Raw genomic sequence first — 111,292 nt, 5'->3', positions numbered from 1 at the left:
GGCCGCGCTTCAGGAGCACCGGCTTGTTCGTGGCCGCCACCTTCCGGAGCAGCGAGAAGTTCTGCATGTTGCGGGCGCCGATCTGGATGAGGTCGGCGTACTCGGCGACGAGCGGGAGCGTCTCCGCGTCCATCACCTCGGTGACCACCTTGAGGCCGGTGGCGTCGCGCGCCTCGGCGAGGAGCTTCAATCCCTCCTCGGCCAGCCCCTGGAACTCGTAGGGGCTCGTCCGCGGCTTCCAGGCCCCGCCGCGCAGGAGGGTCGCGCCGAGCGCCTTCACCGCGCGGGCGGTCTCGAGCACCTGCTCGCGCGACTCGACCGAGCACGGCCCGGCCATCACCACGATCGACGGGCCGCCGAGCCGCACCCCGTCGCCGAGGTCGATGACGGTGTCCTCCGCCTTCACCTCGCGCGAGACCAGCTTCCAGGGCTGCGACACGCGGATGGTGTCGGCGATGCCGGAGAGGCCGTCGGAGAGGGCGGGATCGAGCGGCCCCTTGTTGCCGGTGATGCCGATCGCGACGCGCTCGGCGCCGGGGATGGGGTGCGGGGCGAGGCCGAGGGAGCGGATCTTCTCGGCCACGGCCTCCACCTCGGCCGCGGTCGCGCTGGGCTTCATCACGATGAGCATGGCGGGGCAGTCTACTCCGGGGAGCCCGCCGGGGCACGTCGGCATCCGCGGCGTTATGAGCCCTCCCCATGCTGACCCGACTCGGAGCGCGCCCGGCCGAGGGCGACCTCGTGGACCTCCTGCTCGACTGCCACCAGCGGATCCGGACCTTCACCGAGCTCGCGGCGCGGCTCGCGGCCGCCGAGCGCCCCGCGCCGGACGAGGTGCGCGACGCCGCCGCCCGGGTGCACCGGTACTTCTCCGAGGCGCTGCCGCTGCACGCCCGCGACGAGGAGGAGTCGATCCTGCCCAGGCTCGAGGGGCGGGACGCGGCGGTGGACCGGGCGCTCTCCGAGATGCGGGCCGAGCACGCGGCGCACGAGGAGCCGGTGGGCGCCGTGCTCGCGCTCTGCGCCGCGCTGCGCGACGACCCGTCCCGCCACGCCGAGCTGGCGCCGGCCCTGGCCCGGGCGGCGGCCGGGTTGCGGGGCCACTTCGAGCGGCACCTCGAGGCCGAGGAGCGGGTGATCTTCCCGGCCATCCGGCGGCTCTTCGACGCGCAGGCCGACGCCCGCGCCCGCGACGAGCTGCGGGCCCGGCGGGCCCCCCCGGGCCCCGGGCGCTGACGGGCCCTGCGGAAGCGCTGGCGATCGTCGCCCGGGCCCGGCAGGATCCCTCCGGGAGGCCGACCGCTTGGGCGACATCTCCACCTGGCTCGCCGTGCTCCTGGCGCTCGCGCTGGGTGGGATGCTGGGCCTCGCCGCCGGGCAGGCGCGGCACCGGCGCGCCCGGGCCGGCGACGCCCTCCGCCTGCGGCTCCTCGAGACGCTCGCGCGCGACCTGGCCGGCGCCACCACCCTGGCGGAGGCGGCCCGGGCCGCGTTCGACGCCTGCGCCGCCGGGGTGCGCCCCACCCAGCTCGCCATCCTGCTGCCCGGGGCCGGGGGCCAGCTCGAGGTGGTGAACGCGACCGGGTTCCCGGAGGGGACCGGCCCGAGCGAGCTGCCGCTCAGCCCACAGTCCGCGCCCATGGAGGTGTTCCGCTCCGGCGAGGTCGTCTGGCTCCCCGACCCCGCCGCCTGCGACGCGCGGTTCCCCACCCGCCGCGCCGCCCGGGAGCGGCTCGGGCTCGGCTCCTTCCTGGGGCTGCCGCTCGCGGTCCGCGGCGAGCGGATCGGGGTGCTCACCCTCGGGTTCGGCGCGCCCGAGGCGCTCGGGGAGGCGGATCGCTCCTTCGCCCGGACGGTGGCCGACCGCTGCGCCATCACGCTCGACCGGGTCCGGCTCCTGGAGGGGGAGCAGCGGCTGCGGACCGAGCGCGAGGACCTGGTGCGCGGCATCTCGCACGACCTGCGCACGCCGCTCTCGGCCATCGTGCTCCAGGCGCGGCTGGCGGCGCGCGAGGCGTCGAGCGTCCCGGCGGCGGCGCAGCGGGCCACGGCCATCGAGGCGAGCGCCCGGCGGATGGCCCACGCCATCGAGGACCTGGTGCAGATGGCGCGCTTCGCCGAGGGGCAGATCCCGGTCGAGCCGGAGCGGATCGAGCTGCGCGCCTTCGCGCTCGAGGTGCGCGAGCGGCTCTTCCCCGGGCCGGACCAGGCGCGGATCGCCGTCGCGGCGCCGCCCGGGCTCGCCGCCCGCGCCGACCCGCGCCACCTCGAGCGCATCCTCATGAACCTCGTGAACAACGCGCTCGAGAACTCTCCCGAGGGCTCGCCGGTCGAGGTGGGCGCGGCCCAGGCCGGGCGCGAGGTCCTGCTCTCGGTGCGCGACCGGGGCGCCGGCATCCCGGCGGCGGAGCTGCCCGGCCTCTTCCAGCGCTACGTGCGCGGGCAGGGGGCGCGGCGCAAGCAGGGGCTCGGCCTGGGGCTCTTCATCGCGCGCCTCCTGAGCGAGGCCCAGGGCGGGCGGATCGAGGTGGAGAGCGCCGAGGGCGAGGGGAGCACCTTCCGCGTGGCGCTGCCGGGCGACGGCGTGTAGAAAAGCGCCCCCGTGAACCTGCTCCTGCTCGAGGACGGCGAGCTCGACGACGCCGGCGTGGCCCGGCTGGACGGGCGCCGGGCGCGCCACGCCGGGGAGGTGCTGCGCGCCGCGGCCGGCGACACCCTGGCGGTCGGCGTCGTGGGCGGCCGGATGGGCCGGGCCACCGTGCTCGAGAGCTCGCCCGACCTGCTCGTGCTCCGCGCCGCGCTCGACGCGCCGCCGCCGCCCCCCTCGCCGGTGTCGCTGCTCCTCGCCCTGCCGCGGCCGAAGATCCTGCGCAAGGTGCTCCAGTCGGCGGCCAGCATGGGCGTGAAGCGGATCGCGCTCCTCGGCACCTACCGCGTCGAGAAGAGCTACTTCGCCTCGCCGCTGCTCGCGCCGGCGGCGATCCGGGAGCAGCTCCTGCTCGGCCTCGAGCAGGGGAAGGACACGGCGCTGCCGGAGGTGGCGCTCTTCCGCCACTTCAAGCCCTTCGTCGAGGACGAGCTCGACCGGCGCTTCGGGGGCGCGGCCCGGCTCGTGGCCCACCCCGGCGCGAGCCCCACGCTCGACGGGCTCCCGGCCCCCGCCGCGCGCGAGGTGCTGCTCGCCATCGGCCCGGAGGGCGGCTTCACGCCGTACGAGGCGGAGACGCTTGCCGCGCGCGGCTTCGCCCCCTTCTCGCTCGGCGCCCGGGTGCTCCGGGTGGACGCGGCGGTGCCGTTCGCGGTGGGCCAGGTGGAGCTCTGGGCGCGCGGGGGCCGGACGTGAGCGAGACCGCCGAGGGGCAGGGGCTCACCCGGACGCAGCTCGCGGTGCTCGCGGTCACCGCGGGCGTGAGCGTGGCGAACCTCTACTACCTGCAGCCCCTGCTCGCGCTGGTGGGGCGCGACCTCGGCGCCTCCCTGCGCGAGCTCGGCCTGGTGTCGATGCTGACGCAGCTCGGCTACGCCGCCGGCCTGTTCCTCTTCGTCCCCCTCGGCGACGCGCTCGAGCGGCGGGGGCTCATGCTCTGGCTCCTCGGCGCGGTGACGGTGTCGCTCTGCGCCTGCGCCGCCGCGCCCTCGGTGCCCGTGCTCGCCGGCGCCTCCTTCGCGGTCGGCTGCACCACGGTGGTGCCGCAGATCGCCGTGCCGCTCGCGGCCCACCTGGCGCGCCCGCAGGAGCGCGGGCGGGTGGTGGGCGCCGTCATGGGCGGGCTCCTCGTGGGCATCCTGCTCGCGCGCACCGCGAGCGGCGTCCTCGGGGCGCACCTCGGCTGGCGGGCGGTCTACCTCGCCGCCGCCGCCGTCATGGTGCTCCTCGCGCTCTCGCTCCGCGCGCTCCTCCCGCGCAGCCGGCCGGCCGAGCCGGTCCGCTACGGCGCGCTCCTCGCGTCCCTGCCGCGGCTGGTGCGCGACGAGCCGGTGCTGCGCGAGGCGGCGGCGCTCGGGGCCCTCGGCTTCGCGGCCTTCAGCGCCTTCTGGACCACGCTCGTGTTCCTGCTCGAGGAGCGGTTCGGGCTCGGCAGCCAGGCGGCCGGCCTGTTCGGCCTGGTCGGCGTGGCCGGGGCGCTCGGCGCCACCGTGACCGGCCGCTTCGCCGATCGGCTCCCGCGCCGGCGCATCGCCGGGCTCGGCCTCGTCATCACCCTCGCCGCCTTCGCCGTCTTCGCGGTGCCCGCCTTCGCGCTCGCGGGGCTCGTGGCCGGGGTGCTCCTGCTCGACCTCGGCGTGCAGGTGAACCACGTCGCGAACCTGTCGCGCGTCCACGCCCTCCGGTCGGAGGCGCGCAGCCGGCTCAACATGCTCTACATGGTCACCTACTTCGCCGGCGGCGCCTCCGGGACCGGGCTCGGCGCCTTCGCCTGGGCGCGGTTCGGCTGGACCGGCGTCTGCGCCGCGGGCGCGGCCCTGTGCGCCACCGGGCTCGGCGCGCTCGCCGCGCGGCGCGGCGCGGGCCCTACCTGAGCCAGAGGTCGCCGGCGGCGGCCGGGGCCTTGCCGAGACGGCGCTCCACCTCGGCCACGCCGTCGTCCACCCCGTAGACCTTGCCGTCGAGCTCCAGCGCCGGCGGGGCGGTCACGCCGTGCGCCCGGCCGAGCCGGAGGTCGTCCTCGACCGCGCGCGCCGCCTTGCCGGAGCCGGCGCAGCGCGAGAGCGCGTCGGGATCGGCGCCCACCCGCACCGCCGCGACCCGCGGATCGGCCACGCCGTCCTCCTCCGCCCGGTAGAGCGCGTCCTCGAGCTCCCAGAACCGCTCCTGGCGGCCGGCGCACCAGGCGGCGCGCTCGAGCGGGTCGTCGCTGGCGGCCCGGTGGACCACCCGCAGCGCCTCGGGGTGCTCGCCGAGGAGCCGCCGCAGCCGCCGGTGCGCGGCGCCGCAGTCCTCGCAGGCGTGCCCGTTCCAGAGGGTGACGGTGACCTTCGGGTGGGCGGCGCCGATCCAGGGCGCGCCGTGCTCCTCGCCGACGCGGTGGCCGCCCGGGCCGGTGCGCGCCTCCTGCCAGTAGCGCGGGTAGCGCGTCCAGAGGGCGCCGACCCCGGCCGCGAGCACCACCAGCGCGAGCGCCGCCTCGCGCCGCCGCCGCCACGCCGCCGAGAGATCCTGCCGGAGCGCGCTGCCGGGGCCGCCCAGCCGGCGCGCGGCGACGAGGGCGGTGGCGAAGAGCAGCAGGTTCACCGTCCAGGACGCCATGCAGAGGATGCACCAGGAGTGCAGGACGAGCTTGCTCACCAGCGCCAGCGCCACCGAGCCCCCCACCGCGGCGCCCGAGAGGAGCAGGAGGAGGCCCGAGGGCCAGCCGCGGCGCGCCGAGAGCCCGGTCGCGGCGAGCGCCCCCATGAGCGCGTAGCCCACGAGCCCCCAGACCGACACCGGCAGGCCGAGGAAGATCGACCAGCGGCTCCGCGCCACGCTGTCGCAGTTCACCGCCTCGCTGATGGAGCAGAAGCTGCGGTAGCTCTCGCTGGCGTGGACCCGGGTGTGGATGAGGGTCAGGTCCCCCGCCACCGCCAGCCCGGCGAGGCAGAGCACCGCGAACACGAGGAGGGGGCCGCGGGCGGGGTGGTTCACGTCGGCCGGGGAGACGGGCTCTGCTCGCAAGGGACCTCCGGGGCGCGACGGCGCCGCGGCGCGAAGATAGCAGCCTCGCGGCGGCCGCGGGCCCCTGCGGTGGCCCCGGGCGGACCACTTCGGGCGCTCGGTTCCGTGTAGGCGGAGGGATGACCAAACTCGCGTGAGGTGGCCCGGTCGCTCCCCGACCGCCAGCCAACCCGAACGGGAAGGAATCGGGTTTCCGAGTGGTTTCAACCGCGCTCACCCGGTGAGGGTCGCTCGACCGGGCGAGCACTCGCAGGGCCGGATAGGTGGTAGAGGAGCGACGGATCTAGAATCGCGCTTCGTGGAACTGGAGGAAGGCGTGGCAGCTCCCAGCAACGATAACCGCGCTCCGGGCGCGCCCGCGGCTCCGCAGGGGCTCGCGCAGCGGCTCGTCGGCCTGCTCTCGGCGAAGGTGGCTTCGCACAGCCTGCCGTCGCTCGATCTGCCGAAGTACAAGCGGATCAAGCCCCTCGTCCGGTCGCAGTGGTCGGCCTGGTGGCAGGCGTACCTCGCCGTCGGCGCGGGCGTGAAGCTCGAGGACTACCTCCGGTTCCGGCTCTCGCACTACGTCGGCGAGCTCCCGGTCCCGCAGGACGAGCTCCCCCTGCGCGTGTCCGTGGAGCAGGGGAAGGTGGTGGCGGTCGAGGCCGCCGCACCGCTCCCCGCGATCCAGCCCGCCGGCGCCCTGCCGCCCCCCGCCAGCGCCGACGCCTGGATCGACGCGCTGGTGCAGATCGAGGGTCCGGTCGCGGCCCAGGAGATCCGGACCGCCAAGGAGGACCTCGACCGGATCACCGAGCAGGCCGCCGAGCAGGCGGGCCGGGTGGACGGGCTCCTGCGCGACCTCGACCAGGCCATCGCGAGCGGCGCGGCGGCGGCCCCGCAGGTGGTGGAGGCCACGCCGGAGCAGATGGGTCGCCCGCCCGTCCCGAGCCTCGGCGGCGTGATGGCCATCTACGTCTTCTCCGCCCTCCTGCTCCTCGCCCAGGCCTGGCAGTTCGCGGTGCCCTACCTGTCGGCCATCGGCATCGACACCCTGCACCTCGGCGCCGAGGTGAGGCGGAACCCCATCGGCATCGTGCTCGGCTCGGTCTTCGCGCTCGGCGCGGCCACCAGCCTCTTCGTCTTCGCCCACGTGGCGCTGCGGCGCGGCCTCGACCTGTACCGCGGCGAGGGGGCCACCCGGCACAAGCTCTGGATCGGCTTCTCCATGGGCGGCGCGGCGCTGCTCGCGTCCATCACCGCCTGGCTCCTCGGCTCGCTCCGGCCCACCGCCGAGACCGCGGCCCAGATCTTCCAGGGGAGCGACTCGGTCCGCACCGCCCGCTTCGCCTTCTTCCTGCTCGCCCTCATCGTGCCGCTCGCCGTCGCCTGCCTCATCCAGGTCGCCGAGCGGCTCACCGCGCAGCGCGAGGCCTTGCTCGTCGCGGCGCGGGCGTGGGACGTGGAGCGGTTCCGCACGCTGACCGAGCGCGTCCGCCGCGAGGAGCTCCTCGAGCGGGCCGAGCGGGAGCGGGTGCACCTCGAGCTCGAGCGGCAGGCCGCCCAGGCCCGGCTGCGCACGCTCCACCGGCGCAGCGTGGAGGCCCGGCGCGGCGCGGCCGAGCTCGCCGAGAGCCGGCACGTGGACCTGCGCAACCTCGCCGCGAGCCTCGCGGCCGCCCTCGAGACCGACCGCTACGAGTTCGTGCGCCAGGCCAACGCCCGCGGGATGCCGACGCTCCTCGAGCTCGAGCCCCCGCCCGCCCCGGTGCCCGAGCCGCGCAACCAGCCGCGCCGCGAGGCGCAGGTGTCGTCGCTCGCGAAGGCGTAGCCGGACCCCGGCGAGCCGCGGGGGAGGGGCGGCCAGGACGACCCCGCGGCCTACTTCCTCCCGAGCCCCGCCTTCTCCCGGGCCGCCTGCTCGCGCGGCAGGAGCGCCGCCAGCGCGAAGCGGTGCGCCGGGGCGCCCACGCCCGACTCGGCCGCCATGCGGACCACGGCGCCGACCTGATCGACGAGCTCCGACGGGCGCCCGGCGGCGAGGTCGCGCTGCATGGAGGCCGTCGAGTCGGGCGCCAGCCGGTCGAACCAGGCGATCGTGCGGGCCTCGGCCTCGAGCGAGAGGTGGACCCCGCGCGCCCGCGCCAGCGTCCCGACCTCGTGGACCAGCTGCTCGAGGAGCGCCCGCGTCTCCGGCGTGGTGCGCACCGCGCCGATGGGCGCGGCCGCGAGCGCCCCGCAGGCGCCGAACGGGTCGATGAAGAGGAACTTCTCCCAGGCGGCCGCCTCGACGTCCTCCTGCGGGCGGGCGTCCACGCCGGCGCGGCGCAGCACCTCGCAGAGCGCCTCCACCCGGGCGCTGCGCCCCTTCGGCCACTCGCCGACCTTGACCCAGATCGGCGGCCCGACCATGCGGATGACGCCCGGCGCGTCGATCCAGGAGAAGACGGCGCAGAGCCCGCCCAGCACCGGCCCGGGCCAGAGCCCGCCGAGCAGCGTCAGCGCCGCCTCGACGCCGTTCTGGAGCGGGACCACCACCGTGCCCTCGCGCACGAGGCGCGCGAGCTTCGGCGCGACGTCCGCCACCTGCCAGGCCTTGGTGGCGACCAGCACCGCGTCGGCCGGCGCGAGCGCGTCGAGGGAGTCGGTCGCCTCCACCCGGGCCGTGAAGCTGCCCATGTCCCCCTCGACCCGGAGGCCGTGCTCGCGGATGGCGGCGAGGTGGGCGCCGCGGGCGACCACCGCGACCTCCTCGCCGGCCTGGGAGAGGAGCCCGGCGAGGAGCCCTCCGACGCCGCCGGCCCCGACGATGACGATGCGCATGGGCCCATCGTAACCGGGGCGGGGCGACATGGGGAGCCGGAGCGGCGGAGTCGGGCCGCACGGCGCGCGCCGCCCGCGCTACACTGCGCCCCCCATGACGCTCGCCCCACTCCTCGCGGCCCTCCTCGCCGCCCAGCCCACGCCACGGACCCTGCGCGTGGACTACGTCCACGGCGGCGACGCCGCGACCGAGATGTTCAGCCTCGACCGGCTCGTGCTCGAGCCGCTGCCCTTCCCGGGCAACCCGGCGCGGCCCATCGACGAGACCAACCTCGGCCGCTACCTGTTCGAGGTGCGCGACCGGGCCACCAACCGGCTCCTCTACTCGCGCGGGTTCGCGACCATCTTCGGCGAGTGGGAGACCACCCCCGAGGCGAAGCGGGTGCGCCGCAGCTTCTCCGAGTCGCTGCGCTTCCCCCGCCCGGCCGGGCCGGTGCAGGTGTCGGTGAAGAAGCGCGACGCCGAGAACGCCTTCCGCGAGGTCTGGACCTTCACGGTCGACCCCGCCGACCCGGCCATCGACCCGTCGCCCCCGCCCTCCCCCGGCCCGCTCGTCGAGCTCCAGCGGAGCGGCCCCCCCGAGCAGAAGCTCGACCTGCTCATCCTGGGCGACGGCTACACCGCCAAGGAGCGCGACAAGTTCGTGGCCGACGCGCGGAAGCTCACCGAGGCGCTGTTCCAGAAGTCGCCCTTCAAGGAGCGCCGGAAGGACTTCAACGTGTGGGGGCTCTGCCCGCCGGCGCAGGAGAGCGGCGTCTCGCGCCCCTCGAGCGGGGTGCACCGGCGCAGCCCCCTCGGCGCCGGCTACGACGCCTTCGGCGCCGAGCGCTACGTGCTCACGTTCGAGAACCGGACCTGGCGCGACGTCGCCTCGTACGCGCCCTACGACGCGGTCGAGATTTTGGTGAACGGCCGCACCTACGGCGGCGGCGGCATCTTCAACCTGTACGCCACCGCGGCCGCCGACAGCCTCTGGGCGCCGTACGTCTTCGTGCACGAGCTCGGGCACCACCTCGCCGGCCTCGCCGACGAGTACTTCACCTCCGATCCGGTCTACGGGCCCGCCCCCGAGGAGCGGGTCGAGCCCTGGGAGCGGAACGCCAGCGCCACCGCCGACCCGGCGAAGCTGAAGTGGAGGGCGCTCGTCACCGCCGGCACGCCGCTCCCCACGCCGTGGCAGGAGGAGCGCTTCTCGCGCGAGGCGCGGACGTTCCAGGAGGAGCGCAAGAAGCTGCGCCAGCAGGGCCGGCCCGAGGAGGAGATCGACCGGCTCTTCAGCGCGCAGAAGCGGGCCGAGGAGGAGCTCCTGGGGAAGGACCGCTACGGCCGCGCCGTGGGCGCCTTCGAGGGCGCCAACTACGAGGCCAAGGGCTACTTCCGCCCGCAGGAGGACTGCGTCATGTTCACCCGCGACGACGTGCCGTTCTGCGCCGTCTGCCGGGCCACCCTGGACGAGGTCATCGACCTCTACGCCGGAGCCCCGCGATGATCCGCGACGCCGCCCTCGACGACCTGCCCCGTATCGTCGAGATCTACAACGCCTCCATCCCCGGCCGCCTCGCCACCGCCGACCTCGAGCCGGTGTCGGTGGCGCAGCGCACCCCCTGGTTCCAGGCCCACCACCCCGCGCGGCGGCCGCTCTGGGTCCTCGAGGAGGACGGGCGCATCCTCGGCTGGGTGAGCCTGCAGGACTTCTACGGGCGCTGCGCCTACTCCGGCACCGCCGAGGTGTCGATCTACGTCGCGCCCGAGGCGGCGCGGCGCGGCGTCGCGCGCACCCTGCTCGGCGAGCTCCTGGCCCGCGCGCCGTCGATGGCGGTGAAGAACCTGGTCGCCTTCGTCTTCGGCCACAACGAGCCGAGCCTGGCGCTCTTCCGGCGCCACGGCTTCGAGCGCTGGGGCTTCCTCCCCAGGGTGGCGCTGCTCGACGGCGTCGAGCGGGACCTCGCCATCCTCGGCCTGCGGCTCGGGTAGCGGGCCGCGCCGGGGGGCTACAGGTCGCGGTGGCTCGCGACCTCGTAGACGCGGACGCGCTTCGGCGCGGCGAGCAGCGCGCCCACCGCCCCGTCGTAGGCCCTGAAGTGCGGCGTGCCGAAGTGGGCCTGGAGCACGTCCCAGCTCTCCCACTCCTCCACGAACACCACCTCGTCCTCTGCCTCGAGCGAGCGGTAGGCGGCGTAGCTCAGGCAGCCGGGCTCCGCGCGCGAGGCGGGGACCAGGGGCGCGAGCAGCGCCTCGAAGCGGGCGCGCGCGCCGGGCGCGAGCGTGAGGTGGGCGTGCAGCACGACCATCGGGGGTCCTCCGGGGAGTGGGGGCGGCGCCGCGGCGGCGCTCAGCAGCAGAAGCGCTCGACGGTCTGCATGAGCACGTCGAGGTGCAGCGGCTTCTCGAGCGCGCCGGTGAGGTGGAGGGTCGAGACGCGGAGCTCGAGCGCGTCGGCGGCCGAGATGACCACCGTGGGGACGCCGGCGAGCGCGGGGTCGGCGAGCTGGTTGCGGCGGAACTCCACGCCGTCCATCACCGGCATGAACAGGTCGAGCAGGATGAGGCGCGGCACGCCGGCGCGCAGCCGCTCGAGCGCCTCGGCGCCGTTGCGCGCCGTCGCGACCTCGAAGCCTTCGCAGGAGAGGATCTCCTCGACCGTCTCGCGGATGTCCGCGTCGTCGTCCACGACGAGGACGTCGTAGGAGGCAGGCCGGGTTACGGGCAGGGGATCGTGCCGGGGGGTGGATGCGTGCATCGGGGGCGCATCCAAGCACGAACCCGCGGGATGCGCCACGGCGAGGGAGCGAGCGAGCGCGTCCCTCTTGGGCTAACCAGAACTGTCCTCTCCGCGGGGCAGCTCCACCTCGAAGGACGCTCCCCGTCCCGGCGCGCTCTCGATGCCGACCGACCCCCCGTGCGCCTGGACGATCTGCACCACCATCCAGAGCCCGAGGCCGAAACCGCCGTAATGTCGGGTGGACACCGCCCGCGCGAACCGGTCGAAGACGCGCGACTGGAACTCGGGTGGAATGCCGATCCCCTCGTCCCGCACCGTGAGCAGCGCCCGCGGCCCCGCGCCCTGGACGGAGACGTGCACCGGCTTGCCAGCGCCGTACTTCACCGCGTTGCCGAGCAGGCTCACGACCACCTGCTCGAGCCGCGTCCGGTCGAAGCGACCCATCACGGGCTCCGGCGTGGAGAGCTCGAGCTTGCAGCGGGCGCGCTCGAGGTCGTCCGCGAAGCGCGCCACCACCGACCGGACCAGCTCCCCGAGGTCGAGCCGCTCGCGCGAGAGATCGAGCGTCCCGGTGTTCACCCGGACCACGTCGGAGAAGCCCTCGACGAGCCGCGTGAGCCGCTCCGCCTGCCGCAGCACCGACTCGAGCCGGGGGGCCAGCGCCGGGTCGGAGCCCTTGGCCTCGGCGTGGCGCAAGAGCGACTGGACCTGCAGCTGCAGCGCGGTGATGGGCGTCTTGAGCTCGTGCGAGGCGATGGCGAGGAACTCGTCGCGGGCGCGCACCGCCTCCTGGGCGCGCAGGAGCCCCTCGCGCTCCAGCTCCGCCTTGCGCCGCCCCGACATGTCCCGGGTCACCTTGGCGAAGCCGCGCAGCCCGCCGTCGGGGTCGCGCAGCGCGGTCAGCACCACCAGCGCCCAGAAGCGGGTGCCGTCCTTGCGGACCCGCCAGCCCTCGTCCTCGACCCGGCCGTCCTTGGCGGCCTGCGCGAGCAGCCAGGCCGGCTTGCCGCGCGCCAGGTCCTCCGGCGTGTAGAAGCGCGACAGGTGCGCGCCGATGATCTCGCTCGCCCGCCAGCCCTTGATGCGCTCGGCCCCGGCGTTCCAGGTGAGGACGTGCCCCGACGGGTCGAGCATGAAGATGGCGTAGTCGAGGACGCTCTCGACGAGGAGCCGGAAGAGGTCCCCCGAGAACTTGGGGCCCTCCCGCTCTTTGCCGCGCGCCGGCTCCGCCGACGAGGAGTGGCTCGCCTCCATCCTCGTAGTAGTAAGCCCGCGATCCGCCAGCCGCAGCGGCGCAGATGGTTTACCGCCCCGCGTTCACGTTCTGTCAACGGAAGCCCCCGAGGGGGCGCGCGCCCACGGCGAAGGGCTTCCCCGATGGTGGCAGCTTATACTCGCTCGGTTGGCCGCCGACGGAGCGCCCCTCCCCTCGCATGGACCTCGCCACCGCCTGGATCGTCGCCGCCTCCGCCGCGCTGGTCGCGGTCCTGGGCGCGGCGCACGTCGGCCGACGGCGCTGGCGGCAGGCGCGCGACGCGGCCGCCCTGGCCGAGCGGCGGGCGCGCAACCAGCACCTGCCGCGCTCGCTCCACCCCGTCATCGACCCGAACGTCTGCATCGGCTCCCTCTCCTGCGTGAAGGCCTGCCCGGAGGGCGACATCCTCGGGGTGGTGGACGGCGCGGGGGCGCTCATCCACGGCGACCACTGCATCGGCCACGGCCGCTGCGCCGCCGAGTGCCCGGTGGACGCCATCAAGCTCGTCTTCGGCACGCTGGAGCGCGGCGTGGACCTGCCGGAGGTGGACGCGTTCTTCGAGTCCTCCCGGCCCGGGGTCCACATCGTCGGCGAGCTCGCCGGGATGGGGCTCATCAAGAACGCCGTGCGGCAGGGCGTCCAGGTGGCCGAGCGGCTCGACCAGGTGCTCTCCCGCGAGCCGGCGAACGGCGCGGTGGACGTGGCGGTGGTGGGCGCCGGGCCGGCCGGCCTCGCCACCGCGCTGGCCCTCTCCCAGCGGGGCCGGAGCTGCCGGCTGCTGGAGCAGGGGAGCGTGGGCGGGACCGTGGCCCACTTCCCGCGCCAGAAGCTCGTCATGACCGAGCCGCTGGAGCTGCCGCCGCTCGGACGGTTCGACCGGCGCACGGTGGAGAAGGAGGAGCTCCTCGCCACCTTCCAGCGGGCGGTGCGCGAGGCGCGGCTCGCGGTGGAGGAGGGGGTGAAGGTCACCGGGGTCACCGGGGAGGACGGCGCCTTCCGGGTGGACACCGACCAGGGGCCGGTGGCGGCGCGCAAGGTGGTGCTCGCGGTGGGGCGCCGCGGCAGCCCGCGCAAGCTGGGCGTCCCGGGCGAGGAGCGCGAGAAGGTGGTGTACGCGCTCGACGACCCGGCGCAGTACGAGGGGGCGCGGGTGCTCGTGGTGGGCGGCGGCGACGCCGCGGTCGAGGCCGCGGCCCAGCTCGCCGAGGAGTCCACCGCCGAGGTCACCCTCTCCTACCGCGGGCCGGAGCTCACCCGCTGCCGCGAGAAGAACCGGGCCCGGCTCGCCGCCCTCGCCCAGTCGGGCCGCGTCCGGCTGCTGCTCGAGTCGGAGGTGACGGAGGTGGGCGAGACCCGGGTGGCGCTCACGGTGAAGGGCCACCGGGAGGTGCTCGCCAACGACCACGTCATCGTGAACGTCGGCGGCGAGCTGCCGCTCGACCTCCTCGAGCGATCCGGCGTGGCGCTGCGGCGCTACCACGGCGAGGCGCCCGGCGGGCCGCGCGGGGCGGAGCCGCCTCCCCCGACCGACGAGCGGCGGCGCGAGACGCGGGCCCGCTGGGCGGCCGCGTCGCTCTACGTCCTCGCCGGCGGCGCCATCCTGGCGTGGCTCGCCTGGCACGGCGCCGACTACTACCGGCTGCCCCGGCTGGCGCGGCTCCACTCGCCGCTCCACCCCTCGCTCCGCTCCTCCGGCCCGTTCGGCCACGGGATCGGCATCGTCGCGACCGGGTTCATGCTGTCCAACTTCCTCTACGCCGCGCGCAAGCGCTCGCGCGCGCTCACCGGCTTCGGCTCGATCCGGGCCTGGCTCGACTTCCACGTCTTCGTGGGGTTCATGAGCCCGCTCGTCATCGCCTTCCACGCCGCCTTCCAGTCGAAGAACCTGCTCGCCACCGGCACCGCCTCGGCGCTCGGGGTGGTGGTGCTGACCGGCGTCGTGGGCCGGTTCATCTACGGCCTCGTGCGCCCCGACCTGGGCGAGGCCGCCCGCGCCACCCGCGGGCTGAAGCAGCTCATGCGCGCCTGGCGCGTCTTTCACGCCTCGCTGGCCGGCTTCCTGGTGGTGGCCATCGCGGCCCACATCGCCGTCTCCCTCTACCTCGGCTATGGCCTCCAGTAGGCTCCCGCTCCTCGCCCTCCTCGCCGCGGCGCTCGCCGCGCCCGCGCCGGCCGCCCGCGCCGACGTCTTCTCGCCCGGCCCGCTCTCGCGGGCGCACGAGAAGCTCGAGGGGCTCCAGCAGTGCACCAAGTGCCACGTGGTGAAGGGGCAGCTCTCGGCGGCGCGCTGCCTCGAGTGCCACCAGGAGCTCGCCGGGCGCGTGAAGCAGGGGCGCGGCCTCCACGGCCGGCTCCCGGCGGCGGACCGCGAGGCCTGCAACCGCTGCCACCTCGAGCACCAGGGGCGCGACTTCGCCCTGGTGGACTGGGGCGGCCCGAAGGAGCGGTTCGACCACGCGCGCACCGGGTACCGGCTCGAGGGGAAGCACGCCGCGGCGAGGTGCGACGGGTGCCACGCGCCCGCGCGGATCGCCGACCCCGGCGTGAAGCAGCTCCTCGCCCGCGAGCCCGGACGGCGGACCTTCCTGGGCGCCCCGCAGGCCTGCGCCTCCTGTCACTTCGACGAGCACCGCGGCCAGCTCTCGCAGGACTGCCAGAAGTGCCACGGCCTCCAGGGCTGGAAGCCGGCGTCGCTCTTCGCCCACGACCGGACCGGCTACCCGCTCGAGGGGAAGCACCGGCCGGTCGCCTGCGCGAAGTGCCACAAGGTCGAGCGCGAGCCGGCGCGCGACCCCGGCGCGCTCACGCGGCCGGCGAGCCCGGAGGCGTTCACGCGCTACCGGCCCGTCGCCCACGGCGGGTGCCAGGACTGTCACAAGGACCCGCACCAGGCCCGCTTCGGCCAGGACTGCCAGCGCTGCCACGCGCCGGCCCTCGCCTGGACGGAGGTGCGCGCCACCGCGAAGGAGCGCGCCTTCCACCAGAAGACCCGCTACCCGCTCCAGGGCGCGCACGAGACCGTCGCCTGCCAGGCCTGCCACGGCCCGTTCGCCGGCCAGCCGGCGCGGTTCCGCGGCCTCGCCTTCCAGGCCTGCCGCGACTGCCACCTCGACGCGCACGTGGGGCAGCTCACCGGCGGGAGCCGCGCCGGGGCCTGCGAGCGGTGCCACACCGTGCAGGGCTGGCAGCCGGCCCGCTTCGACCTCGAGGACCACACGACGAGCCGCTACGCGCTCCAGGGCGCCCACCGGACCGTGGCCTGCTCGCTCTGCCACGTCCACGACCCGCGGCTCGCCGACCGGGTGCCGGCGGAGGCGCGCGCCCGGCTCGCGCGCGAGAAGCGGCCGGCGCGGGTGAGCCCGGCCCTCTTCTCCCTCGGCCCGTCGCAGCGCTGCGAGCAGTGCCACGCCGACCCGCACGCCGGCCAGTTCCCGGAGCGGATGGCGCGCGAGAGCTGCGCCGCGTGCCACGAGCAGCAGAGCTTCCTGCCGGCCCGCTTCGACCACCAGAAGGACAGCCGGTTCCCGCTCACCGGCAAGCACGGGAAGGCCGCCTGCGCCTCGTGCCACGCGCCCGGCGCGGCGGGCGCGGTGCGCTACAAGCCGCTCGAGACCGCCTGCGCCGCCTGCCACCGGGACCCGCACGCCGGGCAGCTCGCCGTGAACGGACGGGACGACTGCGCCCGCTGCCACGACACCCGCGACTGGAAGCAGACCTCCTTCCAGCACGCGCCGCCCTTCACCACCTTCCTGCTCCAGGGGAAGCACGCCCGCGCGAAGTGCGAGGCCTGCCACGCGCCCGTCGCGGTGGGCGGGGGCGCGCCGGTGCGCCGCTACCGCGGCCTGCCGCGCACCTGCGAGGGGTGCCACGCCGACTTCCACCAGGGCGCCTTCCGGGGGTTCACGCCGTGACCGCTGCGCTCCTCGCCCTCCTCCTCGCCGCGCCGGCGGCGGCCCTGCCCGACCTCTCGGCGCGGGCCCCGGCGGTCCCGCAGGCGTCGCCCGGCCACGCCACCGGCACCGACTGCGCCGCCTGCCACACCAGCGAGAGCTGGAGCGACGTCGCCTTCGCGCACGAGCGGACCGGCTTCCCGCTCGAGGGCGCCCACCGCCGGGCCACCTGCAAGAGCTGCCACCCGGGCTCCTTCCAGCAGAAGCTCCCGACCGCCTGCGCCGCCTGCCACCGCGACCCGCACGCCGGCCTCGCCAGCCTCCGCTGCCAGGGCTGCCACTCCACCGAGGCGTGGCGGCCCGCCTTCGGGGTCGAGGCGCACCGGCGCACCAACTTCCCGCTCACCGGGCGTCACGCGCTCATCCCCTGCGAGGAGTGCCACGGCGACCGGCGCGACCGCGCCTTCGCCCGCGCCACCGTGGACTGCGCGCAGTGCCACCAGAAGGACCTCTCCCGCGCGGCGCGGACCGGCCTCGACCACCAGGCCGCCGGCTTCACCGGCCGCTGCCTCGACTGCCACGGCCCGTGGCGGTTCCAGGGCGCCTCCTTCCCCGGCCACGACCGCTGCTTCCAGCTCTCGGGCGGCCCGCACGCCGGGGTGCGCTGCCTCGACTGCCACACCACCCTCGCCGGCGCCTTCCAGGGCGGCGCGAGCGGCGCCTGCTCCACCGGCACCGCCCAGTGCACCCGCTGCCACTCCTGCGCGGTGACCTCGGCGCGCCACGCCCAGGTGGCCGGGTTCCAGTGCAAGGATCGCAAGTGCTACGAGTGCCACCAGTTCTCGGGCGCCTCCCAGGCGCTGCGGAGGTCGGCGCGATGACCCGCTCCCCGAGGCCCCTCGCCGCCGCGCTCGCGGCGCTCCTCCTCGCCGCGTGCGGCGGCAACGCCCGCGCGCCCTGGCTCACGAGCGCCACGCCGGCCACGCACACCAAGTTCCCCATCGCGGGCGGCGTCCACGCCTCGCCGGCCGTGGCGAAGTGCGACGACTGCCACGGCCCGTACGACACCTTCCGGCAGTTCACCTGCGTCGGCTGCCACACCCAGGCCCAGACCGATCCCTGGCACACCGGCGTCACGGGCTACGCCTGGTCGAGCCCTTCCTGTTACCAGTGCCACCCCGACGGCACCGCGGCGGGGATCGACCACACCACCAAGTTCCCCATCGGCTCCACCTCCAAGCACGCCACCGTCGGCTGCTCCGACTGCCACGTGAACGCGGCCGACCGGACGCAGGTGACCTGCACCGGGTGCCACGGGGGCAGCCACGACCAGGCCACCGCCGCCGGCCAGCACGCCAGCGTCGCCGCGACCTCGTACGGCTACACCGACGCGCTCTGCCTGCGCTGCCACGCCGACGGCGGGCTCACCCTCGCCGGCCACACCCCGTTCGCGATCGCGCCGGGGACGCGCCACCCGACCGACTGCTTCAGGTGCCACGCGCAGCTGAGGACCGACACCAAGCCCTACGGCGCCGACTTCGGACAGGCAGCGCTCTCCTGCTACGTCGCCGGCTGCCACGACGCGGCCCAGGTGGCGTCGATCCACGTGGGCCGGGTGACCAACTTCCCCACCGGGAGCTCCTCGGCCTGCGCCGGGTGCCACCCGAGCGGCCAGGGAGGAGGGTAGCCCATGAGCACCTCCGCCCTGCTGCTCGCGCTCCTCGCCGCCGCGCCCCCCGGGACGCTGCCGCGCAAGAAGGCGGCCCCGGCCGTCGAGGCGGCGCCGGCGCTCCAGCCGCCCGCGCCCCGCAAGCCCCACCGGCACGCGCCGGGCCGGGGCGAGGTCCGCTACGTCACCGCGCACCGCGCCTACCTCGACGCCGGCGGCCGCGACGGGCTCCAGCCGGGCCAGACCCTGGCGCTCACGCGCAACGGCCGGCCGGCCGGGAGCTGCGAGGTGGAGGCGGTGAGCCCCGACCACGCCACCTGCACGGGCCCCGGGCTCCGCCCCGGCGACGCCTTCGCGCTCGCCGCGCCGCCGCCGCCCTCCGGGACGGCCCCGGCCAGGCTCCCGCCGCCGCTCGCGCCGGCCGAGACGGCCGCGCGCCAGGCGGCGCTCGCGGCGGCGCCCTTCCCCAGGATCGAGTGGAAGGGCACGCCCTCGGCGCCGCGCCCGGCCGGCGGCGCCGGGGTGGCCGAGGTGACCGTCTCGCACGCGCTCTGGAGCTCCACCGGCGCCACCGCCTGGAACCGGGAGCGGCTCGACGCCGCGCTCCGCGGCGCCGACCTCGGCGCCGGGTACCGGCTCTACGCCGACCTCTCCGCCATCCACGAGACCACCCGGCCCGACGACGCCCGCTTCCGCCCCGGCGACCGGACCCAGCTCTACGTCTGGGAGGCCGAGGTGGCGCTGCGCGAGCCGGAGCGCCCCTGGGCGGTGGCGGTGGGCCGGGTGCTGCCGTGGCGCATCCCCGGCGCCACCCTCTTCGACGGCGCCCAGCTCGGCTGGAAGGGGGCGCGCGGCGAGATCGGGATCTTCGGCGGCGGCGTCCCCGACCTCGCCACCACCGAGCCGACCACCAAGCGGAGCACGGCCGGCGTCTACCTGGCGCAGGACGGCCAGCTCGGCCCGGCCTGGACGCGGGGCCAGGCGCGGCTCGCGCTCGTCTCCTCGCCGGAGCTCGGGAGCCGCTTCGAGGGCGAGGCGCTCGCCCAGGCGGTCTTCGGGCGCGACCTCGACCTCGCCGCCTCGGCCCGCGTCGGCGCCGGCGGCAACGTCACCGCCCCGGCGCTCCTCGACCTCGTGCGGCTCGACCTCTCCGCGCGCCCCCTGGAGCGGCTCTCGGTCTCGGCGAGCTACCGCTACGAGGGGCTCGCCACGCCGGACCTCGCCGCCCCCGCCCGCTTCCCCGGGCCGTCGCGGCACGGCGACGCCTCCCTCACCCTCGACCCCTGGGGCTGGGTGAGCCTCACCGCCCAGGGCGGGCTCGCCGACGACCTCACGAGCGGGCTGTCGCGCCAGTGGGTGGGGCCGGAGGTCTCGGTGCCGCGCGCCTTCGGCCGGCGCGGCGGCGTCTCGGCCGGCTACCAGGAGGAGTTCGGGTGGCTGGCGGGGCGGAGCGTGTACCTGCAAGCGGTGACGCGGCCCACCGACGGGCTGCGGCTCCTCGCGCGGACCTCCTACGAGAGCGCGGCCGCGCCGGCCGGCGCGACCGACGGCGACGTGGCGCTCTACCTGAGCGGCTCGGCGGACCTCGCCTCCTGGCTCTCGATCCGGCTCTCGGCCCTGGGGCGCGTCTCCACGCAGGGCGGCCAGTCGGCGCTGCCGGCGGGGCTCGCCGGCACCCTCGGGCTCTCGGCGCGCGACTGACGGGCGCGGGAGGCGGCTCCGGGCAGAAGGCGCCGCGCGGACTGACGGCAATGCCAGTCACTCGCCGAGCTTCCCTCGGTCGAACGGCGCTCGCGCGCCGAGCCCTGAGCTTCTTCGGGCCGTGACGCGAGCGGAGGGGCACGCGCGACCCGACCTCTGGCAGAGAGACACGGCGGAGGTCGCTGGGTGAATGGGATCGCCGCCTACCGCCGGCGCACGCCCCGCAGCCGCGGCGGCTTCCACCCCTGGGCCGACCGCCAGCGCGCCGCCCGGCGCAGGTCCGGCGCGCCCGCCTTGTTCTCCGGCTGGGCGGGGTAGAGGCTGACGCCGCGCAGGGCGACGAGCGCGACGCTCACCGCGAGCATCATGGGCACGAGCAGGTCGTAGCTGCCGGCGAGCTCGGCCACGAGGACCAGGGCGGCGAGCGGCGCGTGGGCCACCCCGCCGTAGAAGGTCCCCATGCCGACGAGGGCGAAGGCGGCCGGGTCGAGGCGCGGATCGCGCACCAGGAGCGCGGCGGCGTGGCCGAAGGCGCTGCCGAGCAGGCCCCCCACCACCAGCGAGGGGGCGAAGTCGCCCGCCGCGGCGCCGCTGCCGATGGTGAGGGCGGAGGCGACCAGCTTGGCGGCGCAGAGGAGCAGGAGCAGCGCGACGAGCTCCCAGCCGCCGGGCAGGCCGCGGTGGCCGGTGAGCGCCGCCTGCGCCACGCCGTAGCCGCCGCCGAACACCCCGAGCCGCGCCGCCTCGGGCCCGTACCGCGCCCCGAGCCGCCACGCCACCATCGCCCCGAGGGTGCCCATGGCGAGGCCGCCCAGCGCCGGGCGGGCCCACTCCGGCCCCGGGAGGCGCGCCGCGGCCCCCTGCGCCAGCCGCAGCGCCCGCACGAAGGCCGAGGCCCCGACGGCGGTGGCGACCGCGAGGAGCGCGTAGAGCGGGAGGTGGGCGGGCACGAACGGGAAGGGCTGCAGCCGCCCGAAGAGCGTCGTCTCGCCGTAGAGCGCGATCACCACCGAGTAGGCGATGACGCTCGAGAGCACCGCCGGGACGAGCGCCTCGGCCTCGAAGTCGTCGCGGTAGAGGAGCTCCACCGCCAGCAGCGCCGCGCCGAGGGGGGTGCGGAAGACCGCGGAGATGCCGGCGGCGATCCCGGCCACGAGGAGGATGCGCCGCTCGCGCCGGGTGGCCGGCAGGGCGCGGCCCACGAGCGCGCCGATGGCGCCGCCGATCTGCATCGTCGGCCCCTCGCGGCCGCCCGAGCCGCCCGAGGCGAGCGTACCGAGCGCCGCGAGCCACTTCACCCAGAGGACCCGCCGGCGCACCCGCCCGCCGTGGTGGTAGGCGTGGATGATGGCGTCGCCGCCGCCGCCGGCCGCCTCGGGGGCGAGCCAGGTGGTGAGGACGCCGCTCAGGAGCCCGCCGGCGGCCGGGAGGAGCGCCAGGACCAGCAGCCGGGGCGGGCCCGCCGCCCCCTCCTTCAGGAACGTCTCGCCGAAGGCCCGCAGCGGGGCGTAGCCGGCGAGGCCGGCCAGGAGCCCGCGCTGGGCCACCTCGAGAGAGGCGAAGAACCCGGCGCCGACGAGCCCCGCCGCGCCGCCGACCAGGGCGGCGTGCAGGAGCGTCCGCCCGAGGATGGGCAGGTCGAGCGGCGGGGCGGCGCGCCGCAGGAAGGAGAAGCCGGCCCGGGCGGCCCGGCGCGGGCCGGGCAATGGTCGGGGGTCGGCCGCTCCGGCCACGGCCGGCCCGGGGTCAGGGCTTTCGTCCGCCGGGGGGCGGGATCTCACCGGCGGCCTCCTCCAGCTCCTCCTCATGGGCGATCTCGCCCTCCTTGAAGAGCTTGGCGCGGAGCTGCCGGTCGAAGGCGGGATCGTGGCGCCGGATCCACTCGAGCACCATGGCCGCGTGCTCCTTCTCCTCGTCCCGGTTGTGCTCGATGACCCGCTTCAGCTCCGGGTCCTTTATCGCATCGACCCGCTGCTGGTACCAGTCCACGGCCTCGAGCTCCTCCATGAGGGAGGTGAGCGCGCGGTGCAGGTCGCGGGTCTCGCTGGAGAGCTCCTCGACGGGCTCGTGGTAACCCTGTGAGTTGGCCATGCGTCCTCCCGGTGGCGCTTGAAGGGATGCGCCCCCGCGGCGCGCGGCGCCAGCCCTGGGCGGGGCCACCAAAGAGAAGAGGGCCCGCGGCGCTGGCCGCGGGCCCTCGAGGACTTCGGCGGGCTCCCGGTCCGGGAGCGCTCGCGGCTAGCCGACCTTGCTGGTCCGCCCCTCGGCGACGCGCTGGGCGTAGCCGCGGAGCTTCTCCTGCAGGTGGCTCTGCTGCTGGAAGAGGTCGTGGATCGTCTCGTGGCCGGGCACGGTCACCGGGCTCTTGAAGAAGAACGAGAGCCACTCCTGCGGCCCCTTCTCGCCGGCGCGCTGCGCCAGGTCGGCGAGGAGGGCGAGGTCGATCGCCAGCGGGGCCGCCAGGATCGAGTCGCGGCACTGGAAGTTGATCTTGATCTGCATGGGGTAGCCGAGCCACCCCACGATGTCGATCGCGTCCCACCCTTCCTTGTTGTCGCCGCGCGGCGGGTAGTAGTGGATCGTGACCTTGTGCTTGATGTTGCTGTAGAGCGCCGGGTGCTTCTCGGGGTCGAGGATGGTCTCGAGGACCGAGAGCTTCGAGACCTCCTTGGTCTTGAAGCTGGCGGCGTCGTCGAGCACCTCGCCGTCGCGGTTGCCGAGGATGTTGGTCGAGAACCAGCCCTGGAGACCGAGCAGGCGCGCGTGGAGCATCGGCGCGATGGTGGTCTTCATGAGCGTCTGGCCGGTCTTGAAGTCCTTGCCGCCGGTCGGGACGCCCTGGATCTCGGCCAGCTCGCGGAGCGCCGGGATGTCGGCCGAGAGGTTCGGGGCGCCGTTCAGGTAGGCGCAGCCGGTCTTGATGGCCGCGTAGGCGTAGATCATCGACGGCGCGATGGTCGGGTCGTCCTTCTCGAGCCCGGCCTCGAAGGCCTCGATGGTCAGGTGCGCGGGTCCGACCTCGGCGTACACCTCGGTCGAGCCGGTCCAGATCATGACGCCGCGGGCGCACTTGTTCTTCTCGAGGAAGCCGCGGATGTCGGCGATGAGCGCCTCCGCCTGCTGCTTCTTCGTGCCCTTCTTGACGTTCGGGCCGTCGAGGCGGCGCACCCAGTCGGTCGAGAAGACCGCCGGCATGGGCTTGATGGCCTCGAGCTGCGGCCGGAGCTCGTTGACGAGGTCCTTGTCGAGGACCTTGGCCCGGAGGGCGGCCTCGTAGACGTTGTCCGGGATCGGGTCCCAGCCGCCGAAGACGATGTCCTCGAACGGCACGATGGGCAGGACGTCGCGGACGGCCGGGCCGTGCCCGCCGTTCTCGTCGAGGAGGTGCCCCAGCTGGGTGAAGCTGCCGATGGGCTGGGCGAGGCCGCGCTTCACGGCCTCCACGCCGGCGATGGCGGTGGTGGCCACGGCGCCGAGACCCGGCATGAGGACGGCGAGCCGTTCTCCCTTGGGCTGCGGACGGATGATCGAGTTCTTTTGCATGTGCACCCTCTGACGGTGGAGCCCTGCCCCTTACCGGCGGGCACCCATCTAGTCCCTCGAGAAAAAAGCGTCAACCGGCACGGCGGCTGGCGGCACGGCGTGGCAAGGGGTCGCTCTTCGTGCTCGAAACCCCGGGCTCTCCAAAATCCGGCGCTGGCCGGGAGGTTTTCACCGGTACGCGGGGAAGCGGCGCAAGTCGTCGCCTTCCTGCCCGCCGGGGGGCCGGCGTGACGGACCTTTTACTCCACCCCGGCCGCCAACGGAAGATGGGCTAGACTCGATGGGGTCCGGAGGGCCTTCGTGACCGAGGTGCTGGCGGCGATCGACGTGGGAACGAACGCCGTGCGGCTCGAGATCGCGCGCTCGCTGCCGGACCACACCCTCGAGACCCTCCACACCGAGCGCGACCCGGTCCGCCCGGGCGAGGGCGTGTTCCTCACCGGCAACATCCCGCGCCCCGTCGCCGACCGGCTCCTCGCCGCGCTGCGTCGCTACGCCGCGCTCTGCCGCCGCCACCGGGCCCGGGTGCGCGCGGTCGCCACCTCGGCGGTCCGCGAGGCCCGCAACGGCCCGGAGATCGTGAAGCGGGCCAAGCGGGAGGCCGGGCTCGACCTCGAGGTGGTCTCCGGCCGCGAGGAGGCCCGGCTCATCTGCCTCGGGGTGCTCCAGGGGGCCGCGCCGCGCGCCCGGAACCTGGTGGTGGACATCGGCGGCGGCTCGACCGAGGTGGCCGCCGCGGTGGGCGAGTCGCCCGACAGCCTCTGGAGCGTGGCGGTGGGCGCGGTCCGGCTCACCGAGATGTTCGCCGCCGCCGACAAGGTGCCGCCCCCCCGGCTCGACCTCATGCGCGCCTACGCGGCCGAGGCCTTCCGGGAGGCGCTCCCCGAGAGCTTCCCCCGCTTCCGGACGGCCCTCGGCAGCTCCGGCACCATCAACGCCCTCGTGGCCTTCGCCGCCGAGCGGGGGGCGAGGCGGGCCTCGCTGCGGGAGGTGGGGCGGGCGGTGGACGCGCTCGCGGCCATGCGGGTGGACCAGCGTCGCAAGCTCTTCGAGCCGCGCCGGGCCGAGATCGTGGTGGCCGGGGCGGTGATCCTCGAGTCGGCGATGCGCCACCTCGGGCTCGCCTCGATCACCTCGGTGGACACCGGGCTGCGCGACGGGATCCTGGTGGACCTGGTGCGCCGCACCCTGCCGCCCAGGGCGAGCCAGGGGCAGGCGGCGCTCGCGGCCGAGGCGGCGCTCGCCATGGGCCGGCGCTTCCAGTTCGACGAGGCCCACGCGCTCAAGGTCCGGGACGTGGCGCTCTCGCTCTTCGACCAGCTCCCGGCGGTGCACGGCCTGCCCGCGGCCGCCCGGCGCATCCTCGAGACCGCCGCCCTGCTGCACGACGTGGGCAACGCCGTGAGCCACCAGCGCCACCACAAGCACACCTGGTACCTCGTCGCCAACGCCGACCTGCCGGGCCTCTCCGACCAGGAGCGGACGCTCGCCGCGCTCACCGCCCGGTACCACCGGCGCTCGGCGCCGGAGCGCCACCGGGCCGACCTCGCCCCGCTCTCCGACGACGAGTTCCAGGCGGTGCGCCGGCTCTCGACCCTGCTCCGGGTGGCCGACGCCCTCGACCGCAGCCACCACCAGCCGCTCCGCTCGCTCTCCGCCCGCGGCCGGACGGGCGCCGTGAAGCTCACGCTCAAGGCGCGCGCGCCGCTCGACCTCGAGCTCTGGGACCTCGACCGAGAGACGGCCCTCTTCCGGCAGGTCTTCCGCCGCAAGCTGGCCGTCGAGGTGGCCGGACGGCGCAGGTAGGAGCGACGCCTACCCCTTCAGCTCGCAGGCCGCGATGAGCGCCTCCGCCTCCGCCGGCCCCCTCCAGCCGAGAGCCGACGGGTTCTTCTGCTCGAAGAAGACCGAGGAGAGGAAGAACTGCTGGATCTCCTCCCGGACCCGCTGCGGCAGGTCGTCCACCGACTCGAGGTCGTCACCGCGACGGTAGCGGAGCGGCAGGAGGATGAGCCGGTCGTTCCGGGTGCGGTGGCCGTTCTTGCCGTCCTGCTCGAGCTGGAGGAGCCCGAGCGGCCGGCTCGGGATGACCACGCCGGGGAAGCTCGGGACGTCCCAGCACAGGAGCGCGTCCACCGGGTCGCCGTCCGGCGCGCGGGTCCCGGGGATGAAGCCCCAGTCGTAGGGGTAGGAGAGGCCGAGCGGGAGCGGGCGCGAGAGCCCCATCACCCCGAGCGACGGGTCGTACTTGAGCTTCACCCCGGAGCCCCGCGGCGACTCGATGACCATGTGGTAGCCCCCTTTCGGGGACTTCGGGGGGAGCAGGTGCAGGTCCATCCGCCATCCATGCGGCGCGCCGTCCGCCCTGTCGAGCGCGGAGGAATGGGCCACTCGGGGCGCGGCGCCCGGGGCGGGACTCCCCGCCGCCCCGGGAACGCCCGGCCGAGGACCCGTAAGCGAGCGATCTTCCTGGTTCCGCCCGGGGGCCGGGGATCGGCACGCGGCTTGTATTCTCTCCAGCCGTCTGCGTGCATCAACGCCCGCGACCCCAAGGAGATTACCCATGAAGAAGATCCTGAGCGCCATCGTCGCCGTCGCCTTCGTTGCCGTCGCCGCCCCGACCTTCGCCGAGGAGGCTGCTGCCGCCGCTCCGGCCGCCGCCCCGGCCGCCGAGGCCCCCAAGGCCGAGGTGAAGGCCGAGAAGAAGGCCAAGAAGGCCAAGAAGGCCAAGAAGGCCGCCAAGAAGGCCGAGAAGGCCGAGGCCGCCCCGGCCCCCGAGGCCGCTCCCGCGAAGTAAGTTCGCGAGAACGCATTTCGAAGGAGGCCGGTTCCGAAAGGAGCCGGCCTTCTTCTTTTTCGGGGTTCCGCGTCCCCGGCGCGGGCCAGCGGTGCAGGGCGCACGGCCTCCTTGTTTGTCGATGGTCCATCGGCGCCGCGGGGCCGCCGGGCGCGCGGCTCACCCCGCCCGCGCGACCAGCCGCACCGCCGGCGCCTTGAGCAGCGCCAGCACCGGCCGCCCCGGGGCGAGCTCGAGCTCCTCCACGCTGCGGCGCGTCACGAGAGCCACGAGCGGGAAGCCGCAGTCGAGCGTCACCCGCGACAGCGGCCCCTCCGGCGCGAGCGCCCGCACCGTGGCCGCGAGCCGGTTGCGCGCCGAGGTGGGCGAGCCGCCCGGCGCCTCCAGCAGCACGTCCTCCGCGCGGAAGCAGGCGAAGCACCGCCTCCCAGGCGCCGGCCCGACGGCCGAGAGCTCGGCCGGACCGACGCGCAGGTGCACGAGCCCCCCCTCCTCGCCGGCCACCTCCGCCGGCAGCACGTTCTCGGTCCCGACCACCGCCGCGACCTCGAGGTCGGCCGGGCGGGCGAACACCTCCGCCACCGGCCCGCACTGCCGGATGCGCCCCTTCGCGAGCACCGCCAGCCGGTCGCCGAGCGCGAGCGCCTCGATCCGGTCGTGGGTGACGAGGAGCGCCGGCAGCCCCACCGCCGCGAGGAGGTCGCGCAGCGTCGCGCGCAGCGCCTCCCGGGTGGGGGCGTCGAGGGCCGAGAGCGGCTCGTCGAGGAGCAGGAGCCGGGGGCGCGAGGCGAGCGCGCGCGCCAGGGACACCCGCTGCCGCTCGCCGCCGGAGAGCTCCGCCGGCCGCCGGTGCGAGAGGAGCGCGAGCCCGAGCCGCTCCAGCGCCTCGCCGGCCGCGCCGGGCGGAGCGCCGCGCGCCCGCGCGCCGTAGCGGACGTTCTCCTCCACCGTGAGGTGGGGGAAGAGCGCCGCGTCCTGGAACACGTAGCCCACCCGGCGGGCCTGCGGCGGCACGTCCACCCCGTGGGCCCGGTCGAACCAGGTCTCCTCGTCGAACCGGATCACCCCCACGTCCGGCGCCTCGAGCCCGGCGACGCAGCGGAGCACGGTGCTCTTGCCGGCGCCGGAGGGGCCGAAGAGGACCGTGACCCCCTCGGGCGCGGCCTCGAGGCTGGCCGCCACCGCCGCGCCGCCCGGGAAGCGGCGCACCAGGTCTAGCGAGAGCGCGCCGGCCATTTCTCGAAGGCCCCGCGCTGCAGCCCGTAGGTCACGGCCAGCACGGCGAAGGAGAGGACGAGCAGGAACAGGGCGGTGCGGCCGGCCGCGGCGTACTCGAGCGCCTCGACGTGGTCGAAGATGGCGATGGAGAGCGTGCGGGTCTCGCCCTGCAGGTTGCCGCCGACCATCAGCACCACCCCGAACTCGCCGAGCGTGTGGGCGAAGGTGAGCACCGCGCCGGCGAGGACGCCGCGCGCCGAGAGCGGCAGGCTGACGCGGAGGAAGGTGGCGAGCGGGGAGGCGCCGAGCGTGTGCGAGGCCTCGACGAGGCGCCGGTCCACGGCCGAGAGCGCCGCGGCGAAGGGCTGCACCGCGAACGGCAGGCTGTAGAGGATCGAGGCGATGAGCAGGCCGTCGAAGGAGAAGGCGAGCCGGTGGCCGGTGAGCCGCTCCCAGGACCGGCCGAGCGGGCTCTGCGGCGCGAAGGCGAGCAGGAGGTAGAAGCCGAGCACGGTGGGCGGGAGCACGAGCGGCAGCGCCACCACGGCCTCGACGAGGAACTTGAGCCGGAAGGTGCTCCGGGCGAGCCAGGCGGCGAGCGGCAGGCCGAGCACGAGCAGCGCCAGCGTGGTGAGCGCCGCGAGCTCGAGGCTGAGCCGGAGGGCGGCGTAGTCCAAGCCGCTACCTCGGGGGCAGGCCGTAGCCGTGGCGGGCCAGGATCGCCTGGCCGTGGCCGCCGCGGACGAAGCGGGCGAAGGCCTGCGCCAGCTCCAGCTCGCGGGCGCCCTTGAGCACCACCCCGGCCTGGTCGATGGGCGGGTGGGCGTCGTCGGGGAGCACGAGCCGCTTGCCGGGGGCGAGAGGGCCGGTGAGCACCATCGAGAGCGGCAGGAGCGCCGCGTCGGCGGCGCCGCTCTCGGCGAACTGCGCCGCCTGCGCGACGCTCTCGCCGTACACCAGCTTCGGCCGGACCGCGTCGAGGAGCTTCGCCGCCCAGAGCGCCTCCTCGGCCGCCTTGCCGTAGGGGGCGAGCTTGGGGTTCGCGACCGCCACCTTGCGCACGGCGGGGGAGGCGAGCACCGCGAGCCCCTCCTTCTCGACGGCGAGCGGCGAGCCGGCGGGGGCCCAGAGCGCCAGCCGCCCGAGCGCGTACGTGAACGGCCCGCCCGCGTCGGCGAGCCCGGCCTCCGCGAGCTTGCGCGGGTGGAGGTCGTCGGCCGAGAGGAACAGGTCGAACGGCGCACCGGCGCGCGCCTGCGCGGCGAGGTTGGCGGAGGCGCCGAAGGTGGTCCGCACCTTCACGCCGGGGCGATCCTCCTCGAAGGCGGCGACGAGATCGGCCATGGGCGCCTTGAGGTTGGCGGCGGCGGCGACGGTCAGCGTCCGGGGGGGCGCGCCGGCGGGCGCGGCGGACGCCGGCCGCGTGAGGAGCGCGGCGAGCGCCAGGGCGAGGAGCGGGCGGGCCATCCCGCGACCATAGCCGCCGCCCCGCCCGCTTTCCAGCGCCGCGGAGCGTTGCCGGGCCGCGCGGGGGTCCCGACATTTCCCCGGGAGGCGGAGGCATGACGACGATCGACGCGGCGGGGATGATGACGGGGCGCAGCGCGGTCCGCGACGCGGCGACGCTGCCGGCGCGGATGGCGCTCGGCGCGAGCATGCTCTACCACGGCACCGGGAAGCTCCGGGCCGAGGGTCGGGCGCAGACCGGCCAGTTCATGGAGAGCGTCGGCATCGCGCCGGGAGAGCGCTGGGCGCTCGCCACCGGCATCGCCGAGACGGCGGCCGGGGCGATGGCGCTGCTCGGGTTCGCGACGCGGCCGGCGGCGCTGGCGGTGCTCGCCACGCAGGCGGTGGCGGTCTGGCGGGTCCACGCCCGGAACGGGTTCGACATCACCAAGGGCGGCTACGAGTACAACCTCGCCCTCATGGCCATCGCCCTCGGGCTGCTCGTGGCCGGGCCGGGGCGGTTCTCGGCGCACGAGGCGGTCGAGGAGCTCTCCTACGGGCGGGGGCGGGCGCGGCGGCTCTTCCGGCGCGCGCAGCCGAGCCTCCTCACCCGCGCGCTCAAGCTCCTGAAGTGAGCGCCGGGCCCGCGGGCCGGCCGGCGCGGTCGAGCGGGCCGGCCAGGGTATTCCGGGCAAGGCTTTGACTCCTTCGGCGGTCTGGTTGAAATACGGGCGCCCCCTGCCCCGTAGGGCGGGGCGGCACCCACATGACCGCCGACCTCCTCCTCGACACCTTCCGCAGCCCGCCCGGCGCGCTCGCCCGCGCCGCCGGGCGGCGCGCCCTCCTGGCCCCGCTCCTCGCCGCCACCGCCGCCGCCCTCCTCGCGACCGCGGTGGCGCTGCCGCGCCTCGACCTCGAGCGGGCCGGCGTCGAGCGGCTCGACAAGGAGCAGCAGCCCGGCCAGCCCGAGCCGACCGACCACCAGCGCGAGGAGGCCGCCGCGCAGGCCCGCAAGGTCGGCGCCCTCTCCGGCTGGGCGGGCGCCGCGCTCGGCCCCTCCTTGCAGGCGCTCGCGGTGGCGGCGGCGCTGCTCGCGGGGCTGCGCACCGCGGGCGGCCGGCCCGCCTTCCGGCCCACCCTCGCGGTGACGGCGCACGCCCTCCTGCCGCTCGCGCTCGAGCGGCTCCTCGCCATCCCGGCCCTGCTCCGGGCCGGGCGGCTCCGGCCCGAGGCGCTCGATACGGTCCTCCCCGCCAACCTCGCCGCCTGGCTGCCGCCGGGCGCGCCGCCGCGCTGGCTCGCGCCGGCCGCGAGCCTCGACCTGTTCGCGCTCTGGGCGGCCGCGCTCCTCGTCCTCGGGCTCGCCCCGGTGGCCGGCGTGTCGCGCCGCCGCGCCGCCGCGGTGGTGGGGGCGCTCTGGGCCGGGTACGTCGTGACGGCGAAGCTCGCCCTCCCCGCGCTCGCCGGAGGTGCGGCGTGAGCGCCGGGGCCCTCTGCCTGCTCGCGGTCCTCGGCGCGGTGGCCTCCCCGGCCGCCGCGGCGCCGGCGGGCGGCGCGCTCACCCTCGACGACGCCCTGGCCCTCGCCGGGCGGCAGAACAAGGACCTCCGGCTCTCGCGGTCGCGCCGCGAGGCGGCCGGGGTGGACGTCACCGCCTCCTGGGCCGGCGTGCTGCCGCGCCTCGACCTCTCCGCGAGCGGGGGGCGCGACTTCGTGGGGGCCCGCCAGTCGGTGCAGGTGGTCCCGACCGGCGTCGGGCCGGACGGCCTGCCCACCTTCCAGCAGCAGGCCATCAACATCCCGGCGACCGACTTCGCCGACTGGTCGCTCGGCCTCAAGCTGTCGCAGCCGATCTTCGACGGGCTCCGCTCCTGGAACGCGATCCGGCGCGCCGAATCGATGGAGCGCGCCTCGGCGGGGCAGCTCGACGAGGCGGCGCTCACCACCGCCTTCGACGTCACCCGCAAGTTCTACGAGGTGGTGAAGGCGGAGCGGAGCCTCGCCGTGCTCGAGGAGACGGTGGCGCGCAGCGAGGAGCTGGTGCGGCGCGCCGACGCCCTCTTCGCGGAGGGGCGCGGGCTCAAGGGCGACGCCTACGCCGCCCGGGTGAACCTCGCGAACGACCGGATCAACGTCGAGTCGCAGCGGGCGCGGGTGGCGCAGGCCCGGAGCGACCTCGCGGTGGCGCTGGGCGGCGAGGGGGTGGACGTCCCGGCGGTGGTGGCCCCGGCCGCCGTGGACGCGCCCGGGCTCGGCGGCGCCGCCGAGCCGCCGCCGGCCGAGGCGCTGCTGGCGCGGGCGCGGGCGGCGCGGCCGCTCCTGCGCAGCCAGCGCGAGCTGGTGGCCGCGAGCGGGCTCGACGTGGCCATCGCGCGCGCCGACTGGTGGCCGGCGCTGAGCCTCCAGGCCGCCTACAACCGCGAGGGGCCGAGCCTCACCGGCTCGGAGGGCGTGCTGGGCGACCCCACCCGCCAGTACACCGCGGTGGCGCAGGTGGCGCTCACCTGGAACCTCTTCGCGGGGCGGCAGACGCAGGCGCAGGTGGCGAAGGCCGGGATCGCCGAGGCCCAGGCCCGCATCGGCGCGGAGCAGGCCGATCAGCAGGTCGCGAGCGAGATCGCCCGCGCCCGCTCGGCGCTGGTGGCGCTCTCCCGCTCGGCCCTGCTCGCCGCCGAGAGCCTCGGCAGCGCCGAGGAGAACGTGAAGCTCGCCCGGGCCCGGCTCGACGCCGGGGCGGCGAGCCAGCTCGAGGTCCGCGACGCGCTCCTCAAGCTGACCCAGGCGAAGCTCACCCTCCTGCAGGCGCGCGTGGACGAGGCGGTGGCGCGCGCCGATCTCAACCGCGCCGTCGGAGGCGTCCTGTGACCGAAGCCGTTCCCGCGAAGCCCGTGTCCATGTCGTGGGGCCAGCGGCTCCTCGCCCTCGCGTTCTGCGCCGCGGTGCTGGCGCTCCTCGCCTTCTCGCTCCGGCCGCGGCCGGTCCCGCCGATCGGCGTGCAGACCGCCGCGGCGCGGCAGGGAGCCATCACCCGCAAGGTGACCGCCGCCGGCAAGCTGCAGGCGGCCACCGAGGTGAAGCTCAGCTCCAACCTCTCCGGCGACCTGCTCGACCTCACGGTGCACGAGGGCGACCGCGTGAAGAAGGGGCAGTACCTCGGGCGCATCGACTCGCGCCGCTACGCCGCCCAGGTGCGCCAGCAGGAGGCGGCCCGCGCCAGCGCCGCCGCCGACCTCGGGCTCGAGGAGGTGCAGGTGCGGAAGCTCGAGGCGGAGCTGGCCCGGGTGCGCCGGCTCGCCGGCTCCGGCAACGCCTCGCAGGCGGAGCTGGAGCGGGCGGAGTCGGACGTCGCCGCCGAGCGGGCGCGGGCCCAGGCGGCGCGGCAGCGCATCGCCCAGGCCGAGGCCGCCCTCGCCGAGGCGCGCCACTTCCTCGACCTCACCACCCTCTACGCCCCCATCGACGGCATCGTCACCTCGCGCCAGAAGCAGGTCGGGGAGCGGGTGCGGGGCTCCGACTTCAGCGAGGACGTGATCGTCATCGTGGCCACCCTCTCCTCCATGGAGGCGAAGGTGGAGGTGGGCGAGCACGAGGTGGTCTACCTCCACGAGGGCGACCAGGCGGAGGTGGAGATCGACGCCTTCCCCGACCGGCGCTGGCCGGCGCAGGTGGTCGAGATCGCGAAGAACGCCACCATCAAGAACGCCGGCACCGAGGCCGAGGTGACCACCTTCCCGGTGCGGCTCGCCCTCACCGCCCCGGTGGCGGGCGCGCTCCCGGGCATGAGCTGCCAGGCCGGCATCTCCACCGAGACCCACGAGAAGGCGGTGGTGGTGCCGATCCAGGCGGTGACGGTCCGGACCGAGAAGCAGCTGCGCGGCCCGGCCGAGCGGCGCGACGAGCGGCCGGTGGCGCCGGCCCCGGGCGCCAGGGCCCGGCGCGAGCCCACGCAGAAGGTGGTGTTCGTGGTGGAGCGCGGGGTGGCGCGCGCGCGCCGGGTCGAGACCGGGCTCGCGAGCGAGAGCGAGATCGAGATCCTCGACGGCGTGAAGCCGGGCGAGACGGTGGTGGAGGGCCCGTACAAGGTCCTCGCGCGCGAGCTCGAGGACGGCAAGCCGGTCAAGGACGCGGTCCCCGGCGAGGGCGGGAAGAAGTCGTGAGCGGCCCGGGAGCCGGCCCCGACGCGCCCCTCCTCTCGCTCGAGGGGCTGCGCCGCCACTATCTCGTCGGCGGCGAGGTGGTGCACGCCCTCGACGGCGTCTCCTTCGAGGTGCGGCGCGGGGAGTGGGTCGCGGTGGTGGGCCAGTCGGGCTCGGGCAAGTCCACCCTCATGAACATCCTCGGCTGCCTCGACACCCCGACCGGCGGGCGCTACCGGATCAACGGGCAGGACGTGGCCGGCCTCTCCGACGACGCCCTCGCCGACCTGCGCAACCGCGAGATCGGCTTCGTCTTCCAGACCTTCCAGCTCCTCCCGCGCGCCACCGCGCTCGCCAACGTGGAGCTGCCGCTCGTCTACCGCGGCGTGCCGCGCCGCGAGCGGCGGGTCCGCGCCGAGGCGGCGCTCACCGCGGTGGGGCTCGCCCAGCGCATGCACCACCGGCCCAACGAGCTCTCCGGCGGGCAGCGGCAGCGGGTCGCGGTGGCCCGCGCCCTGGTGGGCGAGCCGTCGCTGCTCCTCGCCGACGAGCCGACCGGCAACCTCGACTCGGCCACCGGCGAGGAGATCGTCCGGCTCTTCTCCGAGCTGCACGCCCGGGGGCACACCATCGTGCTCGTCACGCACGAGCCCCGGCTCGCCGCGCGCTGCCCGCGCGCGGTGCGGCTCTCGGACGGCCGGGTGGTCGCCGACGGCCCCGGCGAAGAGGTGGCGGCGCTCTCGGTGCCGCGGGCGGTGGGCACGTGAGGGGGAGCCGCGCGCTCGCCGAGGCGTCGGAGGCCCTGCGCATCGCCGCCGGCTCGCTCGTGGCGGCGCGGCTGCGGAGCTTCCTCACCACCCTCGGCATCGTCATCGGCGTGATGACGGTGATCGCCATCGTCGCCATCATCCAGGGGCTCGACCGCAGCTTCGAGGCGCAGGTGGCGACCCTCGGGTCGCACACGCTCTACGTGGACCGCTGGAAGTGGCTCAGCGGCGCCGACGAGTGGTGGACCATGCGCAACCGGCGCCCCATCGGCCGCGCCGAGGTGGAGGCGGTGCAGCGCGAGTGCACGCTCGCCCAGGCCATCGCCCCCACCGCCCGCGCGCGGGCGGCGGTGCGCCGCGGCGACGTCGAGCTCACCGGGGTGGCGGTGAACGGCACCAACACCCGCTACCTCGAGACCGGCGGCGGCACCGTCGGCGCCGGCCGCTTCCTGGTGGAGAGCGACGTGGAGCTCTCGCGCGCGGTGGCGGTCCTCGGCGCCGACGTGTCCGACCGGCTCTTCCCCGGGGCGCGGCCGGCGGAGGTGCTGGGGCAGCGGGTGCTTCTCTCCGGGCGGCCCTTCACGGTGGTGGGGCTCCTGGAGCGGCGGGGGCGCTTCCTCGGCATGGCCATGGACAACAACGTGACCGTGCCGCTCGGCGCCTTCGAGCGGATCTTCGGCACCAAGCGGTCGCTGCAGATCGCGGTCACCGCCGCGCCGGGCGACCTCCCCGCGCTCGAGGACGAGCTCACCGGGATCCTGCGCCGCGCCCGGCGCGTCCCCGCCGGCAAGGCGGACGACTTCGCCATGAACCGGCAGGAGCAGTTCCTCAAGGTCTACGGCCAGCTCACCGGCGCCCTCTACGGCGTCGCGGTCGGCGTGGGGCTCATCACGCTCGTGGTGGGCGGCATCGGGATCATGAACATCATGCTGGTGTCGGTCCACGAGCGGACCCGCGAGATCGGCGTCCGGCGCGCCCTCGGCGCCCGGCGCGGCACCATCCTCTTCCAGTTCCTGCTCGAGGCGGCCTTCGTGGCGGCGCTCGGCGGCGCCGTGGGCACCGCGCTCGGACTCGGGGCGGCGCAGCTCGTGGCGCTGGTGTCGCCGCTGGCGGCGGCCGCGACCCCCTCGGCGGTGCTGCTCGGGCTCGGCTTCTCGACGCTGGTCGGGCTCGCCTTCGGCTCCTGGCCGGCCTGGCGCGCCGCCCACCTCGATCCGGTGGAGGCGCTGCGCTACGAATGACCGGCTTCCTCGACACGCTGGCGCTCGCCCTCGGCACGCTGCGCGCCAACCCGCTCCGCTCGCTCCTCACCCTGCTCGGCATCGTGATCGGCGCCGCCACGGTGGTGGCCATGATGTCGCTCACCGAGGGGCTCCGGCTCAAGGTGACCACCGACCTCGCCCAGCTCGGCGCGGCCTCGTTCCAGGTGCAGAAGTTCCCGGCGGTGAGCTTCGGCGACCACGACCGGGCGAAGTACGCGAAGCGCAAGGACCTCACCCGCGAGCAGGGCGAGGCGATCCGGGCGCTCTGCCCGCACGTGGCCCACGTCTCCATCGAGGAGTACCACCAGGGCACCGCCGAGCGGATCTGGACCGCCGAGCGCGCCACCCGCCCGAACGTGGGGGTGGCCGGGGTGGTGCCCGACTACGAGTACGCCAACGCGGTCACCGTGGCGGAGGGGCGCTTCGTCAGCCAGACCGACATCGCGCTCGGCCGGCGGGTGGCGGTGGTCGGCACCGACGTCTCCGACCTCCTCTTCCCGGGCGAGAGCGCCGTCGGCCGCGAGATCCGGATCCGCGGCGCCTCCTTCGAGGTGGTGGGGGTGTTCGAGCGGATGGGGAGCGTGCTCGGGCTCGAGTCGCGCGACGCCATCGTGACCATCCCCTGGCCGGCGTTCGAGCAGGTGCTCGGGAAGGCGAACAACGACAACATCGCCATCCAGGCCACCTCCAACGAGGACGTGCCGCGCGCCATCGACGAGGTGGTGGGGCAGCTGCGGCGGCTGCGGGGCCTCGCCCCGGACGCCGAGAACGACTTCGAGATCTTCTCCAACGACTCCATCGCCGAGGTGTTCAACAACATCGCCGCCGTGGTCACCGCCGCCACCTTCGGGGTCTGCGCGCTGGCGCTCCTCGTGGGCGGCATCGGGATCATGAACATCATGCTGGTCTCGGTGGCGGAGCGGACGCGCGAGATCGGGGTGCGCATGGCGCTCGGCGCGCGGCGGCGGCGCATCCTGTCGCAGTTCGTGGTGGAGTCGGTGACGCTGTCGCTCCTGGGCGGCCTGCTCGGCGTGCTGCTCGGGGCCGGCATCGCGCTCGGGGCCCGCACCCTCTACCAAGTTCCGGCGAGCGTGCCGGCGTGGGCGGTGCTACTCTCCCTCGTCTCGGCGTCCGGCTGCGGGCTGCTCTTCGGCATCTACCCCGCGGCCCGGGCGAGCCGCCTCGACCCGGTCGAGGCGATGCGCACCGAGTAGGCTCCTGGTCTCGAAGGGTGAGCTAAGCGTGGACAGTGACAAGGTGAAGCGGGAGGTCCGCGGCTGGGTCCTCACCATCCTGGCGGTGCTGGCCTTCCGGACCCTCCTCTACGAGGCGGTCTACATCCCCTCGGGCTCGATGATCCCGACCCTGCAGATCGGCGACTACGTCATCGTCGAGAAGTGGGCCTACGGCGCGCGGCTGCCGTTCACCGAGAGCACCCAGCTCCAGTGGTCGGCGCCGAAGCGCGGCGACGTCGTGGTGCTGCTCGCGCCCCCCGGCAACCCGCGCTCCGACGACCTCATCAAGCGGGTGGTGGCGGTGGGCGGCGACCGGGTGGAGATCCGCGACGGCGCGCTCTGGCTCAACGGCCAGCCGGCGCCGCGGCAGCGCGTCCCCGGCCCCTGCGCCTACTGGAACAAGCCCGAGGGCGGCCCCTGGACGGAGGAGCCGTGCGTGGCCTTCGAGGAGCAGCTCGAGCGGCACCGCTACGGGAGCTACTGCACGCCCTCGGCCTACTGCGGCGACGTGCCCGAGGTGGTGGTGCCGCCCGGCACCGTCTGGCTGGCCGGCGACCACCGCGACCACAGCGCCGACAGCCGCGTCTTCGGGCCGGTGCCCATCGGGCGCATCAAGGGGCGGGCGGTCATGGCGCTGGCGTCGTGGGGCCCCTCGGGCCCGCGGTGGACGCGCCTGTTCCACCGCGTGGATCATTGACACGGGGCTGCGCCCCGCCCCGCCAGGCGAAGCCCGGCGGGGCCTCACCCTGCTCGCCGGGTCCCTTGCGCCTGGGCTGTCGCCTTCGCGACTGCCCAGGCTCGCCCGGCATGGAGGGGCTGCGCCCCTCCCCGGCGGCGCCGGGGCCCCTCCCCTCCGCCCCGCGCGAGGAGAGTGCAGCGCGGCGCGTCTGAGATTGCTCCCGCGGGCCGCTCTTCCCCTCTCCCGCGAAGCGGGGGAGGGACAGGGAGGGGGCAGCGGCACCGCGAAGAAGAAGCGGCGGGCCCCGCGAGGAGCCCGCCGCTCGGTGACGCGGGGAATGGGCGGGCGCGGACCTACTTCGCGCCGCTCACCTTCGGCTCGGCCGGCGTGGCGGCCTGCTGCGGCTGCAGCGGCGCCGGGTGGCCCACGCCGATCTGCAGCGCCGGCTCGGCGACGTAGCCCGACTTGCCGTCGGCGGTCTTGATCCGGCGGTAGCCGTGCACCGCCTTGTCGGCGGCCCAGACCTCGGCGCCGCGCGGCAGGGTGGCGAGGGTCGGCGCGGCGTCGGCCGGGCTCGACTGGACGGCGGCGTCGCGGGCCAGCGTGGCCGGGACGGTGGTGCCCTGGACGGTGAGGGTCTTCTGGCGGAGCTCCGCCTCGCTCCGGAAGAGCGGCTCGTGCGAGCAGGCGGTGACGCTGAGCGCAGCGGCGAAGGCGGCCGCGCGGACGTGGGTGCGATTCACGGGTGCTTCCTCCCTGGGTGCGGGCGCGGCGCGCGGGCGGAAGGTCCGCCCGGGTGCGGCTCGCGACGGCGTTCTACGAATGGCCGCGAGGTATATTTCCTTTTGCGCCCCTGTCAACGGGTCCCGGCGGCGTCACGCCACCGAACCAGCACCTCGAGCACGCGGGCGACCGCCTCGGGGACGGCCGCCTCCACGGCCGCCGTGAGCCCCTCGCCGAGGGTGGTCATGTCGGCCACCTCCACCGTCACCACGTGGAGCGCCCGGGGCACCGGCGCGCCCATGGCCGCCGCGGCCCGCACCGCCGTGGGCAGCCCCAGGCCGTGCGGGGTGGGGCTCGCGGTGGCGGGGAGGTCGGAGAGCGGGAAGTCGCGGACCGTGCCCGGCTCGGCGCGGCCGCTCGCGACCGCGTCCACCAGCACCACCTCCTCGAACCCCTCCATCTCGTCCAGGAGGTGAAGCCCGGAGAGCGCCGTCTCGCGCACCTCCAGCCCCGGCGGCGCGGCGGCCCGGAGCGCCGCGGCGACGCGCCAGCCCACGCCGTCGTCGCGACGGATCCGGTTCCCGAGGCAGAGCGCGAGCACCGTCACGCGCCGTCCGGCCCGGCCCCGCGCGCGAGCCGCCGCACCACCTCGCCGCCCGGCCCGCGGATCGTCACCGCGAGCGCCAGCTCGCCCGGGAGCGCGTGGGAGGCGCAGGCGTTGCACGGGTCGTAGGCGCGGAAGGCCATCTCGAGCGTGTTCAGGATCCGGTCGTCCACCCGGCCGCCGTGGATGAGCTCGGCGGCGGCGCGCCGCACCGAGATCTGGATGGGCGCGGCGTTGTGCTGGGACGCGACGAGCAGCGTCGCGCCGGTGAGCAGGCCGTCCGGGCCGGCGCGGTAGTGGTGGACGAGCGTGCCGCGCGGTGCCTCGACCACGCCCACCCCCTCGAGCTCACCGCCGGGCGGGCAGCGCGCCTCGAGCGGCTCGGGCACGCGCCGCACCTCGGGGCTCTCGAGCAGCGGGTCCGACGCCGCGGCCGCGATCGCCTCGGCCGCCTGGAGCGCCTCGACGAGCCGCGCCCAGTGGAACGCCAGGGTCTGGTGCACCGGCCGGCCGCCGAGCGCCTCGAACAGCCGCTCCCGCTCCGCCCCGGCCCGCGGGGTGGCCATGCGCGGGGCCGCGTTGAGCCGCGCCAGCGGGCCCACCCGGTAGAGGCCGCTCGCGGCGCCCTCCTCGAAGCCGCGCCAGCCCTGGGCGCGCAGGTAGGGGAACTTCACGTAGGTCCAGGGCTCGACGTGCTCGGCGAGGTGGCGCGCGTAGTCCTTCCCCTCGAAGGAGAGGAGCTCGTCGCCGCGCGGATCGACCACCCGGAGCCGCCCGCCGTAGAACGAGAGCCGGCCCTCGCCGTCCACCTGGCCCATCGAGTGGGTCTCGAGCCGGAAGGCGGGGCTCGCGAGGAGCGCCTCGTACCCCGCCGCGCCGCGGACCCGGCGCGCGAAGGCGTCGAGGGTGAAGCCGGCGAAGTCGAGGAGCATGGGAGCGGCGCGGCGGAGCCGCTCCAGCGTCTCCTTCGCGAGCGGCCGGGAGATGCCGCCGGGCAGCGCGAAGACCGGGTGGACCGTGCGGCCGCCGATGGCCTGCATGAGGCCGCGCGCCTCCCGGCGGGCCGCCACCACCCGCTCGCCCACCTCCTTGCCGAGCGCGGCCACCACGCCGAAGAGGCTGCGCATCCCCTGCGGCGCGTCGGCGCCGAGCAGGAGGTCCGGGCCGCCCAGGTAGTAGAAGTGGAGCGCGTGGTCCTCGAGGAGGAACAGGTGGTAGTAGAGCGCGCGGATGGCGTGCGCCGCCGGCGGCGGCTCGGCGCCGTAGAGCGCGTCCAGGGCCCGCGCGCTCGCGAGGTGGTGCGCGGCGGGGCAGACGCCGCAGACGTGCGCGGTGAGCTGCGGCATCTCCTCGGCCGGCCGGCCCACGCAGAAGCGCTCGAACCCGCGCAGCTCCGGGACCTGCAGCCAGGCGTCGCGGACCTCGCCCCGCTCGTCGAGCGCGATCTCGATCCGGCCGTGCCCCTCGAGCCGGGTCACGGGATCGATGGTGATGCGGCGGCTCATTCCTCCGCCTCCCTGCGCCGCGCCCCCTCCCCGTCCCTCCCCCGCTCACGCGGGAGAGGGGGAGACGTCGGGTCTCCGGCGGCGCTCCCTCCCCGCTCGGGCGGGAGAGGGGGAGACGTCGGGTCTTCCGCGGCGCTCCCTCCCCGCTCGGGCGGGGAGAGCTGGGGAGGGGCGGCCAGCGGCGTCCGCGCCGGCAGCGTCGCCGCCGCGAGGCCGTAGCGGTAGAAGGTGCCGGCCGGGTCCGGCACGGTGCGCGCCAGCGCGCGCAGGCCGCGCTCCCCCGGCGCGGCGAGGAGCGTGCCGAGCGCGGCGAGGAAGGCGGCCCCCTGGTCGCGGACGCCGTCGAGCGGGCCGAAGCAGCCGCGGCAGGGGACGTTGGCCCCCACGCAGCCGCAGTCGTCGCCGCAGCCCTGGCGCGTCGCGGGGCCCATGCAGAGCAGCCCCTGGGCGAGGAAGCAGGTGGCGGGGTCGGGCTGGGTGGTGCCGAGCCGGCGCAGCGCCGTGAGCTCGAGCCGCTCCGGCATGGTCTCGCGCCGCGGGCAGCGCTCGCAGAGCGCGAGATCGGGCGCGAGCACCTCGGCGGGCCGCAGCGGCGCCGGGTCGAGGAGGCGGCGCACCGCCGCGAGGACCAGCTCGGGAGAGGGCGGGCAGCCGGGGAGGATGGCGTCCACCTCCACCACCTCGGTGAGCGGGACCACGCGCGCCAGCACCGGCGGGAGCCGCGGCTCGCCCGGGCGCGGGGCGACCGGCTCCGGCGCCGCCGCGCCGAGCGGCGTGCGCGCGGCGGCCTCGATCTCTCCCGGCCCGGTGAGGTTCCCGAGCCCGACCACGCCCCCGAGCTGCGCGCAGGCGCCGACGGCGACGAGCCGGCGCGCCTTGCGCCGCAGCAGGCGCGACCACTCCAGCTGGTCCTCGAGCCGCACCGCGCCGTTCAGGAAGGCGACGTCGATGCTGCCGTCGGGGAGCGCCTCCACGTCCCTGCGCTTGTAGTCGAGCGCGAAGGGCCAGAGCACCACCTCGCACTCGCCGAGGAGCGGCGCGAGGTCGGGGCCGAGGTCCACCACCGCCTCCTCGCAGCCGCCGCAGGAGCTGTTCCACCAGAAGGCGACGCGCGGCCGGCCGGGCGCGCGCGGGGCGGCCTCCGGGACCGCCAGCGGCGCCGCCGCCGGGCCGAGCCGGCCGGCGTACTCGAGCGGCCCGAGCGCGCGCAGCCCCTCGACCATCTCACGCGCCACCAGGGCGAACCGATCCGGCTGGCCGGCCCCGATCCACTCCAGCCGGAACCGCCCCTCGGGCACGCCGAGCTGGCGGAGGGTGGCCGAGAGCAGCTCGAAGCGCGAGGCGGCCGCCAGGTTCGCGCCGCCGTGGTGGCACTCGCCGGGGTGGCAGCCGGCCACCAGCACCCCGTCCGCGCCCTCGCGGAACGCCTGCAGCACCAGCGCCGGCTCGACCCGGCCGGTGCAGACGACCCGGATCGAGAGCAGCTCGTGCGGCACCTCGAGCCGGGCCCGCCCGGCCGCGTCGGCGGCCGCGTAGGCGCAGCCGTCGCACAGGAACGCCACCAGCCGGGGGTCGCGGGGCACGCGCTAGTACCGGATCTGGATGGTGAGCCTGGGCGGCGTCCCCTGCACCGCGAGCACCGTCTTCTTGCGGCGCTCGCAGAACTGCCGGATGTCCCGCTCGAAGGTGTCGCAGTCCCCGGTGATCTCCACGATGGTCCCGGGCGGCGTGTGCACGGTGGCGTTCGACAGCACCAGCACCGGGTGCGGGCAGCGCATCCCGACCGCGTCGAGCCGCACGACCTCTCCGCTCGTCTCCTCGCTCATCGTCTCTCCTCCAGCGGGTTCGTCGCCGAGAGCAGGCCGGAGAGCTCGGCTCCCAGCTGCTCGGCGGTGTGGTGCGGCGCCGAGATGGCGCCGGAAGGGCAGGCCGCGGCGCAGCTGCCGCAGCCGGTGCAGTGGACGGGCTCGACCCGGGCGCGCCCGCCCTCCCCCCGCGACAGCGCGCCCGCGGCGCAGGCCGGCAGGCAGACGCCGCAGGCGGAGCAGCGCGACGGCTCCACCTCGGCGGCGAGCGGGTCGATCTCGAGCCGCTCGCCCGGGGGGAGCTCGGACAGCACCAGGCCGGCCGCCGCGGCCCCCTCGCCGATGGCCTGCGCGATGGTCCGCGGGCCGGCGGCGGCGCCGGCCACGTGGAGCCCGGGGGTGCGGGTGGCGGTGGGGCGGAAGGGCGCGCCGGCGGTGGCGACGAACCCGCGCGGATCGAGCGGCAGCCGGAGCGCGGCCGCGAGCGCCGCGCTCCCCTCGGCCGGCCGGACCGGCGTCCAGACCACGACCAGGTCGGCGCGGCGCGGCCGGTCCTCCCAGGCGAGGCGCACCCAGAGCCCGTCCTGCCCCGGGGCGACGCCGTCGGGCGCGAGCGCGCCGGGCGCGAAGCGGACGCCCTCGCGGGCGAGCGCGCGCGCGGGCTCGGCGGCGCCGGCCGCGAGCTCGCAGCCGCCGGCGACGGTGAGGTGCAGCTCGGGGTGGCGGGCCCGCAGCTGGCCGGCGAGCTCGAGCAGCACGCGCCGGCCGAGGTCGCCGTCGGCCTCCTCGGCCCCCTCCGCGAGCGCCAGGAGCACCGCCTCCGGCACGCGCCCGCCGGGCCCCCGCAGCGCCCCACCGGTCGGGCCGGACGGGTGGAGCAGGCGCTCGAGCTGCCAGGCCGAGATCACCCCCGGCGAGCCCGGCGGCGCCCCGGGGGCGAGCCCGGTCGCGAGCACCACCGCGCCCACCTCGACCACGTCCTCGCGCGGAACGGCGTCGAGCCGGATCGCGCCGCCCGGGCAGGCCTCGGCGCAGGCCCGGCAGTCCTCGCCGGCGCCGCGGAGGCAGCGCGCGGGATCGAGCGACGCCGTGTGCGGCAGGGCGCCCGAGCTTGGGAGCGCGATGGCCTTGCGGCGCGAGAGCCCGCCGTCGCGGGGATCCGGCGCCTCCGCCGGGCAGGCCGCCTCGCAGCAGCCGGAGGCGACGCAGCGGCCGGCGTCCACGAAGGGCGCCTGCGCCGAGAGCCGCGCCTCGAAGCGCCCGAGCCGGCCGTGCAGGGAGGAGAGCTCGCAGCGCGTGCGCACCCGGATGCGCGGGTGGTGCAGCACCTCGTCCACCACCGGGTCGAGGAAGCAGGAGGCGCAGGCGCCGCCGGGGTGGACCCGGTCGAGCTCCCAGGCGAGCCCACCGAGCGAGGCCGACCGCTCCACGAGCGTGACCTCGCGGCCGGCGCGGGCCAGCGTCAGCGCGGCGGAGAGCCCGGCCGGCCCGGCGCCGACCACGAGCACGTCGAGCGAGGCCGCCACCGACCGGAGCGGCAAGGCCCGGTGGCGCTCGACGCGGGCCAGGGCGGCGCCGACGAGGGCGCGGGCGGCGGCGGTGGCCGCCTGGGGGTCGCCCCCGCGCCACTCGCCCTGCTCGCGCAGGTTCGCCATCTGGAGCAGGTGCGGCTGCAGGCCGGCGCGCGCGAGCGCCCGCTCGAAGGTGCGCTGGTGCTCGCGCGGGGAGCAGCCGGCCACGACCACGCGCGCGAGCCCGCCCTCCCGGACGCGCTCGACCAGGAACGCCTGCCCCTCCTCGGAGCAGAGGAAGGCGTGGCGGTGGACCGCGGCGCCCGGCCAGGGCTCGCGCTCGAGCTCACCCACCCGGACCACGGCGCCGAGGTTCGGCCCGCAGCGGCAGAAGAACAGGCCGGTGGTCGGCCCGGGGTGCGCGGATCTGTCGGCGCTCATCGCGACCCGCTTGCTCCTGCAAGAGCGGCACCGCCGGCGCCCGCCGCCCGGCCGCGCGCAAGTGCTCGACGAGACTCGCCATTCCGGCCTGGGTGGGCGAGGGGAGCGGCCAGAGCGAAGGTCTCCACGGGTCCCGACACACCCCGACGGTACACCCACCGCCGGGGTGGGATGCAACCGGGCGGGGCGGAGCCCAGGTCCGGCCGCGCGCGGCGGCCGGGCGGGCTAGTAGCGCCCGTCCTCGGTCTCGATGAGCCGGTAGATCTCGGCCGCGTCCTTCGCCTCCAGGATGGCGGCGCGGAAGCCGGCGTTCTTGAAGAGCCGGCTGATGCGCGCGAGCGCCTTGAGGTGGGCGCCGGCGCTGTTCTCGGGGGCGAAGAGGGTGAAGAAGAGGTGGGTCGGCTTCCCGTCGATGGCGCGGAAGTCCACCCCGGCCCGCGAGCGCCCGAAGCTCGCCACCAGCGCCGGCAGCCCCGGCACCTTGCCGTGGGGGATGGCGACGCCGTCGCCGATGCCGGTCGAGCCGAGCTTCTCGCGCTCGACGAGGATGTCCACGAGCCGCTGCGGCTCGAGCTTCAGGCCGGCGGCGATGGGCTGACAGAGCTCCGCGAGCACCGCGGGACCGGACTGGCCCGCGATCTCGCCGACGACGGCGTCCGGGCGGAGGAATTCGACGATCTTCATGGGCGACCCGAGTGCGAGAGACTTTTGACGATCCGCCGCCGAGAAAGCAAGCGGAACGGGAGGGGCTGCGCGGCCCGCGCGGCGGGCCGCGCGGCGGCCCCGAAACACCACCGCCGCCCCGGGTCTCCCCGGAGCGGCGGCGCGAGCTGCGGCGGCGCTCTGGCTAGCTCGCCTGGGCCTTGATGAGCCCGAGGTTGCCGTCGTCGCGGCGGTAGACGACGTTGATCGTCCGGTCCTTGGCGCTCTGGAACACGAAGAAGTGCGAGTCGAGCAGGTCGAGCTGCATCACCGCCTCGTCGAGGCTCATCGGCTTCGCCTGGAAGCTGACGCTCTTCACGATCCGGTCGCTCGGGTGCTTCTCGGCGTCGAACACCTCGTGGCTGATCGCCACCGGCTCGACCGGCGCGGCCGGGGCCTTGTGGTTCTTCAGCTTCTCCTTGTGCTTCTTGAGCTGCTTCTCGATCTTGTCCGCGGCGGCGTCGATGGAGGCGTACATGTCCTCCGAGCGGGCGCGCCCGCGCAGCAGGTAGGGCCCGGCCTTCAGGGTGATGTCGGCGTGGTGGTCCAGGTTCTCCACGTAGAGCACCACGTGCGCGTCGCTCGCGTGGTCGAGGTACCGCTGGATGTGCTCCACCTTCTCCCGCGCGTGCGCCTTGAGCGCTTCCGTCGACTCGATGTGCCTGAAGGTGACATTGACCTGCATGAACGGCCTCCTGCTCGTTGTGGAGTCGTGAGACGCGACGGCCGCGTCCGGCGACCCCACGCTGAGGTGGAGCGCGCCGCGCCGCGGCCGGTGATCCAGGTGCTGCAGACTGGGCGAAAGGCCCACGAGAAAAGCGTAACAGACCTCCGCCCGGCGATCACGGGCGGATTCGCCCCGGAGGGGGCTAAAAATACTTCTTACGCTTGGAGCTCGGCAGGATGCCCAGCACCTCGCGGTACTTGGCGACGGTGCGGCGGGCGATCTCGATCCCCTGCCCCTTCAGGATCTCCACGATCTTCTGATCCGAGTGGGGGTGCTTCGGGTCCTCGCCGGACACGATCTGGCGGATGTGGTTCTTCACCGCCTCGCTCGCGATCTCGTCGCCGCCGGTCTTGTTGATGGCGGAGTTGAAGAAGAACTTGAGCTCGTAGATGCCCTGCGGCGTGTGGACGTACTTGTTGGTGGTGACGCGCGAGACGGTGGACTCGTGCATCCCGATGTCCTCGGCCACGTCGCGCAGGATGAGCGGCTTCAGGTGGGCGATGCCCTTGTCGAAGAAGTCGCGCTGGAACTTCACGATCGACTCGGTGACCTTGTAGATGGTCCGCTGCCGCTGGTGGATGGAGCGGATGAGCCAGACCGCGCTGCGCAGCTTGTCCTGGATGTACTCCTTCGCCTCGCCGGCCCGCCCGTTCTTCAGGGCGGCGCGGTAGGTGCCGCTGATGCGCAGCTTCGAGAGCCCGTCGTCGTTGAGGACGGTCACGTACTTGTCGCCCATCTTGTAGACGTAGACGTCGGGCGTGATGTACTGCGGCTCCTCGCCGGAGAAGGCGCGCCCCGGCTTCGGCTCGAGGTGGCTGATCACCTTGACCGCCTTCACCACCTCCTCGACCGAGATCTTGAGGTCCTTGGCGATGGCGCCGTAGTTCTTCGACTCGAGGTGCTTCAGGTGGCGCTCGATGATCGCCACGATCTCGGGCGTGTCGGCGTTGAGCGCGCCCACCTGGATGAGCAGGCACTCGCGCAGGTCGCGCGCGGCGACGCCCAGCGGGTCGAAGGCCTGCACCCGGCGCAGCACCTTCTCCGCGAACTCCATCCCCATGCCCGACTCGAAGGCCACCCGGACCAGCGGGTCGCGCGACGAGCCGCCGTCCTCCTCGCCCTCCACCGCCGGCATCTTGAAGTAGCCGTCCTGGTCGAGGTTCCCGATGATGAGCATCGCCACCTTCTCCTCGTCGGGGGAGAAGTTGGAGAGCCGCAGCTGCCAGGTGAGGTGATCGACGAGGTCGCCCTTCTTGGTGAGCGTGGCCTCGTACCCCGGCAGCTCCTCGTCGGCGAGCCCGCGGTTCGACGGCGCGGTGTGGCCCTGGAGCTGGTAGTGGTCGAGGTACTGGTCCCAGTCGATCTCGTTGGCGCCCTCCTCGCCCTTCACCTCCTCGGCGCGCTCCGCCTCCTTGTGCACCGGCTCCGCCTCGGCCTGCTGCTGCTCGGCCGGGCTCGCGCCCTCGGCGCGGGAGTCCTCCTCGCCCTCGCCCGGGTCCTCGAGCAGGGGGTTCTCGGTGATCTCGGTGCGGATCAGGTCCACCAGCTCCATCCGCGAGAGCTGCAGGAGCTTGATCGCCTGCTGCAGCTGGGGGGTCATCACCAGCTGCTGCGTCATCTTGAGGTGCTGCTTGAGCTCGAGACTCATGGTGCGGGAGACCCCTCCGCGGCGTCGGTCGCCGGTTCAAGCCTGAAGCGTTCGCCCAGGTAGGCGGCGCGGGCGCGGGCGCTCGCGGCGATGTGGGCCGGGGTCCCCTCCTCGAGGATCCGCCCGGCGGCGAGGACGTACGCGCGATCGCAGATGTGGAGCGCCTCGCGGACGTTGTGGTCGGTGAGCAGCACGCCGATGCCGCGCGCCTTCAGGGAACCGATGAGCCGCTGCAGTTCTGCCACCGCGATCGGATCCACGCCGGCGAAGGGCTCGTCGAAGAGGACGTAGTGCGGGGAGGCGAGCAGGCTGCGCGCCACCTCGGCCCGGCGGCGCTCGCCGCCCGAGAGCTGCTCGCCCAGGCTCTCCGCCACCGCCTCGAGCCGGAACTCCTCGAGCAGCGCGCGGGCGCGGGCCTCGCGCTCGGCGCGGGCCACCCCGAGCGCCTCGAGCACGGCGGTGAAGTTCTCGCGCACCGTGAGCTTGCGGAAGATGGACGGCTCCTGCGGCAGGTACCCGAGCCCGAGCCGGGCGCGGCGGTGCATCGGCAGCCGCGTCAGCTCCCGGTCGCCGAGGAGCACCCGCCCCGCGTCGGCGGCCACGAGGCCGACCGTCATGTTGAAGCTGGTGGTCTTCCCGGCGCCGTTCGGCCCGAGGAGCCCCACCACCTCCCCCGGCGCGACCTCGAAGGAGACGCCGTCCACCACCTTGCGGCGGCGGTAGCTCTTCGCGAGCCCCTCGGCCCGGAGCGTGCGGGGCGCGGTCACTTCGCGCCCTCCCCCGCCGACCGCTTCTTGCGGCGGCCGGTCGCGTCGCCCTCGCCGGGCCGCTGCACCACCGTGCCCTTGGCCTTGGTCATGACGGCCCGGTCCTGGTCGAGGTCGTAGGTGAGCAGCTCGCCGTGCAGCACCGAGTCGCCGTCGTGCAGCACCGGGTGGCCCTCGCAGACGATGGTGCCCTTGGCGTCGTCGTAGGTGGCGACCTCGCAGGTGGCGAGCTTCTGCCCGCGGGTGAAGCGCACGTCGCCGGTGCAGACCGCGTGGCTGATCCGCCCCTCGGCGTCGTTGTCGGCGACGAGCCGCTTGCAGAGGAGGACGGAGTCCTCGCGGGTGAGCTTGACGAGCGGCCGCCCGACGAAGACCGCCTTGCGCTCCTTGTAGCGGTACTCGACCTCGTCGGCGGTCACGTGCACCGGGGGCGCCGCGCCGCCCGGCGGGGCCGCGCGCGGACCGGTGCGCGGGGCGCCCGCGAGGAGCGCCAGCGCGAGGGAGGCGGCGCCGATCACCTCGAGCCGCCCTCCCCGGCGACGAGGTGGGCCCGGCCGCCGATGGTGAGGGCGCGGGTCGTCGGGTCGAGCGCGTAGCCCTTGCCGGAGAGCTGGTACCCCTTGCCGAAGACCTCGACCTGCTCGTCGCCGCTCAGGAACCCGGTCCGGCTGCTGTAGCGGCCGGAGGGGCTCTCGATCCGCTCGGCGCCCTGGCTGGCCACCAGCCCGCCGGTGGCGGCGAAGTCGTGGGTGCGGAGGCTGCCGGTCATGCGGGCCGCGGTGACGCTGGCGGCAGGACGCCCCTCCGAGGGAGGGAAGTGGGCCACGACCTGCTCGGCCGAGAGCCCGGCGCTGCCGCGCTCCCAGGTGGCGCTCCGGGCGGTACCGGACACCTCGAGCTCGGCCCCGCGGAACACGCGGAACGAGAGCCCCTCGAGCTTCACTTCCGGTGTCACTCGCCGCGCCTCCGACTCTCGACCAGGGCCGCAACCGCTGCCGCCAACGCCCGTTCCCAGCGCCAGCGCCAGGGCCGCCAGCCGCGTCCAAATCCGCTTTTTCATAGCATTATTGGGCAGGGTCGATCTAGTGGCACAGCCCTTGCTACGGGACTTGCGCGAAGGAGGGGCGCTAGACCCCCGTCATTTCACGCGTTTTCGGCACCGCAATTGCTTGGGGGGTGTTTTCCCCGCCGGGGCGGGTCTTCCAGCGGTCGTGCATCCAGACCCATTCGGCGGGGTGGGCCCGGATCGCGTCCTCCAGGATCCGGGTGCACTCGAGGGTGATCCGCTGGACCTCGGCCTCGGGATCGGCCGGGTCGGGGTCGTACCCGACCTCGGTCAGCTCGAGCACGTGGCCCGGCCGGTCGCCGGCCCGGTGGCAGGTGCCGACCACCACCGGCGCGCCGAAGCGGAGGGCCAGGTCCGCCGCCGCCCGGGGGGTGAAGGCGAGCCGCCCGAAGAACGGCACGAACACCCCCTGCACCCGGGTGTCCTGGTCCACCAGGATCCCGAGCAGCTTGCCGGCGCGGAAGTTCCGGATGAGGGCGCGGGCGGTGGCCGGGTCCTCGCGCCACAGGGTGGCGACCCCGCCCTCGGCCCGGAACCGCTCCATGAGCGCGTTCACCCGCTCGTCGGCGCTCCGCCGCGCGATGACCGCGTTCGGCACGCCGGTGCGGCCGATGCGCCGGGCGAGGAGCTCCCAGTTGCCGACGTGGCCGGTGACGAAGACCAGGCCGCGCCCGCGCGCCATCGCCTCGGCCAGGAGCCGCTCGCCCGCGCCCGCGAAGGTGACGTACTCCTCGAGCCGCGCGTCGTAGGCGCGGACCGCGATCACCTCGAGGGCGAGCTGGGCGAGGTGGACGAGCGAGGCCCGCGCGATCGCCTCGTGCTCCTGGAGCGGCTTCTCCGGGAAGGCGCGGGCGAGGTGCGAGAGCATCTGCCGGCGCGTCTCGCCGCCGAAGCGGTACGCGAGCCGCCCACAGAGGGCGCCGAGCGCGAGCGCCCAGCCGAGCGGCAGCCGCGACAGGGCCCGCGCCAGGAAGCCGATGGCGGCGGAGCGGAGCCGCCGCCGCGCCCGCTTGTGCCAGGGGATCGACATCGGCGGCGGAAGCTAGCACGCCGCCGGACGGGGCGGGTACCGCGCGAACGTGGGGTTGCGCGGAGCGGCGCCGGAGGGCACGGCGCCACCAGGCCCCGTCTCCCGCTCCCGCGAAGCGGGGGAGGGCCGGGGCGGGGGCGCGCTCAGTACTCCCAGGCGCCCCGCGCCCGGAGCAGGAGCTCGCAGAGCTCGCGGACCGCCCCGCGACCGCCGCCGGCTCGCGCCACGAAGTCCACCTGGGCGAGCACCTCGGGGCGGGCGTCGGCCGGCGCGGCCGAGAGCCCCACCTGGGCGAGGAGGGCGAGGTCGTTCACGTCGTCCCCCATGTACGCCACCTCCTCGTCCGCGAGCCCGAGCCCGGCGCGCAGGTCGGCGTAGGCGGCGAGCTTGTCGCGCTGGCCGAAGACGAGGTGCGTGAAGCCGAGCTCCTCGAGGCGGCGCCGGGCGAGGCCGGGCCGGCCGGAGATGACGCCGAGGGCGAGGTGCGAGCGCAGCAGGACGATCCCGTGGCCGTCCTTCACGTCGAAGGCCTTCAGCTCCTCGCCCCGCTCCGAGTAGAAGAGCCGGCCGTCGGTGAGGACGCCGTCCACGTCGAGGAGGAGGAGCTTCACCTTCGCGGCGCGGGCGAGGAGCGAACGCTTCGCGTGGGCCGCGCCACCCCTCCCTGTCCCTCCCCCCCTCCGGCGGGGAGGGGAAGCGCTCGCCGCGCGCCGGGCCGTCCGGCGGCGAGGGGAAGAGCTCGCCGCGCGCCGAGCCGTCCGGCGGCGAGGGGAAGAGGGCTCAGTGGGGGGAAGGGGCGGAGCCGATCCACCCTCCCCCCGCGTGCGGGGGGAGGGCCGGGGAGGGGGGCCCCCCCGCCGCCTCACCGCTGCCCCAGCGCGCGGCGGATGGCGAGGACGTCGGCCAGCACCCGGTCGGCCTGCGCGAAGTCGAGCGAGTTCGGCCCGTCGCTCTTCGCGGTCGCCGGATCCTCGTGGACCTCCATGAAGAGCGCGTCGATGCCGGCCGCCGCGGCGGCGCGCGCCAGCGGCGCCACGTACTGCCGCTCGCCGCCGGTGACGTCGCCCCCGGCCCCGGGGAGCTGCACGCTGTGGGTGGCGTCGAAGCAGACCGGCACGCCGAGCTCGCGCAGCTGCGCGAGGCCGCGCATGTCCACGACCAGGTTGCCGTACCCGAAGCAGGCGCCGCGCTCGGTGAGGAAGACGTTCGGGTTCCCGGCCTCGCGGCACTTCCTCACCGCGTGGCGCATCTCGCGCGGGGCGAGGAACTGCCCCTTCTTCACGTTCACCGCCCGGCCGTGGCGGGCGCAGGCCATGACGAGGTCGGTCTGCCGGCAGAGGAAGGCCGGGACCTGCAGGACGTCCACCACCTTGCCGCAGGGCTCGGCCTGCCAGGGCTCGTGGACGTCGGTGAGGCAGGCGAGCCCGGTCTCGCGCTTCACCGCCTCGAAGATGGCGAGCCCGGCCTCGAGCCCCACGCCGCGGAAGCTCGCGACCGAGGAGCGGTTGGCCTTGTCGAAGCTGGCCTTGAAGATCACCGGGAGGCCGTGGCGCGCGGCGAGCTCCTTCACGCGCCGGGCGTGCGAGAGCGCCTGCGCCTCCGACTCGAGGACGCAGGGGCCGGCGACGAGCAGCAGCGGCTGCCTCTCGCCGACCTCGAAGCCGCCGGCCCGGATGGCGATCACCCCTGCTTGCCCACCTGGAGCTTGGTGACCGTGCCGCCCTCCCTGGCCCGCCGGTCGCGGTGCGCCAGCGCGGCGGCCACGAACCCGGCGAAGAGCGGGTGCGGGCGGAACGGCTTCGACTTGAACTCCGGGTGGAACTGGCAGCCCACGAAGTGCGGGTGGCTCGGGAGCTCGATCATCTCCACCAGGTTGAGCTCCGGGTTCACGCCGGAGAAGACCATCCCGGCCTTCTCGAACCGCTCGCGGTAGTCGTTGTTGAACTCGTAGCGGTGGCGGTGGCGCTCCTGGACGTCGGGGGCGCCGTAGAGCTCGCGGGCCTTGGTGCCCTCGGCGAGCCGGCACGGGTAGGTGCCGAGCCGCATGGTGCCGCCCTTCTCGGCGACGCTCTTCTGCGCCTCCATGAGGGTGACCACCGGGTGCGGCGTCTTCTCGTCGAACTCGAGCGAGTTGGCGTTGTCGAGCCCGAGCACGTCGCGGGCGTACTCGATGACCGCCATCTGGAGGCCGAGGCAGATGCCGAAGAAGGGGATCTTCTTCTCGCGGGCGTGGCGGACCGCCAGGATCTTGCCCTCGGTGCCGCGCACGCCGAAGCCGCCCGGCACGAGGATGGCGTCCACCTGGTCGAGCTCGGTGAGGTCGCCCTGCTCCAGCTTCGTCGAGTCGATGAACTGGTGGACGAGCCGCACGTCGGAGGCGATGGCGCCGTGCACCAGCGCCTCGTTGAGGCTCTTGTAGCTCTCGTGCAGCTCGACGTACTTGCCGACCACGCCGATGCGCACCTCGCCCTTCTTCGGGTGCGTCACCTTCTCCACGATCTGCTCCCAGCGGTCGAGGCGCGGGGCGCGGCTCCAGATGTTGAACAGCTCGGCGAGCTTGTCGTCGAGCCCCTCCTGGTGGAGCGACAGCGGCACCTCGTAGATGGAGGGCACGTCGCGCGCGGTGAACACCGCCGAGGGGTCCACGTTGCAGAAGAGCGCGATCTTGTCCTTCATCTCGCGCGAGATCTCGCGGTCGGAGCGGCAGAGCAGGATGTCGGGCTGGATGCCGATCTCGCGCAGCTCCTTCACGCTGTGCTGGGTCGGCTTGGTCTTGAGCTCGCCGGCGGCGGCGATGTACGGCACGAGCGTGAGGTGGGCGTAGATCACGTTCTCGTCGCCGACGTCGTACTTCATCTGCCGGATGGCCTCGAGGAACGGCAGCGACTCGATGTCGCCGACGGTGCCGCCCACCTCGACGATGATGATGTCGGCCTCGCCCGAGGCCTCGCGGATGATCGCCTTGATCTCGTCGGTGATGTGCGGGATCACCTGCACCGTCTTGCCGAGGTACTCGCCGCGCCGCTCCTTCTGGATGACGGCGTTGTAGATGCGCCCGGTGGTGAAGTTGTTCCCGCGGGTCATCTTGGCGCTGGTGAAGCGCTCGTAGTGGCCGAGGTCGAGGTCGGTCTCGGCGCCGTCGTCGGTGACGTACACCTCGCCGTGCTGGAACGGGCTCATCGTGCCCGGATCCACGTTGATGTACGGGTCGAGCTTGAGGTGGGTCACCGCGAGGCCGCGGTTCTCCATGAGCGCGCCGATGCTGGCGGCCGCGAGCCCCTTGCCGAGCGAGCTGACGACGCCGCCGGTGACGAACAGGTACTTGGTCTTCTTCGTCCTCTTCACCATGGATTACCCCTCTCGTCCCGGCCGGTGGCAAGGATCTCTCGGGCGCGGGCCAGGTCCTCGGGCGTGTCCACGCCCAGCCCGCGGTAGGTTGTGTCGACCACGCGGATGCGGTGGCCGTGCTCCAGCGCACGGAGCTGCTCGAGCGACTCCTCCTGCTCGAGCGCCCCCTGCGGCAGCGCGGCGAACGTCTCCAGGAACGCGGCCGTGAAGGCGTAGATGCCCACGTGGGCCCGGGCGAGCGCGGACGTCCCGCCCTCGCGCCGGTGCGGGATGCCGGCCCGCGAGAAGTAGAGCGCGTCGCCGCGGCGGTCCGTCACCACCTTCACCACCTGCGCCCGGTCGAGCTCACCCTCGTCCAGCGGGCGGGCGAGCGTGCCCATCTCGGCGCCGCTCCCGGCCATGGCCGCTACGAGCGTCGAGATGGCCTCGGGGGCGATGAGCGGCTCGTCTCCCTGGAGGTTCACGACGATCTCGGCCCTCGGCGAGAGCTGCCGCGCCGCCTGGGCGACGCGGTCGGTGCCGGTGCGGGCCGGACCGGTGAGGATGGCCATCGCGCCGCAGCCCTTCGCCGCGGCGGCGATGCGGTCGTCGTCGGTGGCGACGGCGACCACGTCCACCCCACGCGCGCGGGCCGCCCGCTCCGCCACGTGGCAGATGAGGGGCTTGCCAGCCAGATCCGCGAGGGGTTTCCCGGGGAACCGCACGGCTCCGTACCGGGCCGGAATGATGACGGCGACTCGTCTCAAACCGGGACCACTAAGTACGATGCCGGGGATCTCCCGTCAATCGCCCCCTGCCGAAAGTGCGCCCGCGCCGCGAGGGAGCGGCCGGGCGCGCGCCGGGGACGCGAGGGGCGCGGCGCCATCCCCCAAGGAAGGCACTCTCCCGACTGGCCCGCCGTCCCTAGCTTTTCGGGCGACATGCCGCTCGTGGTCCACGTCGTCGGCACCCGCCCCAACTTCATGAAGGTCGCCCCGGTGATGCGGGCCTGCGCGGCGCGGGGGCTCGAGCAGCGGCTCGTGCACACCGGGCAGCACTACGACGCCAGGATGTCGGACGTCTTCTTCGAGGACCTGGGCCTGCCGCCCCCGGACCTCCACCTCGGCGTCGGGTCGGGCAGCCACGCCGCCATGACCGCCCGCTGCATGCTGGCCTTCGAGGAGGCGCTCGGCCGCCTGCCGCCGCCGGACTGGGTGGTGGTGCCCGGTGACGTCAACTCCACGCTCGCCGCCGCGCTCGTGGCGGTGAAGGCCGGGATCCGGGTGGCGCACCTCGAGGCCGGACTGCGCAGCTTCGACCGGACCATGCCGGAGGAGCTGAACCGGGTCGCGACCGACCACCTCGCCGACCTGCTCCTCACCCCCAGCCCCGACGCCGACCGGAACCTGGCGCGCGAGGGGATCCCGGCGGCGCGGGTGGCCCGGGTCGGCAACGTGATGATCGACTCGCTGCTCGCGAGCCTGCCGGCGGCCCGCGCCCGCGAGGTGCCGGAGCGGCTCGGGCTCGCGCGCGGCGGCTACGCGGTGCTCACGCTGCACCGCCCCTCCAACGTGGACGACCCGGCGGTGCTCGCGCGCCTCCTCTCGGCGCTGGCGCGCGTGGCCGCGCGGGTGCCGGTGGTCTTCCCGGTCCACCCGCGCACGCGGGCGCGGCTCGAGGTCCCGGGGCTCGCCGGCCTCGCGGGCGCGCTCCGGCTGGTGGAGCCGCAGGGCTACCTCGACTTCCTCTCGCTCACGAGCGGCGCGGCCCTGCTCCTCACCGACTCGGGCGGGCTGCAGGAGGAGGCCACCGGCCTTGGCGTCCCCTGCCTCACGCTGCGCGAGAACACCGAGCGGCCCATCACCGTGGACGAGGGGACCAACACCGTCGTCGGCACCGACCCCGTGGCGATCGTGCGCGAGGCCGAGGCGGCGCTCGACGGGCGGGGCAAGCGCGGCCGCCGGCCGGAGCTCTGGGACGGCCGCGCCGCGGAGCGGGTGGTGGACGCGCTCCTGCGGTGAGGCGGCGGCTACCTGGGGGCGTCGGGCCGGGCCGCGGCGGGCGCCTCGCCGCCCCGGAGCAGCCGGCGGGCCACCTCGGCCAGCTCCGCCTGGAGCCGCTTCGTCCCGAGGGGCAGGTCGCGCTCGACGCTCCCGAGGACCCGCTCGTCCTTCACGCGCACCAGCACGAGCCGCGCCCGGTAGCGGCCCTCGCCCTGCTGGAGCTCGCCCCCGAGCACCCGCTCCACGCCGAGCGGCGCGGCGGCGCCGGCGAGGCAGTGGGCGTCGGCGCCGCAGGCGGCGAGCAGCTCGGTCCGCTCGCGCCCGAGCCGCGCCTCGGCGCGGTCCGGCCCGAGCACGGCGACGCCGTCGCTGGCGAGGGCGCGGGCGACCTCCTCGGCGGCGCGCCGGGCGCTGAAGGAGAGCTGCGGGGCGGCGCCGAAGGGCGCCACGCCGAGCGGCGGGGAGGCGGGGTCCGGGGCGGCGCCGAGGAGCAGCGCCGCGGCGAGGAGCGCGGGCGTCGTCATCTGCGGGCCAGCCTAGCAGCCGGCCCGGGGGCGGCCAATGGTATGTTCGCCGACCCATGTCCGAGGTCCGCGTCCGCTTCACCGTCGAGGAGAACTACGCCGGGTGGCGGCTCGACCGCTACCTTCAGGAGAAGATCCGGCGGCTCTCGCGGGCGCAGATCCAGCGGCTCATCGAGGAGCGGCTCGAGGCCGAGCCGGGGCGCTCGCTCAAGCCCTCGAGCAAGGTGAAGGCCGGCCTCTCCTTCGTGCTGCTCAAGCAGGCCGATCCCGAGCCCGACACGCCGCTCACGTTCGACGTGGCCCACGACGACGGCGCGCTCTTCGTGGCGCTCAAGCCGGCCGGGCTGCCGGTCCACCCGACGGCGCGCTACCACCACCACACCTTCACCGCGCTCGTGCGGGAGCGCTTCCCGGAGCGGAAGATCGACCCCGCCCACCGGCTCGACCGCGAGACCTCGGGGCTCCTCGCCTGCGGCGGCGCGCCGGAGCACACCGCGGCGCTGAAGCGGGCCTTCGCGCAGGGCAAGGTGAAGAAGACCTACCTCGCCCTCGCCCTCGGCGCCCCGGCCGAGGAGGACTTCCTCGTGGACGCGCCGCTCGCGCTGACGCAGGCCTCGGCGGTGAAGGTGCGCATGCACGTCGATCCGGCCGGCGCGCCGTCCGCCACCCGCTTCGAGGTGCTCGCGCGGCGGCGCACGCGCGACGGCGCGCCGGTCTGCCTGCTCGCCTGCCACCCCCGGACCGGCCGCCAGCACCAGATCCGCGCCCACCTGCACCACGCCGGGCTGCCGATGGTGGGCGACAAGATCTACGGCGCCGACGAGACCATCTTCGACCGGTTCACCAAGCGCGCGATGACCGACGCCGACCGCGCCGCCCTGCGGCTCGACCGGCACGCGCTGCACGCCTGGCGGCTCACCGTGCCGCACCCGGTCACCCGGGAGCCGGTGGCGCTCGAGGCGCCGTGGCCCGAGGACCTGCGGGACTTCTGGGAGGGGTGCGCGCCCTAGCGCCAGGCCGCCGCGACGGTCGGACCGTCGAGCAGCTCCTCGATGGCGCGCGCGAGCGCGGCCGTCTCGTCCCGGTCGGTCCAGGGCTCGAAGGCGGCGAGCCGGTGGTCTGGCCCGGCGAGCCCGACCGCCGGCAGCGGGAAGGTGCCGAGCCGCGCGTGCAGGGCGTCGCCGCGGTCCACGAGCACCGTGAGCCCCGGCGAGTCCCGGAGGAGCGCCCGGACCCGCTCCGGCCCATCCGCGGGCGAGACCACCGCGACGAGCCGCACCGGCTTGCCGGCCAGCGCGGCGCGGAGGGCGAGGAGCCCCTGGAGCGCCTCGCGCGAGCCCTCGTCGCCGGGGCGCAGGAAGAGGAACACGGTGGGGGCGCGGTCGGCGAGGAGCCGGACCGGCCGGCCGTCGAGCCCCATCAGCCGGGCGTCGGCGAGCGGGTCCCCGACCGAGACCCGCAGCGAGAACCGGCCCGCGGCGGCCGAGGCGGGGAGGGCGCAGAGGAGGGAGGCGAGGGCGAGGACGGCGAGGCGCGCCATGGCGACGGGGCGGAGCACGCGCCGTGCCCGCGCAAGGCCGCGAAGCCTCGGCAGCGCGGGCCGGGTGCGCCGCGACTCCGGCGCGGCGCGGCCCCAGCGACGGGCTCCGCCGCCGCACCCCCTCCGGGGAACCTCGGGGGGCTCAGCGGTCCCGGAGCGCCCGCGCGATCCGCGAGCGCTGCTTCACGGCCTGCACGTAGAACCGCTCCCGGAGCGCCCGGGCCTCGACCTCGGAGAGGTCGCCGTGGCGGCCGCGCTCCACGGTGCGGCGCTCCACCGCGCGGGCGAGGCTCACCGCCGCGGCCACCGACACGTTGAGCGACTGCACGAGGCCGAGCATGGGGATGACGTAGCGGGCGTGGCAGCGCGAGAGCGCCTCCGGCGACACCCCGGCGTGCTCGTTGCCGAAGACCAGCGCCACCTTGTCGGCGAAGGAGAGCTCCGCGAGCGGCACGGCGCCGTCGTCGAGGTGGGTGGCGTAGAGGGTGAACCCCTCGCCCGCGAGGTGGTCGAGGCAGTCGGCGGTCCGCTCCCACCGGCGCACGTCGAGCCACTTGTCGGCGTTCTGGCTGATCTTCTTGTTGCGATCGAAGGCCTTCATCACCCCCTCGATCACGTGGACCTGCTGCACGCCGAAGGCCTCGCAGGTGCGCAGCACCGCGTTGACGTTCTGCGCGTCGCAGAGCGCCTCCATCACCACGGTGAGGGTGCGGGTGCGGTTCGCCACCGCCCGGTCGATGCGCGCCTTGCGCTCGGGCAGGAGGAACTCGGCCTCCTCGACGGCGCGGGTCACCGCGCCGCCCTCGGCTTCCCCACCTTCTTGCGCGGGGCCGCCTTCTCGCCGCCCTCCCCGCCCCAGAGCACGCCGGCCACGGCGTCGAGGAGCGCGTCGAGCCCCTCGCCGGTGACCGCCGAGAGGGCGAGCACCGTCGGCTTCACCTTGCGGCGGGCGAAGAGCTTCTGGAACGCCTTCACCTGCTCGCGCGCCTCGGGGAGGTCCTGCTTCGAGAGCGCCACGATCTGCGGCTTCGTCGCGAGCTCGGGCGAGTAGAGCTTCAGCTCGCGGTTGATCGACTCGTAGTCGGCCTTGGGGCTGCGCCCCTCGCCCGGCGCGGCCGGATCCACGAGGTGCACCAGCACCCGGCAGCGCTCCACGTGGCGCAGGAACTGGTGGCCGAGCCCGGCGCCCTGGTGCGCCCCCTCGATGAGCCCCGGGATGTCGGCCACCACGAAGCTGCGCTCGTTGCGCCACGAGACCACGCCCAGGTTCGGGGTGATGGTGGTGAACGGGTAGTCGGCGATCTTGGGCTTGGCCCGCGAGATGCGGCTGATGAGGGTGGACTTGCCGGCGTTCGGGTAGCCGATGATGCCCACGTCGGCGAGGAGCTTCAGCTCGAGCTGGAGGTTCTTCTCCTCGCCCGGCGTGCCCGGCTCGGCGTACTTGGGCGCCTGGTTGGTCGAGGTGGCGAAGTTCATGTTGCCGAGGCCGCCCTTGCCGCCCTTGGCCACCACGAACCGGTCGCCCACCGCGAGATCGGCGAGCACCTCGCCGGTGCCGAGGTCCTTCACCACCGTGCCCGGCGGGACCTTCACCTCGAGCGGCGCGCCGTCGGCGCCGTTCTGGTCCGACCCGCGCCCCTTCTCGCCGTTGCGGGCCTTGTGCTCGCGGACGTAGCGGAAGTCGAGCAGCGTGGAGAGCTGCGGATCGACCACCAGCACCACGTCGCCGCCGTTGCCGCCGTCGCCGCCGGCCGGGCCGCCGCGGGGGATGAACTTCTCGCGCCGCCAGGCGATGGCGCCGTCGCCGCCGTCGCCGGCCTTCACGTAGATCTGGACCTGGTCGACGAACTTCACGCGCGCACCGCCTTCATCGGAGGGACCCCGGAAACGCAGACGCCGCGGCGCCCCTTCGAAGGGCCCGCGGCGTCGCGCCGGCTGCTCTGCCCGAGGCCTAGGAGGCCTTGGGGAGCACCGAGACCACGCGGCGGTCGCCGCGCTTGGTCTCGTACTTCACCTCGCCGTCGATCGTGGCGTAGATGGTGTAGTCACGCCCCATCCCGACGTTGGCGCCGGGGTGGAAGAGCGTGCCGCACTGACGCACGATGATGTTGCCGGCGAGCACCTGCTCGGAGCCGTACACCTTGACGCCGCGGCGCTGGCCGGGAGAGTCACGGCCGTTGCGCGAGGAGCCCTGTCCCTTTTTGTGAGCCATTTGCTTCTATCCTTCCTTGGCGGCGCCTAGGCGCGGACCGCGGTGATGCGGACCTCGGTGAACGGCTGGCGGTGGCCGCGCTTCTTCGTCCAGCCTTCCTTCTTCTTGCGGAAGTTGATCACCTTCTTGTGCTTGCCGTGGGAGACGACCTCGCCCTCCACCGCAGCGCCCTCGACCACGGGGCGGCCGACCTTGGCCTCGCCCTCGCCGCCGACGAGCAGCACGTCGAACGTGAGCTTCCCGCCGACCTCGGCCTCGACCTTCTCCACCTTGAGACGGTCGCCCTCGGTCACGCGATACTGCTTGCCGCCGGTCCTGATCACCGCGTACATCGGATGCTCCTTGGATTTCCTTGGGAGTTTCGCCGACCTGGCAACCTTTCGCGCCAACGCGCGGCCGAGCCGGTTCTCCGGAAGGGCGGTTCTATACGATCGCCGCGCCGGGGCTGTCAAGGATTCCGGCCCCTTGATCGCACGTGGGGGAGTCGAGGTAGCCTCCCCAGATCATGGGACACTCACTCAAGCTCCTCCTCCTGCCTCCCCTCGCGGTCCTCCTCCTCTCCAGCGCCGCCGAGGCGCAGGTCAACGTCGCCGTGCAGCTCGGCGTACCGGTGCCGGTCGCCCCTCCCCTGGTGGTGGTCCAGCCGGGCGTCCAGGTGATCGAGAACTCCGATCAGGAAATCTTCTTCCACCGCCGCTACTGGTGGATGCGGCAGGACGGCCGCTGGTACCGCGCCCGCGACCGGCGCGCCGGCTGGGTGGTGGTCGAGGACCGCGCCGTCCCGGCGCCCATCTACCGGCTGCCGCCCGGCCAGTACAAGCACTGGCGCAAGGAGGAGCGGAAGGAGGCGCGGCGCGAGGAGAAGCGCGAGCGCAAGGAGTGGAAGCACGAGGGGCACGGCCACGGCGAGGGACACGGCCACGGCCACGGCCACGATCGGGACTAGCCGGTCGAGCCCGGGGACGGCCAGCTGAGCGTCCCCGGCTCCGTGTCGTGGAAGCGCCGGTAGTCGATGGTCCGCACCCCGCTCTCGCCGAAGGCGAACAGGTCCACGAAGCGCCGCCCGAACAGGATGGCCTCCGGCCGGTAGGAGTGACGGGCGTGGACCGTCTGCGAGAGGCTCTCGTCGAAGCCGATGAGGGTGACGATGAGGTCGGTCTCGCTCTCGCGGCAGAGCTCCGCCGAGCTCCCGTAGAAGGGGCTCCCCGGGTCGATGGGGTGGATGGCCGTCCAGGAGATGGCGAACATCGGCGACTGGCTCCGCCGCAGCGCCAGGTCGCGCACCCGCCGCACCCGCTGCCCCTCCGCCGTCACCTCGTCGCGCACCAGCGAGAGGTGCACCTGGGCCTCCACGATCTGGTTGGCGCGGGCGTTGGCCATCCGGAGCATGAGCGAGGGGACCCCGTCGTAGTCGCTCACCACCACCACCTCGCTGAAGAGCACCCGCGCGCTCGGGCGGGCGAACTTGGCGAAGAAGAGGCTGGTCATGAAGGCGAGCGCGAAGAGGCCGCTGAAGGCCTCCAGGGCCACGAGGACGTGGGCGCCGAGCGACACCGGGGACATCCGGCCGTAGCCGATGGTGGCCATGGTCTGGATGCTGAAGAAGAAGGCGTCGCGGAAGGAGCCGGGGCGCGCCCCCTCCACGCCGCCGCAGGTGAAGTACCCGACCGCGAAGAGGCCGTTCGCCCCCAGGAACACCGCCAGCGCGAGCGAGATGAGCCGCGGCCAGGAGGCGGTGAGCAGGTGGTGGTAGGCGTCGAGGAAGGGGTGGCGGGGGATCCCCAGCACCTCGATCTCGCGCCCGGCCCCGTACTCCGACCGCATCCGGCCGACCCGGTCGCCGATCGGGGTGGTGCGCTCGCGCCGCATCCGGTCTTCCTAAGCGGCGGGCGCGCGGTTCGCCCCACTGCGCCCGATCGCCCGGGAGGAGCCCACGTCGCCCCCTCCCCGCCGGCGGGGAGGCCCGGCCAGGAGCCCCGCGCCGCTCAGGCGCCGGCGAGCCGCCGGAGCGCCGCGGCGAGGTCGCCGTCGGCCACCCCGCGCTCGGTCACGATCGCGGTCACCAGCGCCGCCGGCGTGACGTCGAAGGCCGGATAGCGCGCCGGCACGCCCTCGGGGGCGATGAGGGCGCCGTTGATCCGCACCACCTCGTCGGCGCCCCGCTCCTCGATGGGGATGTCGGCGCCGCGCGCGGTGGCGAGGTCCACGGTGCTCCAGGGGGCGGCCACGTAGAACGGCAGCCCGTGGTGGCGCGCCAGCACCGCGAGCGCGTAGGTCCCGATCTTGTTGCAGACGTCGCCGTTGGCGGCGATCCGGTCGGACCCGACCACCACGCAGGAGATCTCGCCCCGCTGCATGAGCCAGCCGGCCATGCCGTCGGTGAGGACCGTCACCGGGATCCCGTCGCGCTGCAGCTCCCAGGCGGTGAGCCGCGCGCCCTGGAAGAAGGGGCGGGTCTCGTCGGCGAAGACGGTGACGGGGTTCCCCGCCTCCACCGCGGCGCGCACCAGGCCGAGGGCGGTGCCGTAGCCGGCGGTGGCGAGCGCGCCGGCGTTGCAGTGGGTGAGCACCCGCGCGCCCCGCGGGAGGAGCGGCGCCCCGAGCGCGCCCATGCGGCGGCAGGAGGCCTCGTCCTCGTCCCGGATGGCGTGCGCCTCGGCGAGGAGCGCCGCCGGCCCGGCCTCGAGCCGGCGGGACATCCGCGCCACCGCCCAGGCCAGGTTCACCGCGGTGGGCCGGGCCGAGGCGATGAGCCGCGAGGCCTCGCGCAGCCGCTCCGGGGAGGCGCCGCGCCGGGCCTCGACCGCCACGCCGTAGGCCGCCGCCACGCCGATGGCCGGGGCGCCGCGGACGGCGAGGGTCCGGATGGCGTCCGCCACCTGCTCCGCCGTCTCGAGCTCGAGCCAGGTCTCCACGGCCGGCAGCTTGCGCTGGTCGAGGAGCCGCACCCGGTCGGCGGCGTCGTCGTAGCCCACCGGGCGCAAGGGTTCGCGGGGGGTCATTCGTCGTCCTTCCGTGGCCCGAGCACGCCCGAGGCGCGCAGGGCGAAGTAGGCCGCCGCAGCGGCCGAGAACAGGGCGCCGGAGGCCCGGCCGTCCTTCCAGAGCGCCGCCGCGATGGCGGCGCCCACCGCCGCGAGCGCCCAGAGGAAGGCGCGCGACGGGCCGCCGGCCGAGCCGGCGCCGGCGGGACCGGCGCCCCAGCCCGCCCAGGCCATCAGGCGCCCCCGAGCTTCTTCTCGAGGAGCGCGTTCACCACCGCCGGGTTGCCCTTGCCGCGCATGCGCTTCATCACCTGCCCGACGAAAAAGCCGATGAGCTTCCGGTTCCCGCCCCGGTAGCGCTCCACCTCGACCGGGCTCGCGGCCAGCACCTCGTCCACCGCCGCCTCGATGGCCCCCTCGTCGGAGACCTGCGCGAGCCCCTTCTCCTTCACCACCGCCTCGGGGTCGCCGCCCTCGCGGAAGAGCACCTCCAGCACCTGCTTGGCGCCGGGGCCGCCGAGCGTGCCCGCGTCGAGGAGCCGGAGCAGGGAGGCGAGCGCCGCGGGGGCGAGCTTCCAGTCGCGCGGCGCGAGGCCGGTCTCGTTGGCGAGCCGGGCCACCTCGCCGTTCACCCAGTTGGCGACCTTCTTGGCCCGCTCCGGCCCGCCGCCGTACGCCGCGAGGGCGGCGTCGAAGAAGCCGGCCACGCCGGCGTCGGCCACCAGCACCCCGGCGTCGTAGGCCGAGAGCTGCAGCGCCTCGCGGTAGCGGGCGGCGCGGGCGCGCGGCAGCTCCGGCAGCGTCCCCCGCACCCGCTCCACGAAGGCGGCGTCCACGAGCAGCGGCGGGAGGTCGGGCTCGGGGAAGTAGCGGTAGTCGTGCGCGTCCTCCTTGCTGCGCATGGCCCGCGTCTCGCCCCGGTCCGGGTCGAAGAGGCGGGTCTCCTGCTCCACCTTCCCGCCCGCCTCGACGAGCTCCACCTGCCGCGCCACCTCGTACTCCACCGCCTGCTTGAGATAGCGGAAGGAGTTCATGTTCTTGATCTCGCAGCGCTGCCCCAGCGCCGCCTGCCCGCGCGGCCGGACGCTCACGTTGGCGTCGCAGCGGAACGAGCCCTCCTCGAGGTTCCCGTCGTTCACGCCGAGGGCCATGAGGATCGCGCGCAGCTCCTTGAGGTAGGCGACCGCCTCGTCCACCGAGCGCAGGTCGGGCTCGGAGACGATCTCGAGGAGCGGCACGCCGGCGCGGTTCAGGTCCACCGCCGAGCCGCCGAGCGCGTCGTGCACGCTCTTGCCGGCGTCCTCCTCCATGTGGATGCGGGTGAGCCGGATCCGCTTCGGGACCCCGTCCACCTCGATGTCCACGCCGCCGCCGAGGCAGACCGGCAGCTCGTACTGGCTGATCTGGTAGCCCTTCGGCAGGTCCGGGTAGAAGTAGTTCTTCCGCGCGAAGACGCTCTTGGGCTGGATCTCGCAGCCGAGCGCGAGCCCGGTGCGCACCGCGAACTCCACCACCTCGGCGTTGAGGCGCGGGAGCACGCCCGGGAGCGCCAGGCAGACCGGGCAGACGTGGTGGTTGGGCTCCGCGCCGAAGGCGGTGGAGCAGCCGCAGAAGATCTTGGTCCGGGTGAGGAGCTGGGCGTGCACCTCCAGCCCCATCACCACCTCGAAGTCGGAGACGGGCATGTCGCTATCGCACCATTCGCCCCGGGCCGGCCATGGGAACGTCGGGCAGGTCGGCCATGAGGGCCCAGCGGCTCGGGCTGGGGTAGAGGGTGAGGACGCCGAACTGGCAGAGGACGAACACCCCCACCAGCCGCGGGTCCGCGGAGGCGACGCGCGCCAGGAGCGCGAAGGCCCCCGCGCCGGCGCAGAGCGACCAGCCGACGAGCAGGCGCGCCGTGGCGACCACCTCGGGCCGCCCGCCGGCCTGGCGCGGCGTGATCCGGAGCGGCAGGTGGCGAGAGAGCACCACCGCGGCGGCCGCCACCGCCACCGAGACCCAGAACAGCCAGGGGGTGGCCCAGGCGGCGACGCGCGGGGGCACCGCCAGCGTGAGGGTGGTGACGAGGAACGCCGCCGACATGCAGAGCATGCCGGTCCAGATCCAGACCGCCACCTGCCGCGGGGCGCGCCGGTCGAGCGGCATCTTCGGCTACACCCCCGCCGGCGCGGGCAGCGGGCCCTGCTCGCGCTCCAGCGCGCGGGCGGCGCGGAGCAGCGTCGCCTCGTCGAAGGGGCGGCCGACGAGCTGCAGCCCCACCGGCAGCCCCTGCCCCTCGTGCAGGCCGCACGGGAGCGAGAGGCCGGGGAGCGCCGCCAGGTTGCAGGGGATGGTGTAGATGTCGGCGAGGTACATCTGCAGCGGGTCGTCCACCTTCTCGCCGAGCCGGAAGGCCGCGGTGGGCGTCACCGGGCCGGCCACCACGTCGCAGCGCGCGAAGGCCTCGTCGAAGTCGCGCCGGATGAGCGTGCGGACCTTCTGGGCGCGCAGGTAGTAGGCGTCGTAGTAGCCGGCGCTGAGCGCGTAGGTGCCGAGCATGATGCGCCGCTTCGGCTCCGGCCCGAAGCCCTGCTCGCGGGTCTCGGCGTACATCTCCTTGAGCGCGGAGGCCTTGGCGCGCAGGCCGTAGCGCACGCCGTCGTAGCGGGCCAGGTTGGAGGAGGCCTCGGCCGGCGCGATGAGGTAGTAGGCCGCCACGGCGTACTTCGCGTGGGGCAGCGAGACCTCGACGAGCTTCGCGCCGAGCCGCTCGTAGGCGGCGAGCGCGCCGCGGACGGCCCGCTCCACGCCCGGCTCGAGCCCCTCCTGGAACCACTCGCGCGGCACGCCGACGCGCAGCCCGGCGGCGCCGCCCTCGAGGCCGGCGAGGTAGTCGTCCACCGGCCGGGTGCTGCTGGTGGCGTCGCGGGGGTCGTGGCCGGCGACGGCGCCGAGCAGGAGCGCCGCGTCGGCGACGGTCTTGCCGAACGGGCCCGGCTGGTCGAGCGAGCTCGCGAAGGCGATGACGCCGAAGCGCGAGACGCGGCCGTAGGTCGGCTTCACCCCCACCACGCCGCAGAAGGCGGCCGGCTCGCGGATGGAGCCGCCGGTGTCGGTGCCGAGCGTGCCGAAGACCTGGCGCGCCGCGACCGCCGCCGCGCTGCCGCCGGAGCTCCCGCCCGGCGTGCGGGCGAGGTCCCAGGGGTTGTGGCAGGGCTTGTAGGCGCTGTTCTCGTTGGACGAGCCCATGGCGAACTCGTCCATGTTGAGCTTGCCGAGCGAGACCGCGCCGGCGGCCTGGAGCCGCTCCACCACCGTCGCGTCGTAGGGCGGGACGTAGCCCTCGAGGATGCGCGAGCCGGCGGTGGTGGGGACGCCCTGGGTGAGGAAGATGTCCTTCAGCGCCACCGGCACGCCGTCGAGCGGCCCGCGCGCGTCGCCGCGGGCGCGGCGGGCGTCGGAGGCGCGGGCGGCGTCGAGGGCCCGCTCCGGCGTGACGGCGAGGAAGGCCCCGAGCCGCCCGTCGGTCTCGGCGACGCGCGCGAGCGCCGCCTGGGTGAGCTCGAGCGAGGAGACGGTCCGGTCGTCGAGGGCGGCCGCCGCCTCCTGGATCGATCCCGAGAGAAGCTCCGCGGCGCTCACTCGATGATCCTCGGCACCTGGAAGGCGGTCCCCTCGCGCGCCGGGGCGGCGGCGAGCGCCAGCTCCGGGTCGAGCGACGGCGCGGGCTCGTCGGGGCGCAGCGCCCCCACCTCGCCCTGGGCGAGGGCGTGCGTCATCGGCTCGACCGCCGAGACGTCGAGCGCCTCGAGCTGCTTCACGTGGTCGAGGATGGCGGAGAGCTGGCCCTGGAAGAGCCGCTCCTCCTCCGCCGAAAGGCGCAGCCGGGCCAGGGAGGCGACCCGGCGCACCTCCTCGAGTGACAGCGACATCGGGCGCTCCCTCACTTCACCGGGTGGTGGGTCTCGGCCTTGAACCAGTTGAGGATGGCGCCCATGACCGGGTGGCGGTCCCGCTCGATCTGCTCGAGCTCGCCCTGGTCGAGGAAGATGCCGTTGCAGGCGAAGCAGACGTCCACGTCCACCTTCCCGTACTTCACCTCGGTCATCTTCAGGCCGCACTTGGGGCAGTGCATGTAGTGCAGGTCCTTCAGCCGCTGCAGCTCGGCGGCGGCCGTCTCCTGCTTCACCTGGAGGGCGATCCGCCGCTTCTTCTCGGCGTCTTCCTTGACGAAGTACTCGTCCTCGGTCTGCGAAGGCGTCGTGATTCCCCTGTCGGACATGCGCGCTCCTCGTGCGGGCGTCGGGTCGATGTGGGGCCGTCCGGACTCTCGCCGGAGGGCCTCCCCCTCCTCATACCTCAGCCCGGCGGCGATGCGAGGTTTCATAACGGCCATCCGCCGCTCGCGCCCGGCGGGGATGTGGCCGGGATCACGGGGGATCCGGCCCGCCGGCCCGTCCGTCGCCGCCCCTCGCCGGGCCGGCCGGAAAATGGCTTTTCGGCCACCCCCCGATACCATCTGGCATCGCTGGCCGCAGGATCCGAAAAAGGCCACGCATCAGGAAGGGTTGGGCGATGGGCAAGGGGAAGAGCCGCAAGGAGAAGGACACCGCGAAGCGGGGCGAGCGCGCCGAGGGGGCGCGCGGCACCGGGATGAAGAAGGACATCGCGGCGGTCCTGCTCTTCACGGTGGGGCTCGCGCTGTTCCTCGCGCTCGTCAGCTTCTCCTCGCAGGACCGCCTGTTCCTCGACCGGGGGCTCCCGCCGGCGGGCAACCTCTGCGGCAAGGTCGGCCACTACGCCGCGCTGGGGCTCTACGGCGTCCTCGGCTTCTCCGCCCTGGTGCTGCCCATCGCCGTCTGCACCGGCGCCATCCGGCTCTTCCGCGACGCGCCGCGCCGCCTCACCGCGGTGGCGGCGGCGGCCTACGCGGTGCTGACCCTCGCCGTCGCCACCCTGGCCCAGCTCTTCCTCGGCCGGACCGAGCTCGCGAGCTTCCCCGCCGGCGGCGCGGTGGGCCGCGTGCTCTGCCGCAACGCCGAGGCGCTCTTCGGCGCCGTCGGCACCGCCCTCGTGGTGGGCGCCTGCGCGGTGGTGGCCCTCATCCTCGCCGCCGACCTCGACGTGGTCGCGGCCGCCGCCGCGGTCGGCCGCGCGATGCGCGCCCTGGGTGCCTTCCTGTTCCACCAGACCCGCGAGGCGGTGGACCGCCACCGCGAGGCCGTGGCCGAGCTGCGGGAGGCCGAGGCGGCCGAGAAGGCCCGCCGGGCCGAGGAGGAGGCCGCCGACGAGGAGGCCCGCGCCCGCGCCGCGGTGGCGCTCGCCGCCGGCGCCGTGGAGGTCGCGGCGGAGGAGGGGCCCGCCGGCGACGACGATCCGGCCTGGGCGCGCGAGCTCAACACCGCGCCGCTCCCGCCAGAGGAGCCGAAGGAGAAGCCGCGCCGCAAGAAGAAGGAGGACGCCTGCGAGGCGCGGCCGCTCGTGGTGGTGGCGCCGGCCGAGGCCGCCGCGCCCGCCGAGGAGCCCGCGGCGGCCGCCGAGCCCGCCGCGAACGCGCCCGCCGCCGAGCCGGCGCGCCCCGAGATCGTGCTCTCGGCGGCCATGCAGGAGAAGAAGAAGCGCAAGAAGGAGGACGAGAAGGAGGAGCCGTCCTTCGCCTACACCCAGTCCGGCGCGGTCTTCACCCTCCCCGCCCTCGGGCTCCTCGACAAGCCCGAGGTGGTAGAGAAGGAGGTGGACGAGGGCGGGCTGCAGCGCACCGCCGGCATCATCGTCGCCACCCTCAAGACCCACGGCGTCGAGGGGGTGATCCGCCACATCCGGCCCGGCCCGGTGGTGACGCTCTACGAGTTCAGCCCGGTCGCCGGCGTGAAGCTCGCCAAGATCGAGAACCTGGACAAGGAGCTCACCATGGCCCTGTCCGCCACGCGCATCCGCATCATCGCGCCCATCCCGGGCAAGGGCGTGGTGGGCATCGAGGTGCCGAACCGCGACCGGGCCACGGTGTTCCTGAAGGACGTGCTCGAGTCGGAGACCTTCGCCCACGCGGGCGGCCTGCTCCCGCTCGCGCTCGGCAAGAACATCGAGGGCATCCCCTACTGCGTCGACCTGCAGCGGATGCCGCACCTGCTCATCGCCGGCACCACCGGCTCGGGCAAGTCGGTCGGCCTCAACACCATGATCCTGTCGATGCTCTACCGGCAGGCGCCCGACCAGGTCCGCATGATCATGGTGGACCCGAAGATGACCGAGCTCTCCATCTACGAGGACATCCCGCACCTGCTCCTGCCGGTGGTGACCGACCCGCAGAAGGCCACCCGGGCGCTGCAGTGGGCGGTGGACGAGATGGAGCGGCGCACCCAGATCCTGGCCGACACCGGCTCGAAGGACCTCAAGAGCTACAACGCCAAGGTGGAGAAGCAGCGGGCGCAGGGCACGCTCTTCGAGGAGGCGGAGCTCGCGCCCCGGCCGAAGAAGCTCGTGGTGGTGGACGTCGCCCAGGGCGAGACCGAGGAGGAGGCCGAGGCGCGCCTCGCCCGCGAGGCGGTGGACGCCGCCGGCGGGACCGCCGCGCCGGGCCGCCCCGCCAGCGAGGTCTTCGCCGCGCGCGACGCGGCCTCCATGGGCGAGCCGCCGCCGGAGTTCGAGCCGATCGAGGCGAGCGCCGAGTACGAGGACCCGACCGCGCCCCCGCCGGACGATCCGGTGGCCGCCCGCGACCAGAAGAAGCAGCCGCAGAAGCTGCCGTACATCGTGGTCATCATCGACGAGCTCGCCGACCTCATGATGACCGCGCCGCGCGAGGTGGAGATCTCGCTCGCCCGCCTGGCGCAGAAGGCCCGCGCCACCGGCATCCACCTCATGGTGGCGACGCAGCGCCCGTCCACCGACGTGGTGACGGGCATGATCAAGAACAACTTCCCGGCCCGCATCACCTTCCGGCTCGCCAGCCGCCACGACTCGGCCACCATCATCAACGGCCCCGGCGCCGAGAGCCTGCTCGGCGACGGCGACATGCTGGTGCTCACCGCGACCCAGCCGGTGACCCGCGTCCAGGGCGCCTTCGTCTCCGAGGGCGAGATCGAGCGGGTGGTCTCCTTCCTCAAGGAGCAGGGGCGCCCGGTCTACGACCCGTCGATCCTCAAGGCCCGCGACTCGGGCGAGGGGGCCGGCCGCGGCGAGGACGAGGACGATCCGGTCTACGACCAGGCGGTGGACCTCGTCTCGCGCATGGAGGAGGTCTCGGTCTCGAAGCTCCAGCGCGAGATGCGGCTCGGCTACAACAAGGCCGCCAAGATCATCGAGCGCATGGAGCGCGAGGGCGTGGTCGGCCCGCCGAACGGCGTGAAGCCGCGGCAGGTGCTGGTGCGCCCCATCGGCGAGGCGCGGGCGGAGACGAACGTCTAGCGCGGCGCCCGGGTCCGGCGTCCCCGGGCAGCGCGCGCCGCGACCGGGTATGCTCCCGCCGTGCCCCTCTTCTCGAAGCGCCTGCCGCACCTCTTCCCGCGCAAGGACCTCGTCACCCTCGTCGCCCCCACCTACGCGGCCGCGATGTCGGTGGACGAGGAGGAGGCGCGCGAGCGGCTCGCCCTGGCGCTCGCGGCGCCGGAGCTCCTCGAGGATCTCCACTGGGGGATCTCGGAGGCGCTCTTCGACCAGCAGGGCCCGCGCACCAGCGAGGACGCCCTCCTGGATCGGATCGCGAAGGCGATGCAGGAGCGCGGCGGCAAGGTGAAGGCCGCCGCGGCGGGCCCGGCCCTCTCGGCGGTGCTCGTCCGGGTGAACCTCGAGCTCGGGCTGGCGCCGGAGGCCCTGCGGGCGACGCTCCAGTCCGAGAAGGGCAGCGCCGCGCTCGACGCCGGGCTGCGCGAGCTCGGGGCGCACCTCGTGAAGTCGCTGCTCCGCTGAGCCGGAGCCGCGCGGCGCAGGTAGCCGCCATCCCGTTCACGGAGCGCCTTCCGCCGTGCCTCTCTGTCAGTGGTCGGGGCGCGCGCACTCCGGCTCCGGCGCCGGCCAGCGCGACGGGGCCAGTCTGCTTCGACCGCGGCCCTGTCCGGCGAGCCGCCTTCGGGCCAGGACGACGAGGGGAGGGTCGCGCGCGAGCGCTCCCGCGAGCTCGGCGGCGGCGCCGCCGCCTCGCCGGGCGGAGCCTGCACGCGCGAACGCGGGGGCCCGTGCGACGAGGCCGCGCCCGCGAGGTGAACAACCCTCACGGAAGCTCGCCGCATCGCGCCCGGTGGGAGGGACCGGCCGGGTGGAGCACGGAAGGCCCGCCCCGCCGAGCCATCGGTCAGGTCGGGCCGAACGCGAACGATGAGGGAGTGCTGGCCGTTCTCGCCGTTCCCGGGGACGGTGGCTTGGCCTCGCGGCGGCGCTCGCGGGGGGTGCTCGCCACTCCCGGGGAAGGCGCCTTGGCACCGCGGAGGCGCTCGCGCGCTAACCGGGCCTCGGCGACCCGTCGGGCGACGTGCTCGCGGCCGAACTCCTGCTCCGTCGCGAGCCCGTGGTGGGCGGTGCAGCGGAGGCAGAGGTTGTCGGCCGACCCCTCCCCGCCCTTCGCGAACGCGACCCGCTGGTGGTGGAACTCGAGCCTGCGGCGCGCCGGGCAGCGCCGTCCGTCCTCGGCGACAAAGGTGCACTGATTCCCGTCGCGAAGCGCCACCTCGCGCCGGACGTGGTGGGGAATGTGCCGTGAGCCCTCGGTCGCCGGGGCGGACCTGGGCGCGCGCGGCGTTCGGGTCTCGGCGAACTTCCGCTTGCGAAGCTCCCGGACCAGGAGCTCGAGCGCGCGGTCGACCACCTCGGCGAGATCTCCGGCCGGCATCTGATGGCCGAGCAGGTCCCGGGCCTCCTCCAGCCGGTCGCGGGTCTGGCGAGAAATGGTGAGCTGGAGCCTGTAGCGCTCGGGCGCGAGCGGAGCGAGCACGGGGCGCGGAGGAGGAGGCGGCGCGACGACCGGTGCGGAGGGCGCGAGCGCAGCGGGGGGAATGCGGCGCGACGGCGCTTCGGGCGCAATGAGGAGTGATGGCGCTTCGGGCCGAGGGAGAAGCGAGGGCGCTTGCGGCGGAGCGACAAGCGGCGGCGCTTCGGGCGGCGCCGATGGCGCGAAGCGCGGCAACGGGCTCGGGAGCTTGCGCAGCGCCGCGGGCACGTCCGGCCGGGGGAATCGCTCGGCGAGGAGCTCTTCGATGTCGCGCTTGCTGCGGTGGACCGCGGCGTCGAGGAGGGCTCCGTGGTTCTCCTCGGTGAGGTGCTGCGCAAGGAGGCATACGGCGGAGAGGTGGAGCCTGCCGTCGGCGAGCATCTCCAGGACGGCAGGGAAGCGGCGCGCCGTACGGGCGGCGTTGATGCGCTTGTAGGCGGCCTCGTCGGCGAGGTGGAGCACGCCCACGCAGTAAGCGTGCATCGAGGGACAGGCGTGGTCGCGGTAGAGCCTGCGAGCATCGACCTCGGCGAGGTGCGCGACGACCTCGGCGGTGACCTCGCGCTCGCGCCGGACGAGCGAGGTGAGGGCCTCGAGGAGCGCGCGGTCGGACAGTGCGGTCAGGTCGAAGGAGAGCGGAGCGTTCATGGACTCCGTTGTACCAGCGGTTTTCGAGCCCTCCGGGAAGGGGTCTGGGCGGTCCGTGGCCGGGCTTTCCCGGAGCAGCCTCCGCGCTCCCTCGGACACGGCGGGCGCGCCGCGCAGGGGAAGCCGGATGCGTCCGGAGGGGCCTGCCCAGCGCGCGGGACCGCCGCGAGGCGGAAAAGCCCGCGGCCCTGTCAAGCGAACACGGGGTCCGGATTGGGTGCATGGGTAACGAGATGGATCGGCAGCAGGCGACACAAGCTGCGGGAGCTTCCGGCACGAGCTTTCCCCGGGGACGGCTGGCCGATCCTCCTCGCGGGCGCGGCCTCGTTTCGCGCGCCCCTGGCCCCGTGCGTTCGGACCCGTCCGGCGAGGCGGCGGCGCCGCCGCCGAGCTCCACGAGATCGTTCGCGCGTGCGCCCTCCGCCCGCGTCATGGCCCGAAGAAGGTCAGGGCTCGGCGCGCGGGCGCCGTTCGAACGAGGGGAGCTCGCTCGGTGACTGGCATTGCGCCCTACCCGCGCAGCACCTGCCGCTCCACCAGCCGGGCGTAGGCGCCGCCGCGCGAGACCAGCGCGGCGTGGCCGCCCGACTCGATCACCCGGCCGCCGTCGATCACCACCACCCGGTCGGCGCCCACCACCGTGGAGAGCCGGTGGGCGATGACGATCGCGGTGCGGCCGCGCATGAGCCTCGCGAGCGCCTCCTGCACCAGCGCCTCCGAGCCGGCGTCGAGCGCGCTCGTCGCCTCGTCGAGGAGGAGGAGCCGCGGGTCCTTGAGGATGGCCCGGGCGATGGCCACCCGCTGCTTCTGGCCGCCGGAGAGCTGCTGCCCCCGCTCGCCCACGCGCGTGGCGAGGCCGTCGGGGAAGCCCTGGACGAAGTCGAGCGCGTTGGCGCCGGCGAGGGCCTCGCGCACCTCGGCGTCGCTCGCGCCGGGGCGGCCGTAGCGGACGTTCTCGGCGACGCTGGTCGAGAAGAGCACCGGCTCCTGCGACACCACCCCGACCTGGGCGCGCAGCCAGGAGGGATCGAGCTCCCGGAGGTCGTGCCCGTCGAGCGTGACCCGGCCGGCGGAGGGGTCGTAGAGCCGGACCAGGAGCGCGCCGAGCGTGGACTTGCCGGCGCCGGAGGGGCCGACGAGGGCCACCACCTCGCCCGGCTCGACCACCAGCTCGATCCCGTGGAGCACCTCGGCCTCGGGCCGGAGCGGGTACGAGAAGCGGACGTCCTCGAAGGCGACGCGGCCGGCGACGCGCTCGAGCCGGCGCCCGCCCCGCAGCGCCATCGCCGGGGCGCGGTCCACGAGCTCGAAGACCCGCTCGGCGGCCCCCAGCCCGCGCATCGCCTCCGCCCAGTTGTCGGCCAGGGTCCCGAGCCCCATGGCGATGAGCAGCGTGTAGACGAGGAAGGCGGTCAGCGCGCCGGCGGTGAGCGCGCCCTGCGCCACGAGGGCCCCGCCGTAGCCGAGCACCACCGCGATGGCGGCGTAGACGCCGGCGTAGGTGGCGCCCAGGAAGACGGAGCCGGCGAGGACCCGGGCGCGGGCGAGCGCGAAGGCCCGGGCCACGGCGGCGCCGTAGCGGCGGTCCTCGGCGTCCTCGGCGGCGAAGGCCCGGACGGTGCGGATGGCGGAGAGCGACTCCTCGGCGACGTGCCCGGCCTCGGCGAGGGCGTCCTGCGAGCGGCGCGACAGGCCGCGGATCTTCCGCCCGTAGAAGACCGCGCCGAAGGCCACCGCCGGGATGACCGACAGCATCACCGCGGTGAGGCGCGGCGAGGTGTAGACGAGGAGCGCCAGCGCGCCGGCCACCTGCACGCCGTTGCGCAGCGCCATCGAGAGCTGGGACGAGAGGAGCGCCTGCAGCGCGGCGGTGTCGGAGGCGAGCCGGGACTGGAGGGCGCCCGTGCGCTGGCCGTCGAAGAAGGCGACCTCCTGCGAGACCAGCGAGCGGAAGAGCTGCTCGCGCACGCGCCGGACGCCGCGCTCGCCGGCGACGCCGAAGAGCCAGGCCCGGCCGGCCACGGCGAGCCCCTGCAGCACCGCGAGCGCCCCCAGCAGCAGCGCGGCGTCCCGGACCGCGGCCGGGTCGCGCCGGGAGGTGGCGCCGTCCACGATGATCCGGACGCCCTGCGGGTAGGCGAGCGCCGCCAGCGAGCCCACGAGGAGGAGCAGGGTGGCGAGGGCGAGCGCCGGCCGCTCCTCGCGGAACAGCGGCCAGAGGCGGCGGAGGGAGGCGCGGGGGGCGGCGGCGCGGGCGCCGGACGAAAGCTCGGGGGCGGGCAAGGTGCCCTCGTTCTAGCGCCCGCGGGGCCTCAGATCACCCGCCCCGCGCGCGCCTCGATCTCGCGGATGCGCGCCTTGAGCGGCTCCGGGAGCGGCGCCGAGCGGCCGGTCTGGAAGTCGTAGAAGACGAGCACCGCGCTCCCCTCGGCGATGGGCTTGCCGCGCACCTCGAGCCGGTACTGCTGCTCGCAGGAGCTGGTGCCGAGCCGAGCGAAGCGCGCCCCGCACTGCACCACGTCGCCGTAGTGCCCCTCGGCGAGGAACCGGCAGGAGGTCTCGCCGACCACCAGGTTCTGCTCGCCGCGCCCCATGCGGCTGAAGATCCCCACCTCCTCGAAGTAGGCCACCCGCGCCTGCTGGAAGAGCTGGAAGAAGACCACGTTGTTGAGGTGGTTGAAGGCGTCGATGTCCGAGTAGCGGACCTTCTCCTCGACCACCACCGGATAGCCTTCCATGGCCGCTCCCTGGCCCGCCGCGCGCCCGCCCCGGGCGCGCCGCTAGACCTTGATCTCGCGCTTCTGGAAGAGCCTGGCGAGGTTGCCGCGGTGGCGCCAGAAGATGAGCGCGGCGATGAGGAGCGCGCCCCAGGCCACGTCGGTCCCCCACCCGTGCACGAGGATGGCGCCGCCGGCGCAGACGGTGGTGCCGACGAGCGACGACACCGAGGCGATGCGGGTCACCGCGAAGACGACCCCGAAGGACACCAGGGCCGCCAGCGCGGCGAGCGGCGCGAGCACCGCGAAGACGCCGAGCCCGGTGGCGACCCCCTTGCCGCCCTTGAACCGGAGCCAGACCGGGAAGCAGTGGCCCACGAACGCGGCCACGCCCACGTAGAGCTCGAGGTGGCCGGCCGCCGCGTCGCCGTACGAGCCGCGCAGGAGCGAGCGGGTGAGGATCATCGGGAGCGCCGCCTTGCCGGCGTCGAAGAGGAGCGTCACCACCCCCGCGAGCTTGCCGGCCGCGCGCGAGACGTTGGAGGCGCCGATGTTGCCCGACCCGACGGCGCGCACGTCCACTCCGGCGAAGGCGCGCGCCAGGATGAGCCCGAAGGGCACCGAGCCCATCAGGTAGCCCAGGACGACGAGCACGACGGACGTGAGCAGCGGCGGATTCACGGCGACCTCCAGCGGGTGAGACAGAGCCAGGACCAGTTGACGGCGGCGAGCCCGACCAGGGCCGCCGCGAGGGCGCGCTGCGCCGGGCGGGGCAGCGCCGGGAGCGGGCGGCCGGCGGCCCAGGCGGCGAGGGCGGCGGCGCCGAAGGCCCACGCGGCCGCCGCGAGGAGCGCGCCGAGGGGGCTCGCGGCCACCGCCCCGCCCACCGCGCCGTGCGCGAGCCGCACGAAGGCCCGCGTCATGCCGCACGTGGGGCAGGGCCAGCCGGTGAGGGCGAGCAGCGGGCAGCGGAGCCGGAGCGCCAGCACCGGGAAGAAGCGGGCCGCGAGGAAGCTCGAGGCGCCGAGGAGGGCGAAGACCTCGACGTGCCCGAACGGCGGGCGGGCCTCCGCGCGCGACGCCACCGGCTACTCCCCCTGCGACGAGATGGTGCCGAGGCCGGCCAGCATGGTGGCCACCGCGCCGCCGCAGCAGAAGCAGACGAACCCGAGCGGCAGGAGCGCCGCCGCGGCCGCCTTCCCCGGGCCGCAGCGCTGCGTCTCGCCGAGCCCCAGGATGACCGCCCCGAGGAACCAGATGGCCGCCACCGGGTAGCCGCACACCGGGACCGCCTGCAGGACGAAGAGCCCGAAGGCGTACCCGACCGCGGTGAGGGTCGCGTCGAAGCCGCGCGGCGCGGCCCGGAAGAGGAGCAGGAGCAGGTGCATCACGCCGGCGGTGAGGTAGAGCACGAAGAGCGCCGCGAGCGGCGCCATCACCAGCTGCGCCAGCACGCCGGCGAAGGTGGTGCGCGACTTGAGCGCGAGGACGAGCGCGTGGTCCACGCCCATCCGCCCCTGCGGGATCTTCCCCAGCATGTCGTCGAACAGCCCGACCGCCGCGCTCGAGACCGCGTAGCCGTAGAGGGTCTGGAACCAGTTCCCGAGCGTGAGGGCGACGACGCCGAAGAGCACCGCGCTCCGGCTCTCGGCGATGCGCACGTACCGGAAGAACTGGGCCGGGTCGAAGGCCACCAGCTTCCAGGTCTGGACGTAGGAGGCGAGGAAGCCGATCCGGCTGCGGTCCACGAAGGGCGCGCTCCGCTCCCAGCCCGGCGGCGGCGGCGCGACCGGCCGGTGCGGGGCGCTGCCCCACCCGCCCTCGGAGGGCTGGGCGCCGGGCGGGCGGCCCGGGGGAGGCGGCGGGGCGCCCGGGGGGGCGGCCCCGGCCCCGGGCGGCGGGGCGCCGAACCCGGGCGGCGGCGCCGGCGGCGCGCCCCAGCTCGGCGACGAGGTGCCCGGCGCGGGCGGCGCGGGCTGGGCCGGCGGCGCGGCGGGCGCGTTCGGGTCGGAGAGCAGCACCTCCGAGCCGCAGTGCGGGCAGGTCTGGATCCCGAAGCGGTCGGTCGTGAAGGTGTTCTGGCAGCGAGCGCAGCGCGCGAGCATGTGGGCGCCAATCTACACTCGGCGCCGGGGCCGGCGCGCGCGAAAACGGCCGCGCCGCGATGCGCCGGAAGGGGCGCCGCGGCGCGTCGTCGCCGGGGGTGAAGGTCGGGCGGACGCCCGCCGCCCGTCAGTCCCGGAGGACCTTCACCTCGTCCATGTGCAGGGTCCCGCGGGTGCGGTAGATGGCGATGACGATGGCGAGCCCCACCGCGGCCTCGGCCGCCGCCACCGCGATCACGAAGAAGGCGATGGCGTGGCCCGCCATGTTCCCGCCCTGCCGCGCGAAGGTGAGGAAGGTCAGGTTGGCGGCGTTGAGCATCAGCTCGATGCACATGAAGACGATGAGGATGTTCCGCTTCGTCACCACCCCGAACAGGCCGATGGTGAAGAGGATCGCGCCGAGCGCCAGGTAGTAGTTGGAGGGGACCATGGCTCAGATCCTCTGCTTGGCGACGACCACCGCGCCCACGATGGCGACGAGGAGCAGCAAGCTCGTGGCCTCGAACGGCAGGAGGTACTGGGTGAAGAGCAGCCGGCCCACCGCCTTGACGGTGCCGTAGCCCTCGTCCACCTGCGGCATGTAGCGCCCGCCGGAGGCCAGGATGGCCCGGTAGACCACCGCGAACACCCCGATGCACCCCACCGCGCCCACCCCCTGCATCACCTTGAGCCGCGAGACGCCCAGGACCTCGTCCTGCAGCGAGAGCAGCATGATGACGAAGAGGAAGAGCACCATGATGGCGCCCGCGTAGACCAGGATCTGCAGGAAGGCGACCAGGTGCGCCGTGAGGAGCACGTAGATCCCCGCCAGGCAGAAGAAGGCGCCCACCAGGCTCATCGCCGCGGTGATGGGGTTCTTCGCCACCACCACCCCGAGGCTCGAGGCGATGAGCGGGACGGTGAAGATCCAGAAGACTGCCATCTCGGCCTTGTCGCCCATGCCTAGACCCTCATCTCTCCGACGACCGCCTCGCGCGAGTCCTGCGTCAGGCCCCAGGCGTGCTCGCCGTAGGGGCAGCCGCGGTGCTCCACGTGACGCAGGAACTCCGGCTTGAACTTCTTGAGGAAGCTCTGCACCGGCATGGCCGCGGCGTCGCCGAGGGCGCAGATGGTGTTGCCGGCGATCGAGTTCGCCACCTGCTCGAGCCGGTCCACGTCGGCCGCGCTCGCCTCGCCGTGCTCGATCCGGTGGAGGATGCCCTCCATCCACGGGGTGCCCTCGCGACAGGGGGTGCACTGGCCGCAGCTCTCCTCGGCGTAGAACTTGGAGATGCGCGCCAGCGCGCGGACGAGGCAGGTGGACTCGTCCATCACGATGACGCCGCCGGAGCCGGCCATGGTGCCGGCCGCCTTGAGGGCGTCGAACTCCATGGAGACGTCGATCTCGTGAGCCGCGAGCACCGGGGCGGAGCTGCCGCCCGGGATGACCGCCTTCACCGCCCGGCCCCCGACGATGCCGCCGCAGTCCTCCATGATGAGCTTCTTGAGGTTGTAGTGGACCGGCTTCTCGTAGACGCCGGGCCGCACCACGTGGCCGGAGACGCAGAAGAGGCGCGTGCCGCCCGACTTGCCCTGGCCCAGGGCCGCGAAGGCGGCGCCGCCGTTCTGGACGATCCAGGGGACGTTGGCGAGCGTCTCGACGTTGTTGATGATGGTCGGCTTGCCCCAGAGCCCCACCACCGCCGGGAAGGGCGGCTTGAGGCGCGGGTAGCCCTTCTTGCCCTCGAGCGACTCCATGAGGGCGCTCTCCTCGCCGCAGATGTAGGCGCCGGCGCCGCGGTGGACGTGGAGGTCGAGGGCGAAGTCGCGCCCGAGCAGCTTGGGACCGAGGATGCCGGCCGCGTACGCCTCCTGGACGGCGGCGTGGAGGATCTCGGCCTGCCGCTTGAACTCGCCGCGGATGTAGACGTAGGCGAGGTGGATGTCGTTGGCGAAGCAGGCGATGGCGATCCCCTCGATGAGCTGGTGGGGATCGTGGGCGATGATGTAGCGGTCCTTGAAGGTGCCCGGCTCCGACTCGTCGGCGTTGATGCAGAGGTAGCGGGGGCGGATGTCCTTCGGGAGGAAGGACCACTTGAGGCCGGTGGCGAAGCCTGCGCCGCCGCGGCCGCGCAGGTTCGAGGCCTTCACCTCGCTGACGATGGCCGCCGGGTCCATGCCCAGGGCCTTCTCGAGCGCGGCGTAGCCGCCGTCGGCCCGGTAGGAGGCGAGGGTGTGGCTGTCCTTCTTGCCCCAGCGCTTGGAGAGGATCAGGGTGTCGCTCACTTCAGGCCTCCCAGGAGCTTCTCGACCTTCTCCAGCGTGAGCCGCTCGTGCATCTCCTCGTCCACCAGCATGGCGGGGGCCGTGCCGCAGGAGCCGAGGCACTCGACCTCGCGGAAGGTGATCCGGCCGTCGGGGGTGGTGCCGCCGTTCTCGACGCCGAGCTTGCGCTTCACCGCCTCGAAGATCCGCTCCGAGCCGGACAGGCAGCAGCCGATGTTGGTGCAGAGCTCGACCACGTGCCGCCCGTGCGGGTGGGTCTCGAGCATCACGTAGAAGGTGGCGACCTCCTCGGCCCGGGCGGGGGAGGTCCCGAGCCGGTCGGCGCAGAGCTGCTGGACCGCCGGGGAGAGCCAGCCAAAGACCTCCTGGCCGAGCCGGAGGGCCGGGATCATGGCCGCCGCCTGCCGATCCTCGGGGTACCGCTTCAGGATCACCCCCAGCTCGGCATCGAACCGGGACACCTGTTCGGGAGGCAATTCCGCTGCGAGTACGGGCATGTTCCGCGTCGCGCCGGCCATAAGGCTCCGAGATACCTGAGGAAATTGACTGCGCGAAGCTAGTTTGGCCCTCTGAGGTTGTCAATCCGTTTTTCGGGGGGTGTATACTCGCGGGAATTCCCGCACATGGCGCCCAACGACCAGCGACAGCACCCTCGCGTGCCGCTCATCCTCCGGATCGACTATCCGGACCTCCCCGAGCTGCGGGACGCGACCGAGAACCTGTCGGCGAGCGGGCTCTTCATCCGCACCGAGCGCGAGCTGGCGATCGGCGACCGGGTGCCGCTCTCGGTCAGCTTCCCGGGGTTGCTCGAGCCCGTGGCCATCGAGGTGGAGGTGGTGCGCCTGCGCCAGGCGAGCACCGACTTCCCCAAGGGTCTCGCGGTGAGGGTGCCGGAGGACCGGCCGGAGGACCGGCAGAAGCTGGCCCGCCTCGCCGGCTCCGCGCTGACCGTCCCGGCGACCGGGAAGCACGCCTACAACCTGCTGGTGGTCGAGGACAACCCGCTCGTCCTCGAGATGTACCAGCAGGCGATGCGCCGGATCGCGAGCGACGGCGTGGACTTGAAGGTGGACTTCGCCCACGACGGCCGCGAGGCGGCCGCCCGGCTGGAGCGGCTGCCGCGGGTGGACCTGCTCATGGCCGACCTGTACATGCCGGGGATGGACGGCTTCACCCTGGTGGAGCTGGCCCGCAAGAACCCGGCCTGCGCGGGGATGCCCATCGTCGTGATCAGCGCCGGCGGCAAGGCCGCCATGGCGCGGACGGCCCCGCTCGGGGTGGACGTGTTCCTGCAGAAGCCGGTGAAGTTCGGGGACATCATCACGACCCTGCGGTCGCTGCTGCATATTGCCTGAAGCGGCCGGCGCCCGGTTCCGACTGGCCGCCCCTCCCCTGCCCTCCCCGCCCGAGCGGGGAGGGAGCTCCGCGCGGCACCTCCGGCAGCGAGCCCCGCGGTCCCCTCTTCCCCGCTTCCGCGCGAGCGGGGGAGGGACAGGGAGGGGGCGCGACGCGCGGCTCAGAGCCGCTTGCGCATGGTGACGTGAGGGATCCCCGCCTCCTCGTACCGCTCGCCCTCCGGGAGGTAGCCGGCCTTGTCGTAGAAGGGCGCCGCGTGCGCCTGCGCGTGGAGCACGATCTCGCGGAGGCCGCGGGCCCGGGCGATCGCCTCGAGCGCCTCGAGGAGCTTCGCCCCCACGCCCTGGCCGCGGCAGCGGGCGTCCACCGCCATCCGCCCCACCCGCCCGACGCCGGGGGCCTGCACCACCAGGCGGCCGGTCCCGACGCAGGCGCCGCCGTCGTCGAAGGCGACCACGTGGTCGGCGGCCTCGTCGTGCTCGTCGTACTCCAGCTCGGCCGGCACCCGCTGCTCGTCGATGAACACCCGCCGGCGCACCGCCCGGGTGGCCTCGCGCTCCGCCGCCGTCTCCACCGCCTTCACGCGCACCGTCATGCCCCCCATTGTTAGCCAGAAATGGAGGAGGCCCGCCAGATCGCTCCGGCGGGCCTCCCAAAAGCTCGAGCGCTGCGACCGACTACTTCTTGGCCTTCTTGTTGAACACGTCCTTGAGCGCCTTGGACGGGTTCAGCTTGATGGCGGTGCGGGCCGCGATCTTGATCTGCTCGCCCGTGGCCGGGTTGCGGCCCACGCGCGCCTTGCGGTCCACCAGCTTGGCGGCCCCGAGGCCGCCCAGCGGGATCTTGCCCTCGGCCTTGAGCCGCTTGGTGACGATCTCCTCGACCGCCGTGAACACCGCGCGCACCTGGGCCTTCGAGAGATCGGAAGCCTCGGCCACCGCCTGGAAGAACTGAGCCTGCGTCATTTTAGGAAGCCCTCCTTACCCGCCCACCGGCGGCGATTGACAGCCCTGATATCGCTTTCGGATCCGCCCGTCAACTGCCTGACCGCGCGATCGGCCTGCAAAATGGGCCGATCCGCGCGATCGGCCCCCCGGCGACCGGGCCCGCCCCCGGACGCTCAGTGCACCGCGAGGGCCAGCAGGAACTCGCCGAGGATGAGCAGGATGACCGCCAGCTCCATGAGCTGCCCGCGGCTCGTGTCGGCGGCGTCGCCGAGCAGCGCGTTCACGCCCGAGAGGAGCTGCTGCTTGCGCAGCACGGTCTCCTGCCACGCCGGCAGGCGGAAGCGACGGATCGCGCTCTGCCACAGGCGCGCCAGGTAGAAGTCGCCGATGATCTTCACCGCGTTCTCGAGCCGCTCCGTCATCTCGGTGAGCTCGAGGAGCAGCGCCGCGGTGCGCCGCCGCAGCCGCCCGTACCGGCGGGTGAAGACGTTCTGGAAGCGCCCCCCGGCGTCGAGCTCGTCGTAGATGCGTGAGAGCTCGCGGTCGAGGAGAGCGTCGTAGTAGCGGAGCTCGAGCAGGTGGGCGGTCGCGAACTCGAGCAGGTCCGGGATGTCCCCGACCCCGGACGGCTCCAGCACGAAGGCGCTGTTCCAGTCCACCACCGCGAGGTCGTCGGCGAGGTAGCTGAAGCGGTGCTTGAGCACGTCCTCCCGCTCCCCCTCCGAGAGCGGCGTGGCGCTCCCCTCCCCCAGCAGGAGCTTCGCGAGGGGCGCCTCGGCGAGGAGCTCCGCCGCGCCGACCGGGCGGTCGAAGCGGCGCACGAAGAAGACGTGGTAGGTCTCGAGGCCGTCCCACGCGTGCGGCCGCGAGAGGGTGGGCGCGAGGGCGCGGCAGAGCTCGTCGGCCTCGCGGCGCGCCTCGGCGTCGAGCGCCGGGGTGGGCGCCGCGGCGAGCTCCTCGGCGAGCGGGACGAGCGCCTCGAGCGGCGTGCCCGGCGGGATGGGCAGCCGGTAGACCACGCTCACCACCCCGTAGTCGTAGAGCCGGGCCTCGGCCTGGACGACGCGCGGGCCGGAGGAGAGCCGGAGGGTCCGCTCGCCGAGCGCGAGGTGCAGCGGCGGGGCCGGGATCTCGAACGCGGCGGACCCCTGGGCGGTCTCGAGCCTCAGGCGCGAGCGCGGCGCCGCGGCGATCGCCTCCGCCTTCGAGAGGTCGATGGCGTCGGCGACGTCGAAGAGCCGGTAGAGCTGCAGCGCGCCCTCCTGCACGCGCCAGCGATCGGCGGACGAGGTCACGACCCCGAGTGTAGCGCCTCCGGCCGACGGCGCCGCCGCGGAACCCGTCCCGTGCGGGCCCAGGCGCCCGGCGATCCCGGGACCGGGCCGGGCGGGGACCGCTTCGCGAGCTCGTCAGGCCCCGACGACGCGCAGCCCGGCGCCGCGCGGCTCGCGCTGCCGCGGGAACTGCACCAGGTAGTCGCCGGAGAAGCAGGCGTCGCAGTAGCCCTGGCGCGACTCGCCCACCGCCCGGTAGAGCCCTTCGAGCGTGAGGTAGCCGAGGCTGTCGGCGGTGACGTACTTCGCGATCTCCTCCACGCTGTGGGTGGAGGCGATGAGCTCCTGCCGGGTCGGCGTGTCCATGCCGTAGTAGCAGGGCCACGCCGTCGGCGGCGAGCTGATGCGCAGGTGGACCTCGCTCGCGCCGGCGTCGCGGATCATCTTCACGATCTTGCGGCTGGTGGTGCCGCGGACGACCGAGTCGTCCACCACCACCACCCGCTTGCCGCGCAGCACGTCCTTGAGCGCGTTCAGCTTCAGCTTCACGCCGAAGTGGCGGATCGACTGCTGCGGCTCGATGAAGGTCCGCCCGACGTAGTGCGAGCGGACGAGGCCGGTGGCGAACGGGATCCCGCTCTCCTCGGCGTAGCCGATGGCCGCCGGGACGCCGGAGTCCGGCACCGGGATGACGAGGTCGGCCGGGACCGGGTGCGAGGTGGCGAGCTCGCGGCCGAGCGCGTGGCGAACCGAGTAGACCGACCGGCCGAACAGCACCGAGTCGGGCCGGGCGAAGTAGATGTGCTCGAAGACGCAGCGCCCCTGCCGCTCCGGGCGGGCCTGGCCCGGGAAGAGCGGCTCGGAGCGGAGCCCCTTGCCGTCGAGGACCACCAGCTCGCCCGGCTCGACCTCGCGGACGTACTCGGCCTCGATGAGGTCGAGCGCGGTGGTCTCGCTGGCGAGGACCCAGCTCCCCTTGAGCTTGCCGATCACCAGCGGCCGGAAGCCGAGCGGGTCGCGCGCGCCGACGATGGCCTGCTGGGAGAGGAAGAGGATCGAGTAGGCGCCGGCCACGCGGGCGAGCGCGGCGCGGGCCTCGGCCACCAGCCGGTCCACCGGGTCGGCCGGGGCGGAGCCCGCCGAGCGGGCCCGGGCCATGAGGTGGACCACCACCTCGGTGTCGCTCGTGGTCTGGAAGATGGAGCCCGACTGCTCGAGCTCGGCCCGCAGCTCCTCGGCGTTCACGAGGTTGCCGTTGTGGGCCACCGCCACCGCCCCGCCGGCGTACTGCACGGCGATGGGCTGGGCGTTCCTCACGTGGCTCGCCCCGGCGGTCGAGTAGCGCACGTGGCCGATGGCGGCGCCGCCCTTCAGGCGGCCCAGCACCTCGGCGTTGAAGATGTCGGCCACGTGGCCCATCTCGCGGTGGGCGTGGAGGGTGGTGCCGTCGGTCGAGACGATGCCGGCGGCCTCCTGCCCGCGGTGCTGCAGCGCGTGCAGTCCGAGGTAGGTGAAGTTGGCGGCCTCTTCGGACTGGCCCAGGGCCCAGATCCCGAAGACGCCGCACTCGTCCTTGAGCTTGTCATACACGGCGTCGTAAGCCATGGCGGGTTGCGCAGTATAACGGTTGACGCTTGAAAATGCTTCTCGCCAGGACGCTGCTCTTCGTCGCGGCCCTCGCCGCCGCGGCGGCCGCGATCGTGGCCGCCGGTTCGCTGCGGTGGCGGCCCGCCGAGCGGCCGGGCGCCCCGCGCCTCGTGCAGCGGGCGAGCGGGGGCGGCCCGCTCCTCGCCGGCGTGGCCGAGCTGCCGCTCGACCCGCGCCCGGACGCGCCCATCGCCGGGTTTCCCCGGCTGCGCTGGGCCGCCCGCGGGGTGCGGGATCCGGTGGGGGTCCGCGCGCTCGTGCTCGAGGAGCCCGGCTGCCGGGTGGCGCTCGTCTCGGCCGAGCTGCTGCTCGTCCCCGCCGAGCTCTCGGGCGCCGTGCGCGAGCGGGTCCGCGACCTCGGCCTCGACGCGGTGGTGGTCGCGGCGACCCACACCCACTCCGGCCCGGGCGGCTTCTGGGACAGCGCGCTCGCCGAGGCGTTCGCGACCGGGCCGTACGAGCGCCGGGAGCTCGAGGCCCTCGTGGAACGGATCGCGGCGGCGGTCCGGGCCGCGCACGCCGCCCGCGCCCCGGCGCTGCTCTCCACCGCGCGGGCCGACGCGCCGGGGCTCGTGCACAGCCGCGAGTACCTGCGCCCGGTGACCGCGCGGCTCACCGGGTTCCGGCTGGCGCGCCCGGACGGCGCCCTCCTCGCCCAGGTGCTCGTCTACCCTTCGCACGCGACCATCCTCGGCGCCGACAACCACCGGCTCTCGGGCGACTGGCCCGGGGCGCTGATGCGCTCGCAGCCCGCGCCGACCCTCTTCTTCCAGGGAGCGCTCGGGGACGCGACGCCGCACCTCGGCGACGCGGTGAAGCTCACCCCGGAGCTCTACGCCCGGGCGGTGCAGTCGAAGGTGGCGGAGCTCGCCTGGAGCGGGCCCGAGGCGCGGCCGGCGCTGGCGCTCTCGGAGGTCCGCATCGCGCTCCCGCCCCCCGATCCGGCCGCGGCGCCGCGCCGGCTGGCGCAGCTGGCGCGGAACGTCGCCTGGGGGCTGTTCCCGGCCGAGGCGCCGGTCACGGCGCTGCGGCTCGGCCCCCTCGCGCTCCTCTTCACGCCCAGCGAGCCGGTGATGGAGGTGGGCGAGCAGTGGCGCGCCCGCGCCGCCCCGGAGGCCGAGATCGTGTCCCTCGCCGACGACTACGCCGGGTACGTGGAGACCCCCGAGCGGATGGCGCTGCGCCACGGCGAGACCGAGCGCACCTACTACGGGCCAGGGCTCGCGGAGCGGCTCGGACGCGCCGTCGAATCGGCCTGGGGGGCGCTGCCGCCGGCGCGACGCTGACCCGGTGGCGGAGTCCCAAACGGCACCGGATCCCGCTTACCTTTGACACTCCGCTCCCGGGAGAGTAGTCGAGCGCCAATGCCCTCACCCCGCGTGCTGATCGTGGACGACAGCCAGGAGCTGCGGAGCGCGCTTTCGGACACTCTCCGGGCGAGCGGCTTCGAGGCGTCCACGGCGTCGGACGGCGCCGAGGCGCTGCGGACGATCGAGGACGGCGCCCGGCCGGACGTGATCCTGCTCGACCTGCTCATGCCCGGGATGGACGGGGCGCAGTTCCTGGAGCAGCTGCGGGCGAGCCCGAAGAACCGCGACATCGCCATCGTCGTGGTGACCGGGGTGGCCTCGGCGCACGTCCGCAAGCTCCTGCAGGCCGACGCGTTCCTGTTCAAGCCGTTCACGCCCGACGAGCTGACGAGCGTGGTGCGCCGGGTGCACGAGCGCTCCCGCCCCCCGCGCTAGGGAGCGCGCTTCGCGCCCCGTGGGCCGTGCGGGCCCGCCGCGACACGCCGCGACACGCCGCGACACGCCGCGGGTCACCTCGCGCCGGCCGGAGCCGGCTCCGCGGAGAGCCAGCCCAGCACGCCGGCCGTCGCCGCGAGCGCCACCGAGGAGCCGGCGCTCGCCCAGGCCATCCGTCGCGCCCGGTCTCCTTCGCCCAGCGCGTCGTGGTAGCGCGCCGGGTCGGCCCCCGCCGCGAGCAGGCCGTCGGCGCGGACCATCGCGTTGGCGCGATCGTAGGCGCTCGCGGCCGCGAGCCCCTGCCAGGAGGCCACCCCGGCCATCCCGAGCGCCAGCGCCCCCGAGATCCACGCGGCCGGGCGCAGCCACCCCGAGCGCCGGGCCGCCGGCGCGGCGGCGGGGACCGGCGGTGGCGCGGCGGCGCGCAGATCGGAGGCGGTGGGCGGGTCGGGCGCGGGAGCGAGCGCGGCGGGGAGCGTCGAGGGCGGGGGTGCCGTGGCCGGGAGGGTCGCGGGCGGGACCGTCGCGGCGGCCGCGGCGGCCGCGGCGACGGAGGCCGCGGGGAGCGCGACGAGGACGGGCCCGGCCGAAGGCGCCCGCGCGCTCGCGGGAGGCAGCTCGAGCGGCACCGGCTCCGGAGCAGGCGCGCGCAACGGCGCCGAGAGCGCCGGGTCGGAGGCGGCGCGGGAGTGCCCGGCGGCCGGCGCCGCGGCCGGCGCGGTCACCTCGAGCCCCTCCACCCGCTCTCCCGTGAGGAGGAACCGGGCGAGCGCGCGGAGCGCCGGGGCGGCGTCGGCGCCGGGGGGCCGCCGCACGCGCGCCTCCCGGAGCACCGCGCCGCTGCGCACCTCGTGGAGCGAGGCCGCGAGCGCGGGCGGCCCGTCCCCGGCCGCGGCAGCGAGCGCCACGACCCGGTCCACCCCGAGCCGCGCGCCCAGCTCCCGCAGCGCCTCGGGCCGGCCGGAGGGCGCCAGCGCCAGGCCGGGGCCGGCGTCGAGCCGCACGGCGTCCGAGAGCGCGAAGTCGAGCTCCACCCGCCCGTCGGCGGTGCGCAGGTCCACGGCCGCGGTCGGGGCGCGCAGGCCGCCGCTCGTCCCGCCCACGCGGTAGCGGCCCGCGGGCAGCGTCACCGTCACGGGCGTCACCCCGATCGACTTGCCGTTCACGAAGACCGCGCCGGGGCGGCCGGAGGAGGTGACCGCGAGCCGGCGGGAGGGGCGCGAGCGGAGCTTCTGGCGGGCGTCGTCGAAGACGCGCCGGTAGCTCGGCGCGTAATCGTCCGGGTCGGGCGCGAAGCGCGGCTCCACCGCGAGCAGCCGCTCCATGGCCGCGCGCGCGTCGGCCCAGCGCCCCAGGGTTCCCTCGGCGTGGGCGAGGCGCAGCACCGCCCGCGTCCACTGCTCGTAGGCCTCCGGCCCCTCCGGCAGCGACTCCAGGTCGGAGACGAGCGCGCGCCAGGCGCGGGCGGACCGCGCGTAGTCGCCGGACAGGTAGGCCTGGACCGCCGCGCCGGCGGCGCGATCGAGCTCGGCGAGCCGCGCGGCGGGCGGCTCCCCCGCGAGCCGGCTCCGCAGCGCGCTCGCCTCGAGCACGGCCGAGGAGCGCGCGCGGCACTCCTCCCGGAGCGCGCCGGCAAGCCGGGCGAGCTCGCGGTCGGGGCCCGCCGGCGCGTCGCCGACGGCGAGCACCGCCGTGACGACCTCCTCGGCCCGGGCCTCCGGCGAGGCGGCGGCGACCCCGAGCGCGAGGGCGAGCGGCAACGCGCGCCTCACGGCCGGGGCCCCCGCGCGTTCCCGGTGTTCTGGGCGTCGTGGTGGGCGCGCGGCCAGGGGGAGGCCGGGTCGAGCTGGCCGTCCACGGTCACCGCGTAGAGGTTGCCGTCGGAGCAGCCGAAGTAGGCGGTGCTGAGGATGCGGCCCGACTGCCCGGGCGCGGTGTAGACGTTCCCCTCGCGCAGGTCCTGCCCCGGCGCGAGCGCGCCGGACCAGAGCACCGTCCCCGCCCCGGTGACGGCCACGAGCCGGCCGTCCGCGGTCGTGACCAGGATGTCGGCGTCGCCGCCGGAGAGGAGCAGCGGGGCGCGCAGTGGGGCGCCCAAGCTCGGCTCGGTGGCCCAGACCTTCACGCCGGCCGGGGTGTAGCGGTGGAGGACGCCGGCCTCGTCGCCGAAGATGATGTCGCCGTTGGCGGCGACGACGGGGGAGCTGGTGATGGGGGAGCCTACGGTCTGTCTAACCACGCTACCTGAAACGCTTACCCCGTAGAGGGTGCCATCTGTTCCTGGAACCCAGGATGTTCCCGCTGCGTTTACCGCGCATTCCGCTCGCGCTTCGTAAAGCGACGCAACAGCGCCGAGCACTCGAAAGCCCGCAGAAAACTCCTCTCTATAGAGAGTTCCGCCGGAAGTAACTCCAATGACGTGGTCGTTGCCATCGATGCTGGGCCCGCTGACCAGAGGATCCGTCACACCACTCGGCGCGCATTTGATCGCCTTGTCGACAGCAGTAAAGACTCCATCGGAGGAGGTCGTGAAGGCCAGCTCCGCACCGCCGTAGGTCAGTGCCGGAGATCCCTTTACCGGCCCGCCCGTATCGCACCCCCTCGCCCCCTCCACGCCGTTCAGGATCTTCGTCCCCGCGAGATCGACCGCGTAGACGCGACCGTCCTCCGAGCCGACCCAGATCGCGCTGGCGCCGACGCTCGGCGGCGCGGTGACGAACCCGCCGCGCAGGGCCGGATCCACGCCGAGGCTCAACAGCCAGCGGTCGGTACCGTCGGGCCAGAGGCCGACGAGCTGGCGCACCGTCCCGGCCAGGCCGGCCACCAGCGAGCCGTCGGGCAGGATCGCGGGCGTCGTGACGGGCGCGCCGAGCTGGCGCTGCCAGGCCAGCCGATCCACCCAGACCCAGTTGTCGAGGACGCTCGCGTTCCCCAGCGAGTCCCGGGCGGTGACCCGGACGATCGCCGGGCCCCGGAGCGCCGGGAACGGAAGATCGCGGAGCGAGAAGGTGACCGCGTAGCCATCCCCGGAAGGCGCGAGCGGCAAGACGCGCGCGTAGCCGTCGAGCGAGATCGCCGCCTCGGCGCCCACGAGGTGCGGGTCGGTGATCTGCTCGCGGACGGTCACCACCGACGTGGGGGTGCAGGGATCGGTCTCGCAGCCGGCGGTCACCGTCGTCTGGCGCGGACCCGCGGCGTCCGCCTGCACGGTGATGCTCCGGCGCTGCTCGCCGGCGGGGCCCTGGGCCACGACCGTGACCGTCACCGGGCTCTCCACCGCGTTCGGGATGGGGAGCTCGAAGGTCCAGGAGGACGCGAGCCCGTCGGAGCCGGCGAGGCTCATCCGGACGGCGCCGTTGGCGACGGGGCTGGCGAGGAACGTCACCGAGGGCGGCGCGACCTCGGCGTTGCCCCGCACGACCAGGACCTGCAGCCGGAGGGACGCGCCGACGAGCGCGCCGTCGGCCGGGGAGAGGATCGCGACGGTGTAGGCGTCGGCGCAGGTGAGCGCGGCGGTGCAGACCTGCCCCGCGCCGCACGCCGGTTCACAGGTCCTGGGGCCGCCGTCGGGCTGTCCCGTCCCGCCGTCCGTCGTCCCGCCGTCGGTCCCACCGTCCGTCGGCGGAGCGCCGGCGTCCGCGCCGCCGTCGCTGCTCGCTCCACCGTCGGGCTCGCCGCCGTCGCCGGAGGCGAGCGGCACGCAGGTGCCGGCGGGCGCCGGCGCGCAGCGCTGGCCCGCGGGACAGTCGGAGTCCGCGGCGCAGCCCGCCGGGTCCGCGGAGCGGCCGCAGGCGGCGGTCAGGAGGACCAGGAGCAGCGCGCGACGGATCTTCATTCGATTCCCCCGACTGTTGCGACCGGCGGGTCGCCGGGCGCGATGGAGATTGCGAAAGGCCTGCCAGTCACCGCGCCAGCGTCCCTGCGCGCCCCGGGCCCGGTATCGGTCCGCGCGACGGACCACAGGTCCGCGAAACGGCCATTCGCGGGCCTGAGAGCCCGTTCTGCTCGAACCAAAGCTGCTGGTACGCCCCTCGCATTGACCCGCGATGATGACTCACCGTCAATCATCGCTTGATCTCAAAGTGAACGTCAGCGTATTGGGATCCAAACGACCGGAGCAAGTACAAAGGGAGCTCGAGATGACGAGTCCGGGGGGACTTCGGGCGCGCGCCGCCGGCGTGTGCCTCTTCGCCCTGCTCGCGGCCTGCGGCAGCGGCGAGCGGCAGCTCAAGACCTGCACCACCGACGCCGACTGCGGCGCGGGCGTGTGCTTCAGCGGCGTCTGCGCCGCCGACAACGCGCCTTCGGCCGCGATCGGCGGCGCCCCGTCGAGCGGCCTCGCCGCCGGGGAGCAGCTCGTCCTCGACGGCACCGGGAGCAGCGATCCGGATCGCGGCGATGCGGTCACGGCCTACGCCTGGTCGGTGACCGGCGGGGATTGCGCCGCGGTCCCTTCCTGGAGCACGCAGCCCAGGCTCGACACGGTCTTCTCGTGCACGGGCACGTACACCGTCGCCCTGGTGGTGACCGACGCGCACGGGCGCCAGAGCGCGCCGGCCAGCGTGGTGCTCGCGGTGTCGGCCTCCGGCAGCGGGACCACGGGCGGCACCAACTCCAACCCCTCGACCGACGTGCCGCCGCCCACGGTGGCGGCGGGCGACGACCTCGCGCTCGAGCACACCTGCCAGGGCAGCCCGCTCGTCTGCACGCCGGTCACCGACAGCGGCTCGCAGGTGGTCCGGCTCTCGGCCGCCGGGCACGACGCCTACGGCGAGCCGGTGAGCTACCACTGGAGCTACGAGCCGCCGGCGGGGCTGAGCGGGCTCCCCGCGCCCAAGGTGGAGTTCTTCGGGGGCACCGAGGGGGCGCAGGCCGAGGTGCGCATCAGCACCGCCGGGACGCCGCTCTCTGGTGATTGGCGCTTCTTCGTGACCGTGACCGACGCCCGGGGCAAGCGGGCGAGGGACGAGGTGGTGGTCACGGTCAAGGACCGGCCGGTCCGCGCCGGCGCGGGCTCGCAGCTCGCCGTGCCCCACCATTACGACCCGGCGGCCCGCCGGTACGTCGCGGAGGGGACCGCGCCCGTCCAGTTCACCGAGCCCGACGGCGACACCCTCCGGTTCACTGCCGCGCTCGAGACCTCCCGGCCGACCTCCTGCACCCTCGCCACCGACGCCGCCGCGGGCGGCATGCACTTCCGCGTCGAGTGCCCGACGCTGGCCGAGCTGACGCAGGGCGATCTCACGCACGTGCTCGCGTTCACGGGCACCGACCCCGCCGGCAGCTCCGCCACGACGCGCTTCCCGCTCACGGTGCTCGATCAGGTCCCGACCGCCAGCTCGCCGCAGGCCGGCACCACGCTCTCGCCCACCCATTCCTACGACGCCCAGAGCCGCCGCTACTGGTCCGAGATCGCGGTGGACGTGACGGCCTCGGATCCCGAGGGCGACCCGACCACGCTCGGCTGGTCGCTCCAGTCCGCGCGGGCGACCGGCTGCGCGCTGGAGCCGTCCGTCACCGATGGCCACGCGGTCGTCCGGATCGGCTGCGCCGACCTGCGGGACCTCGTGGGGACCGACGTCCGGCATGTCGTCGTGGCGTCGGTGAGCGACGGCGACCTCGCGATCCAGCTCGCCTTCCACCTGAGCCCGCAGAACTCCGCGCCGCGGGTGAGCGAGGGAGTCGCGCAGTCGCTCCCGCACGCCTACGACCCCGTCCGGCAGCGGTACACGACCGAGTTCTCGGCGCCGCTGGCCGCCTCCGATCCCGACGGCGATCCGCTCACGGTGACCTGCGCCGACGAGCCGAGCCGGGCCCACGCCTGTGCCTTCGTGGCGACCGTCGAGGGCGGCGCGGTCCATGTCCAGCTGGCCTGCCAGGACCCGCTGGAGCTCACGGGCGCGGTGGCCCACGTCACGGCGTGCACCGTCGGCGACGGCTCGGGCGCCACCGCGAGGTCCACCTTCCCGATGCTCGTCGGCAACCGCCCTCCCGTCGTCACCGCGCCCCCGCTCGCGGCCTTCGACCACTTCGTGGACCTCCCCGGCGCGCCTCGCAGCTACCGCGTGCAGGGATCGCAGCCGCTGCAGGTCGTCGATCCCGACGGCGATCCGGTGACGAGCGACTTCCAGGTGGAGGTGGACGCGGCCTGGGCGCCCCACGCGGCGGCCGCCGTCTCCGCCGGCGGCGACTTCCAGCTCGAGGTCCCGATCGCGTGGCCCGGGGAGCTCCGCCACGCCGACGACAGCTCGCCCTTCACGCTCGTCTCCACCGGCCGCGATCCCTGGGAGGCGGTCCAGGTGCGGACCTCGGTCCGCGTGAAGGACCGGGCTCCGGTGCTCACGACCGCCTCGCCGAGCGTGGTCCCGGTCGCGCACAGCTACGACGGGACCGGCTACCGGACGCAGCCCGAGCTCGTCTCCGGCATCTGGATCGATCCCGACGGCGACCCGCTCCAGGCTGCGGCCACCTCGAGCGGGGTCTGCGCGCGGATGGGCGTGGTCGCCTCCGGCGGCGGCTACCAGGTGACCGGCGCCTGCGACCTCGCCTGGTCGGTCGCCCAGGGCGGCCTGCCGCCCCTCGCCACCTTCGCCCAGGCGCAGCCGCTGAGCTACGCCGTCCAGGACGCGTGGGGCCTGGGCGGCGCGGGCTCCACCACCCTCGCCGTGCTCGATCGCGCGCCGGGCGCCACCCTCGCCTTCTCCGCCTGCGTCCCGCGGACCAGCAGCTGCCGCGCCTACGACCCGGGCAGCCTGCAGCTCGAGACCTGGACGGAGAAGGCCGCCTCGAGCTTCACCGGGACCCCGGTGGGCAGCGACCCCGATGGCGATCCCGTCCAGGTGACCTGGAAGGCGACCGTGGCCGACGCCCAAGTGCCCGGCGCGACCTGCGTCCCCGTAGGCGGCACGAGCGCCACCTGCGCCCCGGGCGCACCGTGCGCCTCCCTCTCGATGGGCGGCTGCGAGGTGCACCTCACCCAGGGCAACTGCCAGGCCGAGGTGGCCGGCACGACCGGGATCGAGGTCACCGATGGCGTCGTCGGCCTGAGCGTCACCGCGCCAACCCCGACCTGCCCCTGATCAGGCCGGGACCGGGCGCCGGGCTACTTCCGGCCGGCGCCCTTCAGCACCGCCGGGATTCCTGAGCGCCAGGAGGCGGACAGCTCCGCGACCGGCACCGAGAGCGCCCCCTGGATCTCGAGCCGGTCGCCGCCCACCGCGCCGAGCTTCACGAGCGGCGCGCCCGCCTCGGCGGCGAGCTCCTCGAGGCGCGGCAGCGCGGCCGGGGAGAGGGAGACCACGACGCGGCTCGCGTCCTCGCCGAAGAGGGCGAAGTCCTTGCGGACGCCGAACGGGATCCGCACCGCGGCGCCGAGCCGGGCGGGCGCGTCGCCCTCGGGCGCGGAGGCCATGGCGCAGCACTCGGCCAGCGCCACGGCGAGCCCGCCCTCGGAGCAGTCGTGGGCCGAGGCGAGCAGGCCCTCCTGCACCGCCCGCCGGACCGTCGCCTGCACGGCCTTCTCGCGCGCGACGTCCAGCGGCGGCACGCGCCCGGCCTCCACGCCGTGGCGCGCCGAGAGGTACTCGCTGCCGCCGACCTCGCCGCCGACCTCGCCGACCAGCACCACGAGATCGCCCGGCGCCTTGAACCAGGAGGTGCAGGTCCGGTCCACCGGCTCCACGAGCCCCACCATGCCGACCATCGGCGTGGGCAGGATCCCCTGCCCCTCGGTCTCGTTGTAGAGCGAGACGTTGCCGGAGACCACCGGGGTCTCGAAGGCGCGGCAGGCGTCGGCGAGCCCCTGCACGCACTCGGCGAACTGCCACATGATCTCCGGCTTCTCCGGGTTGCCGAAGTTGAGGCAGTCGGTGATGGCGAGCGGCTCGCCGCCGACGCAGGCGATGTTCCGGGCGCACTCGGCCACGGCGTGCATCGCGCCGAGCTTCGGATCGAGCCAGCAGAAGCGCGAGTTCACGCCGGCGGAGAGCGCGATCCCCTTGTGCGCGTGCTCCTCCTCGCCGGTGGCGAGCCGCACCACGGCGGCGTCGCCGCCCGGGCGGACCGCGCCCACCAGCCGGACCATGTGATCGTACTGGCGGTAGACCCACTCCTTGCTGGCGATGGTCGGGCGCGCCAGCAGGGCGAGGAGCTCGGCCCCGAGGTCCGCCGGCTCCGGGAGCGACCCGGGGTCGAAGACGCGCAGCTCCTCGAGCTTCGCCATGGCCCGCTGCGGCCGGTCGTACTTCGGCGCGCCGTCGGTGAGCGGCGCCACCGGGAGGTCGGCCACCACCTTCCCGCCCGAGATCACCCGCAGGTGGCCGGAGTCGGTGACCCGGCCCACCACCGCTACGTCGAGGTCCCACTTGCGGCAGATGCGCCGGACGACGTCCTCCTGGCCCTGCGCGGCCACGAGGAGCATGCGCTCCTGCGACTCGGAGAGGAGCACCTCGTACGGCGTCATCCCCTCCTCGCGGCGCGGCACCGCGTCCACGTCGAGGTCGATGCCGTTGCCGGCGCGCCCGGCCATCTCGACCGAGGAGCTGGTCAGGCCGGCCGCGCCCATGTCCTGGATCCCGACCACCGCGTCGGTCTGGAAGAGCTCCAGGCAGGCCTCGAGCAGCAGCTTCTCCATGAAGGGGTCGCCCACCTGCACCGTGGGGCGCTTCTCCTCGGTGGTGGCGTCGAACTCGGCCGAGGCCATGGTGGCGCCGTGGATGCCGTCGCGGCCGGTCTTGGCGCCGATGTACATGACCGGGTTGCCGACGCCGGCGGCGGCGCCGAGGAAGATCTTGTCGGCCGGGAGCACGCCCAGGGTGAAGGCGTTCACGAGGCAGTTGCCGTTGTAGCTCGGGTGGAACGCCACCTCGCCGCCCACGGTCGGCACGCCCATGCAGTTGCCGTAGCCGGCGATGCCGGCCACCACCCCCTCGAGCAGGAAGGCGGTCTTGGGGTGTGACGGGTCGCCGAAGCGCAGCGCGTTCATCGAGGCGATGGGCCGGGCGCCCATGGTGAAGACGTCGCGGAGGATGCCGCCCACGCCGGTCGCCGCGCCCTGGTAGGGCTCGATGTACGAGGGGTGGTTGTGGCTCTCCATCTTGAAGCAGACGGCGAGGCCGTCGCCCACGTCCACCACGCCGGCGTTCTCGCCGGGGCCCTGCAGCACGCGCGGCCCGCTGGTCGGGAAGTTGCGCAGGTGGACGCGCGACGACTTGTAGGAGCAGTGCTCGCTCCACATCACCGAGAACACGCCCAGCTCGGTCAGGTTGGGCTCGCGCCCGAGGTGCCGCTTCACCTCCTCGTACTCGGCGGGGGTGAAACCGTGGCGGGCGACGACGTCGGGCGTGATCTCGCTCATAGGGGGCGCGGATATTAGCGCAGGTCCAGGGTCTCGCCCACGGCCGGGACGAAGATCCGCTCGCGGGGCAGCCCGCGCCGCGCCCGCTCCGCCTCGAGCCGCCGCGGGGGCTCGTCGAGCGGCTCGTCGGTGAGCTTGAAGGTGCCCCAGTGCATGGCCACGAAGCGCCTCGCCCCCAGGGCCTCGAAGGCGCGGAGCGCCTGCTCGGGGCTCATGTGCTGCCGCTCCATGAACCAGCCCGGATCGTAGGCGCCGATGGGGAGGAGGGCGGCGTCGAGCCCCGGGAACCGGCGGCCGATCTCGGCGAAGCCGTCGAAGAGCGCGGTGTCGCCGGAGTGGTACACGGCCTGGGTCCGGCCCTGGATCACGAACCCGCCCCAGAGGCGGCGGTTCAGGTCGGAGAGCCCCCGCCGGCTCCAGTGCTGCGCCGGCACGAGGGTGACCACCACGCCGGGCTCGGGGCCGACCCGGGCCGACTGCCACCAGCCGAGCTCGGTCGTGGCGAGCCCCGCCGCCTCCAGCAGGGGCCGGGTCCCGAGCCCCGCCACCACCGGGGCGCGGAGCCGCGCCAGCGTCTCGAGGTCGAGGTGGTCGTAGTGGGCGTGGCTCACGAGCGCCGCGTCCACGTGCGGCAGGTCCTCGACCCGCAGGCCGGCCGGCACGTTCCGGTCGAGGAAGCGCGGCGACTCCGCGAGCACCGGGTCCACGAGGAGCGAGACGCCGTCGAGCTGCACCAGGAAGCCGGCGTGGCCGAGCCAGGTGATCCGGGCCGGCTCTCCCCGCGCCGGCGGCCGGTCCACCCGCGCCAGGTCCACCGGCCGGTGCGGCACCTCGGCGCGGGCCGGCGACTGCCGCCGCCGGCCGAGCAGCCGGTCCACCACCCCCCACCTCCACACGGTCGAGAACGGCATCGCCCCCGTGCCGTCGAGGTTCACGAACCGCCCCTCGGCGTCCCGCGGCTGGCGGAAGTCGGGGTCGGCGGCGAGCGCCAGGACGAGCGCGGCGGCGGGGATCACTTCGCGAGCTTAACGCGCCGCCCGCGGCCGCGCGCGGCGGGTCGCCAGCGGGCCCGAGCCCGGGCCGGCCTAGAGCGCCATCACGAGCCGCGTCACGTCGTAGCGGACGTCGCCCGGCATGGAGACCGGGACCGGCTCGCCCGGCATGCGCAGCCGCTCCACCGCGCGGTTGTAGCCCATGCCCATGAGCGTCCGGAGGTTCACCACGTCGAGCAGGTTGTACTCGGCGAAGAGGCGGAGCGCCGCCCGGTCGCCCCGCTCCCAGGCCGCCCAGAGCCGGACGGCGTCCCGCCCGTCCACGCCGTCGAGGTGGGGCGGCCGCCCGATGCCCACCTCGTGCTCGAGGAGCTTCAGCCCGCCGGCGTGCCCGAGCCGGCGCCAGAGGTGGCACAGGTCCACGTGCACCGGCGGCGGGCTCCAGCCGGGGAAGGCGCGGCGCAGCATGGGGACGTCGAAGGAGAGCCCGTTGAAGGTGACGAGGAGCTTCCAGCCGGCGGTCGCCTCCTGGAAGCCCTCGAGGTCGCGCCCGCGCAGGAAGAGCCGCGGCCCGTCGCGATCGAGGATGCCGACCGCCGTCGGCCGCCCCTCGAGGTCGGTCTCGATGTCGAGGTAGCCCGCGTCCTCGGCGAAGCGCGAGAAGAGCCGCCAGCGCTCCCGCTGCGGCACCATGGCCGCGAGGGCACCGGCGTCGCCGCGCGCGAGCGCCTCCCGCGCCCCGTCCACCGCCGTGCGCACCCGGTCGTCGAGCCGGGGCGAGAGCACCACCTCGGGGCCGGGCGGCAAGCGGTCCCAGGCGGTCACGCCCGAGTCCCAGAGCTGGCGCTCGCGGTAGGGGCCGATGCCGGGAGCGAGCTGGAACGTGGAGCGGATCATGAAGGGGGCGGAGCTTACCCCGCCCCGGCCCCCTCCTCGCAACCCGGCGCGGCGGGAGCGCGGTCGGCTCAGAGCTCCCAGGCGCTCCGCCAGCCGCCGATCTCCTGGGCGTAGCGGACGAACCCCTCGTAGAAGGGGTGCCTCGCCACGGTCGCCCCGTCGCCCACCACCACCAGCTTCTTGCGGGCGCGGGTCACCGCCACGTTCATCCGGCGCACGTCGGCGAGGAAGCCGACCTCGCCGGCGTCGTTGGAGCGGGTGAGGGAGACCAGCACCGCCTCCTTCTCCCGCCCCTGGAAGCCGTCCACCGTGTCCACCTCGAGCCCCTCGTCGAGCCGCGCCGAGAGGAGCTGCCGGAGGCGCTGCACCTGCGCGTCGTAGGGGGCGATCACCGCCACCTCGGCCGGCGAGACGCCGAGGGAGAGCACCCGCTCCACCTGCGCCGCGACCAGCTCCGCCTCGCCGGGGTTCTGCTTGGAGTCGCTCCCCTCCGGCGTCTCGTCCTCGAAGCCGCGTCCGGCGGTGTCCACCAGCTCGAGCGGGAGGCCGTCGAGGGCGTGCCCGGCCACGGCCGGGTGGGCGCGCAGGAGCCCGCCGTAGAGCGCCTCCGAGGGGTAGCGCATGATGAGCGCGTTCATCCGGTGCTGCTCGGCGAGCGTCACCTTCACCGCGTCGCCGTGCAGCGCCACCAGCCGCTCGAAGAGCGAGGTCCCGAGGCCGCCGGCCTGGGCCGCGGCCGAGAGCACCGTGGGCGGGAGCTGCAGGTGATCGCCCGCCAGCACCGCCCGGCCGGCGCGCAGGAGCGCGAGGTAGACGGCCGGCTCCACCGCCTGGGTGGCCTCGTCCACCACCGCGAGCGGGAAGCGGCGGCCGGCGAGCGGCGGCGCGTCGAGCCCGGTGAGCGTCGCCACCACCACCTCGGCCCGCGAGAGCACCTCCGCCTCGGCCCGCGCCTCGAGCGCGCGCGCCTCGGCGAGGAGCGCCCGCGCGTCCCGCTCCGCCTGGCGCGCCTCGGAGAAGCGGCCCGGGCCGCGCCGCTGCTTGCGCTTGCGGGCGTCGCGGCGGAGCGCGAGCGCCTCGTCCACGAGCCCCTTCGCGATCCGCGCCGACTCGTGGGCCGACACCCGCGCCTCGAGCGTGTGCGGGAGGAGCTGCGGGAGCACCCGCGCCGGGTGGCCCAGCCGCACCCCGTCCACCCCGGCGCGGGCGAGCCGCTCGAGGAGGTTGTCGGCGGCGAGGTTGGAGGGGGCGGCCGCGAGCACCTGCTCGCCCCGCTCCACCGCGCGGCGGATCACCTCCACGAGCACGGTGGTCTTCCCGGTGCCGGGCGGCCCGTGCACGAGCGCGACGTCGAGGGCCCGCTCGCAGAGGTCGAGGGCGCGGCGCTGCTCGGGGTTGAGCCCGGCCGGCGCCGTGCCGCCGGGCGGCGCCCGGTCCTCGAAGCGCGGCGGCGCGCCGGTGAGGAGCGGCTGCCAGCGCCGCGCCTCCTTCTCTCCGATGCGGCGCACGCCGGCCGAGAGGCGCTCCCAGGTCACCGGCGACGGGAGCAGCTCGAGGACCACCCGGCCCTCGGTGGCCCAGTCGGGCGGCGGCTCGTCGAAGGCGACCGCCACCCGCGTCCGGCTCCGGCGCGCCACCACCCCCTCCGGCGCGTCCGGCCGCTCCTCCCGCCGCAGGCCGACACGCACCAGCGATCCCACGCCCAGCCGGGCGCCGGCGAGCGGCTCGTTCCGGCCCTTCCCAAAGGTGACGAGCGCCCGCCCGGCGAGGGCCGACTCCTCCACCGCCTCCACGTCGAGGAGCGCGAGGCCGCGCCCCTCCCGCTCCGCGAGCGAGAGCCGTCCGCGCGCCTCCGCGAACCGGGCGCGCTCCTCCTCCCGCTCCGCCTGGAGCAGCGCCTGGAAGTCCTTCAGCAGCGTCTCGAGCTCCACGTGCCTCCCACCCCCTCCCTAACCCTCGCCCGCTCCGCGGGAGAGGGGAATAGCCTTCCGTACCGCAGGGGAGGGACCGCCCTGCCCCCCAGATGCGGGAGTCGTGGCACCCTGGGTGCGTTCGCACCCGCTCCCTCGACCCGCGCCGCCCCGCCCAAGCGCTCGGGATCAGGAGCCTCTTTCCCCGGCAGGGCCACCCGGGCCGGGAGTACGGCTCGTGCATGGCCCCGGGTCGTGTCGCAGACTCCGGAGAACGAGCGCCCGCCGGGCGGGCCCCCCCGCACCTTCGACGACGGCAACTGCACGCTCTACCGGCTCGTGGCCGAGTGCGCGAGCGACTTCATCTGCATCGTCTCGCGGGCCGGCGACGTCATCTACGCCTCTCCCTCGGCGGAGACGCTCTTCGGCTACCCGCCGGACGACCTGCTCGCGTGCCGGGGCCTCGACCTCATCCACCCCGACGACGTCCAGAAGCTCCCGACCCGGCTCCCCGCCACCGGCTCCCCTCCGCGGGTGGATCTGCGGATCCGCTGCGCCAACGGCGCCTACCGCTGGATGGAGTGGGCCGGCCGCCCCATCCTCCAGGGCGAGGAGGTCACCGGGGCGGTCTGCGTGCTCCGGGACGCCGCGAGCCGCCACGCGCGCGAGGAGCAGTTCCTCCGGCAGCACGAGGTGCTCGACTCCGCGCAGGACGGGTTCGTCGCCTACGATCCGGAGGAGCGGCTCCTCTCGCTCAACCGCGGCTTCCACCGGCTCTGGAACGTCACCGAGGAGGAGGTGCAGGCCCTGGAGCCCACGCTGCCCGGGGCCCGCGAGCGGCTGCTGGCGCTGCTCGCCCCGCGGACCGAGTGCCCCGAGGACTTCCTCGCCTTCTCCCGGCCGCTCGTGACCGACCGGCACGTCGCCACGCGCGAGTTCGGGCTGCTCGACGGCTCGGCGGTGGAGCTCTACTCGCTGCCCACCCGCGACGAGGAGGGGCGGCAGACCGGCCGCATCTCCTTCTGCCGCGACGTGACCGCCCGCCGCCGCGCCGAGCGCGAGCTGCGCGCCCGGGCCCGGCAGCAGGCGGCGGTCGCCGCCCTCGGCGAGATCGCCATCGCCACCGAGCGGTTCGAGGACCTGGTCGAGATCGCGCTGCGGCTCGCCTGCCACACCCTCGACGCCGAGCTCACGGAGCTCCTCCTCGTCGCGCCCGACGGACGGCTCGTGATGGAGGGCGGCATCGGCTGGCCGCACCCCTACCCCGCCCTCCAGCCCGGCGGCCCGTCGCAGGCCGCCTACACGCTGGAGCGGAGCGAGCCCGTGATCAGCGGCGACCTCGCCGCCGAGACCCGGTTCCAGGACCCGCTCCTCGCCTCGAAGGGGATGGTGTCGAGCGCCACCGTGGTGGTGCCCGGGAAGGAGCGCCACCTCGGCGTGCTCGGCGTCCACTCCCGCCGCGCGGCCGCCTTCGGCATCGACGACGTCCACCTGCTCGAGACGGTCGCGAGCATCCTCGCCGCCGCCGCGGCGCGCCAGGACGCCGAGGCCGCCCTGGCCCGGCAGACGCGCGAGCTGCGGGCGGTCTTCGACGCCTCCCTCGACGGCATGCTGATCGTGGATCGCTCCGGCCGGGTGGTGGACTGCAACCCGGCGGCGTGCGCCATCTTCGAGACGGCGCGGGCGGAGCTGCTCGGCCGGGCGCCGCCCGGGGTCTCGCCCGAGGGCGCCGGGATCCCGGAGGGCTTCGCGGCCGGCGGCCGCCACGAGGGGACGCTCGAGCTGCGCCTGCCGGAGCGCCCCGCCAAGAACGTCGAGTTCGCCACCATCGCCGACATCCTCCCCGGCCGGCACCTCGCGGTGCTGCGCGACATCACCGAGCGCAAGCAGATGCAGAGCCGGCTCGCGCTCGCCGACCGGATGATCTCGGTCGGCACGCTCGCCGCCGGCGTGGCCCACGAGCTCAACAACCCGCTCGCCTACGTCTCGGCCAACCTCTCCTTCGTGGCCGAGAAGCTCGGCGAGCTGGCCGGCGCCGCGGGCCAGGGCGCCCCGCCCCCCGCCAAGGCGCTCGAGGAGGAGCTCTGCGAGATGCAGATGGCGGTGCAGGAGGCGCGCGAGGGCTCCGACCGGATGCGCGTCATCATCCGCGACCTCGGCACCTTCTCGCGCGGCGAGGAGGCGAAGCGCGGGCCGGTGCACCTCGGGCCGGTGCTCGAGTCCTGCATCGGCATGGCCTGGAACGAGATCAAGCACCGGGCCACGCTGGTGAAGGACTTCGGCGCGGTCCCGCCGGTGGAGGGCAGCGCGGCGCGGCTCGGGCAGGTGTTCCTGAACCTGCTCGTGAACGCGGCCCAGGCCATCCCGGAGGGCGGCGCCGAGAAGAACCAGATCCGCGTCGCCACGCGGCTCTGCCCCGACGGGCGGGTCGCGGTGGAGGTGGCCGACACCGGCTGCGGCATCCCGCCGGAGAACCGCAAGCGCATCTTCGACCCGTTCTTCACCACCAAGCCGGTGGGCGAGGGGACCGGGCTCGGCCTCTCCATCTGCCACAACATCGTGAGCGCGCACGGCGGCGAGCTCGAGGTGGAGAGCACGCTCGGCAAGGGCGCCACCTTCCGCGTCCTGCTCCACGCCGACCCCGACGCCGCCTTCGACGAGGCGGCCGACGCGGTGGTGCCGCTCTCCCCCGGCCGCCGCGGCAGCGTGCTCGTGGTGGACGACGAGCCGCTGGTGGGCGCCTCGGTGCGGCGCGCGCTCCTCCCCGAGCACGACGTCACGGTGGTGTCGAGCGCGGCGGCGGCGCTCGAGCTCGTGGAGCAGGGCGAGCGCTTCGACCTCGTGATCTCCGACGTGCTCATGCCCGAGATGACGGGCATGGACCTCTACCGCGAGCTCCTGCGGCTCGGGCCCGAGGCGCCGCCCGTCGTCTTCCTCACCGGCGGCGCCTTCACGCCGGCGGCGCGCCGGTTCATCGAGGGGCCGGGCATCGTCTGCATCGAGAAGCCGTTCGAGGTCGGGGCGCTGCGCGAGAAGGTGCGCGCCTGCCTCGGCGCCCCGGCCGCGGGCGCGCGCCGCAGCTCCGCCGTATGATGGCGGGGTGAGCCGACCGGGAGAGGACGGCGCGGAGCCGCCGCCGGTGGAGCTGCCCATCGACGGCACGCTCGACCTGCACGCCTTCCGGCCCGCGGAGGCGGCGGCGCTTGTCGCGGACTACCTCGACGCCTGCCACGCGCGCGGCCTCCTCGCCGTCCGGATCGTGCACGGCAAGGGGACGGGGGCGCTGCGGCGGACCGTGGAGGCGGCGCTCCGGCGCCACCCGCGGGTCGCGGCGTTCGGACCGGCGGGCGAGGACGGCGGGGGCTGGGGCGCGACCCTGGTGACCCTCCGCCCCTAGATCAACTCCAGCTGCGCCGCGCCGGGGCGCTCCTGCATGTGGAGCACCGCCAGCCGCCGGGCCTCGAACCGCTCCTGCCGCTTGCGGCTCGCGGTCGCCAGGGCGGCGCGGGCCGCCTCGATCTCGACGTAGACCCCGGCCACCTCGCGCCCGAGCAGCCGGTCCTTGCGGCGCAGGTAGGCCTCCTCCGCGGCGATGTGCTCGTCCTCGAGGTTCTCGAGGGCGACCGCGTTCTGCTCCTCGCGGTCGATGGCGCGCAGGGCCTTCTGCTGGTTGGGGGTGAGCCGACGGATCTGGTCCACGAGCGTCATCCCAGGTCCTCGCGGGGCCGCTCCCCCCCACCCTCTCCCCGCGCCTGCACCCTCGGCGGCCTCTCCCTCAAGCTGGTGCCCGCTTCGGCCCCGGGCAAGGGGCAAACCAGCGGCCGGTCAAGAAAACGACCGGACCTGCCCCAAGAGGGAGCGGTCCTTCGTTGAAAGATCGGGCCGCCATCCCCTTCTTAGGGGCATGAAACTCACGATCCACGCCCACCAGATCGCCACCCCCCGCGAGCTCACGGCCTTCATCCGCCAGCACCTCGTGCGCCCGCTCGCGCGGCTCTACGACAACGCCGCGGCCCAGCTCGAGATCCACTTCGACGACCCGAACGGCTCGAAGGGCGGGCTCGACCGCCTGGCCCGCATCACCTTCCGCATGCCGGGGGCCCGCGCCATCCACCTGGAGAGCCTCCAGGACGACCTCCACAAGGCGGTGCTCGACGCGGCCGACCGGCTGAAGCGGCTCGTGCAGCGGCAGCTCGACAAGCAGCGCACCCGGTCGCCGCACCCGCAGCACCGGCCGCTCGGCCGCAGCTTCCGGCTCGCGGCGAGCCGCGCCGGCGAGACGCCCGACGGGCAGCCCTCGACGCTCTGACCCGACCGAAGCACCCGCCATTCCAAGTCATTCCGGCAAGCAGCCGCTCGGCCGGTAGCTCGCTCCCGCCGGGCGCCGCCGCGCCGCGCTCCCCCGGCGTCACCGCGTCCTTTGCGCGCGCACCCGGACGCGCTATCTTCCGCGCGCCCCAGGGCAGGAGGAGCCACGTGCTCGAGAAATTGATGCCGAGGTCGGACGAGTTCTTCGACGACTTCGAGAAGCAGGCAGCCGCCACGGTGGAGGGGGCGCGGCTCTTCAAGGACCTGCTCGACGACTTCACCCACATCGAAGCGAAGTGCCAGGCGATCAAGGACGTCGAGCACCGCGCGGACGACATCACCCACCGCGCCTTCGAGCGGCTGCACACCCACTTCATCACGCCCTTCGACCGCGCCGAGATCCACCGGCTGCTGTCGCGCATCGACGACGTGCTCGACCTGACCGACGCCGCCAGCGAGCGGCTCGGGCTCTACGACGTCGGCCCGGTGATCCCGGAGGCCCGCGAGCTCGCCGGCGTGCTCCTCGCCGCCGCCCAGCGGATGCAGGAGGCCGTGCGCGGGCTGCGCAACGTGCGCGACCCGGCGGTGCTCGAGGCCTGCAAGGAGGTGAACGTCTGCGAGAACCAGGCGGACACCCTGCTGCGCGTGGCCATCGCCCGGCTCTTCAAGAGCGGCTCCGACCCGCTGACGGTCATGAAGTGGAAGGAGATCCTCGACCTCATCGAGAGCGCCACCGACCGGGCCGAGGACGTCGCCAACGTGATCGAGGGCGTGGTGCTGGAGCACGCCTAGCGCCCGCCGGCGCCAGGCCCCCGGAGACCCCAGCCAGACATGCTCCTCGCCATCGTCATCGGGCTCATCGCCGTCGCGCTCGTCTTCGACTTCATCAACGGCTTCCACGACGCGGCCAACTCCATCGCGACGGTGGTCTCGACGCGGGTGCTGGCGCCGCTCTACGCCGTCTTCTGGGCCGCCTTCTTCAACTTCATCGCGGCCTTCTTCGGCAGCCTGAGCGTCGCCAACACCATGGGGAAGGGGATCATCCACTTCGACGCGCTCAAGTCCCAGGGCGTCGAGACGGTGCTGTCGGTGATCTTCGCGTCGCTCCTGGGCGCCATCGTCTGGAACCTGCTCACCTGGTGGTGGGGGCTCCCGTCCTCCTCGTCCCACGCGCTCGCGGGCGGCATGATCGGCGCCACCCTGCCGGCCCTCGGGCCGGGCGGGCTCGTGCCCTCCGGCATCGGCAAGATCGTCGCCTTCATCGTGCTGTCGCCGGTCATCGGCATGGTCCTCGGCACCTTCAACATGCTCGTGGTGGCCTGGATCTTCCGCAAGGCCAGCGGCGCCAAGGTGGACCGGTGGTTCCGCCGGCTGCAGCTCGTCTCGGCGGGCATCTTCTCCTTCAGCCACGGCACCAACGACGCGCAGAAGGTGATGGGCATCATCTCGGTGGTCCTCTTCGGCACCATCTGGAAGGACCGGCCGTTCGGGGTCCCGTTCTGGGTGGTGATCCTCTGCCACGCCTCGATCGCCCTCGGCACCTTCTTCGGCGGGTGGCGCATCGTCCGCACCATGGGGCACAGCCTCACCAAGCTCCAGCCGGTGCACGGCTTCTGCGCGGAGACCGGCGGGGGCGTGACCATCCTCGCCCTGGCCCACCTCGGCATCCCGGTCTCGACCACCCACACCATCACCGGCGCCATCGTCGGCGTGGGCGCCACCCGCGGCACCCGCGCGGTGCGCTGGGGCGTGGCCGGTCGCATCATCTGGGCCTGGGTGCTCACCATCCCGGCCTCGGCCACCGTCGCCTTCCTGGCGTACGAGGCGCTGCACGCCCTCCGGGTGGTCGCCGCGATCCACTGAGCCGCCCCGCGCCGGCGCAACCCGGCGCGGTCCCCCGTGTTAGAGGAAGCCGGATGGCCTCGGACCCCGATGCCGCGCTGATGCTGGCCTTCCAGGGCGGCGACGAGCGGGCGTTCCGGACGCTGTTCGATCGCCACGGGCGCGCCATGGTCCGCTTCTGCCACCACTACGTGAAGGACGACGCCCGGGCCGAGGAGCTGGCGCAGGACGTGTTCCTCAAGGTCCACCGCTCGGCCGCCCGCTACCAGCCGACGGCCCGCTTCAAGACCTGGCTCTACCGCATCGCCTCCAACCACTGCCTGAACGAGCTGCGCCGCGGCGAGTACGCCGCCCGCGAGCCGGCCCGCGCCGACGGCGTCCCGTCCGAGCCGGCCGACCTCGACGCGCTCCCCGGCGGCGCGACCACCCCGGAGGAAGCGGCCATGGGCCAGGCGCTCGCGGGCGCCGTCGAGGGGCTGCTGGCGCGCCTCCCCGAGAAGCAGCGGGCGGCGTTCGTGCTCTGCCGGCTCGAGGGGCTCTCCTACGAGGAGATCGCCGAGGTGCTCGAGACCAGCGTCTCCGCCGTGAAGTCGCTCCTGCACCGCGCCACCGTCGCCGCCGCCGAGGCGCTCGCGCCCTGGTCCGGCCCCGAGAAGGAGGTCCGCCCGTGACCGCTCACCTCGACGAGGAGCTGACCGCCTACCTCGACCGGGCGCTCCCCGCGGAGCGGGTCCGGGAGGTCGAGGCGCACCTCGCGGCCTGCGCCGCGTGCCGCGCCGAGAAGGAGCGGCTCGAGGGGGCGCTCCGGCTCCTCGCGGCGCTCCCCGCGCCGCCGCCGCCGTCCCCCGGCTTCGCCCGCGCCTTCTACGCCCGCCTCGACGCCGAGCCCTCGCCGCGCCCCGGGCTCCTCGACGTCTTCCGGCGCGCGCGCTGGCGCAACCTCGTGCCCATCGCCGGCGGCGCGCTCACGCTCGCCTTCGTCATCGGCACCGTCGCCAACTACCGGGCCGAGCAGAACCGGCTCGCGCGCGGCCTCGACCTCTACCAGGACTACGAGCTCGTGGCCGGGCTCGACGCCGTGCAGGAGCCGGAGGACGTGGAGGTGGTCGGCCACCTCGACGAGCTGCCGGCCGGGAGGCGCCCGTGACGCGCCGGCTCGCCCTCGCGCTGGCCCTCGCCCTCTCGCTCCCGGCCGCCGCCCGCGCCGAGGACCCGCCGGCCGGCGCCCGCGCGGCCTGGGACGCGCTCACGCCCGAGCAGAAGCAGCAGGCGCAGGAGGACTTCGAGCGCTGGAAGAAGCTCAGCCCCGAGCAGAAGGCCGGCCTGCGCGAGAAGCTCGAGCGCCTGCACCAGCTCCCGCCGGAGCGCCGCGCCGACATCCAGAAGAACTACGAGGCCTTCCAGAAGCTCTCTCCGTCGGAGCGGCGGGAGATCCTCGACCGGTTCTCGCGCTTCGAGGAGATGTCGCCCGAGCGGCGCGCCCAGCTCCGGCAGGCCTTCCGGGAGCTCATCCAAGCGTCGCCCCGCGAGCGGCAGCGCTACCTCGACAACCTGCGCCGCTGGCGCGACATGTCCCCGTCGGAGCGGCAGCAGGCGCGGGAGCAGTGGCGCCAGCTCCGGGGCGCGCGGCGCCGCTGACCCGCGGGGCCGGCCGGGTCTAGACTGCGCCCGTGACGCTCCCGCCGCGACCGCTCCTCGCCGCGCTCACCGCGCTCGCGCTCGCCGCGGGCGCGCGCGCCGACGACGCCGGCCTCGAGCTCGTGCCGCGGCTCGTGCTGCACGGCCGCTTCACCGACCGGGAGAACGCGCCGCTCCAGGACGTCCTCTACGCCCGCGCGCTGCGGACCCTGCAGGTGAAGGATTACCTGCGGCCGGTGGACTCGCAGCAGTGGGGCTCGGCCTACGCCGCCGCCGGGGTGGACGGCCGGCTCGGCGACGCGGTCCGCTTCGGCCTCCTCCTCGACACCGGGGAGCTGCGCGCCCAGTCCTTCCCGGCCACCGCGCCGGTCTGCCTCACCCCGAGCTCGCCCACCGGGCTCGACGTGGTCGGGAGCGGCCGCTGCGTCGTGGTGGTGAACCGGCGGCGCACCGGCGTGCTCGACCCGGTGGTGCCGCTGCCGGAGACGCGCCTCTCGCCGGGGGTGGTGACCGCGAACGGTCGGCCGGTGGGCGACGAGGCGAGCCGGACCGGCTTCCTGCGCGAGGCCTGGGTGAGCGCGAGCTTCGGCCGCGCCGGCTTCGCCACCGTCCGCGCCGGGCGGCGCCGCTTCACGGTGGCGGACGGCTTCGTCTTCGACGACTGGGCGACGGGGGTGGAGGCGGACCTCGACCTCGGCGCCATCGGCCCCAGCTTCGACGTGGGCCTCGCGGCCATCCAGCCGGGGCGCGACCTCCCCTGGCTCGACCCGTTCTCGCCCCTGCTGGTGCTCCGGGCCGACTGGCTGCCGTCGCTCTTCGAGCACGCGGGGGTGTTCGCCGCGGTCTTCCGCGACCGGGGCGGGAACGTGGCGGAGCTCTTCCGCGGGGCCAACGTGGAGAGCTCGGCGCTGCGGCTGCAGGCGCTCGCCGAGGGGAGCGCGGCGTTCGCGGCGGAGCAGCAGCGGCTCGCGGGCATCGTCGCCGGGCAGGCGACGGGGGACGCGACGCTCTTCTGGGCCGGCACCAGCGGCGACCTCGTGGCCGGCCGCGGCGGCCGCCTCGGGTGGACGGCGGCGATCGCGGCGGGGAGCCTCTCCCTCCAGCTCCCGGCCGGCGGCGGCGGCGACATCCCCTCGACGGTGAAGGCGAGCGTGCTCGGGCAGCTGGTCTCGCTCCGCTACAAGCGCGACGTGGGGCACGACGTGGGCGTGGGCGGCTTCTTCGTCTTCCTCTCGGGCGACGTGCCGCCGGCGGAGAAGGCGCGGCTCGGCGAGGGCGACCGCTACGGCGGGTTCCTGGGCGTCTCTCCCTACGTCACCGCCACCAACATCTTCTTCCAGGGCGGCGTCTCCGAGAGCTTCGCGGCGCGGCAGGCCACCGCGCCGGGCGTGAACGGGCGCGGCGTGGTCGCCCCGGGCGTGAACGTCACCTGGGACCCGAGCGTCCACTTCGGCGTGGACGCGCGCGCGGCCTGGCTCCTCGCCCCGCAGGCGGGGCCCTACGGCGGGCAGGACTACGGGCCGGAGGTGGACCTGGAGCTCACCTGGTCGCCGCTCGAGTGGCTCACCTTCGCGGCGGAGGGGGACGTGCTCGTGCCGGGCGACTTCTTCGGGGGCGGCTCGCCGGTGACGAAGGTGGTGCTGGGCGTGGACGTGGTGCCGCGGTGGTGAGCCGGCTCCGCGCGGCGCTCGCGAGCGGAGCCGCCGTGGCGCTCCTCGCCGGCCCCGCGCGCGCCGACGTGCCGCCGCCCCGGGACCGCCCGGACGCGGGCGCGCCGGAGCGGCCGGACGGCGGGACGCCCCCCGCCGCGCGCGAGCGGGAGCGCGATCGGAGGCCGCCCGAGCCCGACCCGGAGCTGCTCCGGCACCTCGAGGAGATCCGGCAGCTCGAGCTCCTGCAGCACCTCGAGCTCTTCGACGACAAGGCGCCGTGAGGCGCGGCGGCCCGCGCCCTACCCCCGCGACGCCAGCATCCCGCAGGCGGCGTGCTCGTCCTGGCCGCCGGAGTAGCGGCGCACCACCGGCTGCCCGGGCAGCTCGCGGGCGAGGGCGTCGCGGAACGTCCGCCACTCCTCCGGCGAGGGCGGGCGGAAGCGGCCGGTGGCGTCGTTCACGTCGATGGGGTTGAGCCGCACCGGGATGCCGGCGAGCAGCCGCCCCAGCGCGGCGGCGTCGTCGTCGCCCACGTTCACGCCCGCCATCATCACGTACTCGAGCGTCACCCGGCCCCGCGCGGCGGCGTGCTCGCGCACCGCGTCCACCAGCTCGTCGAGCGGGTAGCCCTTCTCCACAGGCATGAGCCCCGCCCGCTTCTCCGGGATGGCGGCGTTGAGCGACACGCAGAGCCGGAACTTGTGCCCCTCGGCGGTGTAGCGCCGGATCATCGGGGCGACGCCGGCGGTGGAGATCGAGATCCGCCGCTGGTCGATGCGGCCGCCGGAGGGATCGCAGAGGGCGTAGGCGGCGGCGAGCACGGCCTCGTAGTTGTGGAACGGCTCCCCCTGGCCCATGAAGACCGCCCCGGTGATGGGGCGCGCGCTGTCGGCGCGCAGGTGGAGGAACTGCGCCACCATCTCCCAGGACGCGAGCGAGCGCGCGAGCCCCATGCGTCCCGTCGCGCAGAAGGCGCACCCGAGCGCGCAGCCGGCCTGCGAGGAGAGGCACATCGTGTAGTGGGTGTCGAAGAGCGGGATCCGGACCGCCTCCACCTTCGCGCCGTCGGGGCAGCGGAAGAGGTACTTGCGGAAGCCGTCCTTCGCGTCCACCGCCGCGTCGCAGGCGAGCGCGCCGGGCGTGGCGGCCCGCTCGGCGCGGTCGAGCACCTCCCGCCGCACGTTGCGCGCCCCGCGCAGCCCCTCGCCCCGGCCGATCACCGCGCCGACGATCCGGCGCGCGTCGGCGAGCTCGATGCCGAGCGCGCGGGCGAGGGCGCGGCTGTCCTGTCCCTGCAGGTGGAGCACGAGGTCCTTTCTAGCGCGGCGCGGGGCGGCTCACCCAGGGGTTGCCGCCGAGGAGGAAGCGCCAGGGCTTGCCGGCCCACTCGCCGGCGTAGCCGACGTTGACGCGCGGCGCGGCGACGATGGGCTCGCGCGGGCGCGGCGCGTCCTCGAGGAACAGCGGCGGCCCGGTGAGGTCGAGCCCGTTCTCGGTCTCGCGCCGGATGGCGAGCGCGCGGCAGAGGTTGCCGGGCCCGCGGGTGGAGTGGAGGCAGCCCTCCAGGGGCTCGCCCGCCCGGAGCAGCACCGCCGCCGGGTGGCCCTCCTCGCCGGTCACCACGTTCATGCAGTGGGAGAGCCCGTAGATGAGGTAGACGTACGCCACGCCGGGCGGGCCGAACATCACCGCGGCCCGCCGCGTCGGCCCGAAGCGCGCGTGCGAGGCCTGGTCGCGGGGCCCGTGGTACGCCTCGGTCTCCACGATCCGCGCCGCGCGCCGCACGCCGCCGTCGAGGTGCACGAGCACCTTGCCGAGCAGGGCCCGGGCCACGGCGCGCGTGTCGCGGCGGGCGTAGAAGTCGCGGGGCAGGATCAAGGCGGCGGAGGGTAGCCGCCCGGGCCGGGCCGGCGCAACCGGCCCGCCGCGAGCCTCCCGTGCGCCCGCCCGGACCGCGGCGAGCCCGCGAAAGCGTTGGCCAGCCCGGGCCCGCTCGCATAAAAACCCTCCCTCGATGCGCCGCGCCAAGATCGTCGCCACCCTCGGTCCCGCTTCCTCCGACCTCGACACCATCCGCAAGCTCCTCGAGCTGGGCGTGGACGTGGCCCGGCTCAACTTCTCCCACGGCAGCCACGACGACCACGCCCGCAGCCTCGACCGGATCCGCGCCGCCTCCCGCCAGCTCGGCAAGGCGGTGGGCGTGCTGCAGGACCTGCAGGGGCCCAAGATCCGCACCGGCCCGCTCAAGGCCGGCAAGGCCGGGGTGACCCTCGAGAACGGGTCCGAGCTCGTCATCACCACCGCGGGCGAGGTCGCGGGGGACGCGAGCCTCGTCTCCACCACCTACGAGTTCCTGGCGAAGGACGTGCGCGCCGGGGACCGGCTCCTCATCGACGACGGGCTCATCGAGCTGCGGGTCCTCGACACCGACGGCGTGCGCGTCCGCTGCGAGGTGGTCGAGGGCGGGTGGCTCGGCGAGCACAAGGGCATCAACCTCCCGGGGGTCGCGCTGCGCACCAGCGCGCTCTCCGAGAAGGACAAGAACGACCTCGCCTTCGGCATCACCCACGGCGTGGACTTCGTCGCCCTCTCCTTCGTCCGCTCGCCGGAGGACGTGGCGCTCTGCCGCCGCGAGATGGAGGCGGCCGGCCGGGTGGTGCCGATCATCGCCAAGATCGAGAAGCCGGAGGCGATCGAGCACATCGACGCGATCCTGGAGGCGGCCGACGGCCTCATGGTGGCCCGCGGCGACCTCGGCGTGGAGATCCTCCCGGAGCGGGTGCCGTCGATCCAGAAGGACATCGTGCGGCGCGCCAACGCCGCCGGGAAGCCGGTCATCGTCGCGACCCAGATGCTCAACTCGATGATCGACCACAGCCGGCCCACGCGGGCGGAGGCGAGCGACGTCGCCAACGCCATCTGGGACGGCGCCTCGGCGGTGATGCTCTCGGGCGAGACCGCGAGCGGCAAGTACCCGCTCCTCGCGGTCCAGATGATGGACCGGATCGTCCGCGAGACCGAGGAGAGCCTCACCTCCGAGTACTACCTGCGCTACCAGGCGCCGGCGGTGCAGGGCGGGTTCCCGCCGGTCATCGCCGCCAACGCGGTCCGCGCCGCCGAGGAGGCCCGGGCCTCCGCCATCTGCTGCTTCACCCTCTCGGGCGACACCGCGCGGCTGCTGGCGCACGGCCGG

General features: G+C 74.9%; 108 protein-coding genes and 1 pseudogene (2 of these 109 only partly in view). 42 read left to right on the top strand and 67 right to left on the bottom strand.

All coding sequences use genetic code 11. From position 1 onward, the window contains the following. Positions 1–631: the 5' portion of a 3-deoxy-7-phosphoheptulonate synthase gene (gene aroF, locus AMPC_RS15725; protein WP_248342364.1), read on the bottom strand. Its footprint begins 386 nt before the window's first position; only the first 631 of its 1,017 coding nucleotides appear in the window; it begins with the start codon at positions 629–631; its stop codon lies beyond the left edge, outside the window. A gap of 68 nt (positions 632–699) precedes the next feature. Between aroF and AMPC_RS15720 the strand changes: the two genes are divergently transcribed. From AMPC_RS15720 to AMPC_RS15705, 4 genes are all read left to right on the top strand, one after another. Further along, the gene (locus AMPC_RS15720) at positions 700–1,236 is read left to right on the top strand and encodes a hemerythrin domain-containing protein (protein WP_248342363.1); all 537 of its coding nucleotides are present in this window, start codon (positions 700–702) and stop codon (positions 1,234–1,236) included. Positions 1,237–1,303: 67 nt separating this feature from the next. Beyond that, positions 1,304–2,590, top strand: a complete 1,287-nt coding sequence (locus AMPC_RS15715; protein ID WP_248342362.1) for a GAF domain-containing sensor histidine kinase — start codon at positions 1,304–1,306, stop codon at positions 2,588–2,590. 12 nt (positions 2,591–2,602) lie between these two features. After that, positions 2,603–3,343, top strand: coding sequence for a 16S rRNA (uracil(1498)-N(3))-methyltransferase (locus tag AMPC_RS15710; protein ID WP_248342361.1), 741 nt, complete (start codon positions 2,603–2,605; stop codon positions 3,341–3,343). Further along, on the top strand, positions 3,340–4,521 hold the full coding sequence (locus tag AMPC_RS15705; protein WP_248342360.1) for an MFS transporter: 1,182 nt from the start codon (positions 3,340–3,342) through the stop codon (positions 4,519–4,521). The genes AMPC_RS15710 and AMPC_RS15705 overlap by 4 nt, the downstream gene beginning before the upstream one ends. On the opposite strand, the gene AMPC_RS15700 is transcribed toward AMPC_RS15705, so the two are convergent. Continuing rightward, the gene (locus AMPC_RS15700) at positions 4,514–5,656 is read right to left on the bottom strand and encodes a vitamin K epoxide reductase family protein (RefSeq protein ID WP_248342359.1); all 1,143 of its coding nucleotides are present in this window, start codon (positions 5,654–5,656) and stop codon (positions 4,514–4,516) included. The two genes, AMPC_RS15705 and AMPC_RS15700, sit on opposite strands and share 8 nt — an antisense overlap. A 298-nt stretch (positions 5,657–5,954) precedes the next feature. Between AMPC_RS15700 and AMPC_RS15695 the strand changes: the two genes are divergently transcribed. Next, the gene (locus AMPC_RS15695; protein WP_248342358.1) at positions 5,955–7,466 is read left to right on the top strand and encodes a hypothetical protein; all 1,512 of its coding nucleotides are present in this window, start codon (positions 5,955–5,957) and stop codon (positions 7,464–7,466) included. A 50-nt stretch (positions 7,467–7,516) separates the two neighbouring features. On the opposite strand, the gene AMPC_RS15690 is transcribed toward AMPC_RS15695, so the two are convergent. After that, positions 7,517–8,458 carry a 2-dehydropantoate 2-reductase gene (locus tag AMPC_RS15690; protein WP_248342357.1) on the bottom strand — a complete coding sequence of 314 codons (942 nt, stop codon included), beginning with the start codon at positions 8,456–8,458 and terminating at the stop codon, positions 7,517–7,519. A 94-nt stretch (positions 8,459–8,552) separates the two neighbouring features. On the opposite strand from AMPC_RS15690, the gene AMPC_RS15685 reads away from it, so the two are divergent. Beyond that, on the top strand, positions 8,553–9,947 hold the full coding sequence (locus AMPC_RS15685; protein ID WP_248342356.1) for an IgA Peptidase M64: 1,395 nt from the start codon (positions 8,553–8,555) through the stop codon (positions 9,945–9,947). Beyond that, entirely contained in the window at positions 9,944–10,432 is a 489-nt protein-coding gene (locus tag AMPC_RS15680) for a GNAT family N-acetyltransferase (protein ID WP_248342355.1), read from the top strand. The genes AMPC_RS15685 and AMPC_RS15680 overlap by 4 nt, the downstream gene beginning before the upstream one ends. Positions 10,433–10,449: 17 nt before the next feature. On the opposite strand, the gene AMPC_RS15675 is transcribed toward AMPC_RS15680, so the two are convergent. The 3 genes from AMPC_RS15675 to AMPC_RS15665 all read right to left on the bottom strand — a co-directional run bounded on the left by AMPC_RS15675 (position 10,450) and on the right by AMPC_RS15665 (position 12,434). Further along, positions 10,450–10,749: a putative quinol monooxygenase gene (locus tag AMPC_RS15675; protein WP_248342354.1), complete on the bottom strand. Its 300-nt coding sequence runs from the start codon at positions 10,747–10,749 to the stop codon at positions 10,450–10,452. Between the two features lie 41 nt (positions 10,750–10,790). Continuing rightward, the gene (locus AMPC_RS15670; protein WP_248342353.1) at positions 10,791–11,198 is read right to left on the bottom strand and encodes a response regulator; all 408 of its coding nucleotides are present in this window, start codon (positions 11,196–11,198) and stop codon (positions 10,791–10,793) included. Positions 11,199–11,270: 72 nt separating this feature from the next. After that, positions 11,271–12,434: a PAS domain-containing sensor histidine kinase gene (locus AMPC_RS15665; RefSeq protein WP_248342352.1), complete on the bottom strand. Its 1,164-nt coding sequence runs from the start codon at positions 12,432–12,434 to the stop codon at positions 11,271–11,273. Positions 12,435–12,613: 179 nt separating this feature from the next. Between AMPC_RS15665 and AMPC_RS15660 the strand changes: the two genes are divergently transcribed. The 5 genes from AMPC_RS15660 to AMPC_RS15640 are packed head-to-tail and all read left to right on the top strand — an operon-like array spanning position 12,614 to position 19,695. Continuing rightward, positions 12,614–14,557 carry an FAD-dependent oxidoreductase gene (locus AMPC_RS15660; protein WP_248342351.1) on the top strand — a complete coding sequence of 648 codons (1,944 nt, stop codon included), beginning with the start codon at positions 12,614–12,616 and terminating at the stop codon, positions 14,555–14,557. After that, positions 14,544–16,346 (top strand): hypothetical protein, encoded by a 1,803-nt coding sequence (locus AMPC_RS15655; protein WP_248342350.1) that lies wholly within the window; start codon positions 14,544–14,546, stop codon positions 16,344–16,346. The genes AMPC_RS15660 and AMPC_RS15655 overlap by 14 nt, the downstream gene beginning before the upstream one ends. Next, positions 16,343–17,206: a cytochrome C gene (locus AMPC_RS15650; protein WP_248342349.1), complete on the top strand. Its 864-nt coding sequence runs from the start codon at positions 16,343–16,345 to the stop codon at positions 17,204–17,206. Before AMPC_RS15655 ends, AMPC_RS15650 begins: the two co-directional genes overlap by 4 nt. Continuing rightward, positions 17,203–18,012, top strand: coding sequence for a hypothetical protein (locus AMPC_RS15645; protein ID WP_248342348.1), 810 nt, complete (start codon positions 17,203–17,205; stop codon positions 18,010–18,012). The genes AMPC_RS15650 and AMPC_RS15645 overlap by 4 nt, the downstream gene beginning before the upstream one ends. A 3-nt stretch (positions 18,013–18,015) precedes the next feature. Further along, positions 18,016–19,695 carry a hypothetical protein gene (locus AMPC_RS15640; RefSeq protein ID WP_248342347.1) on the top strand — a complete coding sequence of 560 codons (1,680 nt, stop codon included), beginning with the start codon at positions 18,016–18,018 and terminating at the stop codon, positions 19,693–19,695. A gap of 203 nt (positions 19,696–19,898) precedes the next feature. Here AMPC_RS15640 and AMPC_RS15635 read toward each other — a convergent pair whose 3' ends face one another. The 3 genes from AMPC_RS15635 to AMPC_RS15625 all read right to left on the bottom strand — a co-directional run bounded on the left by AMPC_RS15635 (position 19,899) and on the right by AMPC_RS15625 (position 23,238). Then, a complete protein-coding gene (locus AMPC_RS15635; RefSeq protein WP_248342346.1) occupies positions 19,899–21,401 on the bottom strand; it encodes a chloride channel protein in 1,503 nt (500 codons plus the stop codon). 40 nt (positions 21,402–21,441) lie between these two features. Then, complete coding sequence (locus AMPC_RS15630; protein WP_248342345.1) at positions 21,442–21,786, bottom strand: ferritin-like domain-containing protein; 345 nt, start codon at positions 21,784–21,786, stop codon at positions 21,442–21,444. Positions 21,787–21,933: 147 nt separating this feature from the next. Next, positions 21,934–23,238, bottom strand: a complete 1,305-nt coding sequence (locus AMPC_RS15625) for an inositol-3-phosphate synthase (RefSeq protein ID WP_248342344.1) — start codon at positions 23,236–23,238, stop codon at positions 21,934–21,936. Positions 23,239–23,538: 300 nt separating this feature from the next. On the opposite strand from AMPC_RS15625, the gene AMPC_RS15620 reads away from it, so the two are divergent. Continuing rightward, on the top strand, positions 23,539–25,044 hold the full coding sequence (locus AMPC_RS15620; RefSeq protein WP_248342343.1) for a Ppx/GppA phosphatase family protein: 1,506 nt from the start codon (positions 23,539–23,541) through the stop codon (positions 25,042–25,044). A 9-nt stretch (positions 25,045–25,053) separates the two neighbouring features. On the opposite strand, the gene AMPC_RS15615 is transcribed toward AMPC_RS15620, so the two are convergent. Continuing rightward, positions 25,054–25,575, bottom strand: a complete 522-nt coding sequence (locus AMPC_RS15615) for an inorganic diphosphatase (RefSeq protein ID WP_248342342.1) — start codon at positions 25,573–25,575, stop codon at positions 25,054–25,056. 226 nt (positions 25,576–25,801) lie between these two features. Here AMPC_RS15615 and AMPC_RS15610 point away from each other — a divergent pair, with 226 nt between their 5' ends. After that, positions 25,802–26,035, top strand: a complete 234-nt coding sequence (locus AMPC_RS15610) for a hypothetical protein (protein WP_248342341.1) — start codon at positions 25,802–25,804, stop codon at positions 26,033–26,035. A gap of 159 nt (positions 26,036–26,194) precedes the next feature. Here the strand turns inward: AMPC_RS15610 and AMPC_RS15605 are convergent, their stop codons facing one another. From AMPC_RS15605 to modA, 3 genes are read right to left on the bottom strand one after another with little or no spacing between them, the layout of a single operon-like run. Then, the gene (locus AMPC_RS15605) at positions 26,195–27,244 is read right to left on the bottom strand and encodes an ABC transporter ATP-binding protein (protein ID WP_248342340.1); all 1,050 of its coding nucleotides are present in this window, start codon (positions 27,242–27,244) and stop codon (positions 26,195–26,197) included. Positions 27,245–27,249: 5 nt separating this feature from the next. After that, the gene (gene modB, locus AMPC_RS15600; protein ID WP_248342339.1) at positions 27,250–27,930 is read right to left on the bottom strand and encodes a molybdate ABC transporter permease subunit; all 681 of its coding nucleotides are present in this window, start codon (positions 27,928–27,930) and stop codon (positions 27,250–27,252) included. Between the two features lie 4 nt (positions 27,931–27,934). Next, positions 27,935–28,720, bottom strand: coding sequence for a molybdate ABC transporter substrate-binding protein (gene modA, locus AMPC_RS15595; protein ID WP_248342338.1), 786 nt, complete (start codon positions 28,718–28,720; stop codon positions 27,935–27,937). A gap of 95 nt (positions 28,721–28,815) precedes the next feature. Between modA and AMPC_RS15590 the strand changes: the two genes are divergently transcribed. From AMPC_RS15590 to lepB, 8 genes are all read left to right on the top strand, one after another. Beyond that, entirely contained in the window at positions 28,816–29,334 is a 519-nt protein-coding gene (locus AMPC_RS15590; RefSeq protein ID WP_248342337.1) for a DoxX family protein, read from the top strand. Between the two features lie 131 nt (positions 29,335–29,465). Further along, entirely contained in the window at positions 29,466–30,179 is a 714-nt protein-coding gene (locus tag AMPC_RS15585) for a YIP1 family protein (protein WP_248342336.1), read from the top strand. Beyond that, positions 30,176–31,564, top strand: coding sequence for a TolC family protein (locus AMPC_RS15580; protein ID WP_248342335.1), 1,389 nt, complete (start codon positions 30,176–30,178; stop codon positions 31,562–31,564). The genes AMPC_RS15585 and AMPC_RS15580 overlap by 4 nt, the downstream gene beginning before the upstream one ends. Before the next feature lie 29 nt (positions 31,565–31,593). Continuing rightward, on the top strand, positions 31,594–32,856 hold the full coding sequence (locus AMPC_RS15575; protein ID WP_248342334.1) for an efflux RND transporter periplasmic adaptor subunit: 1,263 nt from the start codon (positions 31,594–31,596) through the stop codon (positions 32,854–32,856). Next, complete coding sequence (locus AMPC_RS15570) at positions 32,853–33,602, top strand: ABC transporter ATP-binding protein (protein ID WP_248342333.1); 750 nt, start codon at positions 32,853–32,855, stop codon at positions 33,600–33,602. The genes AMPC_RS15575 and AMPC_RS15570 overlap by 4 nt, the downstream gene beginning before the upstream one ends. Further along, a complete protein-coding gene (locus AMPC_RS15565) occupies positions 33,599–34,843 on the top strand; it encodes an ABC transporter permease (protein ID WP_248342332.1) in 1,245 nt (414 codons plus the stop codon). Before AMPC_RS15570 ends, AMPC_RS15565 begins: the two co-directional genes overlap by 4 nt. Beyond that, positions 34,840–36,078 carry an ABC transporter permease gene (locus AMPC_RS15560; protein WP_248342331.1) on the top strand — a complete coding sequence of 413 codons (1,239 nt, stop codon included), beginning with the start codon at positions 34,840–34,842 and terminating at the stop codon, positions 36,076–36,078. The genes AMPC_RS15565 and AMPC_RS15560 overlap by 4 nt, the downstream gene beginning before the upstream one ends. 28 nt (positions 36,079–36,106) lie before the next feature. Then, positions 36,107–36,796, top strand: a complete 690-nt coding sequence (gene lepB, locus AMPC_RS15555) for a signal peptidase I (RefSeq protein WP_248342330.1) — start codon at positions 36,107–36,109, stop codon at positions 36,794–36,796. A 335-nt stretch (positions 36,797–37,131) separates the two neighbouring features. On the opposite strand, the gene AMPC_RS15550 is transcribed toward lepB, so the two are convergent. The 17 genes from AMPC_RS15550 to kdsB form a co-directional block, all read right to left on the bottom strand. Further along, positions 37,132–37,521, bottom strand: a complete 390-nt coding sequence (locus AMPC_RS15550; RefSeq protein WP_248342329.1) for an SH3 domain-containing protein — start codon at positions 37,519–37,521, stop codon at positions 37,132–37,134. A 113-nt stretch (positions 37,522–37,634) separates the two neighbouring features. Continuing rightward, the gene (locus AMPC_RS15545; protein ID WP_248342328.1) at positions 37,635–38,108 is read right to left on the bottom strand and encodes a hydrogenase maturation protease; all 474 of its coding nucleotides are present in this window, start codon (positions 38,106–38,108) and stop codon (positions 37,635–37,637) included. Further along, positions 38,105–39,610: a Ni/Fe hydrogenase subunit alpha gene (locus AMPC_RS15540; RefSeq protein ID WP_248342327.1), complete on the bottom strand. Its 1,506-nt coding sequence runs from the start codon at positions 39,608–39,610 to the stop codon at positions 38,105–38,107. Before AMPC_RS15540 ends, AMPC_RS15545 begins: the two co-directional genes overlap by 4 nt. After that, a complete protein-coding gene (locus AMPC_RS15535; protein ID WP_248342326.1) occupies positions 39,607–41,193 on the bottom strand; it encodes a hydrogenase iron-sulfur subunit in 1,587 nt (528 codons plus the stop codon). The genes AMPC_RS15540 and AMPC_RS15535 overlap by 4 nt, the downstream gene beginning before the upstream one ends. A 3-nt stretch (positions 41,194–41,196) precedes the next feature. Beyond that, complete coding sequence (locus AMPC_RS15530) at positions 41,197–41,436, bottom strand: sulfurtransferase TusA family protein (protein ID WP_248342325.1); 240 nt, start codon at positions 41,434–41,436, stop codon at positions 41,197–41,199. Then, the gene (locus AMPC_RS15525; protein WP_248342324.1) at positions 41,433–43,367 is read right to left on the bottom strand and encodes an FAD-dependent oxidoreductase; all 1,935 of its coding nucleotides are present in this window, start codon (positions 43,365–43,367) and stop codon (positions 41,433–41,435) included. Before AMPC_RS15525 ends, AMPC_RS15530 begins: the two co-directional genes overlap by 4 nt. A gap of 225 nt (positions 43,368–43,592) precedes the next feature. Further along, positions 43,593–44,051, bottom strand: coding sequence for a PTS sugar transporter subunit IIA (locus AMPC_RS15520; RefSeq protein ID WP_248342323.1), 459 nt, complete (start codon positions 44,049–44,051; stop codon positions 43,593–43,595). Positions 44,052–44,214: 163 nt separating this feature from the next. Then, entirely contained in the window at positions 44,215–44,754 is a 540-nt protein-coding gene (hpf, locus tag AMPC_RS15515) for a ribosome hibernation-promoting factor, HPF/YfiA family (protein WP_248342322.1), read from the bottom strand. 184 nt (positions 44,755–44,938) lie between these two features. After that, positions 44,939–46,444 carry an RNA polymerase factor sigma-54 gene (gene rpoN, locus AMPC_RS15510; RefSeq protein ID WP_248342321.1) on the bottom strand — a complete coding sequence of 502 codons (1,506 nt, stop codon included), beginning with the start codon at positions 46,442–46,444 and terminating at the stop codon, positions 44,939–44,941. Beyond that, positions 46,441–47,211, bottom strand: coding sequence for an LPS export ABC transporter ATP-binding protein (lptB, locus tag AMPC_RS15505; RefSeq protein ID WP_248342320.1), 771 nt, complete (start codon positions 47,209–47,211; stop codon positions 46,441–46,443). Before lptB ends, rpoN begins: the two co-directional genes overlap by 4 nt. Beyond that, a complete protein-coding gene (locus tag AMPC_RS15500; RefSeq protein WP_248342319.1) occupies positions 47,208–47,729 on the bottom strand; it encodes an LptA/OstA family protein in 522 nt (173 codons plus the stop codon). The genes lptB and AMPC_RS15500 overlap by 4 nt, the downstream gene beginning before the upstream one ends. Continuing rightward, the gene (locus AMPC_RS15495; RefSeq protein ID WP_248342318.1) at positions 47,726–48,166 is read right to left on the bottom strand and encodes a hypothetical protein; all 441 of its coding nucleotides are present in this window, start codon (positions 48,164–48,166) and stop codon (positions 47,726–47,728) included. The genes AMPC_RS15500 and AMPC_RS15495 overlap by 4 nt, the downstream gene beginning before the upstream one ends. Before the next feature lie 172 nt (positions 48,167–48,338). Continuing rightward, a complete protein-coding gene (locus AMPC_RS15490; protein ID WP_248342317.1) occupies positions 48,339–49,307 on the bottom strand; it encodes a lysophospholipid acyltransferase family protein in 969 nt (322 codons plus the stop codon). Positions 49,308–49,450: 143 nt separating this feature from the next. Beyond that, positions 49,451–49,918 (bottom strand): KdsC family phosphatase, encoded by a 468-nt coding sequence (locus AMPC_RS15485; RefSeq protein WP_248342316.1) that lies wholly within the window; start codon positions 49,916–49,918, stop codon positions 49,451–49,453. Between the two features lie 251 nt (positions 49,919–50,169). Further along, on the bottom strand, positions 50,170–50,991 hold the full coding sequence (kdsA, locus tag AMPC_RS15480) for a 3-deoxy-8-phosphooctulonate synthase (protein WP_248342315.1): 822 nt from the start codon (positions 50,989–50,991) through the stop codon (positions 50,170–50,172). Continuing rightward, a complete protein-coding gene (locus AMPC_RS15475) occupies positions 50,988–52,655 on the bottom strand; it encodes a CTP synthase (RefSeq protein ID WP_248342314.1) in 1,668 nt (555 codons plus the stop codon). The genes kdsA and AMPC_RS15475 overlap by 4 nt, the downstream gene beginning before the upstream one ends. After that, entirely contained in the window at positions 52,649–53,401 is a 753-nt protein-coding gene (gene kdsB, locus AMPC_RS15470) for a 3-deoxy-manno-octulosonate cytidylyltransferase (protein WP_248342313.1), read from the bottom strand. Before kdsB ends, AMPC_RS15475 begins: the two co-directional genes overlap by 7 nt. Before the next feature lie 174 nt (positions 53,402–53,575). On the opposite strand from kdsB, the gene wecB reads away from it, so the two are divergent. Further along, positions 53,576–54,655 carry a non-hydrolyzing UDP-N-acetylglucosamine 2-epimerase gene (gene wecB, locus AMPC_RS15465; protein WP_248342312.1) on the top strand — a complete coding sequence of 360 codons (1,080 nt, stop codon included), beginning with the start codon at positions 53,576–53,578 and terminating at the stop codon, positions 54,653–54,655. A gap of 8 nt (positions 54,656–54,663) precedes the next feature. Here the strand turns inward: wecB and AMPC_RS15460 are convergent, their stop codons facing one another. After that, entirely contained in the window at positions 54,664–55,161 is a 498-nt protein-coding gene (locus tag AMPC_RS15460) for a hypothetical protein (RefSeq protein ID WP_248342311.1), read from the bottom strand. A gap of 56 nt (positions 55,162–55,217) precedes the next feature. Here AMPC_RS15460 and AMPC_RS15455 point away from each other — a divergent pair, with 56 nt between their 5' ends. After that, a complete protein-coding gene (locus AMPC_RS15455) occupies positions 55,218–56,171 on the top strand; it encodes an RluA family pseudouridine synthase (protein ID WP_248342310.1) in 954 nt (317 codons plus the stop codon). Here AMPC_RS15455 and AMPC_RS15450 read toward each other — a convergent pair. From AMPC_RS15450 to rplU, 5 genes are all read right to left on the bottom strand, one after another. Then, positions 56,168–56,719 (bottom strand): hypothetical protein, encoded by a 552-nt coding sequence (locus AMPC_RS15450; protein WP_248342309.1) that lies wholly within the window; start codon positions 56,717–56,719, stop codon positions 56,168–56,170. The genes AMPC_RS15455 and AMPC_RS15450 overlap by 4 nt on opposite strands. A gap of 124 nt (positions 56,720–56,843) precedes the next feature. Continuing rightward, positions 56,844–57,494, bottom strand: a complete 651-nt coding sequence (locus tag AMPC_RS15445; RefSeq protein WP_248342308.1) for a TrmH family RNA methyltransferase — start codon at positions 57,492–57,494, stop codon at positions 56,844–56,846. Next, positions 57,491–58,555 (bottom strand): GTPase ObgE, encoded by a 1,065-nt coding sequence (obgE, locus tag AMPC_RS15440; RefSeq protein ID WP_248342307.1) that lies wholly within the window; start codon positions 58,553–58,555, stop codon positions 57,491–57,493. Before obgE ends, AMPC_RS15445 begins: the two co-directional genes overlap by 4 nt. A 97-nt stretch (positions 58,556–58,652) precedes the next feature. Then, positions 58,653–58,913, bottom strand: coding sequence for a 50S ribosomal protein L27 (gene rpmA / locus AMPC_RS15435; protein ID WP_248342306.1), 261 nt, complete (start codon positions 58,911–58,913; stop codon positions 58,653–58,655). Positions 58,914–58,939: 26 nt separating this feature from the next. Beyond that, positions 58,940–59,245: a 50S ribosomal protein L21 gene (gene rplU, locus AMPC_RS15430; protein ID WP_248342305.1), complete on the bottom strand. Its 306-nt coding sequence runs from the start codon at positions 59,243–59,245 to the stop codon at positions 58,940–58,942. 173 nt (positions 59,246–59,418) lie between these two features. On the opposite strand from rplU, the gene AMPC_RS15425 reads away from it, so the two are divergent. Further along, positions 59,419–59,859, top strand: coding sequence for a hypothetical protein (locus tag AMPC_RS15425; RefSeq protein ID WP_248342304.1), 441 nt, complete (start codon positions 59,419–59,421; stop codon positions 59,857–59,859). Here AMPC_RS15425 and AMPC_RS15420 read toward each other — a convergent pair. From AMPC_RS15420 to AMPC_RS15385, 8 genes are all read right to left on the bottom strand, one after another. Continuing rightward, on the bottom strand, positions 59,856–60,782 hold the full coding sequence (locus AMPC_RS15420; RefSeq protein ID WP_248342303.1) for an ion channel: 927 nt from the start codon (positions 60,780–60,782) through the stop codon (positions 59,856–59,858). The two genes, AMPC_RS15425 and AMPC_RS15420, sit on opposite strands and share 4 nt — an antisense overlap. Before the next feature lie 116 nt (positions 60,783–60,898). Further along, the gene (mtnA, locus tag AMPC_RS15415; protein WP_248342302.1) at positions 60,899–61,915 is read right to left on the bottom strand and encodes an S-methyl-5-thioribose-1-phosphate isomerase; all 1,017 of its coding nucleotides are present in this window, start codon (positions 61,913–61,915) and stop codon (positions 60,899–60,901) included. Next, positions 61,912–62,130: a hypothetical protein gene (locus AMPC_RS15410; protein WP_248342301.1), complete on the bottom strand. Its 219-nt coding sequence runs from the start codon at positions 62,128–62,130 to the stop codon at positions 61,912–61,914. The genes mtnA and AMPC_RS15410 overlap by 4 nt, the downstream gene beginning before the upstream one ends. Continuing rightward, complete coding sequence (gene gatB / locus AMPC_RS15405) at positions 62,130–63,581, bottom strand: Asp-tRNA(Asn)/Glu-tRNA(Gln) amidotransferase subunit GatB (protein WP_248342300.1); 1,452 nt, start codon at positions 63,579–63,581, stop codon at positions 62,130–62,132. Before gatB ends, AMPC_RS15410 begins: the two co-directional genes overlap by 1 nt. 4 nt (positions 63,582–63,585) lie before the next feature. After that, on the bottom strand, positions 63,586–64,044 hold the full coding sequence (locus tag AMPC_RS15400) for a hypothetical protein (protein WP_248342299.1): 459 nt from the start codon (positions 64,042–64,044) through the stop codon (positions 63,586–63,588). 6 nt (positions 64,045–64,050) lie between these two features. Beyond that, complete coding sequence (gene gatA / locus AMPC_RS15395) at positions 64,051–65,490, bottom strand: Asp-tRNA(Asn)/Glu-tRNA(Gln) amidotransferase subunit GatA (protein ID WP_248346340.1); 1,440 nt, start codon at positions 65,488–65,490, stop codon at positions 64,051–64,053. Between the two features lie 26 nt (positions 65,491–65,516). Then, positions 65,517–65,810 carry an Asp-tRNA(Asn)/Glu-tRNA(Gln) amidotransferase subunit GatC gene (gene gatC / locus AMPC_RS15390; protein ID WP_248342298.1) on the bottom strand — a complete coding sequence of 98 codons (294 nt, stop codon included), beginning with the start codon at positions 65,808–65,810 and terminating at the stop codon, positions 65,517–65,519. 11 nt (positions 65,811–65,821) lie between these two features. Next, a complete protein-coding gene (locus AMPC_RS15385) occupies positions 65,822–66,160 on the bottom strand; it encodes a TFIIB-type zinc ribbon-containing protein (protein ID WP_248342297.1) in 339 nt (112 codons plus the stop codon). 293 nt (positions 66,161–66,453) lie between these two features. Here AMPC_RS15385 and AMPC_RS15380 point away from each other — a divergent pair, with 293 nt between their 5' ends. Continuing rightward, positions 66,454–69,285: an FtsK/SpoIIIE family DNA translocase gene (locus AMPC_RS15380; protein WP_248342296.1), complete on the top strand. Its 2,832-nt coding sequence runs from the start codon at positions 66,454–66,456 to the stop codon at positions 69,283–69,285. Between the two features lie 60 nt (positions 69,286–69,345). Next, positions 69,346–69,786, top strand: a complete 441-nt coding sequence (locus AMPC_RS15375; protein WP_248342295.1) for a hypothetical protein — start codon at positions 69,346–69,348, stop codon at positions 69,784–69,786. 382 nt (positions 69,787–70,168) lie between these two features. Here AMPC_RS15375 and AMPC_RS15370 read toward each other — a convergent pair whose 3' ends face one another. From AMPC_RS15370 to AMPC_RS15325, 10 genes are all read right to left on the bottom strand, one after another. Beyond that, a complete protein-coding gene (locus AMPC_RS15370) occupies positions 70,169–71,449 on the bottom strand; it encodes an HNH endonuclease (RefSeq protein WP_248342294.1) in 1,281 nt (426 codons plus the stop codon). A gap of 510 nt (positions 71,450–71,959) precedes the next feature. Continuing rightward, complete coding sequence (locus AMPC_RS15365) at positions 71,960–73,732, bottom strand: ABC transporter ATP-binding protein (protein WP_248342293.1); 1,773 nt, start codon at positions 73,730–73,732, stop codon at positions 71,960–71,962. Positions 73,733–73,761: 29 nt separating this feature from the next. Further along, the gene (locus tag AMPC_RS15360; protein WP_248342292.1) at positions 73,762–74,187 is read right to left on the bottom strand and encodes an acyl-CoA thioesterase; all 426 of its coding nucleotides are present in this window, start codon (positions 74,185–74,187) and stop codon (positions 73,762–73,764) included. 42 nt (positions 74,188–74,229) lie between these two features. Beyond that, positions 74,230–74,796, bottom strand: coding sequence for a glycerol-3-phosphate 1-O-acyltransferase PlsY (plsY, locus tag AMPC_RS15355; RefSeq protein WP_404800657.1), 567 nt, complete (start codon positions 74,794–74,796; stop codon positions 74,230–74,232). Between the two features lie 47 nt (positions 74,797–74,843). Next, positions 74,844–75,251, bottom strand: coding sequence for a DUF2752 domain-containing protein (locus AMPC_RS15350; RefSeq protein ID WP_248342290.1), 408 nt, complete (start codon positions 75,249–75,251; stop codon positions 74,844–74,846). 3 nt (positions 75,252–75,254) lie between these two features. Then, on the bottom strand, positions 75,255–76,271 hold the full coding sequence (locus AMPC_RS15345) for a YIP1 family protein (protein WP_248342289.1): 1,017 nt from the start codon (positions 76,269–76,271) through the stop codon (positions 75,255–75,257). A 127-nt stretch (positions 76,272–76,398) separates the two neighbouring features. Beyond that, entirely contained in the window at positions 76,399–76,701 is a 303-nt protein-coding gene (gene nuoK, locus AMPC_RS15340; protein ID WP_248342288.1) for an NADH-quinone oxidoreductase subunit NuoK, read from the bottom strand. Positions 76,702–76,704: 3 nt separating this feature from the next. Further along, entirely contained in the window at positions 76,705–77,193 is a 489-nt protein-coding gene (locus AMPC_RS15335; protein WP_404800656.1) for an NADH-quinone oxidoreductase subunit J family protein, read from the bottom strand. Positions 77,194–77,213: 20 nt separating this feature from the next. Beyond that, on the bottom strand, positions 77,214–78,536 hold the full coding sequence (nuoF, locus tag AMPC_RS15330) for an NADH-quinone oxidoreductase subunit NuoF (RefSeq protein WP_248342286.1): 1,323 nt from the start codon (positions 78,534–78,536) through the stop codon (positions 77,214–77,216). After that, positions 78,533–78,997: a complex I 24 kDa subunit family protein gene (locus AMPC_RS15325; RefSeq protein WP_248342285.1), complete on the bottom strand. Its 465-nt coding sequence runs from the start codon at positions 78,995–78,997 to the stop codon at positions 78,533–78,535. Before AMPC_RS15325 ends, nuoF begins: the two co-directional genes overlap by 4 nt. A gap of 195 nt (positions 78,998–79,192) precedes the next feature. Between AMPC_RS15325 and AMPC_RS15320 the strand changes: the two genes are divergently transcribed. Continuing rightward, positions 79,193–79,891 carry a response regulator gene (locus AMPC_RS15320; protein WP_248342284.1) on the top strand — a complete coding sequence of 233 codons (699 nt, stop codon included), beginning with the start codon at positions 79,193–79,195 and terminating at the stop codon, positions 79,889–79,891. Between the two features lie 161 nt (positions 79,892–80,052). Here the strand turns inward: AMPC_RS15320 and AMPC_RS15315 are convergent, their stop codons facing one another. From AMPC_RS15315 to purF, 4 genes are all read right to left on the bottom strand, one after another. Beyond that, entirely contained in the window at positions 80,053–80,487 is a 435-nt protein-coding gene (locus AMPC_RS15315) for a GNAT family N-acetyltransferase (protein WP_248342283.1), read from the bottom strand. Positions 80,488–80,569: 82 nt separating this feature from the next. Beyond that, the gene (locus tag AMPC_RS15310; protein ID WP_248342282.1) at positions 80,570–80,857 is read right to left on the bottom strand and encodes an HU family DNA-binding protein; all 288 of its coding nucleotides are present in this window, start codon (positions 80,855–80,857) and stop codon (positions 80,570–80,572) included. A 155-nt stretch (positions 80,858–81,012) separates the two neighbouring features. Next, a complete protein-coding gene (locus tag AMPC_RS15305) occupies positions 81,013–82,134 on the bottom strand; it encodes a hypothetical protein (RefSeq protein WP_248342281.1) in 1,122 nt (373 codons plus the stop codon). A 114-nt stretch (positions 82,135–82,248) separates the two neighbouring features. Beyond that, entirely contained in the window at positions 82,249–83,718 is a 1,470-nt protein-coding gene (gene purF, locus AMPC_RS15300) for an amidophosphoribosyltransferase (RefSeq protein WP_248342280.1), read from the bottom strand. A 35-nt stretch (positions 83,719–83,753) separates the two neighbouring features. Between purF and AMPC_RS15295 the strand changes: the two genes are divergently transcribed. Continuing rightward, a complete protein-coding gene (locus tag AMPC_RS15295; RefSeq protein ID WP_248346338.1) occupies positions 83,754–85,046 on the top strand; it encodes a neutral/alkaline non-lysosomal ceramidase N-terminal domain-containing protein in 1,293 nt (430 codons plus the stop codon). A gap of 78 nt (positions 85,047–85,124) precedes the next feature. Continuing rightward, complete coding sequence (locus AMPC_RS15290) at positions 85,125–85,505, top strand: response regulator (RefSeq protein WP_248342279.1); 381 nt, start codon at positions 85,125–85,127, stop codon at positions 85,503–85,505. Positions 85,506–85,579: 74 nt separating this feature from the next. Here AMPC_RS15290 and AMPC_RS15285 read toward each other — a convergent pair whose 3' ends face one another. After that, positions 85,580–87,265, bottom strand: coding sequence for a PEGA domain-containing protein (locus AMPC_RS15285; protein ID WP_248342278.1), 1,686 nt, complete (start codon positions 87,263–87,265; stop codon positions 85,580–85,582). 8 nt (positions 87,266–87,273) lie between these two features. Next, positions 87,274–89,340 (bottom strand): hypothetical protein, encoded by a 2,067-nt coding sequence (locus tag AMPC_RS15280; protein ID WP_248342277.1) that lies wholly within the window; start codon positions 89,338–89,340, stop codon positions 87,274–87,276. A gap of 304 nt (positions 89,341–89,644) precedes the next feature. On the opposite strand from AMPC_RS15280, the gene AMPC_RS15275 reads away from it, so the two are divergent. Next, positions 89,645–92,584 carry a PKD domain-containing protein gene (locus AMPC_RS15275; protein WP_248342276.1) on the top strand — a complete coding sequence of 980 codons (2,940 nt, stop codon included), beginning with the start codon at positions 89,645–89,647 and terminating at the stop codon, positions 92,582–92,584. Between the two features lie 23 nt (positions 92,585–92,607). Here the strand turns inward: AMPC_RS15275 and purL are convergent, their stop codons facing one another. The 4 genes from purL to AMPC_RS15255 form a co-directional block, all read right to left on the bottom strand. Further along, positions 92,608–94,860 carry a phosphoribosylformylglycinamidine synthase subunit PurL gene (gene purL, locus AMPC_RS15270; protein WP_248342275.1) on the bottom strand — a complete coding sequence of 751 codons (2,253 nt, stop codon included), beginning with the start codon at positions 94,858–94,860 and terminating at the stop codon, positions 92,608–92,610. 14 nt (positions 94,861–94,874) lie between these two features. Continuing rightward, positions 94,875–95,876: an MBL fold metallo-hydrolase gene (locus AMPC_RS15265; protein WP_318654303.1), complete on the bottom strand. Its 1,002-nt coding sequence runs from the start codon at positions 95,874–95,876 to the stop codon at positions 94,875–94,877. A 69-nt stretch (positions 95,877–95,945) separates the two neighbouring features. Next, the gene (locus tag AMPC_RS15260) at positions 95,946–96,749 is read right to left on the bottom strand and encodes a ribonuclease H-like domain-containing protein (RefSeq protein WP_248342274.1); all 804 of its coding nucleotides are present in this window, start codon (positions 96,747–96,749) and stop codon (positions 95,946–95,948) included. Positions 96,750–96,817: 68 nt separating this feature from the next. Further along, positions 96,818–98,680 (bottom strand): AAA domain-containing protein, encoded by a 1,863-nt coding sequence (locus AMPC_RS15255; protein ID WP_248342273.1) that lies wholly within the window; start codon positions 98,678–98,680, stop codon positions 96,818–96,820. A gap of 234 nt (positions 98,681–98,914) precedes the next feature. Between AMPC_RS15255 and AMPC_RS15250 the strand changes: the two genes are divergently transcribed. Beyond that, positions 98,915–101,752, top strand: coding sequence for a hybrid sensor histidine kinase/response regulator (locus AMPC_RS15250; RefSeq protein ID WP_248342272.1), 2,838 nt, complete (start codon positions 98,915–98,917; stop codon positions 101,750–101,752). 7 nt (positions 101,753–101,759) lie between these two features. After that, positions 101,760–102,056, top strand: a complete 297-nt coding sequence (locus AMPC_RS15245) for a Smr/MutS family protein (RefSeq protein ID WP_248342271.1) — start codon at positions 101,760–101,762, stop codon at positions 102,054–102,056. Here AMPC_RS15245 and AMPC_RS15240 read toward each other — a convergent pair. Beyond that, entirely contained in the window at positions 102,053–102,367 is a 315-nt protein-coding gene (locus AMPC_RS15240; RefSeq protein WP_248342270.1) for a hypothetical protein, read from the bottom strand. The two genes, AMPC_RS15245 and AMPC_RS15240, sit on opposite strands and share 4 nt — an antisense overlap. A 196-nt stretch (positions 102,368–102,563) precedes the next feature. Between AMPC_RS15240 and AMPC_RS15235 the strand changes: the two genes are divergently transcribed. The 8 genes from AMPC_RS15235 to AMPC_RS15200 all read left to right on the top strand — a co-directional run bounded on the left by AMPC_RS15235 (position 102,564) and on the right by AMPC_RS15200 (position 108,380). Then, positions 102,564–102,968: an HPF/RaiA family ribosome-associated protein gene (locus AMPC_RS15235; RefSeq protein ID WP_248342269.1), complete on the top strand. Its 405-nt coding sequence runs from the start codon at positions 102,564–102,566 to the stop codon at positions 102,966–102,968. Between the two features lie 167 nt (positions 102,969–103,135). After that, positions 103,136–103,759, top strand: coding sequence for a DUF47 domain-containing protein (locus AMPC_RS15230; protein WP_248342268.1), 624 nt, complete (start codon positions 103,136–103,138; stop codon positions 103,757–103,759). Positions 103,760–103,798: 39 nt separating this feature from the next. After that, positions 103,799–104,830 (top strand): inorganic phosphate transporter, encoded by a 1,032-nt coding sequence (locus AMPC_RS15225; RefSeq protein ID WP_248342267.1) that lies wholly within the window; start codon positions 103,799–103,801, stop codon positions 104,828–104,830. A 53-nt stretch (positions 104,831–104,883) separates the two neighbouring features. Further along, entirely contained in the window at positions 104,884–105,480 is a 597-nt protein-coding gene (locus AMPC_RS15220; RefSeq protein ID WP_248342266.1) for an RNA polymerase sigma factor, read from the top strand. Beyond that, complete coding sequence (locus tag AMPC_RS15215; protein WP_248342265.1) at positions 105,477–105,956, top strand: anti-sigma factor; 480 nt, start codon at positions 105,477–105,479, stop codon at positions 105,954–105,956. The genes AMPC_RS15220 and AMPC_RS15215 overlap by 4 nt, the downstream gene beginning before the upstream one ends. Beyond that, positions 105,953–106,447 (top strand): DUF3106 domain-containing protein, encoded by a 495-nt coding sequence (locus tag AMPC_RS15210; RefSeq protein WP_248342264.1) that lies wholly within the window; start codon positions 105,953–105,955, stop codon positions 106,445–106,447. Before AMPC_RS15215 ends, AMPC_RS15210 begins: the two co-directional genes overlap by 4 nt. A 32-nt stretch (positions 106,448–106,479) precedes the next feature. Continuing rightward, positions 106,480–108,117, top strand: coding sequence for a hypothetical protein (locus tag AMPC_RS15205; RefSeq protein ID WP_248342263.1), 1,638 nt, complete (start codon positions 106,480–106,482; stop codon positions 108,115–108,117). Continuing rightward, positions 108,114–108,380: a hypothetical protein gene (locus AMPC_RS15200; RefSeq protein ID WP_248342262.1), complete on the top strand. Its 267-nt coding sequence runs from the start codon at positions 108,114–108,116 to the stop codon at positions 108,378–108,380. The genes AMPC_RS15205 and AMPC_RS15200 overlap by 4 nt, the downstream gene beginning before the upstream one ends. Before the next feature lie 18 nt (positions 108,381–108,398). Here the strand turns inward: AMPC_RS15200 and AMPC_RS15195 are convergent, their stop codons facing one another. Together AMPC_RS15195 and AMPC_RS15190 are read right to left on the bottom strand one after the other, a co-directional pair. After that, positions 108,399–109,406 (bottom strand): radical SAM protein, encoded by a 1,008-nt coding sequence (locus tag AMPC_RS15195; RefSeq protein WP_248342261.1) that lies wholly within the window; start codon positions 109,404–109,406, stop codon positions 108,399–108,401. Continuing rightward, positions 109,333–109,977 (bottom strand): annotated as a pseudogene (locus tag AMPC_RS15190) (DNA-3-methyladenine glycosylase); the annotation flags it as partial. The pseudogene AMPC_RS15190 and the gene AMPC_RS15195, both read right to left, overlap by 74 nt. A gap of 136 nt (positions 109,978–110,113) precedes the next feature. Between AMPC_RS15190 and pyk the strand changes: the two are divergent. Beyond that, positions 110,114–111,292 carry the 5' portion of a pyruvate kinase gene (gene pyk / locus AMPC_RS15185; RefSeq protein ID WP_248342259.1) on the top strand. 273 nt of this gene lie beyond the right edge of the window, so 1,179 of the gene's 1,452 nt are visible here — the first part of the coding sequence; its start codon is at positions 110,114–110,116; its stop codon lies beyond the right edge, outside the window.

Origin of the sequence: Anaeromyxobacter paludicola (genome assembly GCF_023169965.1) — a bacterium.
GTDB classification, from domain to species: Bacteria; Myxococcota; Myxococcia; order Myxococcales; family Anaeromyxobacteraceae; genus Anaeromyxobacter_B; species Anaeromyxobacter_B paludicola.
This window is presented reverse-complemented; position numbering and strand designations above follow the sequence as displayed.

Coding starts and splice junctions, on each gene's coding strand:
- AMPC_RS15720 (WP_248342363.1), top strand. CDS start 700: ATGCTGACCCGACTCGGAGCGCGCCCGGCCGAGGGCGACCTCGTGGAC.
- AMPC_RS15690 (WP_248342357.1), bottom strand. CDS start 8,458: ATGCGCATCGTCATCGTCGGGGCCGGCGGCGTCGGAGGGCTCCTCGCC.
- AMPC_RS15685 (WP_248342356.1), top strand. CDS start 8,553: ATGACGCTCGCCCCACTCCTCGCGGCCCTCCTCGCCGCCCAGCCCACG.
- AMPC_RS15680 (WP_248342355.1), top strand. CDS start 9,944: ATGATCCGCGACGCCGCCCTCGACGACCTGCCCCGTATCGTCGAGATC.
- AMPC_RS15675 (WP_248342354.1), bottom strand. CDS start 10,749: ATGGTCGTGCTGCACGCCCACCTCACGCTCGCGCCCGGCGCGCGCGCC.
- AMPC_RS15670 (WP_248342353.1), bottom strand. CDS start 11,198: ATGCACGCATCCACCCCCCGGCACGATCCCCTGCCCGTAACCCGGCCT.
- AMPC_RS15665 (WP_248342352.1), bottom strand. CDS start 12,434: ATGGAGGCGAGCCACTCCTCGTCGGCGGAGCCGGCGCGCGGCAAAGAG.
- AMPC_RS15660 (WP_248342351.1), top strand. CDS start 12,614: ATGGACCTCGCCACCGCCTGGATCGTCGCCGCCTCCGCCGCGCTGGTC.
- AMPC_RS15655 (WP_248342350.1), top strand. CDS start 14,544: ATGGCCTCCAGTAGGCTCCCGCTCCTCGCCCTCCTCGCCGCGGCGCTC.
- AMPC_RS15645 (WP_248342348.1), top strand. CDS start 17,203: ATGACCCGCTCCCCGAGGCCCCTCGCCGCCGCGCTCGCGGCGCTCCTC.
- AMPC_RS15640 (WP_248342347.1), top strand. CDS start 18,016: ATGAGCACCTCCGCCCTGCTGCTCGCGCTCCTCGCCGCCGCGCCCCCC.
- AMPC_RS15630 (WP_248342345.1), bottom strand. CDS start 21,786: ATGGCCAACTCACAGGGTTACCACGAGCCCGTCGAGGAGCTCTCCAGC.
- AMPC_RS15625 (WP_248342344.1), bottom strand. CDS start 23,238: ATGCAAAAGAACTCGATCATCCGTCCGCAGCCCAAGGGAGAACGGCTC.
- AMPC_RS15615 (WP_248342342.1), bottom strand. CDS start 25,575: ATGGACCTGCACCTGCTCCCCCCGAAGTCCCCGAAAGGGGGCTACCAC.
- AMPC_RS15610 (WP_248342341.1), top strand. CDS start 25,802: ATGAAGAAGATCCTGAGCGCCATCGTCGCCGTCGCCTTCGTTGCCGTC.
- modA (WP_248342338.1), bottom strand. CDS start 28,720: ATGGCCCGCCCGCTCCTCGCCCTGGCGCTCGCCGCGCTCCTCACGCGG.
- AMPC_RS15590 (WP_248342337.1), top strand. CDS start 28,816: ATGACGACGATCGACGCGGCGGGGATGATGACGGGGCGCAGCGCGGTC.
- AMPC_RS15585 (WP_248342336.1), top strand. CDS start 29,466: ATGACCGCCGACCTCCTCCTCGACACCTTCCGCAGCCCGCCCGGCGCG.
- AMPC_RS15575 (WP_248342334.1), top strand. CDS start 31,594: ATGTCGTGGGGCCAGCGGCTCCTCGCCCTCGCGTTCTGCGCCGCGGTG.
- AMPC_RS15560 (WP_248342331.1), top strand. CDS start 34,840: ATGACCGGCTTCCTCGACACGCTGGCGCTCGCCCTCGGCACGCTGCGC.
- AMPC_RS15540 (WP_248342327.1), bottom strand. CDS start 39,610: ATGAGCCGCCGCATCACCATCGATCCCGTGACCCGGCTCGAGGGGCAC.
- AMPC_RS15530 (WP_248342325.1), bottom strand. CDS start 41,436: ATGAGCGAGGAGACGAGCGGAGAGGTCGTGCGGCTCGACGCGGTCGGG.
- AMPC_RS15525 (WP_248342324.1), bottom strand. CDS start 43,367: ATGAGCGCCGACAGATCCGCGCACCCCGGGCCGACCACCGGCCTGTTC.
- AMPC_RS15520 (WP_248342323.1), bottom strand. CDS start 44,051: ATGAAGATCGTCGAATTCCTCCGCCCGGACGCCGTCGTCGGCGAGATC.
- hpf (WP_248342322.1), bottom strand. CDS start 44,754: ATGCAGGTCAATGTCACCTTCAGGCACATCGAGTCGACGGAAGCGCTC.
- rpoN (WP_248342321.1), bottom strand. CDS start 46,444: ATGAGTCTCGAGCTCAAGCAGCACCTCAAGATGACGCAGCAGCTGGTG.
- AMPC_RS15490 (WP_248342317.1), bottom strand. CDS start 49,307: ATGTCGATCCCCTGGCACAAGCGGGCGCGGCGGCGGCTCCGCTCCGCC.
- AMPC_RS15475 (WP_248342314.1), bottom strand. CDS start 52,655: ATGGTGAAGAGGACGAAGAAGACCAAGTACCTGTTCGTCACCGGCGGC.
- wecB (WP_248342312.1), top strand. CDS start 53,576: ATGCCGCTCGTGGTCCACGTCGTCGGCACCCGCCCCAACTTCATGAAG.
- AMPC_RS15460 (WP_248342311.1), bottom strand. CDS start 55,161: ATGACGACGCCCGCGCTCCTCGCCGCGGCGCTGCTCCTCGGCGCCGCC.
- AMPC_RS15455 (WP_248342310.1), top strand. CDS start 55,218: ATGTCCGAGGTCCGCGTCCGCTTCACCGTCGAGGAGAACTACGCCGGG.
- rpmA (WP_248342306.1), bottom strand. CDS start 58,913: ATGGCTCACAAAAAGGGACAGGGCTCCTCGCGCAACGGCCGTGACTCT.
- rplU (WP_248342305.1), bottom strand. CDS start 59,245: ATGTACGCGGTGATCAGGACCGGCGGCAAGCAGTATCGCGTGACCGAG.
- AMPC_RS15425 (WP_248342304.1), top strand. CDS start 59,419: ATGGGACACTCACTCAAGCTCCTCCTCCTGCCTCCCCTCGCGGTCCTC.
- AMPC_RS15420 (WP_248342303.1), bottom strand. CDS start 60,782: ATGCGGCGCGAGCGCACCACCCCGATCGGCGACCGGGTCGGCCGGATG.
- mtnA (WP_248342302.1), bottom strand. CDS start 61,915: ATGACCCCCCGCGAACCCTTGCGCCCGGTGGGCTACGACGACGCCGCC.
- AMPC_RS15410 (WP_248342301.1), bottom strand. CDS start 62,130: ATGGCCTGGGCGGGCTGGGGCGCCGGTCCCGCCGGCGCCGGCTCGGCC.
- gatB (WP_248342300.1), bottom strand. CDS start 63,581: ATGCCCGTCTCCGACTTCGAGGTGGTGATGGGGCTGGAGGTGCACGCC.
- AMPC_RS15400 (WP_248342299.1), bottom strand. CDS start 64,044: ATGCCGCTCGACCGGCGCGCCCCGCGGCAGGTGGCGGTCTGGATCTGG.
- gatC (WP_248342298.1), bottom strand. CDS start 65,810: ATGTCGCTGTCACTCGAGGAGGTGCGCCGGGTCGCCTCCCTGGCCCGG.
- AMPC_RS15385 (WP_248342297.1), bottom strand. CDS start 66,160: ATGTCCGACAGGGGAATCACGACGCCTTCGCAGACCGAGGACGAGTAC.
- AMPC_RS15380 (WP_248342296.1), top strand. CDS start 66,454: ATGGGCAAGGGGAAGAGCCGCAAGGAGAAGGACACCGCGAAGCGGGGC.
- AMPC_RS15370 (WP_248342294.1), bottom strand. CDS start 71,449: ATGAACGCTCCGCTCTCCTTCGACCTGACCGCACTGTCCGACCGCGCG.
- AMPC_RS15360 (WP_248342292.1), bottom strand. CDS start 74,187: ATGGAAGGCTATCCGGTGGTGGTCGAGGAGAAGGTCCGCTACTCGGAC.
- plsY (WP_404800657.1), bottom strand. CDS start 74,796: ATGGGCTCGGTGCCCTTCGGGCTCATCCTGGCGCGCGCCTTCGCCGGA.
- AMPC_RS15345 (WP_248342289.1), bottom strand. CDS start 76,271: ATGCTCGCGCGCTGCGCTCGCTGCCAGAACACCTTCACGACCGACCGC.
- nuoK (WP_248342288.1), bottom strand. CDS start 76,701: ATGGTCCCCTCCAACTACTACCTGGCGCTCGGCGCGATCCTCTTCACC.
- AMPC_RS15335 (WP_404800656.1), bottom strand. CDS start 77,193: ATGGCAGTCTTCTGGATCTTCACCGTCCCGCTCATCGCCTCGAGCCTC.
- AMPC_RS15315 (WP_248342283.1), bottom strand. CDS start 80,487: ATGACGGTGCGCGTGAAGGCGGTGGAGACGGCGGCGGAGCGCGAGGCC.
- AMPC_RS15310 (WP_248342282.1), bottom strand. CDS start 80,857: ATGACGCAGGCTCAGTTCTTCCAGGCGGTGGCCGAGGCTTCCGATCTC.
- purF (WP_248342280.1), bottom strand. CDS start 83,718: ATGGCTTACGACGCCGTGTATGACAAGCTCAAGGACGAGTGCGGCGTC.
- AMPC_RS15295 (WP_248346338.1), top strand. CDS start 83,754: ATGCTTCTCGCCAGGACGCTGCTCTTCGTCGCGGCCCTCGCCGCCGCG.
- AMPC_RS15290 (WP_248342279.1), top strand. CDS start 85,125: ATGCCCTCACCCCGCGTGCTGATCGTGGACGACAGCCAGGAGCTGCGG.
- AMPC_RS15280 (WP_248342277.1), bottom strand. CDS start 89,340: ATGAAGATCCGTCGCGCGCTGCTCCTGGTCCTCCTGACCGCCGCCTGC.
- AMPC_RS15275 (WP_248342276.1), top strand. CDS start 89,645: ATGACGAGTCCGGGGGGACTTCGGGCGCGCGCCGCCGGCGTGTGCCTC.
- purL (WP_248342275.1), bottom strand. CDS start 94,860: ATGAGCGAGATCACGCCCGACGTCGTCGCCCGCCACGGTTTCACCCCC.
- AMPC_RS15260 (WP_248342274.1), bottom strand. CDS start 96,749: ATGATCCGCTCCACGTTCCAGCTCGCTCCCGGCATCGGCCCCTACCGC.
- AMPC_RS15240 (WP_248342270.1), bottom strand. CDS start 102,367: ATGACGCTCGTGGACCAGATCCGTCGGCTCACCCCCAACCAGCAGAAG.
- AMPC_RS15235 (WP_248342269.1), top strand. CDS start 102,564: ATGAAACTCACGATCCACGCCCACCAGATCGCCACCCCCCGCGAGCTC.
- AMPC_RS15225 (WP_248342267.1), top strand. CDS start 103,799: ATGCTCCTCGCCATCGTCATCGGGCTCATCGCCGTCGCGCTCGTCTTC.
- AMPC_RS15220 (WP_248342266.1), top strand. CDS start 104,884: ATGGCCTCGGACCCCGATGCCGCGCTGATGCTGGCCTTCCAGGGCGGC.